The sequence below is a fragment of the Paenibacillus xylanexedens genome, assembly GCF_007680605.1.
In the GTDB taxonomy this organism is placed as follows: domain Bacteria; phylum Bacillota; class Bacilli; order Paenibacillales; family Paenibacillaceae; genus Paenibacillus; species Paenibacillus xylanexedens_B.
Genome location: NZ_VEIO01000001.1, coordinates 1,441,786 through 1,557,128 on the forward strand (window position 1 = coordinate 1,441,786; position 115,343 = coordinate 1,557,128).

General features: G+C 45.7%; 80 protein-coding genes (2 of these 80 only partly in view). 67 read left to right on the forward strand and 13 right to left on the reverse strand.

Annotated features, from left to right (window positions below; all coding sequences use genetic code 11):
- A protein-coding gene (locus FS818_RS06460) for a serine hydrolase domain-containing protein (RefSeq protein WP_145330660.1) crosses the window boundary here: on the forward strand, positions 1 to 919 show its 3' portion. It extends 215 nt beyond the left edge of the window; 919 of the gene's 1,134 nt are visible here — the last part of the coding sequence; the start codon falls outside the window, past its left edge; its stop codon occupies positions 917 to 919.
- 335 nt (positions 920 to 1,254) lie between these two features.
- Complete coding sequence (locus FS818_RS06465; protein ID WP_145330662.1) at positions 1,255 to 2,397, forward strand: DUF4309 domain-containing protein; 1,143 nt, start codon at positions 1,255 to 1,257, stop codon at positions 2,395 to 2,397.
- 35 nt (positions 2,398 to 2,432) lie between these two features.
- Here the strand turns inward: FS818_RS06465 and FS818_RS06470 are convergent, their stop codons facing one another.
- Complete coding sequence (locus FS818_RS06470) at positions 2,433 to 3,467, reverse strand: DMT family transporter (protein WP_260989797.1); 1,035 nt, start codon at positions 3,465 to 3,467, stop codon at positions 2,433 to 2,435.
- 268 nt (positions 3,468 to 3,735) lie between these two features.
- On the opposite strand from FS818_RS06470, the gene FS818_RS06475 reads away from it, so the two are divergent.
- From FS818_RS06475 to FS818_RS06515, 9 genes are all read left to right on the forward strand, one after another.
- Entirely contained in the window at positions 3,736 to 4,725 is a 990-nt protein-coding gene (locus tag FS818_RS06475; protein WP_145330664.1) for a LacI family DNA-binding transcriptional regulator, read from the forward strand.
- Entirely contained in the window at positions 4,718 to 5,596 is an 879-nt protein-coding gene (rbsK, locus tag FS818_RS06480) for a ribokinase (protein WP_145330666.1), read from the forward strand. Before FS818_RS06475 ends, rbsK begins: the two co-directional genes overlap by 8 nt.
- 44 nt (positions 5,597 to 5,640) lie before the next feature.
- Positions 5,641 to 6,042, forward strand: a complete 402-nt coding sequence (gene rbsD / locus FS818_RS06485) for a D-ribose pyranase (protein ID WP_145330668.1) — start codon at positions 5,641 to 5,643, stop codon at positions 6,040 to 6,042.
- Between the two features lie 14 nt (positions 6,043 to 6,056).
- Positions 6,057 to 7,538 (forward strand): sugar ABC transporter ATP-binding protein, encoded by a 1,482-nt coding sequence (locus FS818_RS06490; protein WP_145330670.1) that lies wholly within the window; start codon positions 6,057 to 6,059, stop codon positions 7,536 to 7,538.
- Position 7,539: 1 nt separating this feature from the next.
- Positions 7,540 to 8,511, forward strand: coding sequence for an ABC transporter permease subunit (locus tag FS818_RS06495; protein WP_090915883.1), 972 nt, complete (start codon positions 7,540 to 7,542; stop codon positions 8,509 to 8,511).
- Positions 8,512 to 8,526: 15 nt separating this feature from the next.
- On the forward strand, positions 8,527 to 9,459 hold the full coding sequence (rbsB, locus tag FS818_RS06500) for a ribose ABC transporter substrate-binding protein RbsB (protein WP_145330672.1): 933 nt from the start codon (positions 8,527 to 8,529) through the stop codon (positions 9,457 to 9,459).
- Positions 9,460 to 9,814: 355 nt separating this feature from the next.
- Positions 9,815 to 10,558, forward strand: coding sequence for a YggS family pyridoxal phosphate-dependent enzyme (locus FS818_RS06505; protein ID WP_145330674.1), 744 nt, complete (start codon positions 9,815 to 9,817; stop codon positions 10,556 to 10,558).
- Positions 10,559 to 10,578: 20 nt separating this feature from the next.
- Positions 10,579 to 11,784, forward strand: a complete 1,206-nt coding sequence (locus FS818_RS06510) for a benzoate/H(+) symporter BenE family transporter (protein ID WP_145330676.1) — start codon at positions 10,579 to 10,581, stop codon at positions 11,782 to 11,784.
- Between the two features lie 14 nt (positions 11,785 to 11,798).
- Positions 11,799 to 13,067 carry a serine hydroxymethyltransferase gene (locus FS818_RS06515; RefSeq protein WP_397351717.1) on the forward strand — a complete coding sequence of 423 codons (1,269 nt, stop codon included), beginning with the start codon at positions 11,799 to 11,801 and terminating at the stop codon, positions 13,065 to 13,067.
- A 64-nt stretch (positions 13,068 to 13,131) separates the two neighbouring features.
- Here the strand turns inward: FS818_RS06515 and pdxR are convergent, their stop codons facing one another.
- Positions 13,132 to 14,562, reverse strand: a complete 1,431-nt coding sequence (gene pdxR, locus FS818_RS06520) for a MocR-like pyridoxine biosynthesis transcription factor PdxR (protein ID WP_145330680.1) — start codon at positions 14,560 to 14,562, stop codon at positions 13,132 to 13,134.
- Positions 14,563 to 14,814: 252 nt separating this feature from the next.
- On the opposite strand from pdxR, the gene FS818_RS06525 reads away from it, so the two are divergent.
- From FS818_RS06525 to FS818_RS06550, 6 genes are all read left to right on the forward strand, one after another.
- Positions 14,815 to 16,896 (forward strand): serine hydrolase domain-containing protein, encoded by a 2,082-nt coding sequence (locus tag FS818_RS06525; protein ID WP_145330682.1) that lies wholly within the window; start codon positions 14,815 to 14,817, stop codon positions 16,894 to 16,896.
- A 349-nt stretch (positions 16,897 to 17,245) separates the two neighbouring features.
- On the forward strand, positions 17,246 to 18,694 hold the full coding sequence (locus FS818_RS06530) for an amino acid ABC transporter substrate-binding protein/permease (RefSeq protein ID WP_145330684.1): 1,449 nt from the start codon (positions 17,246 to 17,248) through the stop codon (positions 18,692 to 18,694).
- Complete coding sequence (locus FS818_RS06535; RefSeq protein WP_145330686.1) at positions 18,687 to 19,415, forward strand: amino acid ABC transporter ATP-binding protein; 729 nt, start codon at positions 18,687 to 18,689, stop codon at positions 19,413 to 19,415. The genes FS818_RS06530 and FS818_RS06535 overlap by 8 nt, the downstream gene beginning before the upstream one ends.
- Positions 19,416 to 19,580: 165 nt before the next feature.
- A complete protein-coding gene (locus tag FS818_RS06540) occupies positions 19,581 to 19,943 on the forward strand; it encodes a hypothetical protein (protein ID WP_313960280.1) in 363 nt (120 codons plus the stop codon).
- Between the two features lie 85 nt (positions 19,944 to 20,028).
- On the forward strand, positions 20,029 to 20,619 hold the full coding sequence (locus FS818_RS06545) for a TetR/AcrR family transcriptional regulator (protein WP_145330688.1): 591 nt from the start codon (positions 20,029 to 20,031) through the stop codon (positions 20,617 to 20,619).
- An 82-nt stretch (positions 20,620 to 20,701) separates the two neighbouring features.
- Entirely contained in the window at positions 20,702 to 22,114 is a 1,413-nt protein-coding gene (locus FS818_RS06550) for an MFS transporter (protein WP_145330690.1), read from the forward strand.
- A gap of 122 nt (positions 22,115 to 22,236) precedes the next feature.
- Here FS818_RS06550 and FS818_RS06555 read toward each other — a convergent pair whose 3' ends face one another.
- The 3 genes from FS818_RS06555 to FS818_RS06565 form a co-directional block, all read right to left on the reverse strand.
- On the reverse strand, positions 22,237 to 23,526 hold the full coding sequence (locus tag FS818_RS06555) for a glycoside hydrolase family 27 protein (protein WP_145330692.1): 1,290 nt from the start codon (positions 23,524 to 23,526) through the stop codon (positions 22,237 to 22,239).
- Positions 23,527 to 23,642: 116 nt separating this feature from the next.
- Positions 23,643 to 24,524: an AraC family transcriptional regulator gene (locus FS818_RS06560; protein ID WP_145330694.1), complete on the reverse strand. Its 882-nt coding sequence runs from the start codon at positions 24,522 to 24,524 to the stop codon at positions 23,643 to 23,645.
- Between the two features lie 14 nt (positions 24,525 to 24,538).
- A complete protein-coding gene (locus FS818_RS06565; RefSeq protein WP_145330696.1) occupies positions 24,539 to 25,396 on the reverse strand; it encodes a helix-turn-helix domain-containing protein in 858 nt (285 codons plus the stop codon).
- Positions 25,397 to 25,553: 157 nt separating this feature from the next.
- Here FS818_RS06565 and FS818_RS06570 point away from each other — a divergent pair, with 157 nt between their 5' ends.
- The 8 genes from FS818_RS06570 (at position 25,554) to FS818_RS29205 (ending at position 39,215) form a co-directional block, all read left to right on the forward strand.
- Complete coding sequence (locus tag FS818_RS06570) at positions 25,554 to 27,542, forward strand: hypothetical protein (protein ID WP_145330698.1); 1,989 nt, start codon at positions 25,554 to 25,556, stop codon at positions 27,540 to 27,542.
- A gap of 181 nt (positions 27,543 to 27,723) precedes the next feature.
- Positions 27,724 to 30,054, forward strand: coding sequence for a glycoside hydrolase family 95 protein (locus tag FS818_RS06575; RefSeq protein WP_472924434.1), 2,331 nt, complete (start codon positions 27,724 to 27,726; stop codon positions 30,052 to 30,054).
- A 288-nt stretch (positions 30,055 to 30,342) separates the two neighbouring features.
- Entirely contained in the window at positions 30,343 to 31,911 is a 1,569-nt protein-coding gene (locus FS818_RS06580; RefSeq protein WP_145330702.1) for a response regulator, read from the forward strand.
- Positions 31,908 to 33,644 carry a sensor histidine kinase gene (locus tag FS818_RS06585; protein ID WP_145330704.1) on the forward strand — a complete coding sequence of 579 codons (1,737 nt, stop codon included), beginning with the start codon at positions 31,908 to 31,910 and terminating at the stop codon, positions 33,642 to 33,644. Before FS818_RS06580 ends, FS818_RS06585 begins: the two co-directional genes overlap by 4 nt.
- A gap of 123 nt (positions 33,645 to 33,767) precedes the next feature.
- A complete protein-coding gene (locus tag FS818_RS06590) occupies positions 33,768 to 35,447 on the forward strand; it encodes an ABC transporter substrate-binding protein (protein WP_145330706.1) in 1,680 nt (559 codons plus the stop codon).
- A 127-nt stretch (positions 35,448 to 35,574) separates the two neighbouring features.
- On the forward strand, positions 35,575 to 36,546 hold the full coding sequence (locus tag FS818_RS06595) for an ABC transporter permease (RefSeq protein ID WP_145330708.1): 972 nt from the start codon (positions 35,575 to 35,577) through the stop codon (positions 36,544 to 36,546).
- Between the two features lie 15 nt (positions 36,547 to 36,561).
- Positions 36,562 to 37,482 (forward strand): carbohydrate ABC transporter permease, encoded by a 921-nt coding sequence (locus FS818_RS06600; RefSeq protein ID WP_145330710.1) that lies wholly within the window; start codon positions 36,562 to 36,564, stop codon positions 37,480 to 37,482.
- A gap of 422 nt (positions 37,483 to 37,904) precedes the next feature.
- Entirely contained in the window at positions 37,905 to 39,215 is a 1,311-nt protein-coding gene (locus FS818_RS29205; protein WP_397351760.1) for a carbohydrate-binding protein, read from the forward strand.
- Positions 39,216 to 39,383: 168 nt separating this feature from the next.
- On the opposite strand, the gene FS818_RS06610 is transcribed toward FS818_RS29205, so the two are convergent.
- The 3 genes from FS818_RS06610 to FS818_RS06620 are packed head-to-tail and all read right to left on the reverse strand — an operon-like array spanning position 39,384 to position 41,037.
- The gene (locus FS818_RS06610; protein ID WP_145330714.1) at positions 39,384 to 39,659 is read right to left on the reverse strand and encodes a barstar family protein; all 276 of its coding nucleotides are present in this window, start codon (positions 39,657 to 39,659) and stop codon (positions 39,384 to 39,386) included.
- Positions 39,660 to 39,670: 11 nt separating this feature from the next.
- Positions 39,671 to 40,123 (reverse strand): ribonuclease domain-containing protein, encoded by a 453-nt coding sequence (locus FS818_RS06615; protein ID WP_145330716.1) that lies wholly within the window; start codon positions 40,121 to 40,123, stop codon positions 39,671 to 39,673.
- 32 nt (positions 40,124 to 40,155) lie between these two features.
- Positions 40,156 to 41,037: an AraC family transcriptional regulator gene (locus FS818_RS06620; RefSeq protein WP_145330718.1), complete on the reverse strand. Its 882-nt coding sequence runs from the start codon at positions 41,035 to 41,037 to the stop codon at positions 40,156 to 40,158.
- A gap of 206 nt (positions 41,038 to 41,243) precedes the next feature.
- On the opposite strand from FS818_RS06620, the gene FS818_RS06625 reads away from it, so the two are divergent.
- The 7 genes from FS818_RS06625 (at position 41,244) to FS818_RS06650 (ending at position 51,127) form a co-directional block, all read left to right on the forward strand.
- Complete coding sequence (locus FS818_RS06625; RefSeq protein ID WP_145330720.1) at positions 41,244 to 42,773, forward strand: glycoside hydrolase family 43 protein; 1,530 nt, start codon at positions 41,244 to 41,246, stop codon at positions 42,771 to 42,773.
- Positions 42,774 to 42,865: 92 nt separating this feature from the next.
- Positions 42,866 to 44,401 (forward strand): glycoside hydrolase family 43 protein, encoded by a 1,536-nt coding sequence (locus FS818_RS06630; protein ID WP_145330722.1) that lies wholly within the window; start codon positions 42,866 to 42,868, stop codon positions 44,399 to 44,401.
- A gap of 162 nt (positions 44,402 to 44,563) precedes the next feature.
- Positions 44,564 to 46,255 (forward strand): extracellular solute-binding protein, encoded by a 1,692-nt coding sequence (locus tag FS818_RS06635; protein WP_145330724.1) that lies wholly within the window; start codon positions 44,564 to 44,566, stop codon positions 46,253 to 46,255.
- Between the two features lie 38 nt (positions 46,256 to 46,293).
- The gene (locus FS818_RS06640) at positions 46,294 to 48,051 is read left to right on the forward strand and encodes a sensor histidine kinase (RefSeq protein ID WP_186375421.1); all 1,758 of its coding nucleotides are present in this window, start codon (positions 46,294 to 46,296) and stop codon (positions 48,049 to 48,051) included.
- Complete coding sequence (locus FS818_RS06645; RefSeq protein ID WP_145330726.1) at positions 48,036 to 49,673, forward strand: response regulator; 1,638 nt, start codon at positions 48,036 to 48,038, stop codon at positions 49,671 to 49,673. The genes FS818_RS06640 and FS818_RS06645 overlap by 16 nt, the downstream gene beginning before the upstream one ends.
- 430 nt (positions 49,674 to 50,103) lie before the next feature.
- Positions 50,104 to 50,289 (forward strand): hypothetical protein, encoded by a 186-nt coding sequence (locus FS818_RS29550; RefSeq protein WP_397351718.1) that lies wholly within the window; start codon positions 50,104 to 50,106, stop codon positions 50,287 to 50,289.
- A 100-nt stretch (positions 50,290 to 50,389) separates the two neighbouring features.
- On the forward strand, positions 50,390 to 51,127 hold the full coding sequence (locus FS818_RS06650; RefSeq protein WP_145330728.1) for a hypothetical protein: 738 nt from the start codon (positions 50,390 to 50,392) through the stop codon (positions 51,125 to 51,127).
- Positions 51,128 to 51,453: 326 nt separating this feature from the next.
- Here the strand turns inward: FS818_RS06650 and FS818_RS06655 are convergent, their stop codons facing one another.
- Positions 51,454 to 52,218 carry a helix-turn-helix domain-containing protein gene (locus tag FS818_RS06655; RefSeq protein WP_145330730.1) on the reverse strand — a complete coding sequence of 255 codons (765 nt, stop codon included), beginning with the start codon at positions 52,216 to 52,218 and terminating at the stop codon, positions 51,454 to 51,456.
- Between the two features lie 274 nt (positions 52,219 to 52,492).
- Between FS818_RS06655 and FS818_RS06660 the strand changes: the two genes are divergently transcribed.
- The 15 genes from FS818_RS06660 (at position 52,493) to FS818_RS06725 (ending at position 73,871) form a co-directional block, all read left to right on the forward strand.
- Entirely contained in the window at positions 52,493 to 53,848 is a 1,356-nt protein-coding gene (locus FS818_RS06660; protein WP_145330732.1) for an extracellular solute-binding protein, read from the forward strand.
- 266 nt (positions 53,849 to 54,114) lie between these two features.
- Complete coding sequence (locus FS818_RS06665; RefSeq protein ID WP_145332785.1) at positions 54,115 to 57,012, forward strand: extracellular solute-binding protein; 2,898 nt, start codon at positions 54,115 to 54,117, stop codon at positions 57,010 to 57,012.
- 58 nt (positions 57,013 to 57,070) lie between these two features.
- Positions 57,071 to 57,988, forward strand: a complete 918-nt coding sequence (locus FS818_RS06670; RefSeq protein ID WP_397351761.1) for a carbohydrate ABC transporter permease — start codon at positions 57,071 to 57,073, stop codon at positions 57,986 to 57,988.
- Positions 57,985 to 58,866 carry a carbohydrate ABC transporter permease gene (locus FS818_RS06675; protein ID WP_397351719.1) on the forward strand — a complete coding sequence of 294 codons (882 nt, stop codon included), beginning with the start codon at positions 57,985 to 57,987 and terminating at the stop codon, positions 58,864 to 58,866. The genes FS818_RS06670 and FS818_RS06675 overlap by 4 nt, the downstream gene beginning before the upstream one ends.
- Positions 58,867 to 58,932: 66 nt before the next feature.
- On the forward strand, positions 58,933 to 60,357 hold the full coding sequence (locus tag FS818_RS06680; RefSeq protein WP_145332786.1) for an NHL repeat-containing protein: 1,425 nt from the start codon (positions 58,933 to 58,935) through the stop codon (positions 60,355 to 60,357).
- Positions 60,341 to 60,976, forward strand: coding sequence for a YIP1 family protein (locus tag FS818_RS06685; protein WP_145330738.1), 636 nt, complete (start codon positions 60,341 to 60,343; stop codon positions 60,974 to 60,976). The genes FS818_RS06680 and FS818_RS06685 overlap by 17 nt, the downstream gene beginning before the upstream one ends.
- Positions 60,977 to 60,992: 16 nt before the next feature.
- Entirely contained in the window at positions 60,993 to 63,563 is a 2,571-nt protein-coding gene (locus FS818_RS06690; RefSeq protein ID WP_145330740.1) for a DUF5696 domain-containing protein, read from the forward strand.
- 53 nt (positions 63,564 to 63,616) lie between these two features.
- Complete coding sequence (locus FS818_RS06695) at positions 63,617 to 64,462, forward strand: carbohydrate ABC transporter permease (protein WP_145330742.1); 846 nt, start codon at positions 63,617 to 63,619, stop codon at positions 64,460 to 64,462.
- A 17-nt stretch (positions 64,463 to 64,479) separates the two neighbouring features.
- Positions 64,480 to 65,427: a carbohydrate ABC transporter permease gene (locus tag FS818_RS06700; protein ID WP_090915961.1), complete on the forward strand. Its 948-nt coding sequence runs from the start codon at positions 64,480 to 64,482 to the stop codon at positions 65,425 to 65,427.
- Positions 65,428 to 65,496: 69 nt separating this feature from the next.
- Positions 65,497 to 65,658, forward strand: coding sequence for a hypothetical protein (locus FS818_RS28710; RefSeq protein WP_186375422.1), 162 nt, complete (start codon positions 65,497 to 65,499; stop codon positions 65,656 to 65,658).
- Positions 65,659 to 65,749: 91 nt separating this feature from the next.
- Positions 65,750 to 67,462 carry an RICIN domain-containing protein gene (locus FS818_RS06705; protein WP_145330744.1) on the forward strand — a complete coding sequence of 571 codons (1,713 nt, stop codon included), beginning with the start codon at positions 65,750 to 65,752 and terminating at the stop codon, positions 67,460 to 67,462.
- Between the two features lie 320 nt (positions 67,463 to 67,782).
- Entirely contained in the window at positions 67,783 to 70,098 is a 2,316-nt protein-coding gene (locus FS818_RS06710) for a helix-turn-helix domain-containing protein (protein ID WP_186331604.1), read from the forward strand.
- A gap of 288 nt (positions 70,099 to 70,386) precedes the next feature.
- Positions 70,387 to 71,241, forward strand: a complete 855-nt coding sequence (locus FS818_RS06715) for an ABC transporter permease (RefSeq protein ID WP_145332788.1) — start codon at positions 70,387 to 70,389, stop codon at positions 71,239 to 71,241.
- 27 nt (positions 71,242 to 71,268) lie between these two features.
- Positions 71,269 to 72,195, forward strand: coding sequence for a carbohydrate ABC transporter permease (locus tag FS818_RS06720; protein WP_145330746.1), 927 nt, complete (start codon positions 71,269 to 71,271; stop codon positions 72,193 to 72,195).
- Between the two features lie 35 nt (positions 72,196 to 72,230).
- Entirely contained in the window at positions 72,231 to 73,871 is a 1,641-nt protein-coding gene (locus tag FS818_RS06725; protein ID WP_145330748.1) for an ABC transporter substrate-binding protein, read from the forward strand.
- 121 nt (positions 73,872 to 73,992) lie between these two features.
- Here the strand turns inward: FS818_RS06725 and FS818_RS06730 are convergent, their stop codons facing one another.
- On the reverse strand, positions 73,993 to 75,135 hold the full coding sequence (locus tag FS818_RS06730) for a family 8 glycosyl hydrolase (protein WP_145330750.1): 1,143 nt from the start codon (positions 75,133 to 75,135) through the stop codon (positions 73,993 to 73,995).
- 291 nt (positions 75,136 to 75,426) lie between these two features.
- Between FS818_RS06730 and FS818_RS06735 the strand changes: the two genes are divergently transcribed.
- The 7 genes from FS818_RS06735 to FS818_RS06765 all read left to right on the forward strand — a co-directional run bounded on the left by FS818_RS06735 (position 75,427) and on the right by FS818_RS06765 (position 82,729).
- The gene (locus tag FS818_RS06735; protein ID WP_145330752.1) at positions 75,427 to 76,710 is read left to right on the forward strand and encodes an SGNH/GDSL hydrolase family protein; all 1,284 of its coding nucleotides are present in this window, start codon (positions 75,427 to 75,429) and stop codon (positions 76,708 to 76,710) included.
- A 56-nt stretch (positions 76,711 to 76,766) separates the two neighbouring features.
- Entirely contained in the window at positions 76,767 to 77,534 is a 768-nt protein-coding gene (locus FS818_RS06740) for an alpha/beta hydrolase (RefSeq protein WP_145330754.1), read from the forward strand.
- A gap of 40 nt (positions 77,535 to 77,574) precedes the next feature.
- The gene (locus tag FS818_RS06745; RefSeq protein ID WP_145330756.1) at positions 77,575 to 78,207 is read left to right on the forward strand and encodes a glycoside hydrolase family 11 protein; all 633 of its coding nucleotides are present in this window, start codon (positions 77,575 to 77,577) and stop codon (positions 78,205 to 78,207) included.
- 94 nt (positions 78,208 to 78,301) lie between these two features.
- Positions 78,302 to 79,144, forward strand: a complete 843-nt coding sequence (locus FS818_RS06750) for a formylglycine-generating enzyme family protein (protein WP_145330758.1) — start codon at positions 78,302 to 78,304, stop codon at positions 79,142 to 79,144.
- A 257-nt stretch (positions 79,145 to 79,401) separates the two neighbouring features.
- Positions 79,402 to 80,115, forward strand: a complete 714-nt coding sequence (bglS, locus tag FS818_RS06755) for a beta-glucanase (protein WP_145330760.1) — start codon at positions 79,402 to 79,404, stop codon at positions 80,113 to 80,115.
- 183 nt (positions 80,116 to 80,298) lie between these two features.
- A complete protein-coding gene (locus FS818_RS06760; protein ID WP_145330762.1) occupies positions 80,299 to 80,871 on the forward strand; it encodes a hypothetical protein in 573 nt (190 codons plus the stop codon).
- Between the two features lie 220 nt (positions 80,872 to 81,091).
- Positions 81,092 to 82,729 carry an extracellular solute-binding protein gene (locus FS818_RS06765; protein WP_397351762.1) on the forward strand — a complete coding sequence of 546 codons (1,638 nt, stop codon included), beginning with the start codon at positions 81,092 to 81,094 and terminating at the stop codon, positions 82,727 to 82,729.
- Between the two features lie 118 nt (positions 82,730 to 82,847).
- On the opposite strand, the gene FS818_RS06770 is transcribed toward FS818_RS06765, so the two are convergent.
- Positions 82,848 to 84,476, reverse strand: coding sequence for a response regulator (locus tag FS818_RS06770; RefSeq protein WP_260989799.1), 1,629 nt, complete (start codon positions 84,474 to 84,476; stop codon positions 82,848 to 82,850).
- Positions 84,477 to 84,497: 21 nt separating this feature from the next.
- Complete coding sequence (locus FS818_RS06775) at positions 84,498 to 86,207, reverse strand: sensor histidine kinase (RefSeq protein ID WP_145330768.1); 1,710 nt, start codon at positions 86,205 to 86,207, stop codon at positions 84,498 to 84,500.
- A gap of 146 nt (positions 86,208 to 86,353) precedes the next feature.
- Here FS818_RS06775 and FS818_RS06780 point away from each other — a divergent pair, with 146 nt between their 5' ends.
- From FS818_RS06780 to FS818_RS06790, 3 genes are read left to right on the forward strand one after another with little or no spacing between them, the layout of a single operon-like run.
- Positions 86,354 to 87,304 (forward strand): ABC transporter permease, encoded by a 951-nt coding sequence (locus FS818_RS06780; RefSeq protein WP_397351720.1) that lies wholly within the window; start codon positions 86,354 to 86,356, stop codon positions 87,302 to 87,304.
- Between the two features lie 18 nt (positions 87,305 to 87,322).
- Positions 87,323 to 88,201: a carbohydrate ABC transporter permease gene (locus FS818_RS06785; RefSeq protein WP_123063459.1), complete on the forward strand. Its 879-nt coding sequence runs from the start codon at positions 87,323 to 87,325 to the stop codon at positions 88,199 to 88,201.
- A 42-nt stretch (positions 88,202 to 88,243) separates the two neighbouring features.
- Positions 88,244 to 92,725: a carbohydrate binding domain-containing protein gene (locus tag FS818_RS06790; RefSeq protein ID WP_145330771.1), complete on the forward strand. Its 4,482-nt coding sequence runs from the start codon at positions 88,244 to 88,246 to the stop codon at positions 92,723 to 92,725.
- Positions 92,726 to 92,904: 179 nt separating this feature from the next.
- On the opposite strand, the gene FS818_RS06795 is transcribed toward FS818_RS06790, so the two are convergent.
- Positions 92,905 to 95,550: a chitobiase/beta-hexosaminidase C-terminal domain-containing protein gene (locus FS818_RS06795; protein WP_145330773.1), complete on the reverse strand. Its 2,646-nt coding sequence runs from the start codon at positions 95,548 to 95,550 to the stop codon at positions 92,905 to 92,907.
- Between the two features lie 290 nt (positions 95,551 to 95,840).
- On the opposite strand from FS818_RS06795, the gene FS818_RS06800 reads away from it, so the two are divergent.
- The 10 genes from FS818_RS06800 to FS818_RS06845 all read left to right on the forward strand — a co-directional run.
- Positions 95,841 to 97,262 carry a glycoside hydrolase family 140 protein gene (locus FS818_RS06800; RefSeq protein WP_145330775.1) on the forward strand — a complete coding sequence of 474 codons (1,422 nt, stop codon included), beginning with the start codon at positions 95,841 to 95,843 and terminating at the stop codon, positions 97,260 to 97,262.
- 3 nt (positions 97,263 to 97,265) lie between these two features.
- Positions 97,266 to 98,879 carry a response regulator gene (locus FS818_RS06805; RefSeq protein ID WP_145330777.1) on the forward strand — a complete coding sequence of 538 codons (1,614 nt, stop codon included), beginning with the start codon at positions 97,266 to 97,268 and terminating at the stop codon, positions 98,877 to 98,879.
- A gap of 1 nt (position 98,880) precedes the next feature.
- A complete protein-coding gene (locus FS818_RS06810) occupies positions 98,881 to 100,701 on the forward strand; it encodes a cache domain-containing sensor histidine kinase (protein ID WP_145330779.1) in 1,821 nt (606 codons plus the stop codon).
- Positions 100,702 to 100,994: 293 nt separating this feature from the next.
- Positions 100,995 to 101,936, forward strand: coding sequence for an ABC transporter permease (locus FS818_RS06815; RefSeq protein WP_145330781.1), 942 nt, complete (start codon positions 100,995 to 100,997; stop codon positions 101,934 to 101,936).
- Positions 101,937 to 101,962: 26 nt separating this feature from the next.
- On the forward strand, positions 101,963 to 102,883 hold the full coding sequence (locus FS818_RS06820; RefSeq protein ID WP_145330783.1) for a carbohydrate ABC transporter permease: 921 nt from the start codon (positions 101,963 to 101,965) through the stop codon (positions 102,881 to 102,883).
- A gap of 89 nt (positions 102,884 to 102,972) precedes the next feature.
- Positions 102,973 to 104,715, forward strand: a complete 1,743-nt coding sequence (locus FS818_RS06825) for an extracellular solute-binding protein (protein ID WP_145330785.1) — start codon at positions 102,973 to 102,975, stop codon at positions 104,713 to 104,715.
- A 146-nt stretch (positions 104,716 to 104,861) separates the two neighbouring features.
- Positions 104,862 to 107,897 (forward strand): family 78 glycoside hydrolase catalytic domain, encoded by a 3,036-nt coding sequence (locus FS818_RS06830; protein WP_145330787.1) that lies wholly within the window; start codon positions 104,862 to 104,864, stop codon positions 107,895 to 107,897.
- A gap of 63 nt (positions 107,898 to 107,960) precedes the next feature.
- On the forward strand, positions 107,961 to 111,020 hold the full coding sequence (locus FS818_RS06835) for a glycoside hydrolase family 2 protein (protein WP_145330789.1): 3,060 nt from the start codon (positions 107,961 to 107,963) through the stop codon (positions 111,018 to 111,020).
- Between the two features lie 13 nt (positions 111,021 to 111,033).
- Positions 111,034 to 113,751 (forward strand): alpha-L-rhamnosidase, encoded by a 2,718-nt coding sequence (locus tag FS818_RS06840; protein WP_186375423.1) that lies wholly within the window; start codon positions 111,034 to 111,036, stop codon positions 113,749 to 113,751.
- 23 nt (positions 113,752 to 113,774) lie between these two features.
- Positions 113,775 to 115,343, forward strand: the 5' portion of a protein-coding gene (locus tag FS818_RS06845; RefSeq protein WP_145330792.1) for an L-fucose isomerase. It continues 222 nt past the right edge of the window; 1,569 of the gene's 1,791 nt are visible here — the first part of the coding sequence; the start codon lies at positions 113,775 to 113,777; the stop codon falls past the right edge of the window.

Here is a 115,343-nt window from a genome sequence, read left to right on the forward strand (position 1 = left end):
TGAGAAAGGAGATATCCTTTTACTTGATCCGATTTCTCAGTATTTACCCGAATTTGCAGAAATGCAGGTGAAAAAGGCACTTCCAAATGGCCAGGTCTATTACGAGAAAGCGAAAAGACCAATAACAGTACGTGATCTATTTACGATGACTGCTGGTTTTTCATATGATATCCATTCGCCAAGTATCAAGGAAGCGGTGGAACGTACCCACGGTACACTGCCTACACGGGAGTTTGCGAGAGCTGTGGCGAAGGAACCGCTGATGTTTGAGCCAGGAACACACTGGAATTATAGCATGTGTCATGATGTGCTTGGTGCGCTGGTCGAGGTTGTAAGTGGCAAACGATTTGGCACTTATTTGCAAGATGAGATCATTAAACCGCTCGGCATGCATGATACGACCTTTGATCTGAACGAACAGCAACAGTCTCGTTTGATTCCTCAATACCTTTTTGATGAGGAGCAAGATAAAGCGGTACGAATGGATGGTAACGGTTTCCGTGTAGGTACGGAACTGGATAGTGGCGGTGCCGGATTGTTATCCACCGTGAACGATTACGCCAAGTTCCTGAATGCACTGACCGGATTTGGCACAAGTCCTGAAGGCGTGCGAATTCTGTCCCGGGCTTCCGTCGAACTCATGAGAGCCGATCATCTGAATGACATGACACGACCAGACTTTTCATGGGATCATATGTATGGTTACGGCTATGGTCTCGGCGTTCGTACACATATCTCCAAAGCAGGCAGTGGATCACTGAGTCCGGTTGGCGAATTTGGATGGGCCGGTGCGGCAGGCTGTATGGCCATTATCGATCCGGATTCTGGACTGACGGTGATGTATGCGCAGCACCTATTGAACAGTCAGGAGCATTATGTGCAGCGCCGCTTGCGTAATGTAGTGTACTCTTGCCTATAAACCGGCTGTATATTTGGAAGTTTTAAGTACTATTATTTATTTCAAACCCTGCTGAGGAAGAACAGCAGGGTTTCTTGTTTGTTTTCTAGTGTAAGGAGTGGGCTACGTATTCCGTGTTATTTACATTTTTTCGCGGAAGAAAGTATGTTATTATAGTTTAGGCAATTGGAACTAGAGGGGGATGTTTCCTTCAGATCAAATAACACGGAAAGGAGAGCGCGAGAGAGAGAATAATTAACTCAGATCAAATTAGAAATACCAATATAAGGGATCTAAACGTAAAAGAAATACTCAAGTTTGTAGAAATATATTAAATACATAAAGGAGCTTACATCATGACTTATACGAAACATCATACGAAATGGGCAATTCTGATGATTTTAACTTTGGTTGCCTCTGTACTAAGTTCTTTGTTCTTGAGTTTAAGCACGGCCGCAGCAAGTGGAGAGCAAATTGCTGCCGACCAACTCAAGCAACAAAGTAGACTTTCGTTTACATTAAGAGATGCACAGCAGACTGCATATACGGTTTATCTTTTTGCTGAAGATGAGGAAGCGAGTACTTTAACCGAACTTGATAGCTGGGGAGATAATAATGCAGGAGATGTAACTTACACAGGATCATATCGTGCAGCACTTCTCAAATCGGGAGAAGCATTCGGCACGGTGCAGCATGTTAATTTGGAACTGGATACCATTATTTTACGTCAAAATTGGAATTTTGTTGTGAACAGTAAGGAGTCTGGTATCCCGGATCTGTTAATGATCACGGAGTGGGGCTCATCGAATGTGAATATGATTAAAACGTTTGTCGTTCAATCCGGTGAGTTGAAGCGCATGAGTTATGTGCTTAACGATGGCAAAACCGGTGGGGACTCTACTGTTGCTATGAGGGATCAGGGAATTCGGACTTTGTCAGATGGTCGGATACAATTCAGGTATTATAATAATGTACAGGGTATCTACGAATTCAATACCTATAAAATGAATGCAAGCCAATTACAGATGCGTCTCGATGATACTCGAAATCAAAAGATTGCAGCTTGGCCTAATTCGGGCGTTGGGAATCGGGCTTACTTGAAGAGTCTCAAGGATGCTGCCTCCAAAGGACAGTTACCGGGGCGCACAGATATTAAAACAGGCCTGACGTTGAAAACAGTGCAAAAGAAACTGGGCAAGCCTAAATCCAAATCGAATGGAGAGTGGGGTGCTGTTTACAAATATGCCAACTTTGGTATCGGATTTGATTCCTACCTGCATGAATTAAAGAGCAAATCTCGTGTTTCCGTCATTGAGCTTTACAATGAGAAGCAGTATCTTTCCCCTGATGATATAAAGTTGTGGCTTGGAAAACCGTCTTCGGAATATTACAATGAAGCCGTTGGCGGATACGAGATGATATATAAATGGGGTAAACATGGTATTATGTTCAATTATGAAGAAGAAGAAGACTTGATTGATTACACTGTAATTTACTAATCTAGTATTGTTTACAAGGTGAAAAAAGCCGCTGATTAGCGGCTTTTTGTCATTCGAAGTGAATTTACCCGGTTGACCAGATAAATTCCCACAGATACCAATAGTAACGCAACAAGGTTTTTCAGTTCCCAGATCGTTTCTCCCAGGAATAGTGCGGATAACAAAGCTCCAAAGATAGGAATCAAGAAATTATAAACCGATACTTTGCCTACTTTGTTGTACTTCAGAAGCAGATTCCACAGGCAAAAGGCTACGGATGACAGCAGAGCCAGATACACCAGATTCAGTGTGGATTCCCATGTAAAATGAGTGACTTGACCTCCGAGTGACAGACCGAGCAAAGTCAGCACCAATCCGCCAACTAGAAGACTAGCGCCGGTGATCATCATAACATCAATTGCTGCAGTTAAACGCTTCGCATAAATGGCTGTTATCGAGAAAACGAGAGCTGCCATAATGATAAATCCTTCTCCTGTGAAAGAGAATGAAAAGGTAAGCAAGTCTGCATGAAAGTTGACGATAATGACACCAATAAACCCGATCACACAACCCATGATTTTGTTACGGCTCAGCTTATCGTTTTTATAGATAAAATGGGCCAATACAACACTGAAAAACGTGGTTGTTGCATTCATGATCGAGCCTTTGACACCGGTGGTGTTGGCTACGCCTACATAAAAAAACATATATTGCAGTCCCGTTTGCAATACGCCGAGCATGCTCAAGCTTGCCCATTCACGCCCGCTAAGTTTCAACTTGCGTCTGAAACCAACGCGATAAAGGAGCAGCAGCAATATACCTGCCAAACTGAATCGATACCCGGCAAATACGTATTTTGAAGCGATGTCTTCGGGCAAAATGTGAAAAGCAACATAGCCGAGTTTGATGGAAGGATAGGCACTTCCCCATAATAAGCAGCATAGGCCTGCAACGAGCATGACAATGAATGGATCGCTCCATTTGCTCCGATGTTCCTGTTCGCCTTGATTTTTGTTTTCTCGTGCGTTACTTTCACTTTCCGTATGTTCTGTTGCCTGTGGACTAATGAGTGTTGAATCTCTTTCGATCACGCTTAATCTTCTCCTCGCTTGTTGTGCACATCTGTATGTAAGAATAAACAATCATGCCTTATAGACCATATCATAAAAACCTGGTTTTGTGTTGGAAGAAAAATGGCTTGGAGCAGGGAATCTGGTTATGGGGTGGATGAGAAAAATTACAGAGATGATCGCGAGAAAAGCGGATGTGGATTTTATTTCCAGAAAGCGAACGCTTGCCAAATGAAAAATAATGTGATATTTTATGTCTGTAACCGGTTACACATAAGGAGAACATTCCATGACAACAATTAAAGACGTAGCAAATCTGGCCGGTGTATCCGTAGCCACGGTATCCAGAGTGATTAATGACAGGGGCTATGTGCACGCAGATACTCGCAAGAAAGTTGAAGAAGCTGTCAAGGCACTTCACTTTTCACCGAATGAAGTGGCACGTTCATTATACACACGCAAGTCGAAACTGATTGGTCTACTGCTTCCGGACATTGCGAATCCTTATTTCCCTCAGCTTGCGCGGGGTGTGGAGGATCGGATGCAGGAGCAGGATTACCGATTAATATTTGGAAATAGTGATGAGGATGAACGGAAGGAGCAGGATTACATCCAGACGTTTATCCAGAATAACGTAGTGGGTGTGATCTCATCCACCAATTACCCTCACTCTTCGATATATGAAAAGCTGAAGATTCCCGTCGTCTTTCTGGACAGAACTTCGCTGGATCGACCTTCGGTCTATGCCGATGGCAGAGAAGGCGGAAGGCTGGCTGCCAAGGAGATCATCAAACGGGGCAGCAAGAGAATTACCGTTATGCAAGGACCGTCCCATATTCGGCCGGCTCAAGATCGGTTTGAAGGAGCGATTGAAGTCATCCGGGAAGCGGGGCTGGATCATGAGGTCATTCAAACCACCTCATTTTCATTTAATGAAGCAGGGGTATGGGCTGAGGAACTGTTTAGAAAATTTCCAGACACGGACGGTGTTATTGCCAGTAATGACATCGCTGCAATGGCTGTATTGCATGAAGCCGATCGCATCGGGAAGAATGTTCCGCAGGACGTGCAGGTTATCGGGTTTGACGATATTCCGATGAGTGGATTGTTGTCGCCCGCATTGTCTACGATTCGTCAGCCAGCATATGAGATGGGCAGAGAAGCAGCAGGATTACTTATTCAGTTAGTAGAGCAAAATAACATGGAGAATAAAAACATACAGTTGCCCGTGTCCTTCATTGAACGGGGCACAACGAGAAAGGTGAGAAACGATGGCTAACATTTGTGTGATTGGAAGCAGTTCAATGGACTTGGTTGTCACATCTTCCAGAAGACCGGGCGCGGGAGAAACCGTGCTTGGTGAAAGCTTCAAGACAGTACCCGGCGGGAAAGGCGCCAATCAAGCTGTTGCGGCAGCTCGTTTGGGAGCCGAGGTTGTCATGATCGGCCGTGTAGGAGATGATACATTCGGTAAAGATATTTTAGAAAACTTTAAAGCGAATCGTGTAAATACAAGCAATGTGAAACCGGTTACACATTCCGAAAGTGGTACAGCTCATATCATCTTGGCAGAGGGAGATAATAGCATTGTAGTAGTCGAAGCGGCCAATCGCGAAGTGACACCTGCTTATGTGGATGAAGCTGCTGAAGCGATTCGTAACGCGGATATTGTGCTGATCCAGCAAGAGATTCCAGAAGAAACAGTCATTCATGTCAGCCAATTATGTGCCCAATACAAGACACCTTTGCTGCTCAATCCGGCTCCTGCCCGTGCGGTTCCGCAAGAGGTCATCGACAATGCATCGTATATTACACCGAATGAGCATGAGGCTGGAATTTTGTTCAAAGGCATGAAGCCTGCGGAAGCTCTACGTCAACATCCAAACAAATTATTCATTACGGAAGGTAGCAAGGGTGTTCGATATTTTGACGGGAATGAAGAAGTCCTTGTGCCAACCTATAAAGTTGAAGCTGTAGACACAACCGGAGCTGGCGATACATTTAATGCAGCATTTGCTGTCGCTCTGGCTGAAGGTAAATCGATTCAGGACAGTGTGCGTTTTGCCAATCGGGCGGCATCGTTATCCGTAACCAAGTTTGGAGCACAGGGCGGTATGCCAACCAGGGACGAAGTAGAGGAGAGCCTATAACGTACTAAAGAGAAGTCTGCAAATGAAATAAAGGGGAACTTTATATGAAAAAAAACGGCATCTTGAACAGTCACATCTCTAAAATCTTGTCTGATCTGGGTCACACCGATCAAATTGCCATTGCGGATGCGGGCTTGCCCGTTCCGGATGGTGTGATCAAGATTGATCTGGCACTTAAACTCGGTACACCAAGCTTTCGTGAAGTACTGGATGCCATTGCGGACGACATGGTTATTGAGAAAGTGATCATCGCCAGTGAAATCCATGAAGGGAATCCGCAGACATTTGCGTACCTGAATAAGAAATTTGATTCGCAGACCATCGATGATAGCCAGAACCATGAGCAGTTTAAAGCATTGACCCGGCAAGTGAAAGCGGTTATTCGGACAGGCGAGGCTACACCGTATGCCAATTGTATTTTACAATCGGGAGTTCATTTCGGTTAAAAGGAGGCAACACCATGCACATTCAGATGCATAATATCCATAAAGCGTTTGGCACAAATCAAGTGTTAAGCGGTGTGGATTTCGAATTAAAAGAAGGCGAGGTTCATGCCCTGATGGGGGAGAATGGCGCCGGGAAATCAACGCTGATGAACATTTTGATCGGTCTGCACCAACGGGATCAAGGAACCATCGAGATTGATGGAAAAGAGACGTACTTCGGTAGTCCGAAAGAAGCAGAGCAGCTTGGGCTTACATTTATTCACCAAGAATTGAATGTCTGGCCAGAGATGACGGTACTGGATAACCTGTTTATCGGTAAAGAGATATCGTCCTCCATGGGGTTGCTTAACACAAAACAAATGAAAGCGCTTGCCAGTGAACAATTCGCTAAATTATCGGTGGACATTCCGCTTGAGCGCCCTGCAGGAGAGTGCTCTGTCGGACAGCAGCAGATGATTGAGATTGCCAAAGCGCTTATGACCAATGCAAAAGTGATTATCATGGACGAGCCTACAGCGGCTTTGACCGAACGTGAGATTCAGAAGTTGTTCGAGGTCATTCGTTCCTTGCAAAAAAATGGCGTATCCATAGTATACATCTCACACCGAATGGAGGAGATTTTCGCAATCTGTGATCGCATTACCATTATGCGTGACGGGCGAACCGTGGATACCAAAGCCATTCCCGAGACAAACTTTGATGAAGTTGTGCGCAAGATGGTAGGTCGTGAACTGACTGAGCGCTATCCGTCCCGGCATCCAAAATATGGTGAATTCGTGCTTGAGGTGAGGGAAGCGAATCGGAAGGGATTATTTGAAAATATCAGCTTTGACGTGAAAGCCGGTGAAGTACTCGGTTTCTCCGGTCTGATGGGATCGGGGCGTACAGAGATCATGAGAGCCATCTTTGGTCTGGATCGATTGGATAGCGGAGAGATTAAGATACGCGGCAAAAAAGTAAACATCAGCAAACCAGCGGATGCAGTGAAGCACGGCATCGGTTTTATAACAGAAGACCGGAAGGATGAAGGGCTGGTGCTCGACTTTTCCATCCGTGAAAATATGGCACTGACGAATCTGTTCAGCTTTTCCAGCAAAGGCTTCATCTCGAATGCGAAAGAACAGGAGTTTGTAGACACACTTATCAAAAGATTGCAGATCAAAACGCAATCCTCGGAAACCGCAGCGCGGAATTTGTCCGGTGGGAACCAGCAGAAGGTTGTCATTGCCAAATGGGTGGGTATTGGTCCAAGTGTACTTATTCTGGACGAGCCTACACGTGGGGTAGACGTTGGAGCGAAGCGTGAGATCTATCAACTCATGAACGAACTAACGGATCGCGGAGTAGCGATCATCATGGTTTCGTCCGAACTACCCGAAGTACTCGGAATGAGTGATCGTATTGCTGTTGTGCATGAAGGTCGCATCACCGGCGTGCTGCCCAAGGAACAAGCGACACAGGAACAAATTATGACACTAGCTACAGGGGGACAGTAACATGACAACAATGCAGGACACTAAAACAGCCAAAAGCGGTTTCCGCTTGTCTAGCGTAACACAAAAACTCGGCCCACTTCTTGGATTAATCATTCTAATTGTTATCGTTTCCGTGCTCAATCCAAGCTTTTTGGAACCGCTTAATATTCTGAACTTGCTACGCCAGGTTTCCATTAATGCCTTGATTGCATTTGGCATGACGTTTGTTATTCTTACTGGCGGGATTGACTTGTCGGTTGGTTCTATACTTGCACTATCGAGTGCGTTCGTAGCCAATATGATGTTATCCGGTCTTGATCCGATTCTGTCGATCATTATCGGGGTTGCGCTTGGCGGAGTCATGGGTATGGTCAATGGACTGATGATTACCAAGGGTAACATGGCTCCATTTATAGCAACGCTTGCAACGATGACGATTTTCAGAGGGTTGACGCTGGTATATACCAACGGTAATCCGATTACAGGTTTGGGCGACAGTCTTCTGTTCCAATTGTTCGGGCGCGGATACTTGCTTGGTATTCCAGTACCAGCAATTACGATGCTGATTACGTTTGTGATTCTGTGGACTATTTTGCATAAAACGGCCTTCGGCCGCAAAACGTACGCCATCGGCGGTAATGAAAAAGCTTCCATTATCTCAGGTATCAAAGTATCCCGTGTCAAAATTATGATCTACTCCCTTGCAGGTATGCTTGCTGCGCTGGCTGGTGCAATTCTAACATCGCGTCTGAACTCCGCTCAGCCTACTGCAGGTACATCCTATGAGCTGGATGCCATCGCTGCAGTTGTGCTGGGCGGAACAAGCCTCTCTGGCGGCCGCGGACGCATTGTAGGTACATTGATTGGTGTGCTGATCATTGGTGTATTGAATAACGGTCTGAACCTGCTCGGTGTGAACTCCTTCTACCAGATGGTCGTGAAGGGTGTCGTTATTGCTATCGCTGTCCTGCTGGACCGCAAGAAAACCGCTTAAGGGAGAGAAAACAACATGAAAAAATGGACACTAACGCTTGTTAGCATGATACTGATCGTTGTTCTAGCCGGATGTTCGCTGGAGCCGCCAGGCTGGGCGAAACCAAAGTCAGCCGGAGGTAAAGAACAGAAGAAAATCGGTTTGTCGATCTCGACATTGAACAACCCATTCTTCGTTTCACTGAAAGATGGTGTCGTAGCCGAAGCACAGAAACAAGGTATTCAGGTTGTGGTCGTAGATGCACAGAACGATTCTGCGAAGCAAACCAATGATGTGGACGATTTGATTCAGCAGGGCGTTGATGCTTTGCTTATTAACCCGGCAGATTCCGCTGCAATCTCGACAGCGGTTCAATCCGCTAATAGTGTTGGCATTCCGGTAATTACGCTTGACCGCTCTGCAGATAAAGGTGAAGTTGCAGCGCTTGTAGCTTCGGACAATGCGAAGGGTGGACGCATGGCTGCTGAATATATCGTGAAGCAGCTTGGTGAAGGTGCTAAAGTGATTGAACTTGAAGGTGTACCTGGTGCATCAGCTACCCGTGAGCGTGGCAAAGGTTTCCACGAGATTGCAGACCAAAAGCTGGACGTAGTTGCCAAACAATCCGCTGACTTTGACCGTTCTAAAGGGTTAAATGTCATGGAGAACTTGTTGCAAGGTAACCCAGGAGTGCAAGCCGTGTTTGCCCATAATGACGAAATGGCTCTTGGTGCCATTGAAGCAATCCAAAGCTCGGGTAAAGATATCCCGGTGATCGGATTTGACGGTAACGATGATGCCATTAAATCGATTCAGGATGGTAAACTAACAGCTACCGTAGCTCAACAACCTGAGTTGATCGGACAGCTTGCATTGCAAGCCGCACTCGATGTGCTGAGTGGTAAACAAGTGGAGAAATCTATCCCGGCTGAATTGAAGCTGGTAACGAAAGATAATGTGAATCAATAAAGTTAGCGAGTAAGAGAATCCCGTTCTGGACAAAAAAGCCGGAATGGGATTTTTGTCTTGATATTTGTTATAAAGTTTTATTTAAGCCTGCAAGATAATGCAGTTCTTTAGAAATTTATCTTGTGGCAAGTCGGTGATTAAACTCAACCCCCTATGAACTGGATTGAACAATCATTTTTAATACCATGAGTCGCCACTGTGCGGCTCTTTTTTATTGGAAATAAAAAAATACTCAAAGCAAAGATTGTTGAATTTAGATTTTGGATTGCATGAAAATTGCATCTTTGGATATGTGTATTCAGTCCATAGGTTGTTATACTGTCATTCAAATGGGGAGTAGAAAGGGGGATCTTGCTTGAATCATCCGGTTGAAGACAATTTAAAAATGGTTAGAAAACAAATGGCACTGGCTTGCCAGGCTTCTGGACGAAATGTTACCGATGTGCAGCTACTTTTAGCCACGAAAACGGTACCGCTTGAAAAGTTACAGATCGCCGTGCAGGCAGGTGAACATCTGTTTGGAGAAAACAAGGTGCAGGAACTGCGAGATAAATATCCTCTTATGGAGCAGTCCAAAGCGGTGGAATGGCATTTTATCGGACATCTGCAGACGAATAAAGTAAAGCAGGTAGTCAAGTATGTGACAATGATCCATTCGGTGGATCGTCTGAAGCTTGGGCAGGTCTTGCATGAACAGCTTGTCAAAGAACAGCGGACAATGGACATTTTAGTACAAATCAATACGTCCTATGAAGAAAGTAAATTCGGCGCTTCTCCAGAGGATGCAGTGGAGCTCGTTGAACAATTGTCTCAATTTGAAACGCTACATGTAAAAGGATTAATGACGATAGGGAAGCTGCATGCATCAGCTGATGAGACCCGCCAATGTTTTCGCTTGTTGAAACAGCTCAGCACACAGATCAGAGAGAGAAACATCCCACGTGTCGAGATGGAAATATTATCGATGGGCATGTCCGGTGATTTCAGTATGGCGATTGAAGAGGGAGCAACCATCGTTCGTGTAGGAACCAATGTATTTGGGCCCCGTTATCTGCCCGATGAATATTACTGGAACGAACATACAAAGATAGAAGATTAGTTGAGGGGCAGGGGTTTACATTGAAAACAGCATCTAATAAGATTCGCGGGCGTGATCTAATATCTCCAGTGACCGCTGCTTTAATTTCTGTAATTGTCAATTACGGAGGGACGTTCATTCTTGTGTTTCAAGCGGCCAAAGCAGCGGGATTGAGCCCGGAAATGACCGCTTCCTGGATATGGTCCATTTCGATTGGCGTCGGGATCACGGGGATATGGCTTAGTTACCGCTACAAAGAACCTATCATTACAGCGTGGTCTACTCCAGCTGCAGCCTTTCTTGTCTCCATGCTGGCTGTAACTCCTTATTCAGAAGCCGTAGGTGCTTATATGATATCAGCCGTTGGTTTTGTCATTTTGGGCATGTCTGGTTTGTTCGAACGGTTCGTCCGATTAATCCCGCCAGGGATCGCTTCCGGTTTACTTGCAGGCATTTTGCTCCAGTTTGGTATCTCCGCCTTTGAAGGGGCCAAAGTCGAACCCTTACTGGTTATTCTGTTGTTCACTGCCTATATCGTGTTAAAACGGTTTACATCTCGCTATGCAATCGTTGGTATATTGATTCTCGGCCTGATCTATTTGGTGATTATGGGAAAAACCGATTTCAGCTCCATTCAGCTGGCGGTGGCTTTACCTGTATTCACAGCTCCCGAATTCTCCATTCAGGCGCTACTGGGTGTGGCTCTGCCGTTATTTATTATTACACTGACAGGGCAGTACATGCCGGGGATGCTGGTTCTCCGCAATGACGGTTTTCGAACGAGTGCCAACCCTATATTAACGGTAACCGGTCTGGGCTCACTTATCGCTGCACCATTCGGCTCACATGCATTCAACGTGGCAGCCATTACCGCAGCCATATGTACAGGGAAAGATGCGCATGAAGATAAGTCCAAGCGTTATATTGCGGGCATTGCCTGCGGAGTCTTCTACATAACTGTCGGAATTTTTGGCGTGACCTTAGCCGCATTATTTTTAATTCTTCCCGCAGCTTTTATCGCCACATTAGCAGGGCTGGCTTTACTTGGAACGATCGGCGGCAGCCTGGCTAACGCGCTGGCGGACCCGAATGGACGGGAGACGGCATTAATTACATTTTTGGCAACAGCGGCTAATGTAACTTTGTTTGGCATCGGCGGTGCATTTTGGGGACTTGTGGCTGGAGTCATGGCGCATCTGCTAATTCATTATAAATTTGCCAAAAAAACACTTGGAACAAATGGTTAAGAAACCTGGAAGGGATGATCAGAATGTTAAAACATATAGAGAGCCAAGATAAAACTTTGGTAGCAGCAACCCGTCACGAGCTTGCAAGACAACGGGATACGATAGAACTGATTGCTTCAGAAAATTTTGTGAGCCAAGCCGTAATGGAGGCCACGGCCAGCGTATTAACCAATAAATATGCTGAGGGCTATTCGGGCAGAAGATATTATGGTGGCTGCGAGCATGTTGATACGGTGGAGGATATTGCTAATCACCGCCTGAGGCAACTATTTGGTGCTGAACATGCGAATGTGCAGCCGCATTCCGGTTCACAGGCGAATATGGCTGTATATTTTGCCTCAGTTCAGATGGGGGATACGATTCTTGGAATGAATCTTGCTCATGGCGGCCATCTGACGCATGGGAATCTTGTTAATTTTTCAGGAAGATTTTATCACTTTGTTCCCTATGGTGTCGATCCACAAACAGGTCTTATTGACTTTGACGAAGTTCGAAAACTGGCTCACAAACATCGTCCGCGAATGATCGTTGCAGGCGGAAGTGCATATCCGAGGCGTATTGAATTCGAGCTTTTTGCTCAAATTGCTTCCGAAGTGGGAGCCTTACTGTTTGTAGATATGGCACACATCGCGGGCATTGTTGCAGCAGGATTACACCCTAACCCCGTACCGCATGCACATATTGTATCAACCACGACACATAAGACGCTGCGAGGTCCGCGTGGAGGTGCTATTTTGTGTAAAGAATCCTGGGCACAGGCCATCGATAAAGCTGTATTTCCAGGAACGCAGGGTGGGCCTTTTATGCATATTATTGCGGGAAAAGCGGTCGCTTTTGGGGAAGCATTGCAATCTGATTTCACTGTTTATATGAGCAACGTTCTGAATAATGCCAAAGTAATGGCGGAAACGCTGATCAATGAAGGGCTTACTCTTGTTTCTGGAGGGACGGATAATCATCTCATTCTCGTTGATCTGCGCAGCGTTGGCCTTACGGGTAAAGACGCTCAAATGATGCTGGATGAAGCTGGCATCACAGCAAACAAAAATTCGATTCCTTATGATACAGCAAGTCCGTTAGTTACAAGCGGTATTCGGTTTGGAACGCCTGCCATGACAACCAGAGGACTTGGTGCCGGGGAGATGAAAGAAATTGCCGAACTGATCGCACTTGCTTTTAAAAATCCAGCGAACACCAAAGTAAAGCAGCACATATCAGGTTGTGTGCGCGAGATCACATCCCGGTTTCCTCTGTACGAAGCAGGAACATCGTTCACCTCATAAATAGATACAGCCCGTCTGCAATCTTCTTATCGATTTTGCAATGCTGACGGGCTATATTTAATTGTTATAATACGACGCGGGCAAATCGGGAGATGCCTTCTTCAATTCGTTCCTCATCCACTTTTGCAAAACCTAATACCCATCCCTTACGATCACTTTCCAGACAGTATCTACTTAGCGGATAAACACAGACACCCTGCCTGCGGGCGGCAGCGGTTATTGTTGCTTCATCACATGACGCATCTGCTTCAAGAAGGATATGTAATCCCGTTTCTACTCCGCTTAATCTGAAACGTGAACTAAGACCTGAAGAATGGATCGCTTTGGTCATGACCTCGTGTCTGCGGCGATAAATGTTACGAACTCTTCTCATGTGGCGCATAAATTGCCCCCGCTCAATAAAATGATTCAGCGTTAACTGCTCCATTATGGGGAGATGGCGATAAGTCAATTCATGAATCTGGCTAAGCCGCTCAACCGCTGCTTGAGGTCCTATAATTGCGGATAAACGTATACCGGGCGCAATCATTTTGGAGAAACTCATCATATAAAGCGTATTCTGCGGCAGTTGGCTGAACAAGGTGGGAATCGGGTCTCCGCGATATCTGAATTCGCTATCGTAATCGTCCTCGATAATCCACATTCCACGTTTGCTGGCCGATTGCATGAATTGCTGTCTGCGCGGTTCTGACATGATGATACCGGTGGCGCATTGGTGAGAAGGGGTGACAAATACGAGCCTAGATTCCGGGTGGATGCGATCTACACATAGTCCTTGCTCATCTACCGGTACGGCATCAATCTGCATACCGCGGTATTTCATGGTGGTCCAGGCAGCAGGAAAACCGGGGTCCTCCACGGATACTCTGTCTCCTTCAGTCAGAAGCGCCTGTGCAATTAAATCAATGCTGTGCTGTGCACCTGAAGTTAACAAAATCTGATCAACTTCAATATGAATTCCTCGTTCTAGTGACAGGTAACGCTGGATCTGTTCTCGCAGCGGCAGGAAACCTTTGGCATCGCCATACGACCAGATATCAAGGTTGGGTTCAGCAGATGCCTGTAAAAATGCTTTTCTCCAGGATTGCGTGAACGTTTCATCGATGTAAGGCTCATGCGGATTAAAATCTATATCCATTTGCGTTGTATCTTGATCTCCAAACCAGCCCTGCAGCTTGGCAATGGATTCGTGTACTACGGGCAGTGCGGGCGTTACAGGCCCGGACGGTGGCTCCTCTTCTAAAGAACGGAGCACTTGGATCGAGCTACTGACTCTTGTTCCACCGCGACGTGAAGTTACGGTATAACCCCGGCTGAATAATTCTTCGTAAACGATCTGAATGGTAGATCGTGAAACACCAATTCGCCCGGCTAACTCACGTGACGGAAGCAACAGTTCACCTGGAGGCCAGTTCCCGGTTGTAATGTTGTGAATAGCCTGGTCAAGCAGCTGTTGCCAGATGGGACGCTCATCATTTCGGTTCACTTTTAACATCATAACAACTCCGTTGTTGTTGAATTTTTGGATTGCATACTAGTTGCGCATAATGAAAATTTGGGCATTCCATTTCAGGAAATGTTATCATGACAATGGTTCAACCTGCAATGATGAATCACGATGAATATATTTTTTTTTTGTTCATTTCCAGTTCATATTCAGGACGCGAGCAGTTCATTTTCTTCGTTTATACTGCGTTAGGTAACAGCTCAAACACGACGACCACAGAGCAGAGCAGAATAGGAGAAGATGAATTTGACTCGAAAAAAAAGAACGTCCATCGTTGCCATGACCTTGGCATTTGCAATGTTAACTCCCACAGCTGTATATGCAGCTGAGCTTCCAGGTAAACTAGACTACGGATTGACTCAAAAAGCAGTCACGGCGCAAACGAAAACACTGACCGAAACCTACGGTGTCACGAGTGTACAGTACGCACTTATCGATGGAGGAGAGATCGTTCTCTCTGGACAGACAGGAATTAACGACCCGGAGAATCGTGTACCACTCACGTCAGATACCATGTATGGCATAGGATCAGCAAGTAAAATGTTTCTCACAACCGCCGTTATGAAGTTGGTTGATGAGGGTAAAGTGAAATTGGACGATCCTGTAGTGGACTATATTCCTGAATTTAAAATGAAGGACAAGCGTTATGCTCAGATTACAGTACGTATGCTGTTAAATCATTCATCGGGATTGCTTGGCACATCCAGTAACAGCGCGATTCTGTTCGAAGATCCAGATACACACGCACATGATACATTATTGGAACAGTTAGCCTCACAACATTTGAAGGCAGATCCTGGAGCTTACTCGGTATATAGTAATGACGGGTTTTCATTAGCCGAGATTCTGGTAGAACGAGTTAGCGGGTTGAGTTTTACGGAATTCATGCACCGTCATATCACAACACCTCTTGGCATGAATCATACCAAGACGCCACAAGATCCGCTCGATTTGAAACACATGGCAACGACGTACTCCGCCAAGAAGGAACGTCAGCCTTTGGAGACAACCAATATGATTGCTTCAGGCGGCATCTATTCCACAGCCGAGGATTTGGTGAAGCTGTCACAAGTATTCACGAACGAGACGAATGGTGTTCTTTCCAAAGAATCAGCGAAAGCTACCGGACAGGAAGAGTACAAGAGGGGAATGTGGCCAGAGGACGGTGATTCATCAATTGCCTATGGACTTGGCTGGGACAGCGTAAACTTATTTCCTTTCAATCAGTATGGGATCAAGGCATGGACTAAAGGTGGCAATACAATAGCCTATCACGCCTCTCTGATTGTATTGCCTGAGCATAATATGGCTGCAGCCGTTACATCTTCGGGAGGTTCAAGTTCAACGAATCAATTGATTGCAACAGAGCTGTTGCTAAGTAACCTGGAAGAAAAGAAGCTGATTCCGGAGCGTAAAGCGGAGAAGTCACATGGAATACCTGTGAAAGCAGAGATGCCGAAGGAAGAGATGAATCATTCGGGAATCTATGGCGGCGGCGCTAACATGTTGATGAAACTGGATGTGCAGGAGAACGGACAACTCACCATGTCGATGTTATCGGCTCCAAATAGCCCGAAACAGACATACATCTACATTGCTGACGGTTCTTTTGTGAATGAGGCAGGTACGGAGAAAGTGAAATTTGTTAAAGAAGATAACGGAAATACGTATCTTTGGACACGTTCGTATCAATCGGCACCTGGGCTCGGTCAGCTTGCTTCTTCGGAGTATAAGGCTGAGAAGCTTCAAGCCAATCCATTGCCTTACGAAGCTAAGGCTGCGTGGCAAGCGCGTGTGGGTAAAGCGTATGTACTCGTAAACGAGAAACATACCTCGACTCTATATAATACAGCAATGCCGCTGATCCCTATTCAGTTGCTCAGTGAGTTACCAGGCTATATCTATACGAATGCTATTACAGATGGAAATCAGGCTGTGAATCAATTGCAGATTCCGGGCGTAGCGGGTCGAGATACGATGGAATTCACTTTTTTCAAGCATGACGGTGTGGAATATGTCTCGCAAGGAGGCAATATATATGCCAGCCAGGATATCGTGAAACCCATCTATGCAGGTCAGCAATCAAAAACGACGATTCAGTCGAACGGTTACGCCAAATGGTTTTCAATTCCGACTACGGCTGGAGGCAAAGAAATGAAAGTGGATCTACCCGCCGATGGTTCATTTGTTGTGTATGATGCGTCTGGTGCCAGTCTGAATCATAGCGTAGTCAGTGGTCAAACGACAATGGTGTTGCCCGAGAGAGGCTACATTGTCTTTGCTGGTGAAGCAGGATCAGTCTTTGAGATTACGTTAAAATAAAGCATGAACCCGCGATATAAACGAAATAATACGGTTTCTAAAGCATAGCAACTGATCGATCTTAACCATTAAAGTTTATCGATTGAAAATAATGCTTACCCATAAGATAGCTAAAAAGTCGCATTTTGCGGCTTTTTTTGCGTTTAATGTTTCAAATTTAAAATTTAGGTTTCGACAACCTGACCTCCAGGGTAAGTATAAGAGGACTTTTACAAGTGAAATGAAGAAAAGCCATGGAAACAAAAATGAAGGTGGGTAGAAAGAGCATTGATTGGTCAAGAGCTGAGAATAATAACCTTAGCATGATTCGGGACATACGTATGGCATGACGTCAAGACGAGGAGGACATATGAAGAATAACAGGATTACATTACTTATACTTACCATGGTGCTGCTTCTGGTGTCCGGCTTTACAGGTTGGACGGGAAGTGTGCAGGCTCAGTCGGATCCGGGCAAAACTTATGTTATCGGTACCGACATTACTTTTGCACCGTTTGAATTTCAGGAAATTAACGGCGATTTTGTCGGCATCGATATGGATCTCATGGCAGCGATCGCCAAGGATCAGAATTTTAAATACGAGATCAAAGCCTTGGGATTTAATGCTGCCGTTCAGGCACTGGAATCGAACCAGGTGGATGGCGTCATTGCAGGTATGAGCATTACGGATGAACGCAAAACCAAATTCGATTTCTCCGATATGTACTTTGAATCAGGCGTTGTTATGGGCGTTAAAGCGAGCAATGATACGATAAAAAGCTATGAAGATCTCCGTGGTAAAAAGGTAGCTGTAAAAACGGGGACGGAAGGCTATCGTTTTGCTGAAGCGAACGCATCCAAGTATGGGTTTACCATTGTACCTTTTGATGATTCGGCACAGATGTATGATGATGTGAAAACGGGGAATTCCGCAGCCTGTTTTGATGATTTCCCTGTGTTGAAATACGGGGAGAATCAGAAAAACGGACTGAAGGTTGTTACAGAACCCGAAAAAGGTGCGCCTTACGGTTTTGCTGTAAGTAAAGGTAAAAACCAGGAGTTGCTGCAGAAATTCAACGCGGGCCTTGCTAACATCAAGGAAAGCGGTGAATACAAGCGTATTGTAGATAAGTATATAGGTGACAATGCGGACTCCGTTGCACAATTGGGACGTATGGAACTTATATACAAATCTTTTCCAGCCTTGTTGAAAGGTTTGGGGAATACCCTTTTATACACAATCATGTCTCTATTCTTCGCGTTTATTATTGGTTTGATCTTCGCCTTTATGAAAGTAGGGCGTAATAGAGTGTTGCGCGGCATTGCTACCGTTTTCGTTGATATTTTCCGCGGTATTCCGTTGCTTGTACTCGCGTTTTTCATTTACTTCGGTATTCCTCAGGCATTTGGCTTTACGATGCCGCTGTTCCTTGCAGCGATTCTGACGCTGAGCTTAAATGCGGGAGCTTACGTTACTGAGATTATCCGTGGGGGTATTCAATCGATTGATCGTGGACAGATGGAGGCCGCTCGTTCACTAGGTCTTCCATATCGCAAAGCGATGATGAAAATTGTCATTCCTCAGGCGGTTCGTGTGATGATTCCTTCGTTTATTAACCAGATGGTCATTACGCTGAAGGATACGTCCATCTTGTCCGTTATCGGGCTGGTTGAGCTCACACAGTCGGGTAAAATCATTATTGCCAGAACGTTATCTTCGTTTGACATATGGTTAACGGTAGCTGTAATGTACTTGATTGTTATCATTGCACTGACTAGACTTGCCGATTATCTGGAGGTGAAGATTCGCCGTGACTAAAATTAAAGTAGAAGGTCTGAAGAAAAGCTTCGGTTCCAATCAAGTGCTGAAAGGCATCGACATTGCTGTTAATGAAGGCGAGGTTGTATGTGTCATCGGGCCATCCGGTTCGGGAAAAAGTACATTTCTTCGTTGCATCAATTGTCTGGAAGACATTACCGCAGGCCATGTGATCGTTGATGATCAGGACTTGAATAGTCGTGACACCGATATTAATAAAGCTCGTGAGAACATTGGCATGGTATTCCAGCACTTTAATCTGTTTCCGCACTTCAGTGTGCTCAAAAATATTATGTTCGCGCCAATGGAACTTGGCAAATTAAATCAAGAACAGGCCAGGGAAACCGCGCTTCGCTTGCTTGACCGTGTCGGTCTGGCAGATAAAGCGGAGAGCTTTCCAAGCCAGCTCTCGGGTGGACAGAAGCAACGCGTAGCTATTGCTCGCGCACTCGCGATGAATCCGGATGTGATGTTGTTCGATGAACCTACATCGGCACTTGACCCGGAGATGGTTGGGGAAGTACTTGGTGTCATGAAGGATCTCGCGAGCGAGGGCATGACGATGATGATCGTTACCCATGAGATGGGCTTTGCCCGCGAAGTAGCGGATCGGGTTGTTTTTATGGATGGCGGATATATTGTTGAGGAAGGAAATCCTGAACAGATCTTCGGAAAACCGCAACACGAACGCACAATCAGCTTTTTGGAAAAGGTGCTCTAATCCCGGTTTTATTATAGTTTAACAAAAAGTCGCGACATGCGGCTTTTTTGTTTTGTACATTGATTCCGTAAGGGAATATAATAGGATTCTTGAAACAGTGAATATATTGTATCTAACATCTATAATAATACCAGTTAGAAATCCTATGAAAAGGAGTATTTGCCCATGATTGAATCCGTATCCGAGACTGTACAACGGCAATCCATTGAGGCCTTTCAGTCAGTGATCCGAAAATCGGAGAACGCTCTGAAGAACATGGTGGGGAAAGAAGCAAATACATCGTTGATAGAGAAGCGACTTCATGCGCTAAATGTCAGTTTGTATATATTGGAATACACCTGGAATGAGAGAGCTGATCAACATTATAGCAGCCTGGAGATATCCGAGGCACGTCATGTGATGAACAATCTCCTTCCTTCTCTTAAACGAATGATGGAGAAGTCGGTAGCTGGAACACCACAGTATACCTTACTAGAGAGAAGAATTCGAGCTTTCCAACTTGCTGTGCAGGCAATGGAACAGAAATGAGTTGAAATACTTGACAAAGAGTGATTCAAAAGGTAACCTTCTTTTATGACAGTGATCACTGACATTTGAGTAAAAGGAGAGCTTCATGTCCAATTCAAGTAAACGGAACACAAGAGAGAAGTTAATGTTAACGGCGATTGAGCTGATCTCGGTAAAGGGATATAAAAGTGTTACAACGCAGGAGATTGCCTTAACCGCCGGCGTAAGTGAGAAGACGTTATTTCGCCATTTTGGTACGAAAAAAAATCTGCTCGAGAGCGCATTTGACGAATATCATTATGCGGCGGAAATGACACGACTTTTTGAGGAAAAGCTGGTATGGAATCTGCATTCAGATTTATTGCTGGTCAGTAAAACCTATCATGAAATCATGCATAAGAACCGTAAACTATTCATGATCAGTCTGAAGGAAATGAATCATTTGCCGGAGTTAAGAACACGAACGATAAAACATCCCCAGCAGTTACTTGAGCTTTTAACCCGATATCTGCAAACGATGCATGAGCAAGGCAAGGTGGTTCAGATCAACGCTGAATTACAGGCTTTCTCCTTCATGGCACTGAATTACGGCTTGTTTATTAACCATATGGAGGATCATGTGCATTTTCCGTGGCTTTCATTAGAAGATGTGATTACCGAAAGTGTATGGACGTTCACTAGGGCGCTAACGCCCTAGTATTTTAAGTTATATTATGACAGTAAGTACTGACAGTCTATATTATGCACTTTTCAATCAGTATAGGGAAAAGAGGGAAACGATGAAGACCAGAGAGAGTTTAGAGATCCAGGATGCATCTGCAACGGGAAAAGAAAAGGCACTACTTCGCGTGCTTGTCTTCACATTGATCATCTCTGTGATGAACGGAATGATGTTTAATGTTGTCTTACCCGTCATTGGGGATCAATTCGAACGGTCAGCTTCCGAGACAAGCTGGATCATCACCGGATATTTAATTGTATACGCCGTTGGTACAGTCACTTACGGGAAGCTAACAGATCGATACAGCATTAAACGTTTAATCACATTTGGACTCTTATTGTTGGCTGCTGGCTCCGCTATGGGAATTCTTTCGAATTCCTATTTTATGATTATTTTGGCACGTCTGATTCAGGCCGCAGGGGCTGCCGTCATTCCAGCTCTGGCCATGATTATACCAGTTCGATATTTTCCGCCAAACAAGCGTGGTCAGGCACTCGGTACTTCTGCGATCGGAATCGCGCTGGGATCTGCTTTAGGTCCTATTGTTGCCGGATTCGTATCCAGTGCACTGAATTGGAAGTTTCTATTTGCGATTCCGCTACTTTCGCTGTTAACGCTCCCCTTCTATAGAAAGTATTTGAATGATGAAAGGGGAGGTTATGAAAAGATGGACTATCTTGGAGGCATACTGCTCGCCGTAAGCATTGGAGCCATTTTGCTCGCACTGACTCAATTAAATTTGTGGTATTTGCTACTGGGTATTGCAGCTTTAGGCTTGTTTATCCTTCGCATTCTCCACACAGCATCACCGTTTGTGCAACCAGCTGTTTTTCGCAACCGCTCCTACACATGGGGAATGGTTATTTCATTTGTGTTGGTCGCATGTGGATTTAGCATTCCATTTATTATCCCGCAACTGTTAACCCATGTGTATGATGCTTATCCGGCTCTGACAGGTCTAATTATGTTACCGTCGGCTCTGATTGCAGCATTACTTGGAAGACGTGGAGGGAAGTTAGCTGATGAGAAAGGTAATGTCTATTTGATTTATACAGCCTCCTCGATGCTTGTTATCGGCTTCTTAAGTCTATCGTTTGCTGCCGGTGTGTCATTGTTTTTCGTTTCATCTTTTCTAGTCTTGGCAGTCCTTGGTCAATCCTATATGCAAATAGCGCTGTCTAATACGATCGCACAGACCCTCTCCAAAGAACAGGTCGGCATTGGTATGGGACTACTGTCGATGTTTAATTTTATCGCGGCTTCTGTATCCACAACTGTTCTTGGCAAGGTCATCGACGGGGGAGCACAGCAGATGCGTTTCAACCCTTTTATCAGCCTAACGTCTGCATTTGTATATAGTAATCTATTTATTGTGCTTGCGATATTGGTTGTGGTAATGACTTTTGTGTATAGATGGCATTTTGATCGTAAATCCGAAGGACAGATGAATAGATCATCTCGTTTGTTTTAAATAAAGTCGAAGGTGCTCATGCGAGCCAATAGTTAGAATCCGTCGATTTTCAAAAATAGAGAAGAAGAGGTCTGTCATAAACGACAGGCCCCTTCTTTATGGAACGTTTCAGGCGAAGTGCTTCACGCAAAATGGTACAGGCGCACACCGTGCGAAGGCACATGCGTGCGTAAAATATCCTCGTTAACTTCTGTCACATCGCCACTCCATAATTCAATTCCGTGGCTTGCAACAGAAGGGGATAAACCAACTGTATTGAGATTGATTTCCACCGGGAGCGCTGGCTGCTCGCCAACATTAAACACAGCTACGTAAGTGGAACCATCGACATGAGATGCCGTCCATACGATCAGATCGCCTTGATGTAACACTTCTCTTGCACTATGGCTCTCACGATGCATACGCAGAACTTCACGGTTGGTCAGCAAGGAAAGCGTCCATTCATCGTTATCCCGCAACTCACCGCCAAAGATGAGAGGAGAACGGAAGATACTCCACAGAGACATCATCGTCAATTGCTCATCCTTAGTGAATCTTGTCCACCGATCGGCTCCGCCTCCATCCACAGAGCGAATACCAATGTGCCCCAGAGGCAACATATCACAATCCGGCCAACATCCCTCCTTAGGAAGGCCCTGCCACTTACGGCAGCGATCGAACATATCCAGCAAAAGAGGCCATTGATCCCAGAAATCATCCGTGACCCGCCACATGTTAGCCTGTTCAGCAAAAAATTCAGCGTATTCCACGGGGGCAGGACCGGGAGACAGACTTAATACCATGGGACGTCCGGCACGTTTGATTGCCTTCGAGATCATCTCAATCTCAGGCTGATGTGTGTCATATAATCTGGAGGCAGCGATATCATCCACTTTGACCAGATCAACACCCCATGAAGCATACAATTCAAACAGTGAATCATAATAGGCTTGCGCGCCTTCTTTGTTGTGGTCTACGCCATACATATCCGTGTTCCAAGGACAGATGGAGTTGGTGTGAGCGATCTCACGGGCGGTGGAGTTGGTTCCCAACAGAGCTGTATTTGCATGAACCGCTTGCCTTGGAATTCCGCGCATAATATGAATGCCGAATTTCAGTCCAAGGCTGTGTACGTAATCAGCAAGCGGCTTGAATCCTTGGCCATCCGCAGCTGAAGGAAAGCGATTTTCTGCAGGCATCAGACGTGAGTATTCATCCATGATCAGTGGAACGAAAGGGCGGTATTGTGATGAGTTTGCCAGAGGTTCATACCATTGAATATCAACGGTAATGTAGCTCCAACCATATTCTTTCAAGTGTGTAGCCATATACTCCGCATTACCGCGAATTTCCTTTTCAGTGACGGCAGCCCCGTAGCAGTCCCAGCTGTTCCAGCCAAGAGGGGGTGTTGGTGCAACAAGAGTATGATCCATTTGAAGGCTCCTTTACCTAACGTAATTTAAATTATTGCTCCAGTCACATTTATCATAATGAAGTAAAATACAATAATCTACAGTAATGTTAAGTCATCAATAGCAATATATTGCGGTTAGTCAAAAAACAATCTGCGGTACACTAGGCTTTCGCCGCCGCTTCGGAACTCCCCTGGAGTAAACCCCGTTAAACCTCGAAAAGCTTTGATAAAATAACTTCCGCTGGAGTATCCCACTTGTACCGCAATCTGTTCAATGCTTAATGTCGTGCCGCGAAGTAACTCCATCGCTTTCTCGATCCGAACGCGGGTAAGATAGGCACCTGGAGTGAGACCCGTGCTAGCCGAGAATCTGCGTATAAAGTGGTATTTGGATAGGGCAACACGTTCTGCAAGCTGATCCACGCTGATCATACTGGCGTAATCGGTTTCCATGTACTTCGTAGCCTGCTGAATATGTTCCGGCCAGTTCTCCCGATTATGACGTGTTGTCGTCTGTAACCGAACAAGTTCTGTCATGAACTGATACACACTGGATGAGGCAATCATAGGGTCCGTTATCCTCCCTGCCGCCGCATCCGTTACAATCATTCGCAGCAGACGGATGGGAGCAGAATCCATGGGGAGAAAAGCGACCTCACCTGTTTCTCGCACAAACTTCTGCCAATGAGCGTGAATGAGATCAGGACGGAATAGTAGGAAGATGAACTGCCATGGCTCATCAGACTCTGGATGATAGTAATATCGATGAGCGCTCGGGATCTCTGCAAGAAAAGCCTGTCCGGGAGTCACACGGTATGTACGGTCATTCGTTTCATAAATACCTTCTCCTGCAAGGGTGTACTGAAATAAAAGAAGAGGACCATCCGTTCGTTCCAGCCCATCCCAGTAATACGATGGATCAGTAATGATATCGCTCCCCGTTGCATACAGCTTGCATAGCTCAAGTTCACGATCTTCGGCAAATCGAAAACCGTAGGTACCTTTTGAAAGTTCCATGCATATCCTCCGTCTTAACACTTTTCAGTGGAATGTTTACGTTGAAACTTACCTGGCGATGTTCCGACTATCTTGGTAAAACTGCGAATAAAGTTGGCATAATCGCCGAATCCGGAACGATAACAGGCCTCGGTAATACTCATACCTTCCAATAAACAGATCTGGGCGAGCTCAATCCGGCGAGTAAGTATATAGTTTCGAATCGTTAGTCCGGTATGTTTTTTGAATTGACGGCTGATATAACTGCTGTTGGTAAATAGTTTTTCTGATAAGTGCTGAAGGGTTAGAGATTCGGTCAGATTCGTTTCAATATAGTCCATCGTATTACGAACCAGTTCAGGCATAATGTCGGAGGGCACAAAATCCGTATGTTTAAAAGCCAGATTGGTCATGAGAAGCAGTCGGGCGATCAGCATATTTCTCATAATATCCGCACCGTAGTCTGAGATTAGCAACATTTGCTCCACTTGGGTTGTAAGATTGAGAAATGGCTCTAACTCCTCTTCATTCAAATGAATGATATTCCCCTTACCTTTAGGCCGATGATCAAAACAGGCAGAGAGGTTGGTAGATGATGTGGATAATCGATTAAGATATGATTTTTGCAGATTAATTGTGATTCGTTCATATTCATTCTTGTCGAGTGCAAAGGACCGATGCATTTCTTCTGGATTTAAAACAATAAGATCACCTCGCTCCAGATGGTGACATCGATTATCGATATAGAAATTCACATTGCCGCGAAGAAAAATGTAAAGCTCATACCCATTATGCCGATGGTAGAATGTGCCCATATTGTAGGTCGTGACACGATGCAGATACAGCAGATCCATCTGAATGGGATCATACAGGTACTCCAGCGATTCATTCATATCATGAAGGCCTCCTAATCGTTTGGCGCAATAAATATCACGATCTAAGCAATGTAATTGCGAACCTGAACCTATAAAATGGTACCATCCTAGCATCTTGGTTTAAAATTTGCAAGCGTTTTCCGAAGGGACAGGGAAAACAGAATTGGAGGATTGTATGGAACTGATTTTTACCGCACGCAGTAAAAGGCAGGAAGGGACAGCCTATACCGGTATGAGCACGCATAATCTTCGGGCTGACGTAAATATGAGTGCCGGGACAGGCTGTGCAGATGATCCAAAGCAGGCACAGATTACCATTAAGAATGAAGACAGTCAACGGTGGAGCGGAGTGATTCATGTAGAACTTGCTTTTGACAAACAGAAGCCCAGATTTTTTCTGCCTGCCTTTATGTATGGTCGTAATCGGGGAGAAGCACCCCAAAATGTACCTAACGAATTTCCAAGAATTCGTGAAGGAAAACCATCCCGCCCTTCATCCCCTTGGTGGATGGTTCGAAGTGATCGTTTATCGCATCCGGTTGCACTTGTATATGATAAGGGGCGAATTGTCGGGCTAAGCGCAAGCCCATATTGGGTGGAAAGCATGCATAGTGAACAGAAGCAGCCATGGTATCCGGGTCAAACAGGTACTTTTCTACAATATGGAGGTTTCACATGTTCGATCGAGAAAGGCACCGTTGGGTACACCTTAGGTTATGAGAATGCTCCGTTGCTGTTTATCAAATCAAGACTTGTGCACGAGCGCTCAGCCTTGGCAGAGAGCGTCTTCGTGTTGGAAGCAGGAGAATCGGTAACGTTTACCCTTGAACTATATGATTATGAATCCTCTTCGCCCTTAGGTATTAATTCTGCATTAGAGCATGTCTATCATAAGTACCATGAGCACCCGAGGCAAGGAAGCGACATCCGCACAGCCGTATCTGACATGTCCGCTGCCGTTCGAGACTACGCCTGGCTTCCAGATGACCGTCACTATTCTACTTTTGTGTATGAAGACACAGAAAGCGGAGGCTATCGATATAACAAAATCATCTCGATCAGTTGGACCAACGGCATGACCATTGCAACCCCCATGCTGATTGCAGCATTACGTCAGAACGATGAACCCATGCGTCAGCAGGCTTTGTCCTGCATCACAAACATTATCGAAAATGCGATGAATCCGGAGTCAGGACTTCCGTATGATGCTTATCAGGATGGAAAATGGAGCATTAAGGGCTGGTGGTTTGACGGTATGCGTACACCAGGGCACTCATCCTATCTCGTTGCACAAGCCATGTTTTATATCCTGAAATGTTATGACTACGAATACCGCATAAGGCAGATCAGACATGATGACTGGCTCGCCTATGTGAAGCAAGTACTGGAACGCCTGGAGCGGAGCAAAAACGCGGATGGCGAATATCCGACGATATTGTCCGAGCGCACGGGTGCAGGCCTGGAGTACGATGCTTTTAGCGGGGCGTGGTGCCTCGCTGCGAAAGCTTATTACAGCTGGTTGACCAATGAGTTATCCGATTTGGAGGAAATGAGACGCAGTGAAACACATTATTACAATGCCTACGTGAAACAGATGGAATGTTACGGTGCTCCGCTTGATGCGGATAAAGCAGTGGATTCGGAAGGCATTCTGGCATATATCAAAGCTCTCCGTTTCCTGCATACACTCTCCGGTGAGGAGACGTTCCTTAACCATATCAGAGACGCCATGAGCTACGAATTCAGCTTTAAATTTTGTTATAACTCGCCAGTGCAGATTCCGCCGCTGAGTACATTGAACTGGTCAAGTTCGGGCGGAAGCGTCACTTCTGTAGCTAATCCGCACATTCATCCCATGTCGAACAATCTCGTTGACGAGCTTTTATATTATCTTCAGCACCGTGAGGATGGCTATATCCGTCAGCGTATGAATGATACGGTCGCTTGGGGCTGTCAAACCTACAATCGTGTTGATGGTGAATATGGTTATGGCAAAAAAGGATGGATGTCCGAGCGCTTTTGTCACTCGCAAGGACTCGTTACGGAGACTTATGCCGATGGTACGCCGGCAAGCACCTGGTTCTGTCTAATGCCGTGGGCCAGCGGCTCTATCATCGAAGGTCTCGTTGGTGACTACTGGGATCAAGTCACCTCCAGCGATTGAATAGATATGATCATGCCTCCAAACGGGTTAGCATTGTGAAGGTTTAGGTTAGTTTTCTTCATTCAACGAAGCTGGGCAAACAAAGTAAACTGATGATGTAGTCTGCATTTCGGGTCATATTGAGTTCTGTTTGTCATGTTGCCGGGCAACAGTGAACCTTGGCATCTCTAATGGAGGTATAATGATGAATACAAATAAAAATAAAATTGGGTTTGATCACCCTGCCGGGCAGTGGGAGGAAGCCTTTCCGATCGGAAACGGAACCCTCGGTGGTATGGTTTTAGGAAGAACAGATCTGGAAAGAGTTCAGTTAAATGAAGATAGCCTTTGGTACGGGGGGCCGATGGAGCGGAACAACCCGCAATCACTTCAATCACTGGATAACATAAGGGAACTTCTGTTCCAAGGTCAGATCCGGCAGGCAGAGGAGCTGGCGCTAACCTCATTAGTTGGTGTGCCTGATGGACAACGACATTATGAACCGCTTGGTGATTTCTATATGGCCATGCATCACGCAGACGAGGAGGCGACAGGGTATCAGAGATATCTTGATTTGGAACAGGGAATCGCTCGCGTTCAGTACACATCAGGCAACACAAAACACAAGCGAGAATATTTTTCAAGTTATCCTGATCAGGTCATGGCAGTCCGTCTGTCTAGTAGCGTGCCGGGCGAATTATCATTCACAGCCTTGTTTGGCAGAGGTTCCGTGTTACATTGGTCGCCGTTGTCGGGGGCGCTAAGACATCCGGTCGGGTTCCAATCGTTGATCGATCGAATCGAACAACGCAGTAATGGCGATATGATCATCCGGGGCAGAAGCGGGGGAGAAGGGGGGATCCGTTTTTGCTGTACGATTCGGGTCATGCACGAACAAGGAGAGATTCAGTATTCGAGCGGTCAACTATCTCTGTCAAATGCGGATTCAGCCACCGTGCTAATATCGGCATGCACCGATTTTCGTTATGCCAAGGAAGACCTGGAGGCGGAATGTTTACGAAGAATAGATGTAGCCTCTGCCAAAACATATGAGCAGTTACTTCAGGATCATATCGCTGACTATCAGGCGCTGTTCACACGAATGGATCTTCATCTGGAGGGTGGACACACAGATACCAGTTATATGAGTCTGCCGATGAATGAGCGTCTCGCGCGTCTTAGAGCAGGCGGTGATGATCCTGAACTCGTAAGTTTGTACTTCCAGTTCGGGCGATATTTGCTAATCTCCAGTAGCCGGCCCGGTTCGTTACCTGCCAATCTGCAGGGCATATGGAACAAAGACATGCTTCCGGTATGGGACAGTAAATACACCATTAATATCAATACGGAAATGAACTATTGGCCAGCGGAGAGTTGTAATCTGCCGGAGTGTCACATCCCTTTATTTGATTTTATCGAGCGACTACAGGTTCGAGGAAGGGAAACTGCAAGTAAGATGTATGGCTGCAACGGATTTGTAGCACATCATAATTCTGACATATGGGCAGATACTGCTCCGCAGGATGTATGTCTAACGTCGACCTTCTGGACGATGGGCGGCGCTTGGTTGTCTCTTCACCTGTGGGACCATTACGAATACAGCAGGGACAAGGATTTTTTAAGAAAAGTGTATGAAACGATGAAAGAGGCAGCTTTGTTTATTCTGGATTTTCTTGTGCAAGACCCGGAAGGGAGTCTCACGATTTGTCCTTCTTCCTCACCGGAGAATATCTACATTCTGGATAGTGGGGAGTCAGGTGCACTTTGTTACGGGGCATCGATGGATAACCAGATTATTCGGGAGCTGTTCACGCGGTGTATTGAAAGTGCACACATGCTGCAACAAGATCAGGAATTTGCATCACAGTTGCAAGAAGCACTAACTCGCATTCCGGATATCGCTGTGGGAAAACACGGACAGATCCAAGAATGGAGCAAGGATTATGATGAACTTGAACCAGGTCATAGACATATATCACATTTGTTTGCGCTCCATCCGGGTTCACAGATTACTCCGAAAACGACTCCCGAATTAGCAACTGCCGCCCGGATCACGCTGGAGCGCAGATTGCAACATGGCGGGGGACACACGGGCTGGAGCCGGGCCTGGATTCTGAACATGTGGGCAAGACTGGAGCAGGCTGAACAGGCACATGATAACGTTATGGAGCTGCTTCGCTCCTCGACGCTGCCTAATTTATTCTGTGATCATCCTCCGTTTCAGATCGATGGTAACTTTGGAGGTACGGCAGGTATAGCCGAAATGTTACTCCAGAGTCACGGCGGTGAGATTCGTTTACTTCCTGCGTTGCCAATGGCATGGCCAAAAGGTTCAGTTCGAGGGCTGCGAGCGCGCGGCGGATTCGAAGTGGATATGGAATGGAACGAAGGGAAGCTGCTGCATGCCAGCATACGTGCAAGCGAGGCAAGCAAAGTCAGCGTTTCTTATCTGGATCAACATATGGAACTGAATTTCCAGAGTGCACAAGATTCAATCATGTTAAAAGGAGAAAAGTGGAAAGTGACCTCTTGATTAGAAGGATATGGATTTAGCATGAAATTCATCTCTATTCCTTAAGCGAAACGACCGGGTTAAACTCGGCTCCGTTTCGCTTTTTTTATTTTATGAGGCTATAGGCTGTACTTTCGCGCAATAAAATCAGCGATTCGCGCAATGAATTTGCAAACGCCAAACGATAGAATGGTAACAATCTTGTGCAAATAGGCGCAGAAATGTAAGCGGTTTCTAATTATAATTGGATTATAGCTTTTTTTGTTGATTTCATTCAACGATTTTGCTTGAAGGGAAGGGGCAAATAATATGTTAAAAGTACTTCTGGTCGACGATGAGATGTATATCCGTAAAGGGATGCATGAACTGATTGATTGGCATAGTCTTGGCATGGAGATTGCGGGGGAAGCAGAGAATGGACTGGAGGCGCTGAATAAGGCAGAGTGTCTACGTCCCGATGTCATAATTACAGATATCCGAATGCCTATCCTGGATGGACTCGAGCTCATTCGTGCTGTTGACAAGTCACCTACGCTAGAGCCTGTATTTATTATCATTAGCGGTTACCATGATTTCAAATACGCACAACAAGCGATAAGGTACGGTGTCCAGGATTACATCCTTAAACCGATTGATGACGAAGAAATGACCGCAACGCTGCAGAAGGCGGCTAACCTGATCCAGAATAAGCGAAAACATGTATTTTTAGAGGAAGGACAAGCCAACCGAATAATGTTAAAAGATATGATTAAGGGTCAGATTCGAAAAGAAGATGAGATCCGGTATGCAGAAATGTTAGGTATTGACCATCAGACGTCATTGATCATTGTGCTGTTTGAACTACAAACGGGTTCAGAGCATCGGAAAGTGACTCTTCACCAGGTTAATGAAATCCTTCATCCGTTGGCAGATCATCGGTTCAACCTATACGTTATTGAGGAGCAGCTAGGTAGATTTGCCTTGATTGTTCTATTGAAGGAACCCTCACCAAAACAACGTGTAGTCGAGAAGATTCAATGGATTCAAAACATGCTCAGCGACCATCTTGGCGCAGATGTAGGCTTGTATGCAGGTACATTGGTTGATGACATGAGCGACGCACCCCGGTCTTATGGGGAAGCAGAGGAAGCATACAAGCATAAATTTGCAGAGCCTGGAAGTGTTGTCCATTACACAGAAGTGAAGGATAAAGCGTTATACGTATTTAACATAAATCAGCAAGAGGTTGACCCCCTGATTCTAAGCCTGGAAGAGCGAAATCGTGAGGTTTGTCATGACATTGTGTACGAGATGTTCAACAAGTTTCACTCTCGCCGGTTTTCTACCCAGGCTGTTACAGGTTCTCTGTTGCGCTGCATTACGGGTATACTCGCGGTTGTGCACGAAATGGGAGGCACGGACGAAGGATTGCAGAAACTCAAGTTATTAGCCGAGCAAGGTCAGGATGGATGGAATTTACGACTATTAAAAGTTGCATTTTTAGCTGCATTGGAGGAAGCGGAGGAATATATTGCGCAACTGCGGCTGGAGCAGTCCAAAGGAGACATCAACAAGATCAAGCGATATATTGATGCCCATTATAAGGAGAATATCAGTCTCAAAAGCATTGCAGCCCAGTTTTACATGAATCCGGTCTATCTTGGCCGGCTCTTCCGTAAAAGCTACAATCAATATTTTAATGAATATCTGCTCAATCTCCGCATTCAGGAAGCCCAGAAGTTGCTTCGCCAGACGGATCTGCGAATGTATGAGGTGGCCGCCCGGATCGGATTTCAGAATGCGGATTATTTTGTGACCCAGTTTGAGAAAATCGTTAATATGACGCCAACAACCTACCGCAATCTTCTGAAAGAGGACGGACAGCGGGGGGCCCAATGATCAGGTGGAAATGGAACTACATGAAGCTTCGGGATAAATTATTGCTGATGTACGTGTTATCCGTATTCATCCCGATTGTTGTAACCAATGTCGTTTTTTATCAAGTAACCACAGCTAATATCCGTAATCAGAAAAGTCGTGATGCCGGAATGGCGTTAAACAACCTGAAAAACGAATTGCGTGTAACGATTGACCAAGGGGTGGGTCTGTCTTATTCGCTCTATGCTGATCCAGTATTTAATGACACGTTATCTCGTTCGTTTGAAAGTAACTCGGAGTATATTCGGGCATATAACTCCTATCTCAAAGGAGAGTTTTCCGGTCAACTGAGTCAAGGCATTCGCTGGTACCAAGTGTATACAGATAATCCAACAATTTTGTCCTCAGGATACATTGAACGCTTAAATGAAGCGGTTCGCAACAGTAGCTGGTATAAGCAATTACAGAATAATGCCGTACCTTATCCAACCTTGATTGCAACCGATCAGATGTTAAGCCTCGTACAGCGGTTAAATAATCAGGGCACGGGCGGTATCGAACAATTACTCAAGATTGACTTTAATATGGATCTACTTCAAGAGCAGTTTCGCAACAGCGGATTCGATGGCAAAGTGTATTTGGTTGATCCAGGAGGCCACATTCGCTTCTCGAATGATATGAGCACAGAGAATGTTTCAATTGGACAGCTGTACGGAAAATTGGAATTCCCCAATAAAACCATTCGATTTGATCGATTCTATTCTGGCATTAACTATTTGGAAGGGTGGTCCCTGCAAGGTGTGATGGATGAGGAAATCGTGTTACAGGAAGTTCGTAAATCACGATCCTTCGTCGTCTGGCTGGCATGTATCAATTTCGTGTTGCCTTCGATTATCATTGCGGCGATGTCCCGCTCCATTCACGTTAGGCTGGTACGTATTCTCAAACATATGAAGAAAGTAAAAACACAAAATTTCCAGACCATTCCTCCTGAAGATGCAAGGGACGAGATTGGTCAATTGACAACCGAATTCAACCGGATGACCGAGACGATTCGGAATCTTATTGATGAAGTATACCTTGCGGATATTCAAAAAAAAGACCTGGAGCTCAAACAGCAGCAGGCGCAGCTTCATGCGTTACATAGTCAGATTAATCCGCATTTCCTGTTTAACACGCTTGAATCTGTGCGAATGCGGAGTCTGATCAAGGGCGAGAAAGAGACGGCTAAGATTGTGCATCATATGGCCAAAATGTTCCGTAAGTCCATTAGCTGGAATCAGCATGACGTGACCGTGAAGGAGGAACTGGAGCTAATTGAAAGCTTTTTGCAAATCCAGAAATATCGCTTTGGGGAAAAACTTCAGTATTATATTGAAGCTGATCCTGTCGCGTTAAAGTACCGAATTCCAAAGATGGTTATCCTGCCGTTTGTGGAAAACGCCAGCATACATGGCATTGAATCTACACCGGGAGAAGGGGTTATTCGGCTTTTTGTTCAATTGGAGGGTCAGAATCTTCATATTTGCCTGGAGGATAACGGTATTGGCATGTCCTCAGCGAGATTGAAAGAATTGGTAGGATATCTGGAACAGAATATGGATATAGGTGAGCATGTTGGGATGAAAAATGCCTATAGCCGGTTGAAACTTTGTTACAAAGATCGATTCTCTTTTTCCATTCAATCAGAGGAAGACAAGGGAACGAGTATCCAAATCAGGCTCCCACTAGATGGGGAAGAGCCCGAAAGGTAAATGATGGTTCGATATACTTTTTAAAGAACAATGTACACTTTGATGGGTAACTGTGAAAGCGTTATCTTGATATATTGAAAATGCTTACATACACCGTTTAACTAAAAAGGGGGAACAAAACACATGTTAAAACCGCTTTTGAAAACGACAGGATTAGCCGTATTGCTGGCATCCCTGTTGGCCGGGTGCTCGTCAGGCAGCTCTTCTCCAGGGGCTTCGTCTACAGCAAAAGAAGATGATAACAGCCCGGTTACATTTTCATATTACATGTTTTCTTCGGGCAAGAAAGATACTTTGGCAAGTGAAACAACGATTGGTAAAGAACTGCAGAAGCAGACAGGTGTAGATTTTAAACTGGAATATCTGGTCGGTGACAGTGCGACCAAGGCTGGCGTGATGATTGCGTCCGGAGATTATCCTGACGTCATTGCCTCCAGCGGAGAAATGTCAAAATTGCTGGATGCCGGAGCCTACATTCCGTTAGATGATCTGATCGAAAAATACGGTCCGAATATTAAGAAAGTGTATGGCCCGTACTTCGATAAAATGAGAAATCCTGAAGACGGTAAAATTTACGCGTTGCCATATACAGCTAACCAAGGTGAGTATTCAGGCAGCCCTAACATTGGCGGGGGGGCTTTCTGGATTCAACGTTCTGTATTGAAGGAATTTAATTATCCTAAAATTACGACGCTGGATGAATATTTCGATCTGATCGAGGATTATAAGAAGAAACACCCGACAGTGGATGGAGCCGAAACGATCGGGTTTGTATCTCTTGCTGGCGTAGCCAATAACTTTTTCACCCTGCAAAATCCAGCCATGCACCTTGCTGGATATCCTAACGACGGCGGCGTTATGGTAGATATGCAAACTCATGTCGCAAGGACCGTTTCCGGTACGGAAGAACAGAAACGCTGGATCAAAAAGTTGAATGAAATTAACGCAAAAGGCTTGCTTGATCCGGAATCCTTCACAATGAACAAGGATCAATATTTGGCGAAACTGACCTCAGGTCGTGTTCTCGGTTATTTTAACTACGCTTGGCAGGTTGGAGACGCAACTAAAAACTTGCTCGCAGCAGGCATTGATGAGAAGCGCTATGCACCTCTTCCCATTGTCTTCGACAAAAGCATCAAAGATCAATACATTGATCCTCCTGGCTTCGTAAACAACTATGCTACGGGTATTACCGTAAATGCGAAAGACCCGGAACGGATCATCAAGTATTTCGATAATTTGCTCAAAGAAGAGAATCAGATCCTGATCCAGTGGGGGATCAAAGATCAGACATACAGTGTAGATGAAAAAGGGCGCTATTATTATGCGAATGATGAACAACGTAAAATTCACGACGATGTGGAGCTTGGCCGTAAATTCGGATTTACCTATTTCAGTAATGACTGGCCGCGTTATGGCGGAGAATCGACTCTGTCCGATGGGAACGCATTTAATCCAGGCAATCAGCCAGAAGTTGTAGCAGGAACATATACGGAAGGGGACAAAAAATTCCTCGATGCCTATGGGATCAAGACGTTCAGTGAGCTGTTCAATAAACCAGAGGAACGTCCTTGGTTCCCGGCATGGTCTATTGCGCTCGAACAAGGTTCGCCTGAACAAGTTTTCACCACCAAATCGGATGACATACAGCGCAAGTACTTGCCTGAGATGATTTTGAGTGCACCTTCGAACTTTGATAACCTGTGGAATGCTTACATGGCTGAATTTAGCAAGCTGGATAAAGCAGGCTACGAGAAAAAGATGACCGAAGTCATTCAAAATCGTGTGGCAGGTAAATGGTGATTTAATCAAGACCATATAAAATAAACTGTTACGTGCGCTGGAGAGAAAGGGAATCGCTTTCTGGTGAATATCTCGTATTCACTCTCTCCGCGCATGAATAACAGATAGGGAAAGGAGTAACCGCATCATGGAGGAACCTAATGTAACTCTCCAACCGATTCCGCCGACTTCCCGTCGAAAAGGGAAAAGCGAAACCAGTTTTTACAAACGACTGCTTCAGCAGCGTACATTGGCTTTTATGTGCATTCCCTTTGTGATTTGGGCGTTTGTATTCAAATATTTGCCGTTATGGGGATGGACGATGGCGTTCCAGAACTTCAAACCGGCACGAGCTTTCGCGGATCAACAATGGGTGGGGATGAAGCATTTTCAGACGCTGTTTGAAGATAATACGTTCTATCGAGTGCTGCGAAATACGCTGGTGATGAGTTCTATTAAATTGGTGCTTGGGTTTGTCACAGCGATTACCTTGGCACTTCTTTTGAATGAATTGAAAAATATCATTTTTAAACGTTTTGTACAAACCGTCAGTTATTTGCCTCACTTCATTTCTTGGGTTGTTGCTTCAAGTATCGTGCTTACCGTATTGTCACCTGATGGGATTATCAACCTGATACTTATGAAACTTCACCTGATCGATAGTCCGGTGTTGTGGATGGGAAAAGGTGAGTATTTCTGGGGTATCCTGGGGGCCACCGAGGTATGGAAAGACGTGGGCTGGAACACGATCATCTATCTGGCGGCGATTACAGCCATCGATCCTGCTCAGTATGAGGCGGCTGAGATTGACGGAGCCAGTCGTTTCAAACGTATGCTGTACATTACACTGCCAGGCTTGAAACCGGTTATCGTCATATTGCTCATTATGAATATGGGTAGCATTCTGGAATCGGGATTTGAACCTCAGTATTTGCTGGGCAACGGAATGAACATGGACTATTCAGAAAACCTGGATATCTTTGTCTTGAAGTATGGTTTGGGAATGGGGAACTTCTCCTTGGGTACAGCAGCAGGGATTTTCAAAACTGTGGTCAGCTTCATCTTCCTCTTCACCGCCAATTATATCGCCAAAAAAATGGGAGAAAGCAGACTATTCTAAGAGGAGGCCTAGGCCATGCCAAAAGCAAAATCATCCCGCTTGCGGAACAGCAGCGCCGGGGATCGGGCGTTTGATGCGATTAACATCACATTTATGATCTGCCTGATGATTGTTACGATCTATCCGTTTATCAATATGATAGCCGTATCTCTCAATGATGCGAATGACGCCATACGCGGAGGGATCTATCTGTGGCCACGGGAGTGGACACTGGATAACTACAAATATATCTTCGGAGAATCCGACATTTATCATGCCACGCTGATCTCGGCACTGCGCACAATTATCGGAACGATTGTCTCCGTTTTCTGTACCGCGATGCTTGCCTATACACTCAGCCGGCAGGAATTTGTACTTCGTAAGTTTGTGACGATGTTTTTTGTCTTCACGATGTATTTCAGCGGAGGACTCATTCCAGGGTACTTGTTGATACGTGATCTCGGACTGATCGGCTCTTTCTGGGTTTACATCATTCCGGGTGTCATCGGTGTGTTCAATATGATCGTTATTCGTTCTTTCATTGAAGGATTACCTGAGGGGATTCTGGAGTCAGCTCGTATTGACGGAGCCGGGGAATTCACAACGTTTATTCGAGTGGTATTGCCGTTAACGATTCCGGCCATGGCAACGGTTTCTCTTTTCGTGGCAGTGGGTCAATGGAATTCTTGGTTTGACGTCTTTCTCTATAACTCATCTAACAAGGAATTAAGTACACTTCAATATGAATTGATGAAGATTTTGCAGACGTCAACAACGGCGGCAACGTCATCGGCAAGTGATGTGTATCAGTCTGCTGAGAACAGCGGAGTTGCCGTGACACCAACTTCTATTCGGGCAACGATGACTATTATTGCAAGTGTTCCAATTCTGATGGTATATCCTTTCCTGCAGAAGTACTTCGTCCAAGGTATGACTATCGGAGGCGTAAAGGGATAAAAGTGAGGTTAAGGTTGAGGTTGTTGCGTTCGAATCTAATGGTCGGGAGATGAGACATCGTGAATGCTTTGATCAAAAAAACACTCTGTACAATGCTTGCAGCTATGACAGCACTGCCCCTGTTTTACGTACCCGTTTCTTCCAAAGTGTCTGCTGCAAATGATGCTGTAATTAATGTAGCTTCATCTAAACAAGTGATTCGGGGGTTTGGAGGTATGACGCATTCCGGCTGGATTGGTGATCTCACTGCTTCTGAGCGGGAAACGGCCTTTGGCAATGGACCTAACCAGCTTGGATTTTCTGTACTACGAATTCCGATTGATGAGAACAGGAACAACTGGCAACGGGAAGTGGACACAGCCAAAAAAGCGATTGAACATGGTGCGATTGTATTTGCATCTCCTTGGAATCCACCAACAGATATGACGGAACTGGTCACCATCGGCACGACTTCGGGCGGTGGTTCGACGTATGAAGCTGAATCCTTGACAACATTGACTGGTGCAGTAGCGGGCAGTTCTTTTACTGGATATACAGGATCAGGTTATGTTTCTTTCCAAAACGCGAGTGGCTCGGCTATGCAGTGGAATACGATTCTGATTGGTAGCACGGGCACCAAAAACATTAAAATTCGATATTCACTTCCATCAGGAACGAGTAACCTGGATGTCTACGTGAACGGCTCATTAGCGCTTAGTAATGTGCCATTTGAAGCTACAGGTAGTGGAAGCACATGGAAGGACAAGTCGATTCAGGTACCGATGGTCAATGGCACAAGCACGTTGAAGCTGGTTACTACGGGAACGGGTGGACCGAACATTGATAACATCAACGTAACTGCATATACGCAGATTACACAGGCCAAACGACTCAAGTACGACAAGTACGAGGCTTACGCTCAATATTTGAATGAATTTGATACATTTATGAAAAATAACGGCGTGAACCTGTACGCGATTTCCGTACAAAACGAGCCGGACTATGCCCATGACTGGACATGGTGGTCTCCGGAGGAAATGCTTCGTTTCATGAAAGAAAACGCGGGTTCCATCAACAATCGGGTCATTGCCCCGGAATCCTTCTCTTATGTGAAAAACATGTCGGACCCTATTTTGAATGATCCGCAAGCCCTTGCGAACATGGATATTCTAGGGGCGCATACGTATGGTACACAATACAGCGACTTTCCATATCCGTTATTCGAACAAAAGGGAGCAGGAAAAGAGCTTTGGATGACAGAGGTATACTATCCGAACAGTGAGACCAATTCCGCGGATCGCTGGCCTGAAGCTTTAGGAGTAGCGGAGCATATGTATAATGCGATGGTAGAAGGTAATTTTCAGACGTATGTATGGTGGTATATACGCAGACATTATGGACCGATTAAAGAGGATGGAACGATAAGTAAACGTGGCTATAGTATGGCTCATTACTCCAAATTCGTGCGTCCGGGTGATGTCAGAGTAGATGCTACCAAAAATCCGGCAAACGGCGTGTTTGTGTCGGCATACAAGGGAGCGGATAACAAGATTGTTATCGTAGCCATCAACAAAAACACTTCAAGCGTGAATCAGCGGTTTACTGTGCAAAATGGAACAGCCTCGGCTGTATCCTCCTGGGTAACGGACAGCACACGTAATCTGGCGGCCGGCTCCGCCCTGCAGATTTCCGGCAACGGATTCTCGGCGGACCTGCCAGCCCAAAGTGTAACAACATTTGTTGTTCAACCGTAAACGCAGATGTTAATGAAGAGAATAGAGCAAGAAGGTAAGAAGCAAGAATAGAAATAAGGAAGAGAAGAACGAGGAAAAGAAGTAATTAGAAGTGAATAGAAGTAAATAGAAATTAGTAGAAGATCGTAGAAGTTAGTAAAACAGGCTGCTCTTAGGCAGCCTGTTTTACTACGAACATAACTCGAATGTGAATTCATCAATCTCTTGCTCTGCTTCGCGCATCAAATCAACCACCTGCTCTGCATAATCACCGAGTTTTTCTCTGCTTATATCAAAATGACTCCAGCGAATTGTCAGCGGCATTTTGACTTCAGCTGTCAAGGCATCCCATAGAGCGTCCAGGTTGTGTCCGTAGTGTTCGTCCAGATTCAATTTATCCTGTAACGACTGATGGAGTGATTCCCTATTAAGAAGGTAACGACCGTCGATCTGAATGATATTCATGTGTTCCTCCGTTATTTGATCTGTTGAAAGGTCTTATAATGATCGGTGGTTTGATAGATCAGACCGTCATTTGAATATAGAATCCGGTCGCTTCCGCGTTTTCCACCAGTATAATGGATATCCGCCTCGTACCAGATCCGACCTTTTTTATTGGGAAGTAACCCTTCGCGATTTCTGAATACGTCGCCGCCGATGCTCTTTCCTGGAGCCACCTGACCGAGATTGCCTTCACTAGGCTCCCAGCCCAGCTTACGAGCTTCTTTTTTCGTAATATAATTGGGCGGAAGTTCATGATGCTCTTTGATATAATTGGCGACCTCCTGAAATCCCGTCTTTTTGGAGGGCTGACCAGCGTGAGAACTGGTATTGGCATCGGTATTGGTAATGAACTGTGAGCTACAACCCGCAACCAGCAATACGGAAAGCAAAATGAAGAGTGGATACAACCATTTTCTTAAAAGCATGTTTTGATCTCCTTTTAATCATGACAATGCTCTTAATGGTAATCGGTTTGCGGCAACAAATCAATTCTAACCTCGGCTTGCCGATGTTTCATATATTTTCCCGGTGAAATCCCAACGATTTTGGTAAAGCTTCGAATAAAGTTGGCATAGTCACTAAAGCCGGACTGGAAGCAGACGTCAGTGATGCTCATGCCATCGGTCAGAAGTAATTTGGCTAGTTCGATGCGCCGGCCTAGAATATATGAACGAAGTGTAAGTCCGGTATGTTTTTTAAACTGGCGGCTGACAGAGGTGCTGTTCATATAGAACTCCTCGGCCAGTTTGCCAAGTGTAATATTTTGAGTAATATGATTATCGATATATTCCATCGTTCTGCGTACCAAATCTGGCATGATGTCTTGAGGTACAAAGGAATTATGCTGAAACCACTGGTTGATCAGAACAAGTAGTTGTGCCATAGCAGCATTGGTCTGCACGTCTGCACCATATCTGTTAGAATCAGCGAATTCTTCAATCTGACGGGTCCAATACAGAAGCTGATTTAACTGGTTCTCATTCAGATGAATGATGTTGCCACTTCCGTCAGGGCGATGATCAAAACAGGATAATAAATTCGTCAAAACTGTGGATAGCTGGCACACATAGGTTTTCTTGAGGTTAATCGTGATCCGCTCATATTCACTCTCGTCTACAATAAGTGTCCGATGCATCTCCTCAGGAGAAATAACAAGCAAGTCGCCACGCTGCATGGGATAACAACGATGATCGACATAGAAGTGCACATTTCCTTGCAGGAATAAGTAGATTTCATACGCGTTGTGGCGGTGATAACTGGAATCGTACCTGTAGGTTGTTAGGGGATGGCGGTACAAAAGCTCTGGCTGGATCGCATCATAAAAATAATCAGAAGACATATCGTAGAAGTACCTCCTGTCATTTCGCGCAATAAAACATGCAAACTACGCAATGAAATTGGACTTAGTTTCACTTAAAATGTAATCATACTATCATGAAAACGTTTGATTTGCAAACGCTTTCTATTTGGTATGCCCTAATATTAGATATCAAAGTAGATTTGAAGATAATGGAAAAATCTATTCTATTCACGGGAGGAAATGAAATGAATAAAGAAACGATGGCACAAGCTGACGAGCAGAAGCCTGAAGCTGGCTTATCGGGTCACTCACAACATATACAAAAGGAGATTGGGAAGCTTCGTCCCAACGCCAATCCTCTAATGGCACATAAATTCGGAGCTGATCCGTATGCACTTGTGTTTAATAACCGGGTCTACCTCTATATGACCAGTGATAAACTGGAGTACGATGCGAATGAGATTCCTCAGAAAAACAGTTATCAGTCGATCAATAAAATTACAGTCATCTCATCGGATGATTTGATCAACTGGACAGATCATGGGGAGATCAAGGTAGCAGGTCCAGAAGGGGCAGCTACCTGGGCTTCCCAATCTTGGGCTCCAGCAGCTGCACATCGCAGTTTGAATGGCGAAGATCGTTTTTATTTATATTTTGCCAATAATGCCAGTGGTATTGGTGTTTTGAGTGCACCAACACCTATCGGCCCTTGGACAGACCCAATCGGAAAAGCACTGGTGACGAGAGAAACGCCGGGTGTCGAAGACGTAACCTGGTTATTTGATCCTGCTGTTCTTGTGGATGATGACCATCAAGCTTATCTTTATTTTGGTGGAGGCGTGCCTGAGGGGAAGCCAGAGCGTCCGGATACGGCGCGAGTGATGAGACTTGGAAAGGATATGGTCAGCGTTGAGGGCAAGGCCAAGATCATTCCTGCTCCCTTTATGTTTGAAAATTCGGGGATACATAAGTATGATAACATCTATTATTACACTTACTGCTCTAACTTTTTCCAAGTGGAACGTGACGAGGATAGTCCGCCCCCGGGAGAAATTGCATACATGACAAGTGCGCAGCCGATGGGTCCATGGACGTATCAGGGAACAATCCTTAAAAACCCGGGTCACTTCTTCGGGATTGGCGGTAACAATCATCATGCCATCTTCCCACTGGGGAATGAGTGGTATATTGCTTATCATGCGCAGACTCTGTGCCAGGCGATGGATATTCCGGAAGGGTATCGTTCAACACATCTGAACAAGGTGCAGTATGAAGAGACAAGTGGAAGAATCAAAGCGATTCAAGCCGATTACGTTGGTGTAGAGCAACTGAAATCATTCAATCCATATCAAAAGGTCAGCGGGTCAACGATTGGCTGGAATGCGGGAGTGATCACCCGTCAATTAAGCGGATCGGGTTCGGAGCAAGCAGAACAAGGTGAGTCACCAAAACCAGATGACGTTGTCAGTGTGATGCATGGAGGAAGCTGGATTGCGATCTCGCGTGTGGATTTCGGTCAAAAAGGAGCGGCAAGCTTTACTGCAACCGTATGCAGTCAAGGTGGATCATGTACTCTTGAAGTTCGACTAGGACGAGAAGACGGCGATTTAATTGGAAAGGTGCATATTCCTGCTTCAGCGGAAGGTCAAGAATGGATGGAGGCATCGACTTCAATAACTGGCGCTCGGCATGAACACGACCTGTATCTTGTACTGAAGCCTTCAGAAGAAAACCCATGCATTCTTTTAAACCACTGGATGTTTGAAGAAGCCTAACATCAGGAAGGGATTTATCTTGCTGATTAGAGAGCTGGAGCCAGAGTGAACAGATATGATGCTGAACTCCAAAAAAAGAGGTGTTCTAGAAGATGTATTCAAATCCGATTATATGGGCCGATTATCCGGATGTGGACGTCATTCGGGTAGAAGATACGTATTATATGGTCAGTACGACCATGCATATGATGCCTGGATGTGTTATCCTGCGCTCTTATGACCTGATCCAATGGGAAACAGCTTCGTATGTGTATGACAGACTGGATAATACACCAGCCCAGCGGCTGGAGAACGGGCAGCAGATCTATGGAAAAGGCATGTGGGCGGCTTCACTCCGTTATCATCAAGGCAAGTTCTACGTCATTTTTGTGGCCAATGATACTCGTAAAACGTATCTGTATACTTCCGAAACGATAACCGGACCTTGGAATAAACAGATTGTAGAGGGATTCTACCACGACTGCTCGTTATTTTTTGATGATGACGAACGGGTGTATCTGGTACATGGTAATCGAGAGATTCATTTAACCGAATTAAAAACCGATCTCTCCGGCCCCAAGCCGGAAGGGAGGCATCGCATCATAGTGACAGACCATCAGCCGCACTACTTGGGGTATGAAGGTGCACATTTCTACAAAATTGCAGGTATCTATTATGTCTTCCTGATTCATATGACGAAGGAAGCAGGGCGACGAACGCAAGCTTGTTACAGGGCGGATACGCTGGACGGTACATTTGTTGGCCGAGAAGTGTTCGATGATGATATGGGATACTTTAATTCAGGGGTTGCTCAAGGCGGAATCGTGGATACACCGGATGGTGACTGGTACGCTGTGCTTTTTCAAGACCATGGTGCCGTAGGGCGAATTCCGGTTCTGGTACCGATGCATTTCCAGGAAGGCGTACCCGTATTTGCAAAAGAGGCTCCGAAACAAATCGATCTAGCCAGCACAAGGCCGGGCTACCGTTACCAACCGCTGGTTGCAAGCGATCGTTTCGAATATACGCTGGATGATCAGGGTAAGGTTCGGCTTCGGGACGTTTGGCAGTGGAATCATACACCGCATGATGATCTGTGGTCTGTTACGGAAGTACCGGGAGTGTACCGAATTCGAACGGGTCAACTTAGCCCTAACCTGACGTTTGCAGTGAATACACTCACTCAGCGGGCCATGGGGCCGGCTTGTGTGGCTTCGGTAACATTAGATGGCAGCGGCCTGAACGATGGTGATTATGCGGGTTTATGTTTTCTGATTGGCACGTATGGTTTGATTGCAATGACCAAAAATGAAGGCAGGTACTATCTCGTTATGCAGGCCAGAGCGAGTCAGGATAACAGCATATTTGGCAGTATGATTGACCAGGAGCCTGCCACAGAGTATGCCCGCATACCTGTAACAGGGCCTGTAGTGAAGTTGCAAGCCTCGGCCAATTTTGTAGATAATCAGGATGAATGTCGCTTTGCCTATCTGGATGGGTCAGAATGGAAGAGCCTCGGGACGCCGCACAAAATGGTCTACAAGCTGGATCATTTCATGGGCTGTAGAATTGGATTGTTTCTGTTCTCCACACAAGAGATTGGAGGCTTGGCCGACTTTTCGGATTTTGAATATCATATCGCTCCGTAAATCCGTCGTGCTCAGAAATCCGTCCGTGCTCAGAGTTGTAAATAAAAGTCGCCAAACGGCGGCTTTTTCGTACTCATGACAGAGCAAATGTTGTACAATGATAACAATTCTGGAAAAAAAGAAAAAGATACGTTCATTCAATCAAAATGGGGGCATGTCACCATGCATAAGCGATGGATGTACAGAACAAGATGGACGATTATTATCTTTCTAACCGTGTGTATACCTGCTGGACATACGCAGGGAGACTTCGGTCGCTTCAACAACCTATCTAAGGATCAGCAGGCCTCATCTTTGGCGGCCTATTCCCCGCCCATTCAAGTTTCTTTTGTCAGAGAAACGGGAGAAGATCTGCAGCGCATGATTGAGCAACTACCCGGTGAGACACTGGTCGATAACCGCTGGACTCGTTTGTATGAACAGGAGCTTGGCATTCAGATTCGGTATGACTGGATTGCAACGGGCGATGTGTATAATCAAAAGTTAGGGGTTTCCCTTGCCGCCGGGCGGTTTCCGGATGTCGTCAGAGTTAACCCGTATCAGCTAAGGCAACTTAGCAATGCCAATTTAATTGAAGATTTGACGGAAGTATATCGTGATTTCGCCACGCCACTTACCAAAAATATTTTGGAGGCTGAAGGGAAAGGGGCATTTGATGCAGCTACGATTAACGGCAAGCTAATGGCAATCCCCGAATCTTCTTCATCCATTGAAACGGCACAGTATTTGTGGATCAGAACAGATTGGCTCGATAAATTGGGTCTGCAGGCACCTGAAACGATAGAAGATGTGTTGAAAATTTCGGAAGCGTTTACATCCCGTGATCCGGATGGTAATGGAGAACAGGACACCTACGGGCTTGCACTAACGAGTTATCTCTGGGACCCGGTTATGGGCGTTTCCGGATTGATGGCCGGGTATGGTGCTTTTCCGAATATCTGGATTAAAGATAACGAAGGCGGCCTGACCTATGGAGGCATACAGCCTGAGGTGCGCAAGGCGTTGGAAGTATTACAGACCATGTACCTTGAAGGACAGCTTGACCCGGACTTTGCTTACAAAAATGGAAGCAAGGCATACCGTCTCATTCATCAGGGGAAAATTGGCATGCTCTATGGTGAGCAGTGGACTCCTTTTGTTGTCCAGTCTACCCGTGATGAAGATCCGGAAGCAGAATGGCAGGCATATCCGATCGTAGCCGAGACAGGTCGAAACAGGGTTGTACCGCTTCGTTCCAATACAGGAAACTACTTTGCTGTGAGAAAAGGTTTTTCCCATCCTGAAGTTGTCGTTAAACTGATGAATCTGCACTTGGACAAAAACTGGGGACAGAATGCGGAATATGAAACCTACTATAATGACGACTCACGTGCGGTGTGGATGCTGTCTCCGGTAACTCCTTTTCCCGGAACCAAAAATTTAGATGCATATCGAGATATTCGGGATGCACGTAAAACAGGTGACTTCTCTACACTCGAGAACGAAGCGCTCGCGATCCACAAGCGAATTGTTGCTTATGAATCAGAAGGTTTGAAGAGCGGGTGGGGATGGAAGCAGACTTATGGGCCAACAGGTGCGTTTAGCATCGCGGACGATTACGATATGAATGGACAGCTTCTTTATGATCAATTCACAGGTGGGATTACGGAAACGATGGTAGATCGGCAGATTATCCTTCGGGATCTACAGCTCGAGGTATTTATGAATATTATTTATGGATCACCTATCGAAGAATTTGATCAATTTGTAGAAGATTGGCTTGAACTGGGCGGAAAAGAGATTACATCGGAGGTGAACGCATGGTATAGAACGGATGCCGTCAGGGATCACCAGGCGTTCGCTTTATCCTATTAAAGCAGGTGTCTTTGATCTGAAATCAGGAGGGGAGTTCGTTGTTCAAGATACCGGCACAGTCGTGGTTTAACAGTATATTTGCACGGCTGATTATGACCTACCTGGTTTTTGTCATACCTTTGATTCTTCTTGGTGTGTATCTGTACCACTGGAGCTACGATACGGCAAGTCAGGAAATTTCTTTATCGACAGAGAGGCGGTTAACTCAATACGCGACAGAACTTAACCGGGAGATCGAGTGGATGGAGTTGCAGCAGTTTGACATTGCAGAGGACCGCAAGCTGAATCGGCTGGCGATCCTCTGGAACAATATGGACCAGATTGAAAAACGGGAAATACTAAATTATTTGTCCGAACGGCTTGCCTCTTTCAAAAACAGCAGTGTTTATATCAAGAACGTTTACGTACATATTCCTACAGTCAACAAGAGTATCTCCGCAGTGCAGGGCATCGATGAATTTAATAGTACCTCATACGATTATTTCAGTTCATTCACGCACGAAGAAAGCATTCGATTCATGGTTAAAGACGATACCCTGAATCTGAGTGCGGTCCGTTTAACAGGCAAAATGGGAGACGCACCGCTGTTTGTTGTTCAGGTGGAACTGGATAATTTTGCTTTTCAGAATGAATTATCTCAACTTAATCTGTACCCTGAAAGTGCTTCCCTTCTTATTGAAGACAAAACAGGTTTTGCTATTTTAGACCGGGAAGAGCGCGAGATCATTCTTGCAAACTACCGGGAATATAGTCAAAAGAACCCCCTTGAGAGCTTTCGTGTAAATGTAGAGGATACAGCGTACCACGTGAACCAACATCATATGGAGCCTCTTGGTTTATCCATTGCTACATATTTGCCTGAGAAAATGGTCACCAAACCCTTGAGCAAGTTTTATAAATGGGCATGGATTTTTGCTATCACGTCGTTTATTGCGATTTCAGCTTATCTCTATTCTACGTACAAACTGATTCACATTCCTTTATTATTGCTGGTCAAAAGATTCAAAAAGATGGAGGGCGGGGTGCTGGATATCCCGATCGTACACCATCGCAAAGACGAGTTCGGATTCCTGTATGGCCGCTTCAACCATATGATTGAGAATCTGCAGTTGCTGATTGACCGTGATTTCAAAAAAACGATGATGATGCAAAGAGCTGAATTAAAGCAACTCCAGTCCCAAATTAATCCACATTTTTTGTACAACAGTTTCTTCATACTGAACTCGCTTGCACGAACAGGAGAAACGGATCGTATTGAACAATTTACAAATATGCTTGGAGAATATTTTCGTTTTATTACTCGTAATGGGACAGATCATGTGCCACTGAAGGAAGAAGTACATCATTCCCGTATTTATACGGATATCCAGCAACTGCGATTCTCCAGACGAATCAAGGTTGAATTCGGTGAGGTTCCGCTGGAAATGCAACAGATTCAGGTTCCTAGACTCGTAATCCAGCCGATTATTGAAAATGCCTATGAGCATAGCCTTGAAAAAAATACGTCCGCAGGTCTGTTACGTATCCAATTCCATATGGAGTCATCATGGGCGGAAATTACGGTGGAAGATAACGGGCATGATCTCCAGACAGAAGATATAGAGAAGTTGCAACATAACATGCATCGTGAGGCAACGACGGATGAGATTACGGGATTAATGAACATCCATAGGCGTTTGGTTCTGACATTTGGCGAAGGAAGTGGACTATTTCTTTCACGAAGTGAGTTGCAAGGTTTAAAGGTTGTCATTCGAATCCAGTGGAACGAGGGGGAACACGAATGTATCGACTTCTGATTGTAGATGACGAGGAGATCATTACGGATAGTTTGTATGAAACATTTGCGAGACATATGCCGGATCGGCTGGATGTATGCAAAGCCTACTCTGCTGCAGAAGCACTTTCCTGGATGAGGCGCTCCAGAATTGATATTGTGTTGACTGACATTCGTATGCCGGGCATGAGCGGGCTGGAGCTGACGGAAGAGATTCAAAACCGCTGGCCGCAGTGTCGTGTTATTTTCCTGACAGGACATAGTGATTTTGAATATGCATACAAGGCTTTTCAGATGAACAATGTACGGTACCTGCTGAAGACGGAAGGATACGATAAAGTGATGCAGATGGTGGAGCAGATCATGGAAGAAATCAGGGAGAGTCATGATATGCATAATCTTCTGAAACAGCAAAGCGAGATTACATCCCGGCTAACCGCATTTAGGCAGGATGAATACATCCGAAAGCTTCTTCAGGAAGGTTCGACTGCCGCTTCGTTAATTGAACTTCAGGCTGAACTACTGGAGAGGGAGATTCATCTAAAAGCTGATTCTCCGGTGTTTCTGGTGCTTGCACGATTGAATAAGCTACATGAACCGGCACAAGTTGAACAAGGGTGTACCGAATCCTCTATTCGGATTATTGGAACATCGTTGATGAGTGAATATACGGAATGTGCCAGTGCTACGGATCACTATGGTGATACGGTGTGGCTACTACAGCCCAAAGATGGCCAGCGAGATGCAGATCAGCATTTCGCCAGATACTTGGAAGGTACGTTAGAGCTTGTACAGGAGTCGTGTCTAGCGTCGCTTGGCCTGTCGATTGCATGTACTCTTAGTGGGCGAGGGTGTGAATGGTTCCAGATTCCACAGCAATATGAGCGTCTGCGCTTGTTGCAGTGGATGAAAGTCGGGGATGGCATGTCCATGGTTCTGACAGACAATTACAAGGAGGCTCAGGCGGGCACTCCGAAGGAATCACTGCGGATCTCAAGCCGGGTAGAGGCAATGAATGGTTATCTGGAGACAGGACGTTTTCAATCCTTCTATGATATCTTCGAAGAGCTTGTGGGAGAGCTCCTTCAACAGGATATGACGATGGAGCGAGCCATGGAGACATATTATCATCTGGCTTTGACCTTTTACGGAGCATTTAATCGCTGGGGACTGAAGCAGAAAACCCCGGATCAGCGAAGTTTTCTGCATTTGGACCATTTTCCAAGCATGAAAGATGCCGTTCAATATCTCTATCTGGCAGCCGATGAACTGGTCAACTTCAAACGATCAAACGAAGAGGAACGTGCGAATATAGTCGTACAGAGTTTATGTAATTATATTAAGAATAATCTGGAAAAAGATCTTACGTTAGTAAGACTGGCAGAACTGCATCACTTTAATCCTTCGTATCTATCCAGATTTTTCAAACAGGAGATGGGCATTAATTTATCCGAATTTATTGATGATACCCGAATCCGCAAGGCTAAGGAGTTGCTTATGAACCATGAGTTAATGGTGCGGGAAGTTGCACTGCAGGTCGGTTATGAATCTGCACATTCGTTTACCAGGCTGTTTAAAAAACAGACGGGTATGACTCCTCAGGAGTATAGAGAATCCTTAATGATTCGTTCGGTACAGCGGTAAAAATCAATCATTTAATATCCTAACTTTATAAAATGTTGCTTACGGCATCGCACCACTAGCTGAAAATTGATATTTAATTTATCCAAAGTCAGGATGAAGGAAGTTTCTATCCTTGTTCTAATCTATAAGTGAGTTTTAATACAGTTTAGATGAGATTATGAGAATTACTGCTTTGATATAAAAAAATCACTGCTTTGTACTTAAAAAATCCACAGCAAGAGAGTGGGGGATTGTTATTTGGTTTATAGTTTCTAATAATGGTGATCTTGATCTTATATATAAGTGCAGTTTATGAGTTGGCAAATCAAATACTCATTTTATAACGAGGCTTACTCTTAAATGCTTTTATGGAAAAATAGTTATTATTATATAATTTGTGTTATAATAATGGTTAAATATAGAATTATTTGTAGAAGGGAGAGATGATCGATTGGATATTGGAAAACTTTTATTCACTTTTTTGATTATTTTGGTTGTCTATACATTTATTTATTTTATAGTTCGTAATGTTGTTAAAAAAAAATCATTCAATAAAACGATAAATTGGATACTATTAGTTCTCTGTATAGCAAGTTTAGTATCCAGTTATATTGTTTATCTAATTTCAACTCCTTGAGAAAAAATATTACATTATATACATTATGTTGTAATATTTTACTTCTGATGGTATTATACGTATTGTTATAAAAATAATTTAATATGGAGATGAGTTAAGCATGAAAAAGTTAACTGTATTATTCTCAATTTTCTCTCTTATCCTTTTATTAGCTGTTCCAACAAGTTTTGCGGCTACAGAAAGTAATATTTCTAAATTTGAAGATCACTTGAAAAGCCTTGATCAATCTGATCCATATGTACAAACTCAAATTGGAAAATATCAAAAACTTTCACAAAGCGATAAGGAGCGTTTCACTGATCTAGTTTATGATGCTGAAGTACATAATCAAGCTCTTGGTATTATTCAAGAAGTTGGACAACCGGTTTCAAAAAATAAAATGACAACTGCAACCAATGATGATGTATCTGTAACTCTAGCTGATGGTGATGTTGTAATTACTGGAGTATCTGAATTCGGGACTTCGAAACCTAGTGTGAGTGTTCAGAGCATTTCTGCAAAAGCATCTGAATACAGTGCATGGGGAAGTTGGGCTTGGACCATGACCTTTTTGGGAATAGATTTGACGACTATAAAATCTAAAGTGTTTTACACTATCAATGCAAACAATAAAGTGTTACGTTCTGACAGTTGTGTGAATACCCATAGCAATATAGATCCTTTAATAATTGTATCTGATGGAACATCTAGTCATTTTAAAAGTGGTGAGTATGCTTTTGGAAATGGTCCCTTTACAGTATATGGAACACCTACTCTAGGGTTTGTATCCTCATCAGTGTCTGTCATTGTAAAGTCAAAACCGGGTGATACTACTGGTTGGAGAGAATCTGCTAACTAAGGCTGAGGAAGATTAAGCTTAGATTGTGTCTTATCCAGAATACTGAATAAAAAAATCAAAAGTGCATGCTAGAGATTATTGGCATGCACTTTTGATTTTTTTATCATGTGTACTTTGATTTATCAAATGATTAAGAATAGATTGTATTAAAAAATTAAGTGTTCTAGTGAGATGTTAAACGGCTGAGTTTACTATATATAGGTGCATGATCAATTTTTGAGATTTTATTTTTTTTAAGTATCGAAAAAATTTATTTAATTATTTAAAATCAAAATACCAGCTTGGAACACTTACAATTAGGTGATTTTATTGTTCAATAGTATAAATTAAGCCGTGTGAGTCTTTTGTCTGCGATAGGCATTGGGACTTGACCCAGCGTAAGCTTTGAATTTTTTATAAAACCAATCGATATCCCGATATCCGACCTCCAGAGCAATTTCGTAAATCCGCAGGTCGGTGGACAGGAGAAGATGTTTAGCTTTTTTCATTCGCTCCTTCAACATATAGTCATTAAAGGAAACCTTTTCTTGCATTTTAAACTTCTGACCAAGATAGGCACAATTGAAATGTAACATATCAGCGATCTTTTTCAACGTAATCTCTTCATTCAGATGATCTCTTACATAAGCTTTCACGATCCGAATCACGTGATTGGAATCCATCGCTTTGCCATTGAGCTGAATCGTAGGCTTGACGGCAGGGCTTTTTTTCACGGGAACAGGCCCAAGTTTGTTCAGAAGTTCATATAAACTGTGTACAAGCGCGGAAGCGCTAAAAGGTGAGGGTAAATAATCATTCACCTGATAAGTTAATGCTTTGCGAACCAGTCTGAATTGATCCCTTCCACCGAGCAGGAGAATAGGGATGTCGTTTGTTTTTCGAATGTGGTGACACAACCATAATCCCGCCGTATCGTACTGCTCTGTATACACAACGACAACACTGAAATCCCGGTTAGACAATGCGGCAAGAGCAGCGTTTGAAGAGGATACCGATTCTGTAATTGTAAATGGGAATTTGTTATCTTCCAGAAGCTGTTCAAGCTCTCTACACAAGCGGCGGCTATAATCAACAAGTAAAACATTGTACATAAAGCATGACCTCACCTTCTCCTGATATTCCGATCCACTGTTCAACTGAAATAAGGCTTAGTTTCATTATGGGAAGGAAAGAAAGCGCATACAATGTGCATTATTTTGCAGATAGTGCATTTCTTTACCAATTGCAGGCGAAATACCCCAAATCACTCCTCAAATGAACCCGATCTATAATCTGACCGGGTAAACACCTGTATTTTAGCATGTTGTTTGCGCTTACATTTGAACGATACACTTTGGTAGCACACGACAATCAGGGGGGAAGACAATGAAGAAAAACAAGTTTATGCTACTGAGTCTTTTGTTTGCGGTCATGTTGATGATCAATGCTTGTAGTTCTGCACCTGCTGCTGAGCCGGCACCCGAAAAACCGGCACCACAGGAAGAGCAAGCACCAGCCGAAACCGAGCCGAAAAATGAAAATTCTACACCGGAGATGGATTTTGACATGGGTGGCAGAACGATTAAGGTTGTGGCGTGGTGGGATATGCAAATTACAGATAACAATCCGGACAATATCAAACGACTCGAGAACCTCGAAGCTTTGAAGAAAAAACATAACTTCAATATCGAATACGTATCCATCGATTTTGGTGAATATCAAGAAAAAGTTGTAGCCTCCTTAATGGCAGGCGAGCCGCTCGGCGACTTTGTCAGACTCGGTAAAAACTACGCTATTCCGGCACTGACCAAACAGGATCTGCTGTGGCCGGTAGATGATTATATCAAGAACGACCAAGTATTCAATCAAAAAACAACCAAGGAATATATGCAGTACGAAGGGAAAGGTTACGGATTTACGGAAGATAAGTCTTCGTTTATCAACGGTATTTTCTACAACCGTACTCTGATGCAGGAGCTTGGCCTGAAGCCGCTGCAGGAATATGTCGATGCTGACGAATGGAATTGGGATAACTTCCTGGCTGTTGCCAAGCAAGCCAACAAAGACCGGAATAATGACGGCAAGCTGGATACGTGGGGCCTCGCTCAAACGGGCCTGCTTGAACCCATTCTGTATTCCAACGAAGCTTCACTGACCAAAGAGGATAAACAGAACCTTGAAGATCCAAAAACAAAAGAAGCGCTTAATTTCTTGAACAAATTGGCTACAGAGAAAGTGGGCAGACCGACAGAAGGCGGTGACTGGACTGAACCAGCTACCTTCTTCCGTCAAGGAAATACACTGATGTACTCTGGCGCAATGTACGAGATTGAAGGCATTAAAACAGATATGCCCGACTATGATATCGGCTTCTTGCCGTACCCGAAAGGACCAAGTGCTTCTGCCTACCATTCTGGCGAATCCCGTTATCAAGCGATCACCATCCCTAAAGCGGTAGAAAATCCGGAGCAACTGATGTACATCTGGGAAAAAATCAATGAGATTGATTCCATCTATGATTATCCGGAACAATCCACACTGGAAAGACATCTGACGGATGAAGCAGATATTAACAACGCCAGAGAAGTGGCAGCTGGTATGCTTGTTCTCGACCATAACACGTTCCCGTCCCTTCCTTTTTGGGATTTCGATGGAGAACTGAAAGAAGGCGTATCCGTATCCACGTTGATCGAGAAATACAAGGCTCCTTTCCAAGCCGCAATAGATGAGGTATACAAATAAGCACTGCTAATACGGGCAGAACGCGCGAGTAAGAAGCGCGGTCTGTCCGGGTAGGGCGTGTCTGAAAAGTCCGAAGGAAGCAGGTTTTGCCGAATTTTCGTTCCAAGCAAGGAAGTTTTCCGCAGGCGTGCCGGGGCACGTCAAGGGAAAGTGACGAAGCAGGGGGCGAAAAGGCGGTAAAAGATGCACTTCAGCGAGTTTTAAGATACGCCCTAGTCAATCGTTCTTTTGCTGATACGCTTACAGGAAAGGGGATACTTGCAAACATGCGGTCACGTAAGAAAAAGGTACTGATTCTGGCACTTGTTCTGGCTTTGGTGTTCTCGATCATCGTGATCTATCCATCCAAGAATCAGAACCCCGGGACAGTGCATGCACTTGAGGATTTTGAAGCTGTAGCGGGCACCAGAGATTCACGAAGTTATGAACATTATCAGGAAACGTATGCGAGCACTGCCAAACCGGACACGACCGTAAGGATTCAAGGTGAAGCTTATACGGAGGCGGATAACGGAGAGTTCAAGGTGGTGCAAGGATATGAAGGGCTGGATGGGAGTGCAGTCATTACACCCGAATCCGGAACCATTCGCTGGGATGTTCCCGTTCAAGTGAGTGGTTTATATCAGGTTCGCATTCACTATTATCCTGTCGAAGGCAAAAGCTCCGGAATCGAGCGCAAGCTGGAGTTAAACGGAGAAGTTCCTTTTCGCGAAGCAGATGTACTTCTGTTCGACAGGGTATGGGGCAATCGCGAAGATCACGTCCGGCAGGATGATCGAGGAAACGATCTCAGACCAAGACAAGTGGAGAAGCCGGAATGGCAGCTCGCTTCGTTTCGAGATAGTGCCGGATATTTTGAGGAACCGTTCCAGTTTTATTTTGAAAAAGGCAACCAGCAATTATCTCTGACCTCTCTCAGAGAGAGTATGGCGATTGATTACATCGAACTCTATCAGGAAGAGGCCGTTCCTACGTATGCCGAAATCCAGAAGACGTATGATTCGTTAGGTTTAAAGCCAGCCAGCCCCATCATGCTGAAAGTGCAAGGCGAAGAAGCAATCACCAAATCTTCACCTACACTTGCGCCCATCTCGGATCGATCCAGTCCATCCCTGGAACCCTACGACGTATCCAAAATTCGGATCAATGCCATCGGAGGCGTGAACTGGAAACTTCCGGGGGAATGGGTTGAATGGGAGATTGATGTGCCTGAGGATGGTTTGTACCAGATTGCGTTAAAAGTAAAACAGGATCAGCTTCGGGGTATCTATGCCACACGAAGTCTTACCATTAACGGCAAAGCTCCTTTTGAAGAGATGAAGCGAATTCGCTTCAACTATAGTCCGTCCTGGCAGACACAAGTGCTTGGAAGCGGTGAAGATGAGCCTTATCAGTTCCATCTGGAGAAAGGAAAACATCGTTTACGGATGACGGTCACACTTGGCGATATTGCCCCGTTACTTCGAACCGTAGAATCAAGCGTACTTGAATTAAATGAAATGTACCGCAAAATTCTAATGATTACCTCCAACAAACCTGATCCACTTCGGGATTATCAGTTGGAGAAACGTATTCCAGAGATGACTGAGGTTTTTGAAAAACAAGCTGTTGTACTCACATCTGTCGCTGAGTATCTCGAAAAAGCAACCGGAGAACAGAGTGATAAAGTAGCTATTCTGAATGCCATGGTTGTACAGCTCAAGGATATGGCGGCAAGGCCGGAAACCGTTCCGAAACGATTGGATACATTCAAAATTAACGTCGGTGGCCTAGGCACATGGATTCTGACCGTACGTGAGCAACCGATCACGATGGATTACCTGGTTGTAGCTCCTTCAGGACAAGAAATGCCAAAGGCTGAAGCGTCTGCGTTCCAACAAGTGAAACACGAACTTGGTGCCTATGTTGCTTCCTATACGGAAGACTATGACAGCATCGGTAACGTGGAGAAAAAGAAGGACTCGATCACCGTATGGATCACCACCGGACGGGATCAGGCTCAAGTGCTTAAGGGCATGATTGACGATACGTTTACGCCGGATACCGATGTGTCTGTGCAACTGAGACTTGTGCCGCCGAATATTTTGTTACCCGCAACGCTGGCTGGGGAAGGTCCCGATGTAGCGATGCAAATGGGTGAAGATATTCCTGTGAACTATGCGATGAGAAATGCGGCAGCAGATCTGAGCAAGTTCCCGGATTTCAAAGAGGTGGCCAGCAGATTCCGGGCAAGCGGAATAACACCTTATGAGTATGACGGTGGAGTGTATGCACTACCGGAGCAACAGCATTTCCCCATGCTTTTTTACCGCAAGGATATATTGAATGAACTGGGTCTGGAGCCGCCAAAAACTTGGCAGGACGTGTATAATGCGATCGCTGTGTTGCAAAAGCACAATATGGAGTTCTATCTGCCGATTGAAGATACGCTGAACAATGCCAACATGGTTCCTAACGCAACCTTTGCGATGCTGTTGTATCAAAATGACGGAAATTTCTACACCGAAGACGGGAGAAAGAGTGCTCTTGATTCGGAAATTTCGATGGAAGCATTCAAACGCTGGACGCAATTTTATACGAATTACAAATTCCCGTTGAAAGCCGATTTCCCGAACCGTTTCCGTACAGGAGAAATGCCGATTGGCATTGCCGATTACACGACTTATAACATGCTGACGGTATTAGCACCGGAAATCCGCAACCTGTGGGACTTCACGATTGTGCCTGGCACACAGCTTCCAGATGGTTCTATACGGCATGAGGTAGCTAGCGCGAGCAGTGCGGTCATGATGCTCGAAAATGCGGGCAACAAAGAAGCGGCATGGAAATTCATGAAGTGGTGGACGGATGAGTCAACCCAGATCGAGTATGGACGAGAAATGGAAGGCCTGATGGGAGCGGCTGCTCGTTATCCTACAGCGAACATTGAAGCTTTAGAACAGTTACCTTGGCCAGTGAAGGATTACCAGAACCTGGAGAAGCAATGGGAATGGGTGCAAGGGATTCCGCAGATGCCAGGGGGCTATTTTACAGGTCGACATTTGGATAATGCTTTCCGAAAAGTGGTTAACGCGAATGAAAATCCACGTGAGGCTTTATCAGACTATGTACTATATATTGACGATGAGATTGAACTGAAACGCAAGGAATTTAATCTGAAATAAATGAAAGGGAGGGTAACGGTTGCAAGCAAAAACATCCAAGACAGCCGCCGCTCCTGTTATGCATACACGCCAGGTCGGCTGGTGGTCCTTATTGAAAAGGAATCTGTATCTCAGCAGGCATTATTACGTCTTAATGGCACCATTTATGCTGATCTTTTTCATGTTTACGGTTATTCCGGTAGGCATATCGCTCGGTCTTAGCTTTTTTCACTTTAATATGCTGGAATTTCCGCGTTTTGTCGGTTGGCAAAACTATTCCCGGTTGTTCCTGAACGACGACGTATTTCTAATCGCACTCAAAAACACGTTGCTTTTTGCAGTGATCACGGGTCCAGTCAGTTATATTGCCTGTTTTTTGTTTGCTTGGATCATCAATGAGCTGTCTCCTAAAGTACGGGCGATTATGACATTGGTTTTCTATGCACCATCGATCTCAGGTAATGTATTTTTCATCTGGCTGATCATTTTTTCTGGTGACAGCTACGGATATATGAACGGATTCCTTATGCGCCTTGGCGTGATTCTGGAGCCAATTCAGTGGCTTTCCAACGAAAAGTATGTACTGGGCATCGTTATATTGGTGCAACTCTGGCTTAGTCTCGGAACGAGCTTTTTGGCTTTTATTGCAGGTTTGCAGACGATTGACCGCTCGCTGGTGGAGGCCGGAACGGTGGACGGTATCAAAAACCGCTGGCAGGAGCTCTGGTACATTACGCTGCCATCCATGAGACCTCAGCTGATGTTTGGTGCAGTCATGCAGATTACAGCCTCGTTCGCTGTAGCCGAAATCTCGATTGCGCTGGCCGGTTTCCCAAGTGTTAACTATGCAGCACATACCGTGGTCACCCATTTGATGGACTTTGGTACGATTCGCTTTGAGATGGGATATGCTTCAGCGATCGCAACCGTCCTGTTTGCACTGATGCTTGGAACGAACATTTTCACGCAAAAAATGCTGAGAAAGATAGGTGAATGACGATGACCAGCAAAGTACGTGCGATCTTCGGCATGCCGAAGAGACTCAACCGGTCATTTACCGTCAGTTTCATGTTGTTTGCGCTACTGGCCGTGTTCGGATCATTTATGGTGCTTCCGTTGATTTATGCGGTCAACAATGCCTTTAAGCCGCTGGATGAGCTGTTTATTTTCCCGCCGCGCTTCTGGGTGAACAATCCGACGACCGAAAATTTCGCAGATTTGATTAATCTGATGGGCAATTCCTGGGTCCCCTTATCTCGATATATTGCTAATACACTTCTCATTACCCTGGTGGGCACGGCTGGGCACATTCTTCTTGCTTCTGCAGCGGCTTACCCTTTGGCAAAATATCGTTTTCCGGGATCAAAAATATTATTCACCATTGTTATTCTGTCATTGATGTTCTCGCCGCACGTTACGGCCATTCCGAACTACATGGTGATGTCCTGGCTGGGCTGGATCAACACACACGCTTCCATCATTGTGCCTTCGCTGGCATTCTCACTCGGGCTGTTTCTAATGAAACAGTTCATGGAACAGATTCCGGATGCGTTGCTGGAAGCGGCGAAGATTGACGGTGCGAATGAATATCGGATTTTTTGGAGCATTGTGATGCCTAACGTGAAGCCAGCATGGCTCACACTTATGATTTTACAATTCCCTGCCCTATGGGGAACAGACGGCGGTAGTTTTATTTACAGTGAAAATCTCAAAACGTTGCATTATGCACTCAGTCAGATCGTACAAGGCGGGATTGCCAGAGCAGGGGTTGGTGCTGCAGTAGCGCTACTGCTCATGATCGTACCGATCACGTTGTTTGTTATCTCTCAGAGCAGTGTGATGCAGACGATGGCTACTTCGGGCATGAAAGAATAGAAAGGAGGCAGCAAAGTGCAACATAGCACGCGAAAAAGCACATGGAAACAACATAAATGGGTCATCATGGGCATGGTCTGCCTCCTGCTGTTCAGTTCAGCGGCACTGCCTGTGAGCGCAGACGGCGAGCCAGATGCCTACCATTATTCCTATTACGGAGATACCGTTCCAGCTCCGGCTGCTTATGAAGCTACAACGATTATTACAGGCAAGAAGCTGAATATAACGCCTTTCAAGGAACCAAGTGATATGCATGTTACCGCAGATGAGCGTGTCTATGTGCTTGATTCGGGCAATGGAAGAATTGTAGAAATGGATCGCAATTTTAAGCTTGTGCGCACCATTGAGTCGTTCAAAAACGACGGCAAAGAAGATCAATTTAAAAACCCGCAAGGGTTGTTTGTAACGGAAAAAGGAGATTTATTGATTGCTGATTCGGATAATCAGCGGGTTGTGCATTTGGATAACAAGGGACAGCTAGTGAAAATTGTATCTGAACCCAAGTCGGACTTGTTAAATGAGGACTTTCAATTCAAACCCATTCGGATTGTGATGGATCAGGGGGAGCGCATTTACGTAATGGCCGCAGGTGTATTTGACGGATTTATGGAATTCAGCGCCGATGGTGAGTTTTCCTCTTTCATTGGTGCGAATCGGGTTCAGGTTGATCCGGTTGAATATCTCTGGAAACGATTCGCTACTCGGGAACAGCGCAGTCAGATGGTCATGTTCACTCCAACCGAATTCACCAACCTGGATATGGACAAAGAAGGATTTATCTACGCCACCAGCGGTGATCGCGGCAAAGATCCCATTAAAAAATTGAATGCCCAAGGAACAGACATTTTACGGAGAGAAGGATATTCAGCACCTCAAGGTGATCTGAGATATACCGCGGAAGCTGGACCATCACGTCTGATTGATGTCGATGTGGGCGACAGTGACATGTACTCTGTTCTCGATTCAAACAGGGGCCGTATCTTTACCTACAATGGCGACGGCTATCTGCTCCATATTTTTGGCGGTATCGGGAACCGATTGGGCATGTTTAATACACCTGTTGCGCTGGAGCGAGCGGGAGACCGGATGCTTGTACTGGATAAAGCACTCGGTGAAATTACCGTATTTCAAACGACAGAGTATGGACGCACACTACATGATGCCGTGCGCAGTTATTACAACGGAGAAGAAGATCAGTCTTCGGAACTGTTTGCGAAGGCTGCCGAGATGAATGCCAATCTGGAATATGCCTATGCAGGTATTGGTAAAGCGCTGCTTCGCCAGAAAGAATATGCCGAGTCGGCGCAATACTTCAAGCAAAGCATGGAGCGTCAAGGGTATTCCAAAGCTTTTCTTCTCTATCGGAAAGAACTGATGCGTGAACACTTTTCATGGGTGATGTCCGGTATATTCCTGGCTGTAGCTGCGTTTGTCACCGTCGCCATCGTTCGCAGGCAGAAAAGGAGGACAACGAATGCAGGCATCAAGTAAACAATTGTACCAGTACCCGCTTCATCTTATTTTTCATCCCTTTGACGGGTATTGGGAATTGAAATATGAGCGGAATCAAAAAACGACACTGCTGATCTCTTTGATGATTATGGTGTTGCTCGTATTCACTAAAATTTTGCAAGCCCAATACAGTGGCTTTCTGATTAATTTTAACAATCCCAAGTACCTGAACAGCCTACTTGAGATGGTGTACGTTGTTATTCCCGTGTTGTTCTGGTGTGTGGCCAACTGGTCGTTAACCACCTTGATGGATGGCGAGGGCAAGTTCTCTGAAATTTTCATGTCTACGTGTTTTGCCCTGGTTCCGATGTTTCTGGTGCATTTCCCGTGGATCTGGCTGAGTCTCGCTATTTCTGCACAGGAAACGGCATTTTATTACTTTTCTAACGCGATTGCGGTTTGCTGGACCGTGTATCTTTTATTTGTAGGCAACATGATCGTGCATCAGTACACACCAGCCAAAACGATTCTAACGATGCTCCTCACGCTAGTAGCTATGGCATTTATGGCATTTCTATGTTTGTTGTTCTTTAGCCTTGTGCAGCAGATCGTTTCTTTTGTTTATACCATCTATCAGGAATTAGTGCTTCGGGGCTAGGAAGGAGGAAATCACAATGAAATATGCCGCAGCCAAAAAAATAACCGGAATATTGCTGGTGAGTAGCTTGCTTCTAAGCGGTTGTCAGTTCTCGCCATCTACGGCAGCTCGCGAGACGGCAGCAGATGTTAGTCAAGTGGAGATTCCTTCCCTGCCTCCCGGAGAAAAACTGAAATCTGCTTTTAGCGATGCCCGCATTCCCGGAATGATCGGCGTCGCCCGAAACAATGCTTTGCAGTTGTTGATCAACGAAGAGACCGCCGAGATCGCCGTTATCCATAGTAAAAGCGGCCAAATCTGGCGCAGTAACCCGGAAGAACGCGAGAAGGATGGCATTGCAGCCGGAATTAACAAGGACCTTCTGTCCTCTCAATCCAGACTTAGCTTTTTCAACAGTTCAGGCCAGAGCAGTATGGTGAATTCGTACACGGACAGTGTTCGGCACAAACAAGTGAGCTATGAAGCTTTGCCGAACGGGGTGCGCGTGCACTATCAATTCGGCAACACGGAGCGATCCGTTGAAGATCTTCCGGTAAAAATTAGCAAGGAACGTTTTGAACAATACGTGCTGGCGAAGCTCGATAAATCTGGCGAACGGGCGTTAAAGGTTGGATATGCAGAAGATAAAGATGAGGGCGTGTACAACCGGATCGACAAAGCTATGCAGGGTCTGCAGTTGACGCGTGCTCTGAAAGCCTTTGAAGACGCCGGATACACAGAAGAAGACCTTGCCAAAGATCATGCGGAGCATGGCATTGAGCAAGAACGTAGTGGGCCACGTCTGTTCATGCTCACGATGGAGTATGAACTGGACGGAGAGCAGCTGAAAGTACGAGTGCCAGCTTCCGGTATTCATTTTCCAGAAGAGTATCCAATCAACACTCTGTCTGTGCTGGAGTATTTCGGAGCTGGAGGCTCCAAGGAGGATGGATCGATTCTCGTACCGGACGGTTCGGGAGCGCTCATCCACTTTAACAATGGTAAATTGCAGTACCCATCCTACCAGCAAGATATTTACGGCCCCGACTTAACGATGAAGCTGCGCGAAGCCAGTTCCAATGAAAGCAAAGCGAGATTGCCTGTATTTGGCGTGATTCGTCCGGAAGGTGCTTTTCTGGGCATTATCGAAGAAGGGGATGCGGTGGCTGTAGTGAATGCGGATATCAGCGGTAAGCTGAACAGCTACAATAACGTATATCCCAGTTTCTATGTCGTGAACAAAAGTGATATTACACTTCAGTCCAGTGACATGGTTCGTACATTGCCGAAGTTTCAGAATAAACCGACGTCATCTGATTTTGTAGTTCGGTACGCATTTGTAGGTGCGGAGCAGGCTTCGTATTCGGGTCTGGCCTCACTGTACCGGGAGTACCTGGTACAGAATGGAGGACTTCCTGAGATGAAATCGTCTGAGGATCAAGCTTCAATCCCTTTTTATCTCAAGCTTTTTGGAGGAATGACAACGAGACAGCATATGCTCGGTATACCGTATAACTCCACGGAAGCCCTGACGACTTTTGATGAAGGAAAAGAGATTCTTTCGAAGCTGATGGAAAAAAACGTGTCGAACATTCAAGTTCGTTATGCTGGATGGTTCAATGGCGGACTGCACCACCGATTACCGGATTCCATTAAGGTGGACGGAGTAATTGGCGGGAAAAAAGGAATGAAAGAGTTTAGCGCATTTACGAATGAAGCGGGAATCGGGTTTTATCCCGATGTAGCGGTACTGAACGTGCAATCAAAGAAAGGATTCAGTCCATCGAGTGAGGCTTCCCGGTCTTTAACACAGGAACCTGCGATTCTATATCCAATGGATCTGGCTTTGGAGCGCCGGGCGAAAGATTTATCAGCTTCATATGTTCTCTCACCGAATGAGATTGACGATGTGACAACAGATATGCTGAAGGACATGGAACCACTCCAGGCGGGAGGCATTTCTCTGAAGGATATGGCAGAGCAGTTAAACAGTGATATGAATCCGAAGAAATTGCTTGATCGGACGCAGGCACTGGATACGGTTCGAAAAGCGTTGGATCAAATTAAACAACAAGCGGGCTCCATTGTGGCTGAAGGCGGTAACGCTTACGCGCTTCCTTACATTACAGGCCTTACGGATGCTCCGATGAGCAGTAGCCGGTTCAAACTGGAGGATGAAGAAGTTCCGTTCTTTCAGCTGGTCGTTCACGGCCGTATTCCTTATACCGGTTCTCCGTATAATCTGTCCACGTATACCGATGCAAGACAGTATGTGCTGAAGCTGATTGAATATGGGGCGAGCCCTTATTTTGCCTGGTTTAATGCGCCTAACCATGTGGTGAAAGAAACGGACTATAACAACCTGTATGCTGCAAATTACGAGCAGTGGATGGATCTGGCAGCGGAGATTTATGCCGAAGTCAGCCAAGTGAACGAGTCGTTCATCGGACGTCCAATGATTACTCATGAATCTTTAAGTGAAGGTGTATTTCGAACAACCTATGAAGGCGGAGGATATGTAATTGTCAATTACAATGACTCTTCTGTTGAAGTAGAGAATCATACCGTTGAAGCCCTAAGCTATGTGACTGGTGGTGAGCAGCTCTGAAGACACTCCTGAAATCGAAATGGGGAAGTCGTACGTATGCTCAGCAAAAAGCAATGTGGGGTGTCATTTACGTACTTCCGTGGCTGATCGGATTTGTATTGTTTTTCTTCGTTCCGCTGCTGGCATCTCTGCGATACAGCATGAGCACCATTCAAGCCAATGCAGAAGGAATTGCGATTCAATTTACGGGATTCGCCAATTATATTCAGGCACTTACCGTTAATACAAGCTTTAACCGGGCCCTGATTGAGTCGATTACAGACGTACTTGTGAACGTGCCGCTTATTGTCATTTTCAGTTTGTTCCTTGCCGTCATTCTGAATCAGAAATTCAAAGGCCGTGCCATAGCAAGATCCATCTTTTTCTTACCGGTCATTCTGGCATCCGGCGTCATTATGTCGCTGGAAAGCACAAGTTTGATTGAAGCTGTGAACCAGAACAGCACAGGCGGAAGTGCTTTTGGCACATTGGAACTGGAAGGTTTGATGCTTAATGCAGGCGTAAGCGAATGGATCGTTACGTATTTAAGCGGTGCAGTTGATCGAATCTACCAGATTGTCAGTCAATCGGGTGTACAAATTTTGATCTTCCTTGCCGGTATTCAAACGATCTCCCCGCAGCTCTATGAAGCGTCCAAAATGGAAGGGGCGACAGGATACGAGGCTTTCTGGAAAATCACGTTCCCGATGGTCAGCCCGCTTATTTTTGTGAACGCGATCTATACGATTATTGACTCCTTTGCGAATAATGCGATGACCAAATTGATTCGGGACACGGGATTTGTGAAATTTGACTTTGGTCTTAGCTCCGCGATGGCATGGGTGTATTTCGTAGCCATTGCCATTATTCTAGTGATCGTATCGATCATTTTCTCAAAACGAGTCTTCTATCAAGATTAGAAAGGAGGGCATTCCGCGTGACGACATCACGATTATTATCGCTTGAGCAATGGAAGAGTTGGCTGTGGTCTATCATCCGATTTGTTCTGATCACCGGACTTTCCTTTGTTATTTTATTTCCGATATTCCAAAAAATATCTACATCGATCAAGGCCAAGGGTGATCTCTATTCGGCAGTCGTTGTATGGATTCCGCAGAACTTCTCGATTGACAATTTCAAACAGGCCATTCGTGTCATGGACTACTGGGTAACGCTGTTTAATACGTTTGCGTTGTCCGCCACAACAACACTGTTGACTACAGCCTCATGCGCACTTGCAGGTTATGGTTTCGCCAGACTGAAGTTCAAAGGAAGCAACTGGTTGTTTGCAGGGGTCATTCTGACGATTCTGGTGCCGCCAACAACCATTCTCATTCCGGTGTATCTGAACCTGAAAAGCTTTGATCTGATGGGGCTGATGACGCTGTTTTCCGGGAAACCGGTAAACCTGCTCAATACGTACTGGCCGTTTATCCTGACAGCCGTTACCGCAAATTCACTAAAAGCAGGTTTGTATATCTTTATATTCCGCCAATTTTTCAGAGGTATTCCGAAAGAAGTAGAGGAGGCGGCATATGTGGACGGCGCCGGGATCAGTCGCACATTCACTCGGATCATGCTACCGAATGCCATTCCGTCCATGGTCACCGTTATGCTGTTTTCCTTCGTATGGCAATGGAATGACAGCTTCTATACAACAACGTATCTGACTTCGAGTAAAGTCATGTCAACACAGCTATCGTCGCTGCCGTACAATCTCGCTCAACAGGTTACAGACGGTGCAGCCTCTCAGGCCGATCCGTTCTATCTGAGCATGATTCAGGATACGGGTATTCTGCTTGCGATTCTCCCGTTAATTATCATTTATCTGTTTGTGCAACGATATTTCGTGGAAAGTGTGGAACGTACAGGTATCGTAGGATAGCCGTTTAGAGCGAAGAGGTATACAGCGATAACATGTTCAAACATTCCTAAACGAAAGGAGGCATATCTCATGAGTGATTCCAAAAATTATATTAAGGACTATACCAAGGAAGCTTACCTCGATGAGGTGAATTTCAGAGAATCGCGTACAACTAACCGGTTGTGTTACAACACGCGTTATCGTTGGATATGGAATGGCTTAAGGGAGCGCGCGCCGACCGAGTCTGGATGAGGCTATATCTTGATCTTGCTGAAAATCAGGTTTGACGGCAGCTTCCTATCGCAGTAATGTAAGCCAATTTAATCAAATAGGAGGAATAGCAGTGAAAAAATGGTTGATGTCTTGTAAGCTTTTACTCGTTCTGGCATTACTGATTACAATTGCTCCATGGGGAGGCGGCAAAGCCGATGCTTGGGTAGGTATGCCTATGGGGAAACTAAAAGTGAGTGGCAAACACTTGGTCAACAGCAACAATCAACCGGTACTTCTCAATGGTTGGCATCAACCTTCCGGTGCATACTGGACTTATCAGGACAGTAATTATTACCTCAACCTTCACGGTAACAACCGTCATGCCGCAACATTGGCCTATCTGAAAGACATCACAGACACGTTTGCGGATACCAGTCCGAAATATGGTAGCAATCATGGCTGGAAAATGAATCAGGTACGTCTGTTCATTGATCGTCAGGACATGGGAGATGTGGCGGCAGGTACATACAACTTTGCTGGTGTGCAGACTGTGACGCAGAACGTCATCATTCCTTATATCCAGTATGCAAAAACAAAAGGCGTATATGTCGTTCTGGGATTGGACTTCACTTTGAAGGATGATCAGGCTACGACAGCTGCCAACTTGCAGAAGTTCAATCAAATCTGGGGTTATCTTGCCTCACGTCCAGAGATTAAAAGTGCAGACAATGTTCACTTCGAACTGATTAATGAGCCGGTGAAATCGTATGCCAACGGACACTGGGGTGGATACAACGGGGAAAATGATTTCGTGGATCATTGGAATGACCTGCGTAACTTCCAAAATTCCATGATCTCCACCATTCGTAATCAGGGCGCAGACAACGTCATCTGGGCTGCGGGTCTGGGTTACAACCAGTTCTACAGCCTGACAGCAAGTCATCCGCTGACTGACCCTCTGAACAACTACGGTTATGCAGTTCACTGGTATCCAGGGTACGGAGCCTATGACAACTTCAACATTCTGCAAGATCAATGGAACACCAATGTGAAGGCGGCTGCGGATAAATACCCAATTAACATCACAGAAGTGACGTGGTTCAAAAACAAACCGGGTGATTCAGCTTATTGGAATCTGTTCAATGGTAGTAATGAAGGCTTTGGAACGAATACCAAAACCATTTTCAATGCAGCGGGCAATGTCAGCATCGCAGCTCATATGAATGGTTTTATTCTCGAACCGGGAGCACGCAGTTCATTTGCTGATCCAACCGCAGGACTGAAGTGGGATGGAGATGCTTCACGCAGTGCGATGGGACGTTTCTTATTCAATTGGTACAATGAGCGTTCCCAGAATTATGGCAGCGGTACTCCAACCAATCCAACGAATCCGTCTACAGGCCTTGTCTCCGGTGCAACGTACAAAATTGTAGCACGTCATTCCAACAAAGTGATTGATGTTCCTGGCGGTCAAAATCAGAACAACCTCCAATTACAACAATGGAGTGATCTGGGCGGCAACCCTCAGAAGTGGGTGCTGACTTCCATTGGTGGAGGCAACTACACGCTGACGAGTGTGAACTCACCGGATAAAGTGATCGACATTCGTAACGGTACCCAGACCAATGGTGAAGCCGTGCAACTCATGGCTAATCTCAATACAACGGCACAACATTTCAAAGTGAATGATCTCGGTAATGGGTACTACAGCATTATCAATGTGAACAGCAATAAAGCCATTGAAGTTGAGAACGCTTCCACATCGGATGGAGCCAAACTTCAACAGAACACCTACACGGGTGCAACGAACCAACAGTGGAAATTCGTAGCGGTTAGTAACTAACGAACATCGATATTTCCATCACGAAATTAGTGGCAATAAATAACCTTTTCAGGTCATCTGATGACCCTGAGAAGGTTATTTTTATTGTACTTATGTATGGATACAGCGAAATGGAATGAGCGAAAAGGGTGGTATTCATTGCCTTTGTCTCGTGAAGCGGCACATTACACTATAGAAATCAAGTATTGTATAGCTATAGGTGTAAATGTACCATAGGGAAGAAGTTGTACCTTCACTGTTCAGAAATGCCCGTTGTATCATGAAATGATGATCATAAACCGAGAAATGTAAGCGCTTGATTAGAAAAAGGGGGGAGTACATTGAAGCTCCTATGGTCCAAGTTTTCACCGATGTTCCGTCGTTATTTGATTTCGTATCTAATCATTCTAATGATTCCACAGATCGCCGGATACGCCTCTTATCGGGCATCCATCGAAGCGGCAAGGGCCAGCTCGATAGAGAACAGTCTGAAGTCACTGAATTTGGGCAAAGAAATCATTGAACGGAATCTGCTACAGGTCGAAGCGTTTACGAGGCAACTAGCCATCAATCAGGAGCTGCACCGTTTGATTGCCGATCCCAAACCACTGGATGCCTACAATGTTTATGGCATAGGTAAAATGCAACGAAGTTTATCCATGTACAGCAGTACAAACGAATACTTATCTCATTTTTTTATTTACATTCCTAACTATAACGTCATTATCACACCCAATACGGTCTATTACAGACCTGAACATTATTACGCAGCCAACGCCTTGGAAGGGATGACCTTCGAACAGTGGAGTGAACAGATTTTGAAAAAGCCACACTTTAACGAGATTATTCCACTTCAAAATTACAAACGTGAAATAAGCAGCAACTTGCGCACCACCGCACCGGCAATTACCTTTCTGCAATCCTTGCCGCTGAATAGTTTCAATAAACCACAGGCTACCATTGGTGTTTTAATTGATGAAGATGAGATGGCTAGCCTGACGCAACATATCGTTGATCAGTATGGCGGCTGGACTTTGGTTCGAGATGCGAACGGCGAAATTATCTTCTCGCGAGGTATTGATGAAGGAGAAGCGCAGCGTTTGGCGCAAAATGTTGGTAACCATTCGAATGAGGTACAGCCTATTGAAGATGGCCGGCTACTCATATCGATTCATTCAGATCGAAACGGCTGGAGTTACATGGCAGGTATTCCCGAGAAAGCACTTATGACCAATGCGGATCAGATCAAAAAAGTGACATTGGCCTTTACGCTTGCAACGTTAACGCTTGGTTTAGGTTTTGGACTGATCCTGGCCTATCGAAATAGTGCCCCCATCTATAGACTGTTGTCTGCCTTCAGAGAACAAGTCAGTGAGCCTTCAGGTAAAAGGCGCAATGAGTATGATTTTCTGGCAAGCCATATTCATCATTTGATCGCCAATAATCAATCGCTGGAGAACGCGTTGAATGAACAAATACCGCTCTTGCGCGATGGATTCATCAAACGTCTGCTTACGGGTGAGTTCTATACGACTCGTGAGCTGGAAGCCATTTCTTCTCAGACACAACTATCCATTGAGAACAGCCAGGGAATCACAGGTCTGCTCAAGGTGAACGGTTATGCGAGTCTGGATAGTGAAGAAACGATTCAGGAGCTTGGTGTGGCGAAATTGATGATCAGACAGACAATGACAGAATGGAATGCAGATGTGCTGATGACGGACTGGGGCACAGATCAGATTGCTTTTATATGTCCCGTAACCGAGATGCCTCTGGAACCAGCAATACGTCATTGTGAGTCCGAACTCAGCAGATTAACCGAACTCATTTATAAGGAATACCGGATATCGACGACAATCGGTACCGGAGCCGCATACGAAGTGTGGAATGACGTAGGCCGTTCATTTGATGAAGCCAAACAAGCCATGGAATATGCGATTCATATGGGAGTGGATGAGCTTGTCCGATTCGAAGATACATTGAAGGAAAATGAAATGTACTATTATCCCATTGAGTCAGAACAGCGCTTGCTGAATACGATCAAGGCAGGGGAACTGGAAGAGGCTCTTCGGATTTTGGATCAGCTGTTTGTACGCAATTTCGAGGAGCGTGAACTTTCCTATGAGATGGCACAGCAATTTATAATGGAGTTAAAGGGAACATACCTGAAGCTGGATGAGCCCAAAATCAAACACGATGATTCCTTTGCAGAAGAATACAAAAATGGTGTCACCGGTATCCAGATTACCGATTCCATTGCCGCATTACGGGGTAAATTCAAGCGCCTAACCGAAGATATGTGCAAAGAAGTGCTACGAAAAAGATCATCCACACATGCGGATACCGTACAAGAAATTACGTGTTATATAGAAAATCATTTTGGCGACGCGAATTTGACGATCTGCCGGATTTCCGAACATATGGGAAAATCCGAAAAATTCATCTCCCAACTATTCAAAGAACATACCGGAGAGAATCTTTCCGATTATGTGGAGCGGGTGAGAATCAATGCAGCATCTGAACTGCTACGGGAAAGTCATCAGACCATCGATGAAATTGCACTTTCTACGGGATATAACAGTGCGCATTCATTCCGAAGAGCATTCAAGCGTGTACGCGGCATTTCACCAAGTGTATTTCGGAAGATGGATAATTAGGTCGGTGAATGTACGTTGCCCATATAGTATCTATGCGTATAATGTACGCCGATTTCCGAGATGTACCTTTACGATTCCCTCAAGTCGAACTTATGATATGGGCACAAAGAAAGCGCTACCAACAAAAGGTGACGCTCACTTCAACCATAGGGTTCACTGACTGGGGGGATGATTCTGAGAACAACAATAACAAGTGAGAGCAAGTCTGGTGTGAAGGAGCGCAAGCGATCAACGTTACAGCATGCGCTAACCAGAAGTTTCAGGAGGCATTGGCAGTTGTATCTGCTTATTTTGCCTCCGGTGGTGTACTTTATCGTTTTCAAATATGTACCGATGGTGAATACGGTCCTCGCGTTTAAGGATTACAACGTCATCAAAGGAATTTGGGGTAGTCCTTGGGCTGGCACCAAGTATTTCGACCTGCTTTTCCAGAATCCTGCTTTTATGATGTTAATCAAAAATACGCTTCTCATCTCATTTTACAGTCTCATTGTCGGGTTCCCGATCCCGATCTTGCTGGCACTGGCTTTGAATGAAATCAAAAACATGAAGTTCAAGAAAACCGTACAGATGGTAACCTACGCACCTTATTTCATATCCACGGTGGTTATGGTATCGATTATCATGTTATTCCTCTCACCGAGGCTTGGTATTGTCAATACTATAGCAGGCGCACTTGGCTTTGAATCGGTGAATTTCCTTGGCAATCCAGACATGTTCCGGTCGATCTATGTTTTTTCTGATGTATGGCAAAGTATGGGGTATTCAGCAGTCATCTATCTGGCTGCGCTTGCCGGCATTGACCCTTCGTTATATGAGGCCGCCAAAGTGGATGGAGCCAATCGACTTCAGAAGATTATTAACGTAGATTTACCCGGCTTGTTGCCGGCAGCCGTCATTATTTTGATTCTAAGTGTCGGAAATATCATGGCGGTAGGATTTGAGAAAATATATCTGCTGCAAAATCCTTTAAACTTATCGGCTTCCGAGATTATCTCAACGTATGTCTACAAAATGGGACTACTCAATGCGAACTATAGCTTCGCTACGGCAGTCGGTTTGTTCAACTCCGTCATTAATCTCATCTTGTTGTTAACTGTCAATGCAACTGCAAAACGGCTGTCCAATACAAGCCTATGGTAACCACACGGAGGGGAGGAGACTTGAAGGATGTCTAATTTACAATCACAGGCAGGTCGTTCACGAGCGAACAAAAACCCTGTCATCAGAGAATCGCTTGGGGATCGTCTGTTTATTACGGCAATCTACATCATTCTGTCACTCGTGCTGGTTGCTGTGCTGTATCCACTGATCTACATCGTAAGTTCATCACTCAGCAGTCCGTCAGCCGTTTCTTCTGGCAAAGTATGGCTCTGGCCGGTTGATCTGTCATTCGAAGGATACAAGGCTGTATTGCGAAATGAACAGGTACTGATGGGATACGCCAACTCATTGTTCTATACGGCCAGCGGTACATTTATCAGCGTAGCATTAACAATTATGATCGCTTACCCGTTGTCCAAAAAGACCTTTGTTGGACGCAGTACGCTGATGATTTTCATTACCTTCACGATGCTCTTTGCTGGTGGCTTGATTCCAACGTATCTGGTTGTTAAATCCCTGGGACTCATCGATACACGCTGGGCACTTCTGATTCCGAATGCGATCTGGGTATGGCAAGTCATTATAGCGCGAACCTTCTTTCAAAATTCCATACCGGATGAGCTGTCAGAGGCGGCTGACATCGATGGGTGTAGTGATATTCGGTTTATCTTCAGTGTCATATTACCACTTGCCAAGCCCATTGTGGCGGTGCTTTCATTAATGTACGCGGTTGGTCAATGGAACGCCTACTTTGACGCACTCATTTATCTGAAATCGCAGTCGCTCTACCCGCTACAGCTGATTTTACGAAGTATTCTTATTCTTGGCAGTTCGGGCAATATGGACGCTTCCGAAATGATCAAACAACAGCAAATGGCTGAACTGATGAAGTACTCCTTGATTGTCATGGCCAGCTTACCGGTTCTGATCATCTATCCTTTTGTACAGCGTTATTTCGTGCAAGGCATGTTGATTGGCTCAGTTAAAGGATAAGTTTAATTACAACTTTCATGAGGGAGAGGATTTTATTGAGGAAAACAAGTGCATGGATACTCGCTTGTGTATTGCTTCTTACGTTGGTACTTTCAGGTTGCTCGTCTTCGGAAAAAAGCAGTGGTGAAGTAGATGCGAACGGAAAAGTCCCGATGAATGTATTTGTGCACCAAGGATCGGATATGAACCTGGCTACGAATAAATTCACCAAGAAGATGGAGGAAAAGTTCAACATCAAGTTTAACTGGACGACCGTTCCTTTTGACGGGGCAGCTGAAAAAAGACAGATCTCCCTTGCTTCCGGTGACTATCCGGATCTGTACCTGCTTATCCCTTGGGTGGATCGTTTCTCACAGACAGACTTGTTGAAGTTCGGGCAACAGGGTGTAATTCTGCCGCTGAACGATCTGATTGATCAGCATGCGCCTAACATCAAGAAGGTACTGGATAGCAATGAGTATTACAAAGCGATGAATACCGCGCCTGACGGTAAAATCTATGGACTGACCGGGCTGAATGAATGTTTCCACTGTTCGTATCCAAACAAGATGTGGGTCAATACCAAATGGATGGAGCAGCTGAATATCAAAGAACCAACAACGACAGAAGAGTTCCGGGAAATGCTGAAAGCGTTTAAAACGAAAGATCCGAACGGAAATGGCAAGGCAGATGAAGTACCGCTGAGTGGTTCAACGGAGAACTTTGGCGTACACATCATTCCCTATCTGATGAATGGTTTCATCTATGACGATGACCGGAACTACCTCATTCTGAATCAGGGCAAAGTCGAAACGGTAGCGAACAAACCGGAGTGGAAAGAAGGTCTTACGTACATCAAATCCTTATATGATGAAGGCTTGATTGATCCGGGTGCTTTTACACAGAATGTCGGTGCCTTCAAAAAAATTGGAGACAATGCCGATGCGCAGCTTCTGGGTGCAGGAGCGGCCATGCATCCATCCTTGTTCGTAACTACAGCTGAAGGGTCACCTTACGGCAATGATTATAATCCGATTCCACCATTAAAAGGGCCGAACGCTGAATATGCATCGTACAACTATCCGGTTGATCCTGGCGCAACATTTGTATTGACCAACAAAGCCAGTGAGCAAACGCAGATTACAGCCATAAAAATGCTGGATTACTTCTACACGCAAGAAGGGGCTATGGCTTCATATCTGGGAGAAGAGGGCACAAGCTGGCGCAAACCGGAGGAGGGAGAAGTTGCTTTGAACGATCAGGTGCAACCACTCTACAAAGCCATTCCTCTTCCATCGGGGGAAGAGCCTCGGAATGACAGCTGGTCTGCCCTGAGCCAGTACAATCATCACCGGGCATATCGTGATGCGGAAGTACAGGGAACAGACATCTATGCGAACGATGGGTATGAACGTCGTCTGTATGAAGCTACACTGTTGATGGAAGGAAAGGAACCTAAAGAAGTATTCCCGCATTGGGCATTGTGGGTTGATCCGTCCCTTGCGGATGAAACGAGCATGATGCAAACCAACATCAAGGATTATATCGACCAGAACGCACTACAATTTATCACAGGAGCAAAGAGCTTGGATAAAGACTGGGATGAATATGTGAAAGGGCTGGAAGGGCTCAATATGAATCGTTATCTGGAAATTATGCAGTCCGCTTATGATGCATCATCTGTATCTTCCAAGTAAAAAACAAAACCAAGACGGACCTTGTTCGCAATATGCGATTTGGTCCGTCTTTTTTGTCGTCTTTACGTCTGTAACCCAATCCGAAACAGAGCCGGTGCAGCAAATTTTTTTAAAAAATATTTTAATACATCCTGTATCTTCCGCTTAAGGCTAGCATCGTGAAGAAATAAAGACAGTTATCATAATAACGACGTTTTCCCTTGCGGAGCGGCGTGTTCCAGAATAACCGAACAAAAGCATCTGCATGAGGGCCGTCTGCTGCCAGTGAAGCCATCGCATTGGTGGCCAGCAAACCTACGGGATGCAATGCAGGTTCGTCAAAAGCCTCGCCCTCAATCGTATAACGGCGATAATCCGCTACGTCGATATCACTGAAAAAGGCCTGAATCCGATTGGATTGTTCCACTTGCCACGGGTCTTTACCAAACCATACCCAGTCTAATGCAATATTGGCTGCTACGCGGTAGGCATCACTGTAAAAATGCCTGAAATCCCCGTGCGGCTGAATCGGGGCAGGAGTCCCGTCATAATTGGCGTATTCAGGTGATAGCCCGGTTACCGGATGACAGGCCTTGTGCAAATAAACCCGGCTTGCTTCGGCAGCTTCTTTCCAGAACGTCTGATCTGCTTCATTGGCGTACTTGGCAAACAGTTCGTAGAAATGAGGAAGATGATAGGAAGGATCGCTGAAAGGTAACTCTGGAATAAACTTGATTAGCCGGTTACTCGGCTCCCACATGGGGTCGCCTTCCCCTCGTTCTCCTTGATGCAGACATGCATGTAGAATCTTTTGAGCTTGAGTTTTGTAATCGTAAGGAGCCGGCCCATCACCCCAGCGATTCGAGGCAAAAAATAAAGCCATGGCAAAGAACTCTTCACCATCAGGAGCCGGCCCCGGAGATAGACGGGTTCCATCAGGTTTGCAATGCCATGCAAAATAATCCTTATATCGTCCTTCCGTGTGTTGCATATATGTCACAGCGTAATTCCACAAACGGTCAAATTCCTCTTTCTTGTCCATCTGTACAGCCATCATCATGCCATAGGACATACCTTCGGAACGTACATCGTCGTTCCCCGTATCCAGCATGTAACCTTTGTCTTCGCCAACAGGATAGTAGATTCGTGTATGTTCGTCTCCATAGAACAAATCATTCCAAGTCCGTTCCAGTCTTACGTTGATTCCTTCTTCGCTATACCCCGATTTGTGAAAAAAATTGACATATGTACCGGTCTCATAAGCGCCTTTTCCTGTGAAATTCATGAGTTCCTCCTTTAAAAATGCTTATATATGCAAGTATATCATTCGTAATACTACTCAAATTAAAGCGTTTACATGGAAAATTATAGGCGTGTTATACCATCTATTTCCATTTGGTGATATGGATGATATATTTAGTCAAGTCCTATAGTTTATCAGGTTGTTGTTAAATTATGTAAGCGCTACACTCGGAGAGAAGGAACCGCCTGATATCGACATCAATCAAGTCCAGGTTTCTTCACATGGCAATACTCGGAGTGTAAATTTTTGCTGGAAGGTTGGTGAGGATGTAACATGCTTGGCGATTCAGGAGATGTAGATGAGAATCAAGGAACCCATGCACCACGTGACCCCGTAGGAGTTACTGTTTCATCATTTGAGGCTGAATTTGATTATAACTCTCCGGCTTATCTTGACATGATCGACAGATCACTCCTGAATTTGGGGAACAACGTCAGATTAAAGAGAGCGATCGAAAAAGCTAGACGTGGTGAACCTGTTGTCATTGCTTTTATTGGGGGATCGATTACTCATGGCGCTGGTGCAGCACCGATTCATCTCCAAAGTTATGCCTACCACTCTTATGAACACTTCAAAAAAATGTTCGCTTCAATGGACAGCAATGCAGTACGGCTGATCAAGGCGGGTGTAGGCGGGACGCCTTCGCAACTTGGCGTCATTCGTTATGAGCGGGATGTGCTCCGGGATGGTAACGTGCAACCGGACATTGTCATTATCGAGTTTGCGGTAAACGACGCTGACGATGAGACGCGTGGAAACTGTTACGAAAGCTTAGTATTGAAAGCGCTTGCTTCAAGTAACGAACCAACGGTCATCCTGCTTTTCAGTGTGTTTAAAAATGATTGGAATCTTCAGGATCGTCTCGCTCCCGTGGGCTTTCATTATGATCTGCCTATGGTGAGCATGAAGGATGCTCTTGTAGAGCAATTTCAGAAGACGAAAGATGAAGGTGGCGTTATAACTAAAGAGCAGTATTTCCATGATATTTATCATCCCACCAATGTGGGACATCGGATCATGGCGGATGCACTGGCGAATTTGTTTGGTGTTACAGATCGTACAAATCTCGATCAGAAAGAAGATGAATTAACGGATATACCGATTATTGGAAATGATTATGTGAATGTCAAACTGTTGGATCGGAAAAACGGGGAACAGATTGCCCGGATTGAATCAGGAAGCTTCTGTCTCACAGATACAGAGCTACAGATGACCGAGATGGACGATCATGATTATGGTACACCGCTTTTTCCGAATAACTGGATGTATGTTCCTGGTGAAACAGCAGATGACAAAAGTTTCGAGCTGCATTTGCGGTGCAGCCGGCTCATCCTGATCTTTAAAGACTCGGACAGTGATAAGTTCGGAACGGCCCACATCAAAGTGGATGGAGAACTTGTCAAAGAGGCGGATCCGCACCAAGTGAACTGGACTCACTGCCATGCCATGCTTCTATTTAGTAACAAGGAAGTGGGGGAACATGTTATTGAGATTGACATGGCGCCTGGACAGAAGGACAAGCAGTTCACGATTCTGGGTTTTGGTTACGTTGATTAGCGGGAACTTGATTTGAGGTTTAGAGGACTTTGCTAACCGTGAAGGGAGTATGACGAATGATAGCTTCAGCATCTGCTGGTTTTGACCAGTATCGTGATAACATAACACGCGGCGTAGTTGAAACGATAGAGTATGATTCCAAGACGGTTGGCAACGTGCGTAAAGCGATGGTATATACGCCGCCAGGCTTTTCTTCGGAGCTTACCTATCCTGTACTCTATCTGCTGCACGGAATTGGAGGGGATGAAAAGGAGTGGCATACTTATGGCTCTCCGGCCATCATCCTGGACAACCTCTATGCCGATCATCTCATCCAGCCAATGATTGTTGTTTGTCCTAACGGGCGCGCAATGTCTAATGACCTTGCAGAAGGTGACCTGTTTGATCCTGAGAAAATTAGGGCATTTGAACAATTTGAATTCGATCTCATTCAGGATCTTATCCCGTACATGGAGTCCTGTTATCCGGTAGCTCAAACGAGGGACAAAAGAGCCATTGCCGGCTTGTCCATGGGTGGAGGGCAGTCTTTAAACATTGGACTACGTAATTTGGATCATTTTGCATGGGTCGGTGCTTTTTCGGCAGCGCCGAACACGAAAGCGCCGGATGTTCTCGTTCCAGACCCCGCTAAAGCGACATCACTTCTGTCATTGCTCTGGGTGTCTTGTGGGAATCAGGATAATCTGATTCAGATTAGTGTTGATGTTCATGACTATATGAAGCAGCATGGCGTACCTCATATTTGGTATGAAGAAAGCGGAGGGCACGACTGGCCCGTATGGAAAAATGATCTGTATCTTTTTTCTCAGCGCCTCTTCAGGTAAGTGAATTACAAAAAATAAAAATATCAGGAGGTTTTTCCCTATGTTCAAATTCGGTAAAAAATTGTTGACTGTTGTTCTTGCAGCTTCCATGAGTTTTGGTGTGTTCGCCGCTACTACAGGTGCTACAGATTACTGGCAGAACTGGACAGATGGCGGAGGGTACGTTAATGCTGTGAACGGTTCAGGTGGAAACTACAGCGTAACTTGGCAAAATACCGGGAATTTCGTCGTTGGTAAAGGTTGGACTTACGGAACACCTAATCGTGTAGTTAACTACAATGCTGGCGTATTCTCGCCTTCCGGCAATGGTTATCTGACGTTCTACGGCTGGACCCGTAATGCCCTTATTGAATATTATGTAGTGGATAACTGGGGCACATATCGTCCTACAGGAACTTACAAAGGCACGGTGACTAGTGACGGAGGCACGTACGACATCTATACAACGATGAGATACAATCAGCCATCCATTGACGGGTATTCAACATTCCCTCAATACTGGAGTGTTAGACAATCCAAACGTCCAATCGGCGTAAACTCCCAAATTACGTTCCAGAATCACGTAAATGCGTGGGCAAGCAAAGGAATGTACCTGGGTAACAGCTGGTCCTATCAAGTTATGGCAACCGAAGGATATCAAAGCAGCGGTAGCTCAAACGTGACTGTTTGGTAATTGCCATTCTCTTTTATTTTCAAGCCTAGACTCAAGCAAGACAGGTCTGCGGATCTGTCTTGCTCTCAATTCCCGTTTTAAAGGAGACTTCCAGATGAGAAAGTGGATGGTATTTCTGCTCATCGCAGCTGTTGTTGGATTAAGTGCTTGTTCGACAGGCAGCAGTACTACTGTGAGCGATGATCTTGTATTGGTAGAGGGTGGGGCATTCAAGAGCAGTAAAACCAGCTATAGCGGCAAAGACATCACACTGGCTGACTTTTATATCGGTAAATATGAAGTAACCCAGAAACAATGGGCTGACGTTATGGGGGACAATCCCTCTGGTTTTAAAGGTGATGAGCGACCTGTTGAACGAGTGACCTGGTATGATGCAATAGAATATTGCAATGCACGTAGCATTAAGGAAAATTTGAAGCCGTATTACAACATTGATAAAGAAACGATGGATCCCGAGAACAAAAATGGAAATGATAATATAAAATGGACAGTAACCATAAATGAAGATGCGAACGGGTATCGTCTGCCAACTGCAGCAGAGTGGGAATACGCGGCGAGCGGAGGTCAGAAAAGCCAGAATTTCACCTATAGCGGAAGCAATAATCCCGACGAGGTAGCATGGTACTGGATGAATGCCGGAGAAAAACCGTTAACAGGAGACTGGAACTGGCCTGCAATCGAAAATAATAGGAATCAAACCAAGCCAATCGGTCAGCTGAAGGCCAATGAATTAGGCATTTATGATATGTCTGGTAACGTTAGAGAATGGTGCTGGGACTGGCACAAACATCCGGAAACGCCGGATAACACTTGGAGAGTCAGCAAGGGAGGCGGCTGGGTCAGCAGCGTAAACACGGAAGAGATTTCATATCCAGGAAAATTCGATGCGAATGGCCTCGGTCCCGATCAGGGATTGCGAGTCGTACGTAATAAATAACGAGGCCCTTTCCTTAAAGATGGGCCTTTTGGCATTTTGCCCCGGTAAAGGGGGATACCAATATTTAAAAATGAATATGATTTCTTTAAACTTTGCTATAGTTCATCCATCGTACTGGATATAAAATGGAAACAACAACCAATGTAAGCGCTTTATAAAATGATTGAATCGATCCATTGCATGTTGAATCTAAGAGAGTAAGGAAGTTTCATTCATTTATTCGTTTACCCGGTTGGAATCAGTAATGGAGGTGTATGATGAAGAGGAAGACATGGTTTACATTAATGGTATCGGGTGTGGTTTCATTATTTATTTCGGTTAGTGCTTTTGCTGGGTGGGTGTTTTGGGAACCACTGACGTACCACAATGCAAGTACCTGGCAGAAGGCGGATGGGTATTCCAACGGTTCCATGTTCAACTGTACATGGCGGGCGAATAATGCTAATTTTACGAATGATGGCAAGCTGCGGTTGAGTCTGACAAGTCCTTCAAACAACAAGTTTGATTGTGGAGAATATCGGTCAACGAATACTTACGGGTATGGTCTGTATGAAGTAAGCATGAAGCCTGCTAAAAATACAGGGATTGTATCCTCTTTCTTCACCTATACCGGTCCTGCGCATGGCACACAATGGGATGAGATTGATATCGAGTTCCTGGGGAAAGACACAACGAAAGTCCAATTCAATTATTATACGAACGGCGTTGGCAATCATGAGAAAATCGTTAATCTGGGCTTCGATGCATCCCAGGGATTTCACACGTATGCGTTTGATTGGCAGCCAGGCCACATTAAGTGGTACGTCGACGGTGTGCTGAAACATACAGCTACTACCAACATTCCAAAAACACCAGGTAAAATTATGATGAATATCTGGAATGGAACGGGCGTGGACAGCTGGCTTGGGTCATATAATGGCGCTAATCCTTTGCATGCCGAATATGATTGGGTGAAATATACGAGTAATTAACAGAAGCTCACGGGCACTTACAACTAGCGCAATAAACTGAATGAAACAGAGGAGCGGATTCCTTCCGCATTCCTCTGTTTTTTTTATGTTTATTTTCATGCTTTACAGAACAAACGAAACGTAAGATGATGAGGGAAAAGGGTGGGAATGAACTCCGCATAGAGAGGGTGGAAAAACATGAACATGAGTAACAGCAACGATACCAAAAACAACCAATCACCTGAGCAGTTTATCGAACTGTTGGGTCAACCATATGATGCCAAGCAGATACAAGCCTTACTAGAACCTTTCGGTGTGAAAAAAATAGCGAAGCCAGACGGTCCTTTTCAGGATGACATCCTCTGGTCTGTTAAAGCATCTGTGCGTATTGATGTGTACCGCTCCCCCAAGATCAATACGTTAACCGGACGTGATGATCTCCCTGCGGAAGAGTGGATCATTGGAGCGATTCATTTTCTTGCACCGGGTTCGGACGATCGAATTAAAAAACCGTTTGCGGGACAATTGCCCAAAGGGATGACGATGAATGCGACACCTGACGAATGGATTGAAGCATATGGGCATCCGGATATCTATGAGCAAGGTGACTGGCTTGGCGGCCGTGGCCCTTATCTGGCTTGGCGCAAATCCGGCATCAATATATCTGTCGAATACGACACGGATGAGGACAGCAGTGTGATCACTTGCGTTACATTTTGCTTAATTGGTTGCATGGGTGCTTGGCAAAGTGATTTCCCGGAAGTGTTCGCCCCCTGATAAGTAAGAGAAGACAAAAGTAAGACGTTGCACTAATGCAACATCCGTATTCACTTTTTAATATCCTAAATTAATACAATAAATGTTGCAATATTAGTATGGGCATCCATATGGTTCATTCATTATGATGGACTCTGTAGACAACATCACTACATACAGGGGGACACACAAGTTGAGAACAATCAAGAAAAGAAAGATTGGCGGTTTGGCTTTGGCAGGAATGTTGGCGCTTACAGCGGTTCTGAGCGGATGTAACAGTGGAGCAAGTAAAGAAGCTGCACCGAGCACACCGAGTACTGCACTGGAATTGAAGGACGGGAAGTATGATCCACCCGTAAAGCTTACTTATTTGCGTCCTTGGGGACCGGAAATCAAATTCAAATCTGGTGAAGATCAGGACAATAACGTACACACGAAATGGGCGAAAGACAAGCTCGGCATTGAACTGAAAAATCAATGGGTGTCACCATCCACAAACAACGCGTTTGAAACGAAGTTGCGCCTGTCTCTGGCTTCCAATGCAGAAATGCCGGACATTATCTCGTATCGCGGCGATTTCAATCTGGCACGCGAGTTGATTGAAACGGGCAAGTTCGTGGATGCTGGTGAATTGTTTGATCAATATGCAAGTGATACTTGGAAAGCTGCCGTAAATGAAGATCCTTCCGTGTGGTATCCGTACATGCAGGATGGTAAACGGATTGGTATTCCGATTCTGGATTACTCCTATAATAGCGATCCAGTGATGTGGATTCGCGAGGATTGGATGAAGAAATTCAATTTGAAAGCACCTGAAACGCTGGCTGATCTTGAAGTCATTATGGAAACGTTTACGAATAAAGACCCGGACGGCAATGGTAAAAAAGATACCTACGGTCTGACCATCGGATTCAAAAACTGGCTCAGCACATGGATGTCTGATGCTGGTTGGGTCTTCGGAGCCTACGGCACGATGCCAAATCAGTGGAATCTGAACGCAGAAGGCAAACTGGAGTACGGTTCTGTAAATCCTGGTGCAAAACAAGCTTTGGCAACACTGGCTGACTGGATGAAAAAAGGATACATTCCAGAAGAAGCCGGGGTATATGATGAAACCAAAGCAGCAGAAGAGTTTACGGCAGGTAAAGCAGGCATTGTTGTCGGGCCTCACTGGATGCCGTCATGGCCGCTCGAAGATGTGAAGAAAAACAATCCGGAAGCGGACTACAAAGCTTACCCGATTCCATCTGGACCTGATGGCAAGGCAGGCAGACGCGGTACCGCGAACGATAACGGTGTAATTCTGATTAACAAAGATATGAAGAACCCGGAAGTCTTTTTCACATATCAAAACTATCTCTTTGATCACTATGCCAATCCGAAAGCAGGAGATGAATTCGAACACGGCTTTGCTGAAGGATATGACTGGGCAATGAAAGACGGCAAAGTAACAACGGATGCTAGTGTGACAGGCGGTTATGCGCCTGAGAAATACACATTAACGTTTGATGGTGCACGTATCCCGAGTCTGAACATGGCTACGCTTGCGAAATTCGCTAACGGTGAAGAAGCAACAACGCCTTTCGAGAAAAAACTTAAATCTGGTGTACCGGAAGCAATGGTGGAAGCGGCCAAGATTGTTCAGGATCAAAAAGATATCGCATTAAAACAGATGTTCACAGGTGCGCCGACGATGTCAATGCAAATGAATAACGACATCTTAACCAAAATGGAGAAGGACCTGTTCTCGCAAATCATCTATGGCAAAGCTTCGATCGATGCTTTTGATACGTTTGTAGAAAAGTGGAATTCTTCCGGTGGAGAACAAAATACGAAGGAAGTTAATGAGTGGTACCAATCCGTCACTAGCGGCAAGTAAGTACGAGCGAAGTAACATGATCTTGTCCGTTATTTCATTCTAACCAAATTGCTAAAGCAGGTGGAAAAGTACAAATAAAAGGCCTTGCTGGAAATCATTCCAGCAAGGCCTTTATGCTTCAAACCGGCAGATTCTCTCTATATTCCTGCGGTGTCAGATCGTAAAACTTTTTAAATACCCGAATAAAATAGGCCGTGTTGTTGTAGCCGACAAGCTCCGCAATTTCGAATACCTTGGCGCTTGATGACCTTAAATAATAAGCCGCTTTTTCCATCCGTAAACGATAGACATAAGCTGTCAGCGCTTCTCCAGTCTCTGCCTTATACACTTTGGAAAGATACACAGGATGCAGGTGGACATGTTCGGCAATAGCCGGTAAAGAAACATCGGAAGCCAGATGCAGGTCCACAAAGCTTTTGACACTGCGAACGATAGTGCTGTGATTGTCCTTAAGCTCCTGTTCTGCGTCTTCACTGATGGAATGCAGGGTGCGGATCGACCAGTCTTTCAACTGCTGGGCGGTAGCAAAGCTTGGAGCCTGGAAGTATTTATACGTTTCGGCAGGCAGGACAGAAGAGATCTGTTTTCCGTTCTTGTGGATGATGTAAGCAAAGGCCCCTGCCAAAGCATGATAAACCTCAATCGTTGTTTCTGCGATATCGTGATGCTGCGCCGATTCGAGCAATTCCTCGAAAATGATCTCAATCTTCTGCTCCACATCGTCAAAGCGACCGGCTTCGAGAAGGCTAATTAAGGTCGGTGGCTTGTACAGAGACCGGATGGCAGGGAGGGGATGTACATCCTTATCATCTGATGCCGTAATAAACAAACCTTGAGCATGTCCCATACGCTTCCGCATGGATCTGACGGCACTCTCATAAATCTCTCCAATCTCATTAGGGAACTTGCCCCAGTGAGAGACTGCGATGGAAATAGCCCCTTTTAAATATAACTGAACGTTTGTCTGAATTTGGGCTGCATAATGTTCCAGCAACGCTTGAGGTTTCTCCTCTTTGCTCACACTATGTATGCCGCTTTTTTTGACACTAACCAGCACAACCAGATAATCATGGACATCCCGCGTATGCCACATATGAAAATGGTGCTGCGTCACCTCGCTAATAATGTTGCTAATGGCGTACTGCATCAGGGAAAGATCATTGTCAGCCATCTCGGATAGATGCTCTTCCATCCGAATGACCAGCATGCCCAGTTCCTCGCCAACCGAATAGGGCAGATTCAGTAATTCCAGCTTGTCCGCGAGTGCGGAGGGAGAATAGGTTTTGCCTGTCAGCAATTCATGGAGCATTGTAGATTGCAACAACGGCAAGTTATCCTGGAATGCATGTAAGGCACGTTGATAGGAGGCGGCAGCTTCCCATTTTTGCTTGATCCGGTCAACAAGCCGCTGTACGGTTTCGATTAGATCCTCATCACTTACAGGCTTCAACAAATAATCAAAGCTTTCCTGAGCCATCGCTTGTTTGGCATATTCGAAGTCGGCAAACCCCGAGAGTAAAATGGTCTGCACATGTGACCATTTTTCGTGAATTGCCGTGATCAACTCAATACCGGACATCTCCGGCATGCGAATATCAGTGATGACGATATCAATATCATGATTCTCCATAATTTCCAGTGCTACGGCACCTGACAAGGCTTCGTGTACAGTGCCGATCCCGCAGCTTTCCCACGGAATGGTTTCCGCCAGCGTTTCTACAACCGAACGTTCATCATCAACTAACAAAATTTGTAACATGTACTTCACCTACTCATTGATATTGTTGTACCATGTAATACTTACTTTAACGCCTCCGCCAGACGTATGTTCATAGCTTAGACCCGCATCTTCACCATACAAAAAAGACAAACGCTGATGAACATTCCAGGTTCCGCATCCCATGTTGCCATCGAGCGGTTTGTTCAGATTATCGACCAACTCTTGCATCTGAGTCTCCGTCATACCCAGCCCGCTGTCCTCGACGGTGATCGTACACATTTCATCCGTATGATAGCCTGTTATGTTGATATGACCGTCTTCGGTACGAGGTTCAATGCCATGGATGATAGCGTTCTCAACGATGGGTTGTAAACTTAAACGAGGTAACGTTTTATGCGACATATCGTCCGGTACGTCGATGGTAAAATGCATGCGTTCCAGCCGGAGTGCCTGGATTTCCAAGTAATTTTTCACCATGTTCAACTCTTCTTTGATGGTGGCCTGATCATTCTCGGATCTGGTGATGTATCGATAATACTCGCCTAAATTAAGGGCCATCGCCACAACGGCTTTCTCATTTTTCATCCTTGCCATATTTTTGATGTAGAAGAGGCAATTGTAAAGGAAGTGCGGATTAATTTGCGATTGTAGCTGCTTCAACGTTGCTTCACGTCTTCGGAGTTGCTCTTCGTATACGTTCTCAATCAACTCCTGAATTCGCTGCGCCATGATGTTAAATCGTGCAAACAATAAACTGAATTCATTACGAGATGAATGTTGTAACCGAACGGAAAAATCTCCAGTAGACAAACGGTTCGTTCCCTTCACGAGCTGAAGCAAAGGAAGCTGCACACTACGATACAGCACATACAACACAACAACACTCATGGCAATCAGAACGGCGATTGAAGCGTAAAAAAGATTGCGGCTATTTGTGATCGGGCCCAAAATTTGCTGCATAGGCACGTAGTCAACATAGTACCATCCCAGACTTCCTGACTGGATGTACGACACATAGTATTCTGTGCGGTCAAGCGTCGTGGTGAATCCACCTTTCCCTTGTAAAGGCATCTCTTTCAGCTTGGACTGAATCTCAGTCAATGTGCCATTTCCACTGCTGTTGCTAATTAAGCCAAACTCGGGATGAAACATAAAAGGGTCACCTTTGTTATTCAATTTGTTCTGATTCAGCATACGGATCAAATGATGAACCGGAAAGCTGATCTTTGTAATCAGTCTGGACTTCCCGGGAGTGACCATTGCTGACGTTGGATCTGTTGTGTACCACTCAAATTGATTATGTTTATATGCCCATGATTTTGAAAGCGGCTTGGAAAATTCATCCTCCGAATACGGGATATAAGCATAATAATCCGTGGAAATGACTTTTTGCAACCTTGGAAAATAAAGTGTAATGGTCGAATGCCATTTGCTGGCTGCATTATACAGATTCATTTTTTCGAGAATGGCACTTCCAACTTTGACACGTTCATAAGGTACGTCTTTGTAATCCGGCCGCTGATATTCCTGAATACTCGAATCTTGTCCGATGGACATTCCATAGAGAGATAACTGGTAAATGTTGGATTCTACAGAGTCGGCAAAAGTGGATAAATGATTCATGGTATTGTTCTGAATTTCGTGTTCGATCACACGTACACTTTCGCGGTTTGAATAGGTGTACAGAAACAAAACCAGAACAAGCAATGCTACAAACAACAGTGTAATTTTGGTAAAGACATTCAGGCGAGCGAACAATGCGGGGCCTCCTCAACTCATTAAAATATTGTTATCGTTGTTGCAATATTAGGATATAGATTGCTAATAACCGTTGCTATAATTTTAATATACAAGTTCATATCCACTTGTAAAATACAAATTTTTAGAACATGGGGGATGTAGGGGTGAAGGAACATACGTTAGAAACGCCTCGCAAGGGGCGTGCCATCAAGGCAAGACAGCGCTGGAACATGCAACGGAATTGGTCCTTGCATTTGATGCTCGTACCAGCGGTTTTGCTGGCAATTGTATTTCAGTACATACCAATGGGCGGGATTGTGATTGCTTTCCAGGATTTTAAACCGTACCTCGGATTTACCGAATCCAAATGGGTAGGTTGGGATAATTTTAAGTATTTATTTTTATACCCGGATGTAGGCCAGGTCATCTGGAATACACTGGTGATTGCATTTTTCAAAATTATCGCGGGGTTAGTTGCTCCATTTCTGTTCGCGATTTTGTTGAACGAAGTTCGTTTAAATGCCTTTAAAAGGGTTAGTCAAACACTCGTATATCTGCCGCACTTTCTATCATGGGTAATCCTGGGCGGAATATTGCTTGATATTCTTTCACCGCAGGGCGGCATGGTGAACAAACTGGTGGTTGCACTGGGGGGAGATCCGATCTTTTTCCTGGGGGATGGAACATGGTTTCGGATAACACTGATTGTTAGTGATGTATGGAAAGAGTTTGGCTTCGGCACGATTGTATTCCTGGCTTCTCTGTCCGGTATTAACCCTGCACTGTACGAAGCGGCGGAGGTGGACGGCGCCAACCGTTTCAAACAAACGTTGCACATCACGATTCCTGCCCTGATGCCGATTACGATCGTACTCATGACACTCTCCATCGGAAACATTTTGAATGCAGGATTCGATCAGGTATTCAACCTGTACAATCCGCTCGTTTATGACAAAGGTGATATCATCGATACCTTCGTATACCGTCTTGGTATCTTGAACGGCAAAATGAGTTTCGCAACGGCTGTAGGATTGTTCAAATCGGTCGTGGCAACCATTCTGATCGTTATCTCATATCGCATGGCTTACAAATTGGCGAATTACCGCGTGTTTTAGTAGAGAGGAGAAAAGGGCTTGTATTACAAAACAAAAGGCTATCGAATATTCAGCGTTGCAAACTATATTTTTCTGGGCGTATTATCACTGCTTTGCATTCTGCCTATCATTCATATTTTGGCCGTTTCGTTCAGCAGCATGGCACCGGCTTCAGCCAATCTGGTCGGCTTCTGGCCGATTGGCTTTACGACAGATGCCTATGTCAAAACGTTCGGCAATTCAAATTTCATTAATTCCTTGTTAGTTTCGGTTAAACGAACAGTCATTGCAACGGTGATCGGTATGGTGATTATGTTACTTACCGCATTCCCGCTGTCGAAGGAAGATCTCAATTTCAAAGGCCGCTCGATCTACACATGGTTCTTTGTATTTACGATTTTGTTCAGCGGAGGTTTGATTCCGAGTTATATTCTGATCCAAAAGCTGGGTTTGATGGATACGATCTGGGCACTGGTGCTTCCAGGCGCACTGTCCGTGTGGAATGTCATTCTGATGATGAACTTCTTCCGCGGTCTGCCTAAAGAGCTGGAGGAAGCGGCTTATCTGGATGGAGCAGGTCACATTAAAACGCTGGCGCTTGTATATATACCGCTGTCCATGCCAGCGATTGCAACCTTGTCCTTGTTTACCATGGTAGGTCAGTGGAACTCTTGGTTCGACGGCATGATCTATATGTCCGATGTCAAAAATTACCCGCTGGCTTCCTTGCTACAAACCATTATCGTGCAGCAAGACCTCAGTAAAATCAACGTGGACCCATCCATGCTGGAGAATGTTTCCCAGCGTACGGTTCGCGCTGCACAGATTTTCATCGGGGCATTGCCGATTTTGGTCATATATCCATTCTTGCAACGCTTTTTCGTTAAAGGTATCGTCATTGGGGCAGTAAAAGAGTAGTACTGCCCTGCAAGTGAGCACACATTCTAGGGAGGAATATGAGTGAAAAAAGGGTTGGCTTGTCTCGTAGCAGGAAGCATGATCGTTTCACTAGCGGCTCCGGCAGTAGTCGGGGCAGAACAGATGAAGCAACAAACGGTAACGGAGCAGGGGCAGGGGCAGGCGTCAAGCCTGCTTCCGGCGCCGTACAAAGATTTGCAGGGACATTGGGCTAAAAAAGCAGTGATGCGTATGCAGGATATGGCGCTGACCAAAGGTTATGCGGATGGCACATTCAGACCGAGTGAACGCATCAGCCGTGCCGAATTTGTTGTGATGCTTGATCGGGTTTTCGGATTCGCAGGAGGCTCAGGAGCAGCATCATACACAGATGTTAGTGATAAAGACTGGTACTATGATGCGATCACACGGGCAATTGGATCTGGCATTATTCAGGGTACCGATGCAACACATCTGTCTCCCCAGCTCCCGATTACCCGGCAGGATGCTGTCGTGATGGCAGATCGTGCGTTTCAGTTATCCACAGGCAGTGAGAATAAAGGGCCTGGTTCAACATTTAAAGACGAAAAAGATGTAGCTGACTATGCAAGAAATGCGATGAACTACTTCGTAAACAACAAAATTGTAAACGGATACAATGGGAAACTAACACCTGAATCCAATATTACGAGAGCAGAAGCTGCTACGATCATGTCTACGTTGATAGCAGATATTCATAGCAAACCCGGCACCTACGAATCCAATGTAGACGGGAATCTGATCGTTCGCTCAACCGATGTGACGTTGAAAAACACAACGGTCAACGGCAACTTGCTCCTTACAGAAGCTATTGGGGAGGGTACAGTGACACTCGACGGAGTAACCGTAACTGGAAGTGTTGTTGTAAAAGGTGGAGGAAGCCATTCAATCGATATTCATAACTCCAAACTAAATCGAGTTGTGGTAGACAAAAGCACAAGTCCGGTACATGTGAAGATGACAGGGACAACTCAAATTGAAAACATGTTTATTGAACAAAAGGCTACTGTCGAGTTGTCTGCCGAGAGTACGATTAATACTCTAAAAGTAAACAGTAAAGCCCGTCATACGGTGATTGACGGCAAAGGTAAAATCAAACTGTTGGACGTAGATGCAGGCAACGTATTACTTAATGGGAAAGCGGTTGCACCAGGACAATACAAGGATAGTATTACGCCTGGGACAGGACAGTCTGAGCAACCAAACGCTTCTACACCAGGTGCTTCTAACGGCGGCACTGGTTCTGGTTCAGGTGGTGGCGGATCTTCCAATACAGGAGGAACGACACCATCCGTTCCGGGCACTCCTTCAGGTGAAAAACCGATTCCGGCAACAACGATTCCGGATGAGCAATGGGAAATGGTCTGGAATGATGAATTTAATGCGTCTTCCGTGGATGCTTCCAAATGGACCGTTCAGGATACGGAGCTTGTGTACAACAATGAGTTGCAATATTACAGCCCGAATAACACACGTATTGTAAAGGATGGCAACCGCAATGTATTGCAGATTGAAGCAAAACGGGAGCAGAAGGGTAGCAAAAATTATACTTCCGGCAAACTGATTACGAAAGAGAAGGGCGACTGGACGTACGGAAAAGTGGTTGTGAGAGCCAAACTTCCCATCCAGCAGGGCATGTGGCCGGCAATCTGGATGATGCCCACGGATGAAGCGCATTATGGAGGATGGCCTGCCTCCGGTGAGATTGACATCATGGAGTTGATCGGCGGCCAAAACAAAGATCACGAAATCTACAGTACAATCCATTACGATTCAAAGAAACCAGACGGCTCTCACGGACATGATCAGGGCAAATTTACATTGCCGCAAGGTGAATCCTTTGCCGATGAATATCATGATTTTCAAGTGGAATGGTTGCCAGGCATGATCCGATTCTATGTGGATGGCACGTTGCATCATCAGATTAACAACTGGCAGACAACGGCGGCAGGACAGCCGGAAAGCTACACGTTCCCTGCACCGTTTGATCGCCCGTTCTATCTCATTCTCAACCTTGCGGTTGGCGGAGACTGGCCGGGCTCACCGGACAATGATTTTGTTTCCGAGAAGATGAATGTTGATTTTGTACGCGTGTATTCGTATAAAAATATGGATCAATGGCCTGACGTTACTTCCAGTCCGATTGAGCCTGAGAAACAGCGCGAACCGCAAGCGGACGGTAACCAGATTTACAATGAACGCTTCAGCAAAGATGCAGATGCAAATGGTGTTCCTGAGGACTGGAAGTTCATTACAAATGCTGGCGGAGAGGGCAAGGTTGAAGTTGTCGATGATCAGGTGAAAGGCAAAGCTGCTAAAGTAACGATATCCAAGGCAGGAACGGAAACATATTCGGTTCAGCTAACTCAAATGCCGATGTATATCAAGAAAGACAAAAAGTATAAAGTCGAGTTCGATGCAAAAGCTTCTGCAAACCGGGTTATTCGCTCCAAAGTAACTCAGTTTGAAAAAAGCTGGACGAATTACTCTGAAGAAAAAGCATTTTCAGTCACAACGGAGTGGCAACCGTATGAATACGAATTCAATATGCGTAATGGTTCCGACAACAATGCACGCTTCGAATTTAATCTGGGATTAAACGAAGGCGAAGTTTCGGTAACCAACGTGAGATTGACTGAGATTGGGGAGGCTGATCCACTCCCGGTGGAACGAAAAGCACTCCCGGATGGCAATTACGTATTCAATGGTACCTTTGATCAAGGGAAGCAACGGCTCGGCTTCTGGAACATTGAAATGCAGTCCGATGCTGAAGCGCAAGTATCCGTCAATAACTTCTTGAAATTCCCGATCATGGAGAGACAGCTTGTTGTTGATGTGAAGAAAACGAATGGTCAACCTGAGCAGGTAGCTGTTGTTCAGCCTGGTATGAAGCTGGAAGGTAATACGACCTACGGGTTCTCGTTTGATGCCAAGGCAGATACGACCGGCGTTATGGATATCGGTTTATCTACCGAGGAGGGCCATAACGTGCAAGTTAATCAAGGCCAGCAGATTCAGATTGGGTCTGATATGAAAACATACACTGGTGAAATTGTGATTGGAGAAGGTGAAGTCACAGCAACATCTACATTAAAGCTTTTATTCGGCGGGGCTACTGGCAAGGTTTATGTCGATAATGTGCGGCTGACGAAACGTGGAAAACCGGTAGCGATTCAGAATTATAATCATATTCCTGCCGCAGATGCTTACGTGATGCAGGGATTACAGCTTGAGAATTCCGATGAAGGCGGCGAGCATGTTAGTTACATGGATGAAGGGGATCTACTTCAATTCAAAATTACTGCAGCGAATGAAGGTGCATATGCATTCTCCACACGGATAGCAAGTGCAAAAGCTGATGCAAAGGTACGTTTTACAGTCAAAGATGAAGAAGGCCATACCGTTGCAAGTTCTAATCTTACGTTAGGAGATACCGGCGGCTGGCAAACATATAAAACGGTATATTTCCCGTCGGTATCTTTGAAAGCAGGAACAACGTATTACGTGAATTTTGAAGGGAACGAGTACAACACACGATGGCTGGACATCTCACGGAGTATAGTAAAGAATGGCGAGCTGAGTACAGCAACATCGGATTGGATGGTGCCTGCTAGTGTCACTACGGCGACATATAGTAACGACCAAGGTATTAGCTTAACTGTACCTGGTACAACCCAGAATTGGTGGGATGTTATATTACAGCAAGGACAGCTAGCGCTTGAAGCAGGGAAAACGTATCGTTTAAGTTTTGATGCTTCGGCTACAGTACCGAAACCAATGCAAGTGGTTGTGTCTCAAACGGGAAGTGATGATGTAAAGTATTTGGATCAGGCAGCTGAACTGACAACAACAAAACAGCCATATGTCTATACCTTCACAATGGGAGATTCTGCCGATGAGGCAGGTTTGTTAAACTTCGGCCTGGGTAATTCGTTGGAGCCAGCAGCCGAACATGTGGTATCCATTCAAAATGTAATGCTGTTTGAGGTCAATCCCGGCGCAGATATGGGTGGGCAACCTGTACATGTCAATTTGATTAAAAATGGTGACTTTACGCAAGGAACAACTGGCTGGTTCCCGTATGCGGCTAGTAATAAACCGGAAGACTTGGTCCTCAGCGTGGATAACCAGAAGTTACAGGCACGGATAGGTCAAGTCGGAGCCAATGCATGGGATCGGCAATTGATCCAGGAAGGCTTTGCCATGCAGCAGGGATACACTTATAAACTGACGTTCAAAGCAAATGCGGATAAAGCACGCAAGCTGGGTGTTGGGATTGGATGGGTTGACGTCCCTGCAAATTATAAATGGACCGGGTTCTATGGCAACCAAATGAATCTAACGACGGAAGAACAAGAGTTCACTTTTACGTTTCAAGCTACTGAAGCGAGTTATGCGAACAGCCGAATTGTGTTTGATATGGGTAAGATCGATGGTACCGAGCAAGAAGATACTACAATTACACTGTCTGACGTAAGTCTGGTTAATATGGGAAAAGCACAATAAAACAGTGGCTGGAAGCATACTCGGGTCAATGAGGTAAACAAGTATATAATCAGTAGTTCAGGTTGGTTAGCTAAAAAGGGACGAAGCAGATTCATGCTGCCTCGTCCTTTTTGTGCATGTCCAGTATGGATGTCAGCGATACGTAGGTGTTATTGCTTTACTAATATGTCCGTAGCCGATCAAGGCAGTGTAATACGTACATCATCAATAAAGGCTGTATTGTCACCTTGTGTAGTCGTTGCTACAAACTTGATCGTATGCTTTCCACCGTTCGTCTCAAAAGCATCGGTTCTGAACGTTTCGAAGCTACCCGACTCAGGCTGATAGGAGCCGATAACTTGATCATCGAAATAAACATCAAAGGACTGAGTGCCTCCGAAGCTGGTTCTCTTCGCTGCTTTGAACGACATTTGATATGTGCCGGGCTTGAAGTGAATGGACTGGCTCAATGTACCGGACACACCACCATCCGTTTTCAGATAACCGGTCTGTACGCCTTGAGGAGCGGTAGGCGCTTGAAACGGGCCATTATTATGCTGTACACCGGAACGGCTATCAAATACCCAACCGTTAGTCATCGGTCCCGGTTTGGCTGACGTTGTAGCGGGTTTCTCAAAACCAGCGTTGAACAATGTGACTACCGGGAGCTCATCCGGAATATCTGGATTTACGAAGCAGCGCTTGTTTACACCCGGGATCGGATCACCTAAGAGGGCACTTGTACAGGCTACACCGTTTTCCTGAACCGAATAATTAAACAATCCGTCTGCACCGTAAGCAACGACCGCTTTCCCTTGGAAATAACAATCTCCACCATTCTCAATCATACATAACTTATATCCATCCGGTGCGCTGCTGATCTGACCGATCTGATAGAGTGAAGACACCGTACCGGAAGGCTGCATGTCTGGCTTGAAGGCTTTGGCTTTGTAGAGAGCAAGAGAACCTTCGTTCAAAATGATTGGCCGGACATACAGTGTAGATTGCGCCGTTGGTTCGCTGCCGTCTGTTGTATAGCGGATCTGAGCTCCGCTAGTCGCTCTCTCCAGATAGAGCACCTCAGAGCTTGGGAATACGTGTTGATTCAGACTGAACGTTGGAACATCAACCTTACCCGTTTGTAAAGCGGGGAGTACCCGCACAAGAGCAACGCCGTATGCAGATGGATCGGCAGTACTTGTGGCACGAATCGCGATAAGGGTTTCATCTGTCACTTGAGGTGGCTGATATACGCCGCTGCTGTTAATTGAACCGTTGTTTTGCCCAACAACGCTCCAAGTCACACCTCCCGTATGATCAATGACATTAGCAGCAAGAGTAATGGACTCTCCTGAGCGAACGGTTGGATTCACTTCGTCCAGTTTTACTTGGGTTTGCGCAGGCTGGGTGGTGTAAATGATGACATTGTAATCTCCGTCAACTGTACTGTCTGTAAGTGATGTACCTCCAGGGAACGTTGCTGTAACGGGAGGAAGCACCGCATTGCTTTCTGGCGTTACGTCATTTTTGTAAACCAGCTTGCGAAACGTTTTATTCACTGGAGTATCCCCAAAATCAAGTGTAATTTCTTTGCTAGAGCCTGCTTTGGATTCAACGAGCACCGTATAATTGCCATCGGTACCTCTGAAGGCTGCAGCACGAACATCGGTGGAACCGCCTGTGTTAACCGCAAGCACTTCACTATGTTCCGGAATATAACGGTTTAGCATACCTGCAATATAAAAGGTTTTGCGGGGGGTGAGCCCGAGTACGACCGCATCCCACATCGTATAGGTTCCATTGGTTCCTCCTGTAGGGTCGTTCGTCCAGACTCCGTTTAACTGCCACATCAAAGCTGATTTCACACCCATATTGGCCGTTTGAATTACCGAGTTGGCATAACCGGCATCCCAGTTGCTTGCCTGATCATCCGCCCAGCCGAATTCAGTCAGATGAAGCGGTTTATTACCGACATAACCTTTGCGTAGGGAAAAAGCATTGCCTAGGCCTTCGTATGATTCACCGTACACATGAAAGCTGTATCCATCGATAGCATCATCGGCATGTTGCTTCATATACTCAATCCAGGCTGGAGCGCCTGTTTCCTCAGGGCCCCAGATTTCAACCCGATTGCGGAGACCATCCGCAGTCAATCGGGCGCTAACTTTATTGACCATTTCTGCGTAGTATGCCTTCTGATCTCCCGGAGCTTCAAAGTCCCAACTGCCGTTTGGCTCATTATAAAAGGTAAGGTACTTCACGTTGTCATAACCTCTGTTCAAAATCAGCTCCTCCAGCAGGGCAGAAGCAGAGACAGCATAAGCATCCAGATCTGCAGGTGCACTTGTCCAAGGATCGATGCCTGGTATGGAGAACCAATCATGTACTGAGGAGCCGACCTTCCAGCCGAAGTTCAGTTCAATTTCGGTTCCCGCAGCCTTAAACGCGTCGAGGTACTTGTAAAAAGCTTTCATTTTGGCGCTGTCCCATGTATATGTTCCTTTGGAGGGCTCTATCCAGTCAATCTGAAACCAGACTCTGGCTACCTTGGGCTGAATGGTTTGAATACGTTTTTTATCGATCTCCCAATGTGCTTCGGTATACCCGTACTGCATCTGTCCGGGCATGAGCGCTGTCGGAATGGTGTTCACACCCACGCCAAGAAAATCATCCTGAATGACGTTATTCGTTTCAATTGAAATCGTGTGACTGGTGCTAGTAGTGGTATGATTCTGGCTCTGTTCTGCGTGGACTTGGGCAGGGACGGGAATAAGCGATGCCAGCATCGCGGTGATGAGGACAGGAATCCCCCAGCGTGAAGCAAAACGTTCGGATCTACTTTTCATCTCATCTCTCCTTTAAAGAAGTTTACCGCCCAAAGCATTAGCGGCACTTCAAATGATAGCGTTTACAATAAAATACAGAATTGAAATATCCTCTGAAACGTTTGAAAAAAAGCGAATGAGGTTGAACAAAACCAAGCACGGTTGAACGATTATACGGTAAAACAGTCTTTACGAAAGCAAAACGGCATTTTATGCTTTTCATAAGGGAACAGATTTTAAGGCAACGGCATGGAAATTCAACGTAATTTTACGCGTTCAAAATCTTCACCAATAGAGGAGTGTTAACAACGATGTGTGCCAATTCGCCAAACAATAATCATGGAACAGGGATAGGAAAAGCAACAAGTCATCCATCACACCGTCAAGTAAACGTCGGAAAAAACCATAACCTTACAGCGCTTCGAGTGTCTGCGAATGGACGATATCTGGAAACATCGCAGGGCGTTCCCTTTTTCTGGCTTGGGGATACAGCATGGGAGCTTTTGCATCGTTTAAACCGGGAAGAAAGCGAACATTATTTGCGTACAAGAGCTCAACAACGTTTCACGGTTATCCAGACGGTTCTACTGGCTGAATTCAGCGGAATCACAACCGAAAATGCTTATGGCAGGCTTCCTTTATATATGGATGAACAGGGTCAACCTGACCCAACCCGGCCAGATAGCGATGGGGTGTATTCATACTGGCATCATGTGAATGCCATGCTTGAGCTGGCTGCCAGTCTTGGGCTATATGTTGCTTTGCTGCCGACTTGGGGTGACAAGTTCAATCAAAAGTGGGGAAAAGGTCCGGAAATTTTCACGCCAGAACATGCTTTTACGTATGGAAAATGGCTAGGTGAACGATACGGCTCACACCCACAAGTCATTTGGGTGCTTGGAGGAGATCGCCCGCTGGAGACCAAGTTGCACTTTGACATTGTTACTTCAATGGCGAGAGGATTAAAAGAAGGTGGTGCGATGCAATTGATGACCTTTCATCCACCTGGATGTGATTCATCCTCGAGACAGCTCCATGAAGAGCCATGGCTAGACTTCAATATGATCCAATCCGGTCACGGCGAACGAGAGATAACCAATGATCGGCGTGTACAGCAGGACTATGAACGAAAGCCTGTGAAGCCAACACTTGATGCCGAGCCATGTTACGAAGACATTCCTATCGGATTTCGTGGAGAGCAGGGTTATTTTGATGCCACAGATGTGAGGAAGGCCGCATACTATGCGTTATTTTCAGGGGCATTCGGTCACACTTACGGTCACCATTCCATATGGTCCATGTATCAAGGTACGGATGATCTTGTAGAGTCCAACCGTCAAGGAGATTATTTCATTATGGAATGGCGAGAGGCATTACATCGTCCCGGAGCAGAACAGATGAAGCATGTACGTACACTGCTTGAACATGAACTTAGCTCTGATCTGCGGCCTAACATGGACTTGATTCATCAGAATCGGGCAGGGGAGAATCGAGCAGTGAGTCTACAAAATAAATATAGCGTTTACATTTATCTGCCCAATGGCTTGTATGTGGACGTGGTCATGGGGTATATTGAGGGCAAGCACGTGAAAGCAACATGGTTCTGTCCGAGAACAGGAGAAACGATAGATGTTTCTTCTGATTTAGCAATACTGAATCAAGGCATTGAACGTTTTACAGCCCCAACAAGCGGAAGAGGGAATGACTGGATTTTGATATTGAAGGGGGTTTAATGCATGTATAAGGTGATGATCGTCGAAGATGAAATGCTGGTTCGGATCGGACTGAAAAATTCCGTGGAATGGAGCAAGTTCGGGTTAGAGGTTACCGCTGATTTCCCCGATGGTCTTGCCGCATGGGATTATTATGAACGTGAGAAACCCGACGTGGTCATTACCGATATCAGTATGCCCAGAATGGATGGCATGGAGCTGATTACAAACATCCGTAACCTAGATAAACACACGCGTATCGTTGTACTTTCTTGTCTGGAAGAGTTTGAACTGGCCCGTAAGGCGCTGAAACTGGATGTATCCAGCTATATATTAAAGCTAACGATGACGGAAGAAGAGATTGAGCAAGTACTGACCGGTGTTAGGGAAGAATTGGATCAGCAGCAGAACCAGGTGCAGGGAAGAGCAGGTTCAACTTCACCGGATATCGAACTGGTAAAGGAAAAGATGTTTAAGGACTTTATGTTTTATCGTATCTTTTCCACAGAAGAATTCTCCCGGTTTGTGACGGAGAGTGGCCTACGTCTTTCTCCTGTTCGGCTCGTGGTCTGTGTTATGGAAGTTGATCGTTATTTTTCGCTCAAGGAACGTTTTCATGATGAGCATGGTCATCTGGTCAAGATGTCGTTGCTGAACATTTTGGGAGAGATCATGACGAGTTACAAACGGGGAGAAGCCGTTCAGATTAATGACCAGCACTACGCGCTGGTGCTACATTTTGCCGATATATTGTCTGAGCAGGCGATCGTGCAGGAGATTCACCAATTGCTTGAACATGTGCAGGATACGATCCGTCATTATTTTAACTGTACGGTTTCCTTTGGAATCAGCAGTGTGAACGGAGGATATGATTCACTTCCCAGACAATATGCTGAAGCCAAGCGGGCATTGCAGCGCAAATTCATTACCGGCCCGGGTCAGCAGCATCAGGGAACCGGGCGTGCTGATCGTTCCGGCGTGCTTGTACGAATGGAACAGATTCGCAACCATAGCGCGATAAAGGAGTTGCTCCCTCCACTGAAACAGAAGGAATATGATCAGTTTTTGGATGAGCTCGAAGGCGGTTTGTGCGAAGAACGCAAAACGTTGGAATTGACAATTTATCAGTTCGTTCAATGGATTAACACACATGTATATGATCACAACAATGAAAAGACGCTGCTGGTCAGCATGACGGAAGAACTGGAAACCTGTGATACACTGCCTGATATGCTGGAGCAAATTCTCGTTTATATGAACACGCTTGTCGAGTTGATTCGCAAGCGCTTACAAATGAGTGATGAAATTACCCGCGCCATCGACTATATCAAGCGTCATTATACGGACAATATCAGCCTTCAGATGGTCGCAGATCATGTCGGTCTAAGTCCGGGTTATCTCAGTAACCTGTTTCGTAAAGAACTTCAGATTACGTACATTGATTACGTTAACCGATACCGTATCGAACGTGCCAAAGAACTGCTTGCGCAGAGTCAGATGCGTTCTTTTGATGTACCCGCTTTGGTCGGTTTTTCGCCTGAGTATACGTATTTTAGCAAAGTGTTCAAAAAAATCACCGGCCTCAACCCTAATGAATATCGCAGACAAACCACGCTCCATGACAAGAGGGTGCAATAAAATGAAGAAAGTCTTTCAGGCGCTGTTTGCATCGAGACAACTGAGAACGCAGCTTATTCTTTATATTATGATCATTAGCCTCGCCGTCATGGCGGGGGCTTCTTATTTTATTTATTCATTTATGCAAAATATGGTCAAGATTCAGAATGAACGACTACTGTACCAGCAATTCCAGCAGCTGGATCACAACATCGGCGGATTGGTCAAAGAGATCGATCGGTTATCGATGCTGTTTCTGCGTGATGATCACATTCAACGATTTTTGTATAAAATTTCGGAGAAAACGGAAGAAGAATTTCTGGAATCCAAAAATGATGTACAGCGAGTCATCGCGGATTTTATTGATAACTACAATTATATCGATTCCATCTATATTACGGCAAACAATCTGGGTGCTGTAGGCGGAAGTCAGAAGCGGACTCTTGTCTATGATCGGGAGGCATGGCAGCAAAGCTTTTTCACCTCTGAGCCTTTCCATCAGACCATTGAACGGTATCCTCGTCTGATCATTCATTCCGGAATCAAAAAATCATTCTACAACCCATATCTGACAGGTAAAGATGACGGCTATTTAATCAGTCTGATGCGGGGTACACGAGCGATTTATGATCCGAATACAAGCGCCACTTTAATTTTTAATATCGATGAACGTTATCTTTCTTCGATCTATTCTACCGCACTGAACCGGGAAGAAGGCGACATGTATATCGCGAGCGCTGACGGAACGGTTATATCAGCCAGTGAGGAGGGTCGGGTGGGAACCCCCAGCCACTTCAAGCCAGGTGAGGACCTTGAGAACGGCGCTTACGGAAGTCTGGATGATGAAAAGGCAGGACGCAACATGCAGGTGGTTTATTATAAACTCCATAATGGTGGCTGGTTTCTGCTGAAAGAGATTCCGCTCAGTCAGTATGCAGACCAGATTCTTGGCGTTCAACGTATGCTTATATTGGTGTTCACCATAAGTGTGCTGGCGATCTTTATCGCTTCCTACTTCTGGTTGCGCAAAATAATTAAACCACTGAACCAATTATCGGGCAAAATGAAGGACATGAGTCGCGGTGAACTCGGCGTTACCGTTGATCATGTACCGAATAACGAGCTCGGCACGGTGATCCGCCGCTTTAATGAAATGTCGCTGAGTATGGTGGAGCTCGTGGAGAAAAATAATGAAATCCAAGAGAAGAAAAGGGAACTGGAGCTGGAGGCTTTGCAATACCAGATCAATCCACATTTCCTTTACAATACATTGAACATGATTCGTTGGATGGCTGTCATTGTCAAGGCAGACAACATCGTGAATACGATTGTTGCGTTGGGAAATATTTTGCGTCCCGTGTTCTCTAGTAAAGATTCGATGTGTACGCTGCGTGATGAACTGTCGTATGTGGACAACTATCTGAAGATCATTAACATGCGATTTAACAATAACATTACGTTCACCATGGACGTACAGGAACAATGGATGGATTGTCAGGTTCCACGCTTTATTTTACAGCCGTTGTTGGAGAACTCGATTGCATCTGGCAGACAGAGCGAGGACTTTGCCATCCAAATTCGGATCGAGGCCACCGGGGATGAGAATCAACTAATGTTGAGCGTTGCCGATTCCGGGGTAGGCATGGACACGGGGATGCTGGAAGCTTTAAATGAAAAGTTAGCGAGGGGAGAATCACCCAAGTCTACGGCTGGAGGCAGCGGTATTGGCCTGAACAACGTCAATAAACGGATTCGTTTATATTATGGGGCTGAATATGGCATTCAATTTGTTCCAACTGATCAGGGCGCGAAAGTTATAATTACTTTGCCAGCACGTCGATAAAAAGTGTTACTTATTCAATGGAGCTATAGGATAATTGAACTGAAATAAGGTAGCTTCTTAGCTTCTCCATAGAAGCTCTCATGTTTTCGCCCGAAAGGCGAACCATGAGAGCTTTTTTTCAATTATAGTTGTCTGATTTGTTCAAGAAACATCTTAAGATCGTTCAAGTTGACTTGAGAGACGGTAATATTTTTTTCAAGCAGATCGGGGGAAGTTTCATTCAAGCGCCTTTAAGAAAGCGCTATCATATGAATAAGCCAAAACGAAAGCACACGCACAAAGGAGAAATTCATATGCAACGAACCGAAACGCTGAAAAGTTCTGTTACCAAAAAAGCCGGCAAGCTAAATCGTAAAGACGGCATTCATCTGTTGTTGCTAGCGGCACCCTTTGTCCTGTTTACACTAGCGTTCAGTTATGTACCGTTATTCGGATGGGTTTATGCATTCTTCGACTATAAACCGGGCATTCCATTGCAACACACCCCGTTTCTAGGGCTGGAAAACTTCCGGAACATGTTTGATGATCCGCGAATGGGTCCTGTACTCGCGAACACGCTAGCCCTTAGCGTACTGTCCATCGCAACAGCACCAGTGCCGATGCTTCTCGCCATTTTAATATCGGAGGTTCGCGCAGGCTGGTTCAAAAGGCTGGTACAGACGGTGTCCACATTGCCGAACTACATCAGCTGGATCATCGTGTTTTCACTGGCCTTCAGCATGTTCAGCACGGAGGGGGCAGTCAATTCCATTATGATGAAAACAGGCATCGGCAATCCGCCCGTGGATATCCTCGGAAATTATGACCGGGTATGGACGGTGCAGACCTTGCTGTTACTGTGGAAATCCGCAGGATGGAGTGCCATCATCTATCTGGCAGCCATCGTGGGCATAGACAGCGAGCAATACGATGCAGCGAAGGTGGATGGCGCCGGGCGTATGCGTACCATCTGGCATATTACACTGCCCAGCATCATGCCAACGTTTATCGTGCTTCTGTTGCTCTCGGTCAGTAACCTGCTCTCGGCAGGATTCGAACAATATCTTGTATTCAGTAACGTTATGATCGCGGATCGGATTGAGGTACTTGACCTGTATGTGTACCGTCTTGGTCTTGTGACCGGAGATTACTCGTACTCCACAGCTGTGGGGATTTTCAAAACGGTAATCAGTGTTCTGCTGCTGTTCAGTGTTAACATTTTATCCAAGAAAGTACGCGGTCAAGGCATCGTCTGACTCGCAGGGAAAGGAGCAAAACCGATATGCGCACACAACCCGCAGGACAGACGCTTCGTCCCGTCCGCCATACCGATTGGAAAGACCTGACGTTCACACTGTTTAACTACATCGTGCTGTCACTTTTGGTCATCATCACGATTTACCCGTTCTATTACATTTTCATCTATTCCATCAGTGATCCGATTGAGGTTCAGAAGGGGGTATATTTCTGGCCAGCCGGATTCTCTCTTGAAGCCTATAAAGCAACGGTGCAATTGCCCGGGATTATTGATGCTGCACTGGTCAGTGTCTCCAGAACGGTGCTAGGTACATTGATTACCGTATTCAGCTGTTCGTTCTTCGCCTATCTGATCACCAAAGAAGAGATGCCGTATCGTAAAATCATTTACCGTTTTGTCCTCATTACCATGTATTTTAACGCTGGTTTTATCCCGTGGTATCTAACGATGAAAGCATATGGCCTACAAAATAATTTTCTGCTATACATCATCCCTAGTGCGATGTCTGGCTTTAACATTATTTTGATCAAAACGTTCATTGAACAGCTTCCTGCCTCTCTTGAGGAATCAGCGAAGATTGACGGAGCAGGATATTTCCGGATCTATCGCAGTATTATTTTCCCGCTCTCAATGCCGATCATTGCCACCATTGCCGTGTTCTCTGCCGTAGGTCAATGGAATACCTGGTTTGATAACTTTTTCCTGGTCGAAAACCCGAAGCTGCAAACATTGCAACTGGTGCTCTATAATTTCCTGAACCAATCCAGTAACCTGTCCAACATGTCAACAGAGGAATTAACCCGGGGAGATGTAGTTCGAACACTCACACCTCAGTCTATCCGCATGACAATCACGATGCTGGTTACCTTGCCGATTGTTCTTGTGTATCCGATGCTGCAGCGGTACTTCGTGAAAGGAATCATGATGGGTGCCGTTAAGGGATAAGGCTTGTTGGCTAAAAAGTGTTGCAACGAGATTGGATTATCCGGCATAATGCCGATAATTATAGAAGAAAAAAACAGGAGGGTTATGACATGAGAACTAAAAAAACGTTCCGCCGAGTAATGGCCTTGCTCATGATGACGTCTTTGCTGCTTGCAGCCTGTACGAGTGGAGGAACAGGCCAGACTGGTACTGGCGAATCCGGTACACCAGACAGTGGTTCTAACCAAGATCTTGTTACGTTGCGTGTGCTAATTATGGAGACCGGCTCCAAATGGAATACACAGCAAAACAACGAGGTCGCTCAGGCCATTGCCGAAAAAATCGGGGTCAAGATTGAATACGTTGAAGCAGACGAAAACAAATTCAATGTATTGCTTGCCGGCGGTGATCTGCCCGACCTGGTTCGCACAAATGTAAATAAATATCAGAAGCAATTAATTGAAGGGGATCTGATTGTTCCACTTGACGATATGCTCGCCAAATCCGGCAAGGATATAACAGCCAACATTCCTACCGTTGTAGACTACAGCAAAAAGAACTGGAGCAACGGCACGGGTAAATTGTATTTCCTGCCGCCGCAAGTACAATCCAAACCGGGGACATCCATTGCACCGATCACCATTGGCCCAACGATTCGCTGGGACTGGTACAAAGAAATTGGCACCCCTGAAATTGCAACGATGGATGATTTGCTCGACGTTGTTGCCCAAATCGTAGAGAAACACCCGCAGACGGAAGACGGAAAGAAAGTTTATGGCGTGTCCATGTGGCAGGATTGGGGACTGTGGCCTTATACGATTCCGCCAATCATCTTCAATGAAAGTGTGAGTGCTACAAGTGACCTGACGGCATCCAAAGTTGGCGGCAGCGAGTTTATCAGCAATCTGACCGATGAATCCTCCAACTTCTGGACAGCACTTGATTTCTACAATAAAGCGCAGCGTAGAGGATTGCTTGATCCCGATTCCCTGACGATGAAAAACAATGATTACATGGCTAAAGCAACAGCAGGACAGATCGTTGTTGGTCCAGCGACCTGGGCAATGGGTGATTTCAACGCACAGCATGCAAGCGAAGGCAAAGGATATCTCGTTGTACCCGCAGGCAAACTGGCTTGGACAGGTGCAGTGAACCCACTCGGCTGGCAGGATAAAGCCTACAGTATCTCCAAAACATCCAAAAATCCTGAAAAAGCGATGGAATTCCTGAATTATATTTACTCTTATGAAGGTGCACGCACCATGTACAACGGCGTAGAAGGTAAACACTGGAAAGTGGTTGACGGTAAACCGGCACTGACGGACGAAACATTGGCTTTGAAAGCGGCAGGCGGTGCACCATACGAAGCAACGGGACTTTCACTTGATCGGAATATCATCGGTCTCGGCGGAGATATGGTGAATCCGAATGACAAAATGCCGGTTGACCTCTTTACCTCCGAGGAGTCCTTGTCAAAAGCAGCTACAACGCTTGAAAAAGACTTCGCTCAGCATTACGGTGCTTCATACTCAGGAGAGGTATTTAAAAAGCTGATTGATGAAGGCAAACTGAATACGTTCACTAGCTGGATGAATGGCATGACGGACGAGGAAATCATTAGGCGTAACACCATCCCAGGTGTAACACTGGATGACAAACTGAAAAAACAGGAGGCTGAGCTGAAAGAGCTGGCAGCACGCGAGGCAGCCAAGATTATTCTTTCCAAGGATGAGCAAGCCTTTGAAGCAAACAAACAGGCTGCACTGGCTGCATTCAAAAAAGCCGGAGCAGACGAATTTACAGCTTGGTATAACAGTGAATACCAACGGCTTCGTCAAGCTCACGGTCTGTAAACCGACTTGACCGAAAAAGAAAGGGCAAGGGAGGAGCTAAAGCGTGATGTTTTAGCTCCTTTTGTTTTGCAACATGGAGTGATGGGAATGGAGACGCATACGTTTAGCTTCAGCCCAACATTGATGGAACGGGAGTTGATTTAGATATGGATCAAACGTTGCCAACTGGCGGGAGGGAACTGCCGACGAAAGACGGAACAAGTGATTTCATCTGGAAAGCGTCATGGATATGGGGAGGCGCTGAGGAATGGCCGCGTAATGAATGGCGCTCTTTTCGAAAACAATTTATGCTGCAGCATTGGGATTACGAAGGTGCAGAGGTCTCGATTACGGCAGATGCCCGTTATGTTCTGTATGTAAACGGCGTCTTGTGTGGAAGAGGACCTAATCGCTCTTGGCCATTTGAACTGAACTTTCATGTGCACGAAGTCGGACATTTACTGCGCCCTGGCAGTAATGTAATTGCTGTTCTGGTGATGAGTTACGGGGTCGCTACGTTCAACTATCTGCCGGGTAAAGGAGGACTGCTGGCTCAACTGGAGCAGCTCTCTCCGCAGACAGAAGCACTTACCCGGCAGAGGCAGTTGATCGTTGCTACAGATGATACTTGGCATACCGCTCCATATGCCGGATACGAGCGAAGGGCTTCACGGATGTCCTGCCAGCTTGGTTTTAGCGAACAGGTGGATGCACGCTACTCACAAATAGATTGGATTGGAAAAGAAACAGACATAGATTTTGCCAGGCACGGTTGGACGAACGCCCGGATCATCGCTAGGCCAGGGGATGCCCCTTGGAAGCAACTGATCCCGAGCGATATTCCTGAATTGACAGACCAAGAGGTTTGGCCGGTCCGGGTCGAGTCTTTAAAAGAGGTATCTCTCGTCTCGTGGACCCATGTGCTGGATGTACGTGAAGCGATGGAGCCAGGCAGCAAAATGCATGCCAACCCGGTATCCTTTGCCGGATATGCGGCAGCAGTTATCCGTGCAAGCAGTGAAGCTGAGGCGGTGATCGGATTTTTCAGCGCTTTCCATGCGCTTCGCGGCATCACCCTCAACGGAACCTATTACACCGCTGAAGCGATGGAAGGGGAACGACCACGCCGGCTGCAGCGGGTCAGTCTACAGCCCGGAGACAATCTGTTATTAATTGAACTCGCTGGACCCGATCATGGTGGTGGTCTGCATTTTGGCATCGACTGTGACGTTTCATTTACGGTTGTTTCGCCGTTTATAGATGAAGAAACGGCAGGCGAATCACCATTTATGCTGATCGGCCCGTTCGCGGCACTGGTGCATGTTGATCATCAGCCGAGTTCAGACCCACTGCGTGCATATCAAGGCTTTGGCGGCAATCAGCCCTTGGATGGGAATGCTTTTCAGGACGCAGATGTGTATGAACAATGTCGAAAAATCGCTTCGGCTTCAGAATTGATTGTTTACCGAAAATGGATGCGGGCTTTTCCTGCCATGTTAAGCTCTGATGCTTCAATCTTTACCTATAGTATATGGAAGCGAAAAGAGCAGAGCCGTGCCGTGCCAGCAGCATTGCAGCAGGTATGCTTTGCCAATCGCAGGCCAGCCATCATACCGGCAATGGTTGAAGGTCAAGGCCTTGAGCTGATTCTGGACTTTGGACGTGAATGGTCTGGTTATCTGCGATTTGAAGTTGAGGCACCGGAAGGTACGGTCATTGATGCCTATGGATTCGAATACATGGATGGCGGATGGAGGCAGGATACCTTTGGCGTAGATAATACACTACGTTATGTATGCCTTGAAGGCAGACAAAGCTATGAATCTCCTGTGCGGCGTGGAATGCGCTATCTAATGCTTACAATTCACGGGAATGTAGCTCCTATTCGACTGTTTGGTGTGACGCTTGTGCAGAGCAATTATCCAGTGGCAGAGATCGGCCGCTTCCATTGCTCAGACCCACTCTTGAATGACATCTGGGAGATTAGCAAACATACGACCCGGCTGTGCATGGAAGATACGTTTGTAGATTGCCCGACCTATGAACAGGTGTTCTGGGTAGGGGACAGCCGTAATGAAGCACTTGTGAACTATTACGTCTTTGGTGCGACGGATATTGTAAAACATTGTCTTGAGCTAGTGCCCGGATCAGGTCAGCAGACACCCCTTTATGTCGATCAAGTGCCGAGCGGATGGAGCAGTGTCATCCCTAACTGGACTTTTTTTTGGGTAACTGCCTGTCTTGAATACGCCCGGCATACCGGAAACAGAAACTTCGCATCAACGATCTGGCCGAAGGTTCAATTTACGCTGGATCATTACCTTCAATATATAGATGATCATGGATTATTAACCATTCATGCCTGGAACCTGCTCGACTGGGCTCCGATGGAGCAACCCAATGATGGGACAGTTACCCATCAAAATGCCATTTTTGCACGAACGCTGGCAGATGCAGCACGATTGTCTGAACTCGCAGGGGCCGCAGAGGCAGGCCTGTACTACGAGTCCAGGTCCCATCTGTTAATTCATGCTATAAACAAGCACCTATGGAGCAGTGAGCGGCAGGCCTTCCTGGACTGTATCCACGCCAACGGTTCTCCCTCCAGCACATTTAGCATGCAGACCCAGGTGATCGCATTGATTACCGGAGTCGCAACAGATGAGCGCAAGGAGAAGCTGAACGCCTATTTAAAGTCACCGCCTAAAGATTTTGTTGCAATCGGCAGTCCGTTCATGACGTTTTTTTATTATGAAGCGCTGATGATGAACGGAGAGATCGATACGATGCTTGAAGATATTCGTGCGAAGTTTGGTGAGATGGTGAAGCATGAGGCCACAACCTGCTGGGAGATGTACCCGGGATTTACCGAGAACAGACCTAATCCGAAGGATCTGACACGCAGTCATTGCCATGCCTGGTCAGCTGCACCGGGATACTTTTTAGGAGCTATGGTACTCGGAGTGCGCCCCACCGCAGACGGTTGGACGAACGTTCGGATTGCGCCCCAACCTGGAGATCTGCAATGGGCCAAAGGCGCGGTACCCCTTCCGGGGGATGGAAGAATCGATGTGCGCTGGGAGATCAGCAAGGAAGGAGACGAGTCGGTATTTCAGTTAGAAGTCGTTGCTCCTAAAGCAATCTCGGTTTCGATGGAAGTACCGGAAGGTTATCGGCCAGTGCTCATCCACAAAACATGTTGAATCAGCGCATACCGAGTAAACAAAGTTACAAAATTCACAGAGCCTGAATGGAGTGTTAGCACGATGACAAACATCTCATATTACCGTTCCGAGAAAGGTAAGCGTTATCTCGACGAAGTTCAGGATGAGGCTTATGCCCGCTCTTCGCTTCACGGAGATGCCTGGGTGGATATGGATAGTCGTATTCCGATTCACCCGGTAATGCTTGAAATGCAGCATATGATGGAGGACCAGGAGTCCGGTTCAGCGTACTCAACTGTTTCCACATCGGATTCTCTGCTATTGTCTGGCATATGGCGCCTGAAGGGAGGAGAAGCAGCTGATCCCGGTGATCCTGCTCCTGCGACAGGTTGGTTTGGACGGAAGGCACGCGCCAGCGAAGGAATGCGTGAACGTTGGTACGACCCTGAGCATTCGCGCGAGGACTGGCTTGAGATCAGTATTCCTGCAACAGTACAGCAAGCTTTAATGGATTTGGGCTTCATGGAAGACCCGCATTGGAATACCAATACGATTGACGAACTTGAACAGTATGGTTCACCACAAGACATACCTGTCTGGTTCCGCCGAACACGCGTGGAGTGTACGGAGTGGTGGTTTGCTACCACATTCGAAGTGCCGAAGGAGTGGGATGGAAGCCGGCTTTCCCTGGAATTTGACGGCATTGATTACTCCGGCACCGTATTTCTCAATGGCGTATCGCTTGGTCATCATCAAGGAATGTTTGGCGGCCCGGTTCATGACGTTACTAATCTGGTTCGATGGAATGAAGCCAATGAACTCGTTGTTCGAATCGATCCGGCACCTCAAAGCTGGAATGGTCTGATGAAACCAAGTCCAGGCTTTGGCTGGCACTATGGACATCTCATATCGCTTGGCATCTGGAAAGATGTGCGCATAAGGAGTCAACCAGACATAGCTTTACTTGATCCGTATGTTGTAACAAGGTCTTTCACTTCGAATGAGGCAACTCTCCATATCGAATTTACAGCAGATAGTTCTCTTGTTGAGCAGGTTTCTATAACCATCGAAGGTCAGATCCGGCTGAAAACCGATAAGGTGCGCAGGGAGACATCAAGTAAAAACAATCCAGCCCTTGGGATGAAAGAACAATATGAAAGTTATGAACAGAGCCGATTTACAGCTGTTATTACAGTGCCCTATGGCAAAAGCAAATTCTCCACCGAAGTCAAACTGAACAATCCGAAGATCTGGTGGCCGTCAGGGTATGGGGAACAGCCTCTCTACGAGCTTGTGCTGCAAGTAGTCTCTTGTGAAGGTACTGATCGAGATGCGGATGATATGTCAAATCGTTCAATGGGCATATTGAACTCAGCATGGACAGCGGAATCAAAATCAATTAACACAGGTGCAGCCTTCACTTCTTTTGCTATCCGTACGATTGAGATGCGACCCATGATAGATACCGCACCTGAAACAGACTATCGCTGGAAATTTGTCATTAATGGCGAACCGATCTTCATAAAAGGTGCGAATTGGTGCTGGCCGGACGTCATGCTCACAACCAAGGAAGGGCAATACGAACGTTTACTGGAGCTGGCACGCAGAGGCCATGTTCAGATGCTCCGGGCTTGGGGCGGCGGCATTGTGGAAACTGATGAGTTCTATACCTTATGTGACGAAAAGGGCATTATGGTCTATCAAGAGTTTCCCCTCTGTTGGGGGCCTCCCGATGCACCTCTGACTGACCTGGGTGTCATTGACCGTCAAACTGTTCTTTCCGTCAAACGGCTGCGGAATCATCCTTCTTTGGTGATGTGGGGCGGTGGCAACGAAAATGGGCCGCATGGCGGGGCAGACGAAGGTCTTTTTCTAGTCGGGAAGCGGTGCCGCGAGTATGATCCATCACGTCCTTTTCATCGAACCGATCCTTGGGGTGGCAGTGCTCATAACTGGAATGTGTATCATGGCGGCGAACCGCTCGATGAAGCCACGTTAGCGATGCCTTCCGTTTTTTACGGCGAATTCGGCATTCCAAGCCAGACGAATGTTTCCAGCTGTTTGCGGTATATGCCGGAAGATGCGTTGTCTTCTTTTCCACCGACTGAGGAAAGCAGAGGATGGAAGGCTCATTTTCATCAGTTTGGTCTGAAAGATATCATTAAAGTGATGCGGTACGCGGCGTATGGACCAATCCGCAACTGGTTTGACTATATCACCTATTCGCAGACTGCACAGGGTGATGCCATCCGCCTCACCGCAGATATTCAACGAGCAGGTACGGGGAACAACAAAAGTGGATATTGGTATTACAAATTTACAGATAGCTTCCCTGGACATTCCTGGGCAGTCGTCGATTTCTATGGGACAGCTAAACTCTCTTATTATCGTGCGAAACAAGCTTGCCGTCCGCAAAATGCGTTTATCACGACAACGAAGCTGGACGGATGGCAGTCGGGAGAGATGTTTCACGCAGATTTACACCTCGTCAATGATTCGCGTGAAATACTTGCAGAGGTAACGGTACAAGTCAGACTGTACGGCAGTCAATTAACCGAAATAATGACATGGGAGTACCCGGCTTTAACAGCTAAACCGGGACGGGCGCTCTGCATAGATACGCTGGAAATCAAGCTGCCCGAAACCTCATGCATTGCTCCTTTTCTTATGGCGGTTACACTGCATGCTCCCAATGGGAGTTTGATCTCTGATCAATGGTACTGGTTCAATGCGCAGCCGAAGACTGCGGAACTTCTCGCTTTCGAGAGAGAACACCGGCACGATGCCAACGAATACCAAGGTAAGGACGCTGAGCAAGCATTCATGCTGTATGGGAACCTTTCCAATGCACCGCTACGAGAACTGCCTTGTACTTCAATGGAAGCGTCTGCTGTCTATACAGATGACAATAGCGGCGTGATTATTATCCGTAACATCGGGAGCATGCCTGCAATTCGAGTAATGATTCACGATTTTCCCGAGGATTGGAGCTGCTATCTGGATGACAATGATTTTGGCCTTTTGCCGGGAGAAGAGAGACGCATTGCGTTTGAAACGGGATCTGAATTCCGGTTAAGTGTGATAACTGTGAGTGCCTGGAACGCCTCTAAAGTGACGATCATACATGAGAATTTTCTAGAGGAGAAACAGACGAATGCGTAAGGAGGCAGGGAAAATGTCGGACACATGGCTTGCCGAGTGGATTACCCGCCAGACAAGTGCTATTGATGAGTGGACTTCTTATCAAGCAGAAGTCGTAATCGACGTTGCAACAGGTGGTGCATCATTTTTGTTTGGGTATCAGAATGAGAACGATCACTGCGGGGTTGAACTTCGGGAGAGCGAGCAAGAAAAGACAGAGCGTGGGGAACATGCGCAATTTACTACAGATGAGAACCCCTTTATTGCTTACATTTTCCGCACAGAAGAAGGTGTGAAGCATGTGATAGAAAGCATCAAACTACCTTCATTCCTGTCGACAGAGCTTACGAAAATATCGCTTAAAGTATGCACAGAAAACGGAGAATGGAAAGTCACGATAAATGAACAATTTTTTTGTCATTGCCAAGCAACAGAATATCAGGGAACAGTCGGATTCCGGACAAAAGAAGGGCAAAAAGCGGTCTTTCGCGACCTGAAACTCACCGGAAGCGATGGACGGGTGTTGTACTCCAACCGTTTTTATGATCCGCTAACCACGCATTGCACAGCAGGTACGATTCATGCTTCTGGGAACGGATTGGTGCTTGAGGGAGAAATGCTATCCGTTTGCAAGGCAGCGTTTCCAGTAGACAGCCCGCTATTCCGCAAAACATTTCATATGCCAACCTCTCCGATTGAAGCCAGACTGCGCATCTATTCGATCGGCTGGTATGAGCTTCTTATTAATGGAAAGCGGGCAGATCGCCGTGTACTTGCTCCAGCCAATTCACCTTATCATCGAAGAATGCTATATGACTCATATGACGTGACACCTCTGTTACAAAAAGGTGAAAACGTACTGGGAGTCTGGTTGGGGAATGGCTATCATTACAACTATTCCCGTTGGGGATGGAAATGGAATCGGGATAAGGCGCTTCTCCTGCAACTGGATCTACGCTTTGAGGATGGCACCACACAGACCATTATTACAGACGAATCCTGGTCCTCGGCGGCAAGCCCGATTCTTGCCAATGATATCTATGATGGGGAGGCATATGACGCACGCTTGCAGCACAGCGGATGGGACTGTCCCGGTTTTATCGAAGACAAGCACTGGACAAGAGCTGTAGCAGCAGAGCCGCCAAAAGGTGAACTCAAGGAAAATAAACAGCCTCCCATTCTGCCATTCGAATCGCTGCAGCCTATCGCTGTGCTTCATCCTCGTCCTGGCGTGAATGTATACGACTTTGGACAAAACATCGCGGGTTGGGTTCGCATTCAGGTGAAAGGACAAGCGGGTCATGAGCTACGGTTCCGATACAGTGAACTGGTGGATGGACTAGGCAATATCGATTCCTGGACGAACCGTAACGCGAAGGCTACAGATACTTACATCCTCCGCGGACATGCCGAAGAATGTTACGAGCCACGTTTCACGTATCATGGATTTCGGTATGTAGAAGTCTGTGCCGGATCAAGCTGGATTTCCATTCAGGCGGTTCCGATCCATGCCGCTGTTGAACAGGCAGGCACATTTGAATGTTCGGATGAATTGCTTAATCAGCTATACAGCAATGTTCGCTGGTCTTACCTTAACAATCTGGTGAGCATTCCCACGGACTGCTGCCAGCGTGATGAGCGAACACCTTGCCTAATGGATTCCGCTGTCGTTGAGGAATCCGGCATGCACCATTTCAATATGCATAGCTATTACCATAAATGGCTGGACGATATTGAAGATAGCCAGACCAATCCAGACTGGAGCGGAGACAAGGTTTCTCTTCCATGGCATCTTTATCAGCATTATAACGACCTTGACGTACTGCGCGAGAGTTATCCGTCCATGAAGGCATATATCGATCATCTTCATAAGAAATGGCCTGAACATGAAGTGAAGGAAGGGTTTGGGGATTGGTGCCCCCCGAATGAAGATGGTTGGGAAAACTACTTTCATGAAGTAGAACTGGTCAATACCAGTGTCTATTACAGAATCACTTCCATCGTTGCCGAATCGGCATCCATTTTGGGTAAACCCGCCGACCACGAATATTACGGTCAATTGGCTGATGACATTCATCGTGCTTTTCAGCGCCGTTTCCACACAGGGGATGGCATCTATGCAGAAGGTTCACAGACTGCTCAGCTTATGCCGCTTGCCTACGGATTGGTCCCTGTCAAACAACGTGCTTCTGCTGCAGAACGGCTTGTGCAGGCCATTGCTGAAAAAGGAGGATACCTTCACACAGGCATTTACGGAACGAGATATCTGCTGGATGTGCTTGCTGATTACGGATATATCGATGTCGCATATGAGCTTTTAACCAAGAAGGAATACCCGGGCTTTGGTTATCAGATTGAACGAGGGGCAACCACGCTTTGGGAGCAGTGGAGCGATAAGGGGGGCATGCACTCTCATGATCACGCCATGTTTGGAGGGATCAGTGTCTCTTTTTACACACGACTCGCAGGGATTAGATCGGATTCCCCGGGTTACGAAAAAATATGGATCGAACCCTGCATCCCTACCAAACTGGATGGGGTCAGCGCATCAATCCGAACCGCACATGGAAAAATCGCCGCAGCCTGGAAAAAAGACCAAACAGGACTGCACATCCAGGTGGAAATTCCCGAGAAAACCACGGCTACACTCGTCATGCCTTCTGCTGTTGTTATAGCAGCGAAGCTACCCCGCATTCAAGAGCTGAAGCCAGGTCGACACAGCTTTACTTTCCCTTCGGGGACAATGGGATAAAAATGAGTGAAGGAGCGTTCATGATGAATCAGGATTCACACCGTTATGAAAGTGGCTTTCCCAAAATCGGTATTCGTCCGATCGTAGATCGCCGCAAGCTTGTAAAGCAAGCCTTGGCGGAGAGCACGATGGAGCTTGCGCGTGAAGCCGCCGCTGCAATCACTGCCGTTCTCCGTTATCCGGATGGATCTCCGGTACAGGTCGTTATCTTTGAGCCGTGTATCTCCGGTACAACAGAAGCTGCACGCTGTGCCGAGCAATTCCGCAAGGAAGGTGTCGGTGTGCTGCTCACCGTTGCCAGTGGCTGGTGTTATCCGCTAGAGACGATAGAGACAGACCCTACGTTGCCACATGCTGTCTGGGGATTTAACGGCACGGAGCGCCCCGGTGCAGTCTATCTGGCTGCGCTTCACGCGGCGCATAACCAGAAAGGACTCCCCATTTTTAAAATTTACGGCAGACATATTCAGGATCAGAACGAACGAAAGCTACCTGAGGATGTTCGGGATCAGTTGATTCGGTTTAGCCGTGCAGCTATGGCGGCTGCATTGCTTCGAGGCAAATCATATCTGTCCATCGGCTCAGTCTCGATGGGAATTGCAGGCTGCATTGTTGACGAAAATTTCTACCAGCGCTATCTGGGCATGAGAAATGCGTATGTGGATATGACGGAGGTTAACCGCAGACTTGAAAAACATATCTATGATAAGCAGGAATTGCAGGTTGCCCTGGCTTGGGTAACACGTTATTGCCGGGAGGGACCTGATCCTAATCCTGAATCTGTCCGAATTAGCCCGCAGGAGAAATCGGAAAATTGGGAAACCTCGGTTCGTATGGCGATGATTGTACGAGATTTAATGATAGGCAATCCCAAACTTGCGGAAATGGGATATGAGGAAGAAGCTTACGGTTATAACGCTATTGCATCCGGATTTCAGGGACAGCGGGAGTGGACAGATTATCAGCCGAGTGCGGATGTGCTTGAAGCCGTTCTATGCAGCTCCTTTGACTGGAATGGCATTCGGGAGCCTTATATGGTCGCCACCGAGAACGACAATTTAAACGCCGTCACGATGCTGCTGAATCATTATGTATCACATACCGCTCAAATATTTGCAGATGTTCGCGCCTATTGGAGTCCCGAAGCCGTAGAGCGAGTTACCGGATGGAGGCCTGACGGCCTTGCAGCATCAGGATTTATACATCTGATTAATTCTGGACCTGCTGCACTGGATGGAACAGGGGAGCAGCAACGTGACGGCAAACCAGTAATGAAACCGCATTGGGAGATTGAAGAGCAGGAGGTTCAAGCCTGTCTGGATGCTGTCCGTTGGAGACCGACTTATATGGATCAGTTTGCCGGAGGTGGATATTCCACGGATTATACGACGAGAGGAGGCATGCCTGTGACGATGGCTCGCATCAACCTCGTTGCAGGACTTGGCCCCGTGCTTCAACTGGCCGAAGGTTACACTGTGGAATTACCGGATGAAGTACATGAACAGTTGGATATGCGAACAACACCAACATGGCCTACGACATGGTTTGTGCCAAAACTGGTGCAAGATGATCCGGTTTTCGGAGACGTGTAC

Excerpts from the sequence above, each read along its gene's own strand:
- FS818_RS06465 (WP_145330662.1), top strand. The coding sequence starts at position 1,255 with ATGACTTATACGAAACATCATACGAAATGGGCAATTCTGATGATTTTA.
- FS818_RS06475 (WP_145330664.1), top strand. The coding sequence starts at position 3,736 with ATGACAACAATTAAAGACGTAGCAAATCTGGCCGGTGTATCCGTAGCC.
- rbsK (WP_145330666.1), top strand. The coding sequence starts at position 4,718 with ATGGCTAACATTTGTGTGATTGGAAGCAGTTCAATGGACTTGGTTGTC.
- rbsD (WP_145330668.1), top strand. The coding sequence starts at position 5,641 with ATGAAAAAAAACGGCATCTTGAACAGTCACATCTCTAAAATCTTGTCT.
- FS818_RS06490 (WP_145330670.1), top strand. The coding sequence starts at position 6,057 with ATGCACATTCAGATGCATAATATCCATAAAGCGTTTGGCACAAATCAA.
- FS818_RS06495 (WP_090915883.1), top strand. The coding sequence starts at position 7,540 with ATGACAACAATGCAGGACACTAAAACAGCCAAAAGCGGTTTCCGCTTG.
- rbsB (WP_145330672.1), top strand. The coding sequence starts at position 8,527 with ATGAAAAAATGGACACTAACGCTTGTTAGCATGATACTGATCGTTGTT.
- FS818_RS06515 (WP_397351717.1), top strand. The coding sequence starts at position 11,799 with ATGATCAGAATGTTAAAACATATAGAGAGCCAAGATAAAACTTTGGTA.
- pdxR (WP_145330680.1), bottom strand. The coding sequence starts at position 14,562 with ATGTTAAAAGTGAACCGAAATGATGAGCGTCCCATCTGGCAACAGCTG.
- FS818_RS06525 (WP_145330682.1), top strand. The coding sequence starts at position 14,815 with ATGAATTTGACTCGAAAAAAAAGAACGTCCATCGTTGCCATGACCTTG.
- FS818_RS06530 (WP_145330684.1), top strand. The coding sequence starts at position 17,246 with ATGAAGAATAACAGGATTACATTACTTATACTTACCATGGTGCTGCTT.
- FS818_RS06540 (WP_313960280.1), top strand. The coding sequence starts at position 19,581 with ATGATTGAATCCGTATCCGAGACTGTACAACGGCAATCCATTGAGGCC.
- FS818_RS06545 (WP_145330688.1), top strand. The coding sequence starts at position 20,029 with ATGTCCAATTCAAGTAAACGGAACACAAGAGAGAAGTTAATGTTAACG.
- FS818_RS06550 (WP_145330690.1), top strand. The coding sequence starts at position 20,702 with ATGAAGACCAGAGAGAGTTTAGAGATCCAGGATGCATCTGCAACGGGA.
- FS818_RS06555 (WP_145330692.1), bottom strand. The coding sequence starts at position 23,526 with ATGGATCATACTCTTGTTGCACCAACACCCCCTCTTGGCTGGAACAGC.
- FS818_RS06560 (WP_145330694.1), bottom strand. The coding sequence starts at position 24,524 with ATGGAACTTTCAAAAGGTACCTACGGTTTTCGATTTGCCGAAGATCGT.
- FS818_RS06565 (WP_145330696.1), bottom strand. The coding sequence starts at position 25,396 with ATGAATGAATCGCTGGAGTACCTGTATGATCCCATTCAGATGGATCTG.
- FS818_RS06570 (WP_145330698.1), top strand. The coding sequence starts at position 25,554 with ATGGAACTGATTTTTACCGCACGCAGTAAAAGGCAGGAAGGGACAGCC.
- FS818_RS06575 (WP_472924434.1), top strand. The coding sequence starts at position 27,724 with ATGATGAATACAAATAAAAATAAAATTGGGTTTGATCACCCTGCCGGG.
- FS818_RS06580 (WP_145330702.1), top strand. The coding sequence starts at position 30,343 with ATGTTAAAAGTACTTCTGGTCGACGATGAGATGTATATCCGTAAAGGG.
- FS818_RS06585 (WP_145330704.1), top strand. The coding sequence starts at position 31,908 with ATGATCAGGTGGAAATGGAACTACATGAAGCTTCGGGATAAATTATTG.
- FS818_RS06590 (WP_145330706.1), top strand. The coding sequence starts at position 33,768 with ATGTTAAAACCGCTTTTGAAAACGACAGGATTAGCCGTATTGCTGGCA.
- FS818_RS06595 (WP_145330708.1), top strand. The coding sequence starts at position 35,575 with ATGGAGGAACCTAATGTAACTCTCCAACCGATTCCGCCGACTTCCCGT.
- FS818_RS06600 (WP_145330710.1), top strand. The coding sequence starts at position 36,562 with ATGCCAAAAGCAAAATCATCCCGCTTGCGGAACAGCAGCGCCGGGGAT.
- FS818_RS29205 (WP_397351760.1), top strand. The coding sequence starts at position 37,905 with ATGACGGAACTGGTCACCATCGGCACGACTTCGGGCGGTGGTTCGACG.
- FS818_RS06610 (WP_145330714.1), bottom strand. The coding sequence starts at position 39,659 with ATGAATATCATTCAGATCGACGGTCGTTACCTTCTTAATAGGGAATCA.
- FS818_RS06615 (WP_145330716.1), bottom strand. The coding sequence starts at position 40,123 with ATGCTTTTAAGAAAATGGTTGTATCCACTCTTCATTTTGCTTTCCGTA.
- FS818_RS06620 (WP_145330718.1), bottom strand. The coding sequence starts at position 41,037 with ATGTCTTCTGATTATTTTTATGATGCGATCCAGCCAGAGCTTTTGTAC.
- FS818_RS06625 (WP_145330720.1), top strand. The coding sequence starts at position 41,244 with ATGAATAAAGAAACGATGGCACAAGCTGACGAGCAGAAGCCTGAAGCT.
- FS818_RS06630 (WP_145330722.1), top strand. The coding sequence starts at position 42,866 with ATGTATTCAAATCCGATTATATGGGCCGATTATCCGGATGTGGACGTC.
- FS818_RS06635 (WP_145330724.1), top strand. The coding sequence starts at position 44,564 with ATGCATAAGCGATGGATGTACAGAACAAGATGGACGATTATTATCTTT.
- FS818_RS06645 (WP_145330726.1), top strand. The coding sequence starts at position 48,036 with ATGTATCGACTTCTGATTGTAGATGACGAGGAGATCATTACGGATAGT.
- FS818_RS06650 (WP_145330728.1), top strand. The coding sequence starts at position 50,390 with ATGAAAAAGTTAACTGTATTATTCTCAATTTTCTCTCTTATCCTTTTA.
- FS818_RS06655 (WP_145330730.1), bottom strand. The coding sequence starts at position 52,218 with ATGTACAATGTTTTACTTGTTGATTATAGCCGCCGCTTGTGTAGAGAG.
- FS818_RS06660 (WP_145330732.1), top strand. The coding sequence starts at position 52,493 with ATGAAGAAAAACAAGTTTATGCTACTGAGTCTTTTGTTTGCGGTCATG.
- FS818_RS06665 (WP_145332785.1), top strand. The coding sequence starts at position 54,115 with ATGCGGTCACGTAAGAAAAAGGTACTGATTCTGGCACTTGTTCTGGCT.
- FS818_RS06670 (WP_397351761.1), top strand. The coding sequence starts at position 57,071 with ATGCATACACGCCAGGTCGGCTGGTGGTCCTTATTGAAAAGGAATCTG.
- FS818_RS06675 (WP_397351719.1), top strand. The coding sequence starts at position 57,985 with ATGACGATGACCAGCAAAGTACGTGCGATCTTCGGCATGCCGAAGAGA.
- FS818_RS06680 (WP_145332786.1), top strand. The coding sequence starts at position 58,933 with ATGGGCATGGTCTGCCTCCTGCTGTTCAGTTCAGCGGCACTGCCTGTG.
- FS818_RS06685 (WP_145330738.1), top strand. The coding sequence starts at position 60,341 with ATGCAGGCATCAAGTAAACAATTGTACCAGTACCCGCTTCATCTTATT.
- FS818_RS06690 (WP_145330740.1), top strand. The coding sequence starts at position 60,993 with ATGAAATATGCCGCAGCCAAAAAAATAACCGGAATATTGCTGGTGAGT.
- FS818_RS06695 (WP_145330742.1), top strand. The coding sequence starts at position 63,617 with ATGTGGGGTGTCATTTACGTACTTCCGTGGCTGATCGGATTTGTATTG.
- FS818_RS28710 (WP_186375422.1), top strand. The coding sequence starts at position 65,497 with ATGAGTGATTCCAAAAATTATATTAAGGACTATACCAAGGAAGCTTAC.
- FS818_RS06720 (WP_145330746.1), top strand. The coding sequence starts at position 71,269 with ATGTCTAATTTACAATCACAGGCAGGTCGTTCACGAGCGAACAAAAAC.
- FS818_RS06730 (WP_145330750.1), bottom strand. The coding sequence starts at position 75,135 with ATGAATTTCACAGGAAAAGGCGCTTATGAGACCGGTACATATGTCAAT.
- FS818_RS06735 (WP_145330752.1), top strand. The coding sequence starts at position 75,427 with ATGCTTGGCGATTCAGGAGATGTAGATGAGAATCAAGGAACCCATGCA.
- FS818_RS06740 (WP_145330754.1), top strand. The coding sequence starts at position 76,767 with ATGATAGCTTCAGCATCTGCTGGTTTTGACCAGTATCGTGATAACATA.
- FS818_RS06745 (WP_145330756.1), top strand. The coding sequence starts at position 77,575 with ATGTTCAAATTCGGTAAAAAATTGTTGACTGTTGTTCTTGCAGCTTCC.
- FS818_RS06750 (WP_145330758.1), top strand. The coding sequence starts at position 78,302 with ATGAGAAAGTGGATGGTATTTCTGCTCATCGCAGCTGTTGTTGGATTA.
- bglS (WP_145330760.1), top strand. The coding sequence starts at position 79,402 with ATGAAGAGGAAGACATGGTTTACATTAATGGTATCGGGTGTGGTTTCA.
- FS818_RS06760 (WP_145330762.1), top strand. The coding sequence starts at position 80,299 with ATGAGTAACAGCAACGATACCAAAAACAACCAATCACCTGAGCAGTTT.
- FS818_RS06765 (WP_397351762.1), top strand. The coding sequence starts at position 81,092 with ATGTTGGCGCTTACAGCGGTTCTGAGCGGATGTAACAGTGGAGCAAGT.
- FS818_RS06795 (WP_145330773.1), bottom strand. The coding sequence starts at position 95,550 with ATGAAAAGTAGATCCGAACGTTTTGCTTCACGCTGGGGGATTCCTGTC.
- FS818_RS06800 (WP_145330775.1), top strand. The coding sequence starts at position 95,841 with ATGTGTGCCAATTCGCCAAACAATAATCATGGAACAGGGATAGGAAAA.
- FS818_RS06805 (WP_145330777.1), top strand. The coding sequence starts at position 97,266 with ATGTATAAGGTGATGATCGTCGAAGATGAAATGCTGGTTCGGATCGGA.
- FS818_RS06810 (WP_145330779.1), top strand. The coding sequence starts at position 98,881 with ATGAAGAAAGTCTTTCAGGCGCTGTTTGCATCGAGACAACTGAGAACG.
- FS818_RS06815 (WP_145330781.1), top strand. The coding sequence starts at position 100,995 with ATGCAACGAACCGAAACGCTGAAAAGTTCTGTTACCAAAAAAGCCGGC.
- FS818_RS06820 (WP_145330783.1), top strand. The coding sequence starts at position 101,963 with ATGCGCACACAACCCGCAGGACAGACGCTTCGTCCCGTCCGCCATACC.
- FS818_RS06825 (WP_145330785.1), top strand. The coding sequence starts at position 102,973 with ATGAGAACTAAAAAAACGTTCCGCCGAGTAATGGCCTTGCTCATGATG.
- FS818_RS06830 (WP_145330787.1), top strand. The coding sequence starts at position 104,862 with ATGGATCAAACGTTGCCAACTGGCGGGAGGGAACTGCCGACGAAAGAC.
- FS818_RS06835 (WP_145330789.1), top strand. The coding sequence starts at position 107,961 with ATGACAAACATCTCATATTACCGTTCCGAGAAAGGTAAGCGTTATCTC.
- FS818_RS06840 (WP_186375423.1), top strand. The coding sequence starts at position 111,034 with ATGTCGGACACATGGCTTGCCGAGTGGATTACCCGCCAGACAAGTGCT.